At 62.5% G+C, this 115,343-nt stretch carries 98 protein-coding genes, 3 tRNA genes and 1 pseudogene (2 of these 102 cut by a window edge); 45 read left to right on the forward strand and 57 right to left on the reverse strand.

From position 1 onward, the window contains the following. From P3T22_RS08245 to P3T22_RS08255, 3 genes are all read left to right on the forward strand, one after another. On the forward strand, positions 1 to 325 hold the end of the coding sequence (locus P3T22_RS08245) for an FAD-binding oxidoreductase (RefSeq protein ID WP_063496749.1). 1,094 nt of this gene lie to the left of the window's left edge; the window shows 325 of its 1,419 coding nt (coding positions 1,095-1,419); the start codon falls outside the window, past its left edge; its stop codon occupies positions 323 to 325. A 51-nt stretch (positions 326 to 376) separates the two neighbouring features. After that, positions 377 to 1,183: a metallophosphoesterase gene (locus P3T22_RS08250; protein WP_429324735.1), complete on the forward strand. Its 807-nt coding sequence runs from the start codon at positions 377 to 379 to the stop codon at positions 1,181 to 1,183. A gap of 246 nt (positions 1,184 to 1,429) precedes the next feature. Further along, positions 1,430 to 2,149 (forward strand): SOS response-associated peptidase, encoded by a 720-nt coding sequence (locus P3T22_RS08255; protein ID WP_429324736.1) that lies wholly within the window; start codon positions 1,430 to 1,432, stop codon positions 2,147 to 2,149. A 139-nt stretch (positions 2,150 to 2,288) separates the two neighbouring features. Here P3T22_RS08255 and P3T22_RS08260 read toward each other — a convergent pair whose 3' ends face one another. Continuing rightward, positions 2,289 to 2,447 carry a hypothetical protein gene (locus P3T22_RS08260; RefSeq protein ID WP_181448376.1) on the reverse strand — a complete coding sequence of 53 codons (159 nt, stop codon included), beginning with the start codon at positions 2,445 to 2,447 and terminating at the stop codon, positions 2,289 to 2,291. Positions 2,448 to 2,666: 219 nt separating this feature from the next. Continuing rightward, positions 2,667 to 3,605: a LysR family transcriptional regulator gene (locus P3T22_RS08265; protein ID WP_063496752.1), complete on the reverse strand. Its 939-nt coding sequence runs from the start codon at positions 3,603 to 3,605 to the stop codon at positions 2,667 to 2,669. Between the two features lie 310 nt (positions 3,606 to 3,915). Here P3T22_RS08265 and P3T22_RS08270 point away from each other — a divergent pair, with 310 nt between their 5' ends. The 4 genes from P3T22_RS08270 to P3T22_RS08285 are packed head-to-tail and all read left to right on the forward strand — an operon-like array spanning position 3,916 to position 8,773. Beyond that, complete coding sequence (locus P3T22_RS08270) at positions 3,916 to 5,487, forward strand: efflux transporter outer membrane subunit (RefSeq protein ID WP_429324737.1); 1,572 nt, start codon at positions 3,916 to 3,918, stop codon at positions 5,485 to 5,487. 11 nt (positions 5,488 to 5,498) lie between these two features. After that, a complete protein-coding gene (locus P3T22_RS08275; RefSeq protein WP_429324738.1) occupies positions 5,499 to 7,709 on the forward strand; it encodes an FUSC family protein in 2,211 nt (736 codons plus the stop codon). Further along, positions 7,699 to 7,899 (forward strand): DUF1656 domain-containing protein, encoded by a 201-nt coding sequence (locus P3T22_RS08280; RefSeq protein ID WP_063496755.1) that lies wholly within the window; start codon positions 7,699 to 7,701, stop codon positions 7,897 to 7,899. The genes P3T22_RS08275 and P3T22_RS08280 overlap by 11 nt, the downstream gene beginning before the upstream one ends. Positions 7,900 to 7,912: 13 nt before the next feature. Further along, the gene (locus P3T22_RS08285; protein ID WP_063496756.1) at positions 7,913 to 8,773 is read left to right on the forward strand and encodes an efflux RND transporter periplasmic adaptor subunit; all 861 of its coding nucleotides are present in this window, start codon (positions 7,913 to 7,915) and stop codon (positions 8,771 to 8,773) included. Positions 8,774 to 8,939: 166 nt separating this feature from the next. Here P3T22_RS08285 and P3T22_RS08290 read toward each other — a convergent pair whose 3' ends face one another. After that, positions 8,940 to 10,619 (reverse strand): methyl-accepting chemotaxis protein, encoded by a 1,680-nt coding sequence (locus P3T22_RS08290; RefSeq protein ID WP_429324739.1) that lies wholly within the window; start codon positions 10,617 to 10,619, stop codon positions 8,940 to 8,942. A gap of 510 nt (positions 10,620 to 11,129) precedes the next feature. Between P3T22_RS08290 and P3T22_RS08295 the strand changes: the two genes are divergently transcribed. After that, positions 11,130 to 12,407 (forward strand): MFS transporter, encoded by a 1,278-nt coding sequence (locus tag P3T22_RS08295; protein ID WP_063496758.1) that lies wholly within the window; start codon positions 11,130 to 11,132, stop codon positions 12,405 to 12,407. A gap of 301 nt (positions 12,408 to 12,708) precedes the next feature. After that, entirely contained in the window at positions 12,709 to 14,613 is a 1,905-nt protein-coding gene (locus P3T22_RS08300) for a propionate--CoA ligase (RefSeq protein WP_063496759.1), read from the forward strand. Positions 14,614 to 14,719: 106 nt separating this feature from the next. Here the strand turns inward: P3T22_RS08300 and P3T22_RS08305 are convergent, their stop codons facing one another. After that, positions 14,720 to 15,541, reverse strand: coding sequence for a 5'-methylthioadenosine/adenosylhomocysteine nucleosidase (locus P3T22_RS08305; RefSeq protein WP_429324740.1), 822 nt, complete (start codon positions 15,539 to 15,541; stop codon positions 14,720 to 14,722). Continuing rightward, positions 15,538 to 17,889, reverse strand: coding sequence for a UvrD-helicase domain-containing protein (locus tag P3T22_RS08310; protein WP_429324741.1), 2,352 nt, complete (start codon positions 17,887 to 17,889; stop codon positions 15,538 to 15,540). The genes P3T22_RS08305 and P3T22_RS08310 overlap by 4 nt, the downstream gene beginning before the upstream one ends. A 225-nt stretch (positions 17,890 to 18,114) precedes the next feature. Here P3T22_RS08310 and P3T22_RS08315 point away from each other — a divergent pair, with 225 nt between their 5' ends. Further along, positions 18,115 to 20,994: a valine--tRNA ligase gene (locus P3T22_RS08315; RefSeq protein ID WP_429324742.1), complete on the forward strand. Its 2,880-nt coding sequence runs from the start codon at positions 18,115 to 18,117 to the stop codon at positions 20,992 to 20,994. Positions 20,995 to 21,067: 73 nt separating this feature from the next. Beyond that, a complete protein-coding gene (galU, locus tag P3T22_RS08320; protein ID WP_063496763.1) occupies positions 21,068 to 21,949 on the forward strand; it encodes a UTP--glucose-1-phosphate uridylyltransferase GalU in 882 nt (293 codons plus the stop codon). Positions 21,950 to 22,212: 263 nt separating this feature from the next. Here the strand turns inward: galU and P3T22_RS08325 are convergent, their stop codons facing one another. The 4 genes from P3T22_RS08325 to P3T22_RS08340 form a co-directional block, all read right to left on the reverse strand. Beyond that, positions 22,213 to 22,440 carry a sulfurtransferase TusA family protein gene (locus tag P3T22_RS08325; RefSeq protein WP_025600552.1) on the reverse strand — a complete coding sequence of 76 codons (228 nt, stop codon included), beginning with the start codon at positions 22,438 to 22,440 and terminating at the stop codon, positions 22,213 to 22,215. A gap of 117 nt (positions 22,441 to 22,557) precedes the next feature. After that, positions 22,558 to 23,604, reverse strand: coding sequence for a Gfo/Idh/MocA family oxidoreductase (locus tag P3T22_RS08330; RefSeq protein ID WP_063496764.1), 1,047 nt, complete (start codon positions 23,602 to 23,604; stop codon positions 22,558 to 22,560). After that, the gene (gene iolG, locus P3T22_RS08335; RefSeq protein WP_063496765.1) at positions 23,604 to 24,620 is read right to left on the reverse strand and encodes an inositol 2-dehydrogenase; all 1,017 of its coding nucleotides are present in this window, start codon (positions 24,618 to 24,620) and stop codon (positions 23,604 to 23,606) included. Before iolG ends, P3T22_RS08330 begins: the two co-directional genes overlap by 1 nt. Then, positions 24,613 to 25,494: a MurR/RpiR family transcriptional regulator gene (locus tag P3T22_RS08340; RefSeq protein ID WP_063496766.1), complete on the reverse strand. Its 882-nt coding sequence runs from the start codon at positions 25,492 to 25,494 to the stop codon at positions 24,613 to 24,615. Before P3T22_RS08340 ends, iolG begins: the two co-directional genes overlap by 8 nt. 275 nt (positions 25,495 to 25,769) lie before the next feature. Between P3T22_RS08340 and P3T22_RS08345 the strand changes: the two genes are divergently transcribed. The 8 genes from P3T22_RS08345 (at position 25,770) to P3T22_RS08380 (ending at position 35,022) form a co-directional block, all read left to right on the forward strand. Next, entirely contained in the window at positions 25,770 to 26,816 is a 1,047-nt protein-coding gene (locus tag P3T22_RS08345) for a sugar ABC transporter substrate-binding protein (RefSeq protein WP_063496767.1), read from the forward strand. 200 nt (positions 26,817 to 27,016) lie between these two features. Continuing rightward, positions 27,017 to 28,198: an ABC transporter permease gene (locus tag P3T22_RS08350; RefSeq protein WP_063496768.1), complete on the forward strand. Its 1,182-nt coding sequence runs from the start codon at positions 27,017 to 27,019 to the stop codon at positions 28,196 to 28,198. Between the two features lie 13 nt (positions 28,199 to 28,211). Continuing rightward, the gene (locus tag P3T22_RS08355; protein WP_063496769.1) at positions 28,212 to 29,036 is read left to right on the forward strand and encodes an ATP-binding cassette domain-containing protein; all 825 of its coding nucleotides are present in this window, start codon (positions 28,212 to 28,214) and stop codon (positions 29,034 to 29,036) included. A gap of 66 nt (positions 29,037 to 29,102) precedes the next feature. Continuing rightward, entirely contained in the window at positions 29,103 to 31,169 is a 2,067-nt protein-coding gene (locus tag P3T22_RS08360) for a bifunctional 5-dehydro-2-deoxygluconokinase/5-dehydro-2-deoxyphosphogluconate aldolase (protein WP_429324743.1), read from the forward strand. Further along, entirely contained in the window at positions 31,166 to 33,139 is a 1,974-nt protein-coding gene (gene iolD, locus P3T22_RS08365) for a 3D-(3,5/4)-trihydroxycyclohexane-1,2-dione acylhydrolase (decyclizing) (protein WP_063496771.1), read from the forward strand. Before P3T22_RS08360 ends, iolD begins: the two co-directional genes overlap by 4 nt. 10 nt (positions 33,140 to 33,149) lie before the next feature. Beyond that, entirely contained in the window at positions 33,150 to 34,076 is a 927-nt protein-coding gene (iolE, locus tag P3T22_RS08370; RefSeq protein WP_063496772.1) for a myo-inosose-2 dehydratase, read from the forward strand. After that, on the forward strand, positions 34,073 to 34,870 hold the full coding sequence (gene iolB / locus P3T22_RS08375) for a 5-deoxy-glucuronate isomerase (RefSeq protein WP_429324744.1): 798 nt from the start codon (positions 34,073 to 34,075) through the stop codon (positions 34,868 to 34,870). The genes iolE and iolB overlap by 4 nt, the downstream gene beginning before the upstream one ends. Continuing rightward, positions 34,867 to 35,022, forward strand: coding sequence for a hypothetical protein (locus tag P3T22_RS08380; RefSeq protein WP_158515280.1), 156 nt, complete (start codon positions 34,867 to 34,869; stop codon positions 35,020 to 35,022). Before iolB ends, P3T22_RS08380 begins: the two co-directional genes overlap by 4 nt. Positions 35,023 to 35,137: 115 nt before the next feature. Here the strand turns inward: P3T22_RS08380 and P3T22_RS08385 are convergent, their stop codons facing one another. Continuing rightward, complete coding sequence (locus P3T22_RS08385; RefSeq protein ID WP_063496774.1) at positions 35,138 to 35,806, reverse strand: hypothetical protein; 669 nt, start codon at positions 35,804 to 35,806, stop codon at positions 35,138 to 35,140. Between the two features lie 746 nt (positions 35,807 to 36,552). Here P3T22_RS08385 and P3T22_RS08390 point away from each other — a divergent pair. Continuing rightward, positions 36,553 to 36,870 carry a leucine zipper domain-containing protein gene (locus P3T22_RS08390; RefSeq protein ID WP_236720955.1) on the forward strand — a complete coding sequence of 106 codons (318 nt, stop codon included), beginning with the start codon at positions 36,553 to 36,555 and terminating at the stop codon, positions 36,868 to 36,870. Here the strand turns inward: P3T22_RS08390 and P3T22_RS08395 are convergent. From P3T22_RS08395 to P3T22_RS08460, 14 genes and pseudogenes are all read right to left on the reverse strand, one after another. Next, positions 36,806 to 37,291: pseudogene (locus P3T22_RS08395) on the reverse strand (hypothetical protein); the annotation flags it as partial. The gene P3T22_RS08390 and the pseudogene P3T22_RS08395 overlap by 65 nt on opposite strands. 241 nt (positions 37,292 to 37,532) lie before the next feature. Beyond that, positions 37,533 to 38,861, reverse strand: coding sequence for a hypothetical protein (locus P3T22_RS08400; RefSeq protein ID WP_429324895.1), 1,329 nt, complete (start codon positions 38,859 to 38,861; stop codon positions 37,533 to 37,535). 277 nt (positions 38,862 to 39,138) lie between these two features. Beyond that, positions 39,139 to 39,519: a hypothetical protein gene (locus tag P3T22_RS08405; RefSeq protein ID WP_063496776.1), complete on the reverse strand. Its 381-nt coding sequence runs from the start codon at positions 39,517 to 39,519 to the stop codon at positions 39,139 to 39,141. Between the two features lie 12 nt (positions 39,520 to 39,531). Beyond that, positions 39,532 to 40,176 carry an XAC2610-related protein gene (locus P3T22_RS08410; protein ID WP_148662172.1) on the reverse strand — a complete coding sequence of 215 codons (645 nt, stop codon included), beginning with the start codon at positions 40,174 to 40,176 and terminating at the stop codon, positions 39,532 to 39,534. Then, positions 40,157 to 42,427, reverse strand: a complete 2,271-nt coding sequence (locus tag P3T22_RS08415) for a hypothetical protein (RefSeq protein WP_429324745.1) — start codon at positions 42,425 to 42,427, stop codon at positions 40,157 to 40,159. Before P3T22_RS08415 ends, P3T22_RS08410 begins: the two co-directional genes overlap by 20 nt. A gap of 72 nt (positions 42,428 to 42,499) precedes the next feature. After that, positions 42,500 to 42,754, reverse strand: a complete 255-nt coding sequence (locus P3T22_RS08420) for a hypothetical protein (RefSeq protein ID WP_429324746.1) — start codon at positions 42,752 to 42,754, stop codon at positions 42,500 to 42,502. A 416-nt stretch (positions 42,755 to 43,170) separates the two neighbouring features. After that, positions 43,171 to 43,884, reverse strand: coding sequence for an ABC transporter ATP-binding protein (locus P3T22_RS08425; RefSeq protein ID WP_429324747.1), 714 nt, complete (start codon positions 43,882 to 43,884; stop codon positions 43,171 to 43,173). After that, a complete protein-coding gene (locus P3T22_RS08430) occupies positions 43,881 to 44,633 on the reverse strand; it encodes an ABC transporter ATP-binding protein (RefSeq protein WP_429324748.1) in 753 nt (250 codons plus the stop codon). The genes P3T22_RS08425 and P3T22_RS08430 overlap by 4 nt, the downstream gene beginning before the upstream one ends. Continuing rightward, a complete protein-coding gene (locus tag P3T22_RS08435; protein ID WP_429324749.1) occupies positions 44,630 to 45,868 on the reverse strand; it encodes a branched-chain amino acid ABC transporter permease in 1,239 nt (412 codons plus the stop codon). The genes P3T22_RS08430 and P3T22_RS08435 overlap by 4 nt, the downstream gene beginning before the upstream one ends. 43 nt (positions 45,869 to 45,911) lie before the next feature. Then, positions 45,912 to 46,850, reverse strand: a complete 939-nt coding sequence (locus tag P3T22_RS08440) for a branched-chain amino acid ABC transporter permease (RefSeq protein ID WP_429324750.1) — start codon at positions 46,848 to 46,850, stop codon at positions 45,912 to 45,914. Between the two features lie 4 nt (positions 46,851 to 46,854). Beyond that, positions 46,855 to 47,304: an acyl-CoA thioesterase gene (locus P3T22_RS08445; protein ID WP_429324751.1), complete on the reverse strand. Its 450-nt coding sequence runs from the start codon at positions 47,302 to 47,304 to the stop codon at positions 46,855 to 46,857. A gap of 65 nt (positions 47,305 to 47,369) precedes the next feature. Next, positions 47,370 to 47,900 carry an NUDIX domain-containing protein gene (locus P3T22_RS08450; protein WP_429324752.1) on the reverse strand — a complete coding sequence of 177 codons (531 nt, stop codon included), beginning with the start codon at positions 47,898 to 47,900 and terminating at the stop codon, positions 47,370 to 47,372. Positions 47,901 to 48,066: 166 nt separating this feature from the next. Then, entirely contained in the window at positions 48,067 to 49,098 is a 1,032-nt protein-coding gene (locus tag P3T22_RS08455; RefSeq protein WP_063496786.1) for a threonine aldolase family protein, read from the reverse strand. A gap of 267 nt (positions 49,099 to 49,365) precedes the next feature. Beyond that, positions 49,366 to 50,661: a YbfB/YjiJ family MFS transporter gene (locus P3T22_RS08460; protein WP_063496787.1), complete on the reverse strand. Its 1,296-nt coding sequence runs from the start codon at positions 50,659 to 50,661 to the stop codon at positions 49,366 to 49,368. A 118-nt stretch (positions 50,662 to 50,779) separates the two neighbouring features. On the opposite strand from P3T22_RS08460, the gene P3T22_RS08465 reads away from it, so the two are divergent. Continuing rightward, a complete protein-coding gene (locus P3T22_RS08465; RefSeq protein WP_429324753.1) occupies positions 50,780 to 51,691 on the forward strand; it encodes a LysR family transcriptional regulator in 912 nt (303 codons plus the stop codon). A gap of 145 nt (positions 51,692 to 51,836) precedes the next feature. On the opposite strand, the gene alaS is transcribed toward P3T22_RS08465, so the two are convergent. Further along, a complete protein-coding gene (gene alaS / locus P3T22_RS08470; protein ID WP_429324754.1) occupies positions 51,837 to 54,461 on the reverse strand; it encodes an alanine--tRNA ligase in 2,625 nt (874 codons plus the stop codon). Between the two features lie 295 nt (positions 54,462 to 54,756). Between alaS and P3T22_RS08475 the strand changes: the two genes are divergently transcribed. Then, positions 54,757 to 55,977, forward strand: coding sequence for a CaiB/BaiF CoA transferase family protein (locus tag P3T22_RS08475; protein WP_429324755.1), 1,221 nt, complete (start codon positions 54,757 to 54,759; stop codon positions 55,975 to 55,977). Positions 55,978 to 56,091: 114 nt separating this feature from the next. Here P3T22_RS08475 and P3T22_RS08480 read toward each other — a convergent pair whose 3' ends face one another. Then, positions 56,092 to 56,652 (reverse strand): RBBP9/YdeN family alpha/beta hydrolase, encoded by a 561-nt coding sequence (locus P3T22_RS08480; RefSeq protein ID WP_429324756.1) that lies wholly within the window; start codon positions 56,650 to 56,652, stop codon positions 56,092 to 56,094. A 166-nt stretch (positions 56,653 to 56,818) separates the two neighbouring features. Then, complete coding sequence (gene ggt / locus P3T22_RS08485; RefSeq protein ID WP_429324757.1) at positions 56,819 to 58,573, reverse strand: gamma-glutamyltransferase; 1,755 nt, start codon at positions 58,571 to 58,573, stop codon at positions 56,819 to 56,821. 538 nt (positions 58,574 to 59,111) lie between these two features. Here ggt and P3T22_RS08490 point away from each other — a divergent pair. Both P3T22_RS08490 and P3T22_RS08495 read left to right on the forward strand, forming a co-directional pair. After that, positions 59,112 to 60,821 carry a glutamine--tRNA ligase/YqeY domain fusion protein gene (locus P3T22_RS08490; protein ID WP_429324758.1) on the forward strand — a complete coding sequence of 570 codons (1,710 nt, stop codon included), beginning with the start codon at positions 59,112 to 59,114 and terminating at the stop codon, positions 60,819 to 60,821. Between the two features lie 289 nt (positions 60,822 to 61,110). Beyond that, the gene (locus P3T22_RS08495; RefSeq protein WP_429324896.1) at positions 61,111 to 62,004 is read left to right on the forward strand and encodes a transporter substrate-binding domain-containing protein; all 894 of its coding nucleotides are present in this window, start codon (positions 61,111 to 61,113) and stop codon (positions 62,002 to 62,004) included. A gap of 84 nt (positions 62,005 to 62,088) precedes the next feature. On the opposite strand, the gene P3T22_RS08500 is transcribed toward P3T22_RS08495, so the two are convergent. Next, positions 62,089 to 62,538 carry an NUDIX hydrolase gene (locus P3T22_RS08500; protein ID WP_429324759.1) on the reverse strand — a complete coding sequence of 150 codons (450 nt, stop codon included), beginning with the start codon at positions 62,536 to 62,538 and terminating at the stop codon, positions 62,089 to 62,091. Positions 62,539 to 62,620: 82 nt separating this feature from the next. After that, positions 62,621 to 63,010 (reverse strand): RT0821/Lpp0805 family surface protein, encoded by a 390-nt coding sequence (locus P3T22_RS08505; RefSeq protein ID WP_063496795.1) that lies wholly within the window; start codon positions 63,008 to 63,010, stop codon positions 62,621 to 62,623. Positions 63,011 to 63,290: 280 nt separating this feature from the next. Here P3T22_RS08505 and P3T22_RS08510 point away from each other — a divergent pair, with 280 nt between their 5' ends. Beyond that, complete coding sequence (locus P3T22_RS08510; RefSeq protein WP_429324760.1) at positions 63,291 to 63,530, forward strand: hypothetical protein; 240 nt, start codon at positions 63,291 to 63,293, stop codon at positions 63,528 to 63,530. A 252-nt stretch (positions 63,531 to 63,782) separates the two neighbouring features. Further along, positions 63,783 to 64,166, forward strand: a complete 384-nt coding sequence (locus tag P3T22_RS08515; protein WP_429324761.1) for a DUF427 domain-containing protein — start codon at positions 63,783 to 63,785, stop codon at positions 64,164 to 64,166. 58 nt (positions 64,167 to 64,224) lie between these two features. On the opposite strand, the gene P3T22_RS08520 is transcribed toward P3T22_RS08515, so the two are convergent. Continuing rightward, positions 64,225 to 64,298, reverse strand: a tRNA-Arg gene (locus P3T22_RS08520). 330 nt (positions 64,299 to 64,628) lie between these two features. Continuing rightward, positions 64,629 to 65,459 carry an undecaprenyl-diphosphate phosphatase gene (locus P3T22_RS08525; protein ID WP_063496797.1) on the reverse strand — a complete coding sequence of 277 codons (831 nt, stop codon included), beginning with the start codon at positions 65,457 to 65,459 and terminating at the stop codon, positions 64,629 to 64,631. Positions 65,460 to 66,012: 553 nt separating this feature from the next. Here P3T22_RS08525 and P3T22_RS08530 point away from each other — a divergent pair. The 3 genes from P3T22_RS08530 to P3T22_RS08540 all read left to right on the forward strand — a co-directional run bounded on the left by P3T22_RS08530 (position 66,013) and on the right by P3T22_RS08540 (position 68,277). Then, positions 66,013 to 66,921, forward strand: coding sequence for an aldose epimerase (locus tag P3T22_RS08530; protein ID WP_063496798.1), 909 nt, complete (start codon positions 66,013 to 66,015; stop codon positions 66,919 to 66,921). 183 nt (positions 66,922 to 67,104) lie between these two features. Next, the gene (locus P3T22_RS08535) at positions 67,105 to 67,833 is read left to right on the forward strand and encodes a peptidoglycan DD-metalloendopeptidase family protein (RefSeq protein ID WP_063496799.1); all 729 of its coding nucleotides are present in this window, start codon (positions 67,105 to 67,107) and stop codon (positions 67,831 to 67,833) included. Positions 67,834 to 67,959: 126 nt separating this feature from the next. Beyond that, complete coding sequence (locus tag P3T22_RS08540; protein WP_063496800.1) at positions 67,960 to 68,277, forward strand: hypothetical protein; 318 nt, start codon at positions 67,960 to 67,962, stop codon at positions 68,275 to 68,277. 736 nt (positions 68,278 to 69,013) lie between these two features. On the opposite strand, the gene P3T22_RS08545 is transcribed toward P3T22_RS08540, so the two are convergent. Further along, positions 69,014 to 69,754 (reverse strand): pentapeptide repeat-containing protein, encoded by a 741-nt coding sequence (locus tag P3T22_RS08545; protein ID WP_063496801.1) that lies wholly within the window; start codon positions 69,752 to 69,754, stop codon positions 69,014 to 69,016. 108 nt (positions 69,755 to 69,862) lie between these two features. On the opposite strand from P3T22_RS08545, the gene P3T22_RS08550 reads away from it, so the two are divergent. Both P3T22_RS08550 and P3T22_RS08555 read left to right on the forward strand, forming a co-directional pair. Beyond that, the gene (locus P3T22_RS08550; RefSeq protein WP_063496802.1) at positions 69,863 to 70,171 is read left to right on the forward strand and encodes a DUF2288 domain-containing protein; all 309 of its coding nucleotides are present in this window, start codon (positions 69,863 to 69,865) and stop codon (positions 70,169 to 70,171) included. A gap of 86 nt (positions 70,172 to 70,257) precedes the next feature. Further along, positions 70,258 to 71,610, forward strand: a complete 1,353-nt coding sequence (locus P3T22_RS08555) for an MATE family efflux transporter (protein WP_429324897.1) — start codon at positions 70,258 to 70,260, stop codon at positions 71,608 to 71,610. A gap of 60 nt (positions 71,611 to 71,670) precedes the next feature. On the opposite strand, the gene P3T22_RS08560 is transcribed toward P3T22_RS08555, so the two are convergent. Further along, the gene (locus tag P3T22_RS08560) at positions 71,671 to 71,832 is read right to left on the reverse strand and encodes a hypothetical protein (protein ID WP_181448377.1); all 162 of its coding nucleotides are present in this window, start codon (positions 71,830 to 71,832) and stop codon (positions 71,671 to 71,673) included. A 141-nt stretch (positions 71,833 to 71,973) separates the two neighbouring features. Here P3T22_RS08560 and P3T22_RS08565 point away from each other — a divergent pair, with 141 nt between their 5' ends. From P3T22_RS08565 to P3T22_RS08580, 4 genes are all read left to right on the forward strand, one after another. Beyond that, a complete protein-coding gene (locus tag P3T22_RS08565; RefSeq protein ID WP_063496803.1) occupies positions 71,974 to 72,162 on the forward strand; it encodes a hypothetical protein in 189 nt (62 codons plus the stop codon). A gap of 236 nt (positions 72,163 to 72,398) precedes the next feature. After that, positions 72,399 to 72,475, forward strand: a tRNA-Pro gene (locus P3T22_RS08570). A gap of 184 nt (positions 72,476 to 72,659) precedes the next feature. Continuing rightward, positions 72,660 to 73,118 carry a phosphohistidine phosphatase SixA gene (gene sixA / locus P3T22_RS08575; RefSeq protein WP_063496804.1) on the forward strand — a complete coding sequence of 153 codons (459 nt, stop codon included), beginning with the start codon at positions 72,660 to 72,662 and terminating at the stop codon, positions 73,116 to 73,118. A gap of 221 nt (positions 73,119 to 73,339) precedes the next feature. Further along, positions 73,340 to 74,152 carry a GNAT family N-acetyltransferase gene (locus P3T22_RS08580; RefSeq protein ID WP_429324762.1) on the forward strand — a complete coding sequence of 271 codons (813 nt, stop codon included), beginning with the start codon at positions 73,340 to 73,342 and terminating at the stop codon, positions 74,150 to 74,152. 107 nt (positions 74,153 to 74,259) lie between these two features. Here P3T22_RS08580 and ppx read toward each other — a convergent pair whose 3' ends face one another. Next, a complete protein-coding gene (ppx, locus tag P3T22_RS08585; protein ID WP_063496806.1) occupies positions 74,260 to 75,885 on the reverse strand; it encodes an exopolyphosphatase in 1,626 nt (541 codons plus the stop codon). Between the two features lie 200 nt (positions 75,886 to 76,085). Here ppx and ppk1 point away from each other — a divergent pair, with 200 nt between their 5' ends. Further along, complete coding sequence (ppk1, locus tag P3T22_RS08590) at positions 76,086 to 78,149, forward strand: polyphosphate kinase 1 (RefSeq protein WP_429324763.1); 2,064 nt, start codon at positions 76,086 to 76,088, stop codon at positions 78,147 to 78,149. Between the two features lie 101 nt (positions 78,150 to 78,250). Here the strand turns inward: ppk1 and phoR are convergent, their stop codons facing one another. The 11 genes from phoR to P3T22_RS08645 all read right to left on the reverse strand — a co-directional run bounded on the left by phoR (position 78,251) and on the right by P3T22_RS08645 (position 90,515). Then, positions 78,251 to 79,564 (reverse strand): phosphate regulon sensor histidine kinase PhoR, encoded by a 1,314-nt coding sequence (gene phoR / locus P3T22_RS08595; RefSeq protein WP_429324764.1) that lies wholly within the window; start codon positions 79,562 to 79,564, stop codon positions 78,251 to 78,253. 139 nt (positions 79,565 to 79,703) lie between these two features. Then, the gene (phoB, locus tag P3T22_RS08600) at positions 79,704 to 80,405 is read right to left on the reverse strand and encodes a phosphate regulon transcriptional regulator PhoB (RefSeq protein WP_028199153.1); all 702 of its coding nucleotides are present in this window, start codon (positions 80,403 to 80,405) and stop codon (positions 79,704 to 79,706) included. A 26-nt stretch (positions 80,406 to 80,431) separates the two neighbouring features. Next, positions 80,432 to 81,136, reverse strand: coding sequence for a phosphate signaling complex protein PhoU (gene phoU / locus P3T22_RS08605; RefSeq protein ID WP_063496809.1), 705 nt, complete (start codon positions 81,134 to 81,136; stop codon positions 80,432 to 80,434). Positions 81,137 to 81,165: 29 nt separating this feature from the next. Next, the gene (pstB, locus tag P3T22_RS08610; protein ID WP_063496810.1) at positions 81,166 to 82,014 is read right to left on the reverse strand and encodes a phosphate ABC transporter ATP-binding protein PstB; all 849 of its coding nucleotides are present in this window, start codon (positions 82,012 to 82,014) and stop codon (positions 81,166 to 81,168) included. A 17-nt stretch (positions 82,015 to 82,031) separates the two neighbouring features. Next, positions 82,032 to 82,928: a phosphate ABC transporter permease PstA gene (gene pstA, locus P3T22_RS08615; protein ID WP_063496811.1), complete on the reverse strand. Its 897-nt coding sequence runs from the start codon at positions 82,926 to 82,928 to the stop codon at positions 82,032 to 82,034. Beyond that, positions 82,925 to 83,926, reverse strand: a complete 1,002-nt coding sequence (gene pstC, locus P3T22_RS08620) for a phosphate ABC transporter permease PstC (RefSeq protein ID WP_063496812.1) — start codon at positions 83,924 to 83,926, stop codon at positions 82,925 to 82,927. The genes pstA and pstC overlap by 4 nt, the downstream gene beginning before the upstream one ends. Positions 83,927 to 84,061: 135 nt before the next feature. After that, a complete protein-coding gene (pstS, locus tag P3T22_RS08625) occupies positions 84,062 to 85,093 on the reverse strand; it encodes a phosphate ABC transporter substrate-binding protein PstS (protein WP_063496813.1) in 1,032 nt (343 codons plus the stop codon). Between the two features lie 310 nt (positions 85,094 to 85,403). Beyond that, positions 85,404 to 86,762 carry a phosphoglucosamine mutase gene (gene glmM / locus P3T22_RS08630; RefSeq protein ID WP_063496814.1) on the reverse strand — a complete coding sequence of 453 codons (1,359 nt, stop codon included), beginning with the start codon at positions 86,760 to 86,762 and terminating at the stop codon, positions 85,404 to 85,406. Between the two features lie 28 nt (positions 86,763 to 86,790). After that, entirely contained in the window at positions 86,791 to 87,690 is a 900-nt protein-coding gene (gene folP, locus P3T22_RS08635; protein ID WP_429324765.1) for a dihydropteroate synthase, read from the reverse strand. Positions 87,691 to 87,773: 83 nt separating this feature from the next. After that, positions 87,774 to 89,663 (reverse strand): ATP-dependent zinc metalloprotease FtsH, encoded by a 1,890-nt coding sequence (gene ftsH / locus P3T22_RS08640; RefSeq protein WP_028199161.1) that lies wholly within the window; start codon positions 89,661 to 89,663, stop codon positions 87,774 to 87,776. A gap of 189 nt (positions 89,664 to 89,852) precedes the next feature. Further along, complete coding sequence (locus P3T22_RS08645) at positions 89,853 to 90,515, reverse strand: RlmE family RNA methyltransferase (protein ID WP_063496815.1); 663 nt, start codon at positions 90,513 to 90,515, stop codon at positions 89,853 to 89,855. A 182-nt stretch (positions 90,516 to 90,697) separates the two neighbouring features. Here P3T22_RS08645 and P3T22_RS08650 point away from each other — a divergent pair, with 182 nt between their 5' ends. After that, positions 90,698 to 91,228: a YhbY family RNA-binding protein gene (locus P3T22_RS08650; RefSeq protein WP_063496816.1), complete on the forward strand. Its 531-nt coding sequence runs from the start codon at positions 90,698 to 90,700 to the stop codon at positions 91,226 to 91,228. A gap of 121 nt (positions 91,229 to 91,349) precedes the next feature. On the opposite strand, the gene P3T22_RS08655 is transcribed toward P3T22_RS08650, so the two are convergent. From P3T22_RS08655 to gloB, 7 genes are all read right to left on the reverse strand, one after another. Then, positions 91,350 to 91,859, reverse strand: a complete 510-nt coding sequence (locus tag P3T22_RS08655) for a DUF4149 domain-containing protein (RefSeq protein WP_063498022.1) — start codon at positions 91,857 to 91,859, stop codon at positions 91,350 to 91,352. Between the two features lie 20 nt (positions 91,860 to 91,879). Continuing rightward, on the reverse strand, positions 91,880 to 92,356 hold the full coding sequence (gene greA / locus P3T22_RS08660; protein ID WP_012433846.1) for a transcription elongation factor GreA: 477 nt from the start codon (positions 92,354 to 92,356) through the stop codon (positions 91,880 to 91,882). A 153-nt stretch (positions 92,357 to 92,509) separates the two neighbouring features. Beyond that, complete coding sequence (gene carB, locus P3T22_RS08665; RefSeq protein ID WP_429324766.1) at positions 92,510 to 95,764, reverse strand: carbamoyl-phosphate synthase large subunit; 3,255 nt, start codon at positions 95,762 to 95,764, stop codon at positions 92,510 to 92,512. Between the two features lie 164 nt (positions 95,765 to 95,928). Beyond that, entirely contained in the window at positions 95,929 to 97,083 is a 1,155-nt protein-coding gene (gene carA / locus P3T22_RS08670) for a glutamine-hydrolyzing carbamoyl-phosphate synthase small subunit (RefSeq protein WP_063496818.1), read from the reverse strand. Positions 97,084 to 97,512: 429 nt separating this feature from the next. Beyond that, complete coding sequence (locus tag P3T22_RS08675; RefSeq protein WP_063498023.1) at positions 97,513 to 98,754, reverse strand: MFS transporter; 1,242 nt, start codon at positions 98,752 to 98,754, stop codon at positions 97,513 to 97,515. A 202-nt stretch (positions 98,755 to 98,956) separates the two neighbouring features. Further along, positions 98,957 to 100,651 carry a transglycosylase SLT domain-containing protein gene (locus tag P3T22_RS08680; protein WP_063496819.1) on the reverse strand — a complete coding sequence of 565 codons (1,695 nt, stop codon included), beginning with the start codon at positions 100,649 to 100,651 and terminating at the stop codon, positions 98,957 to 98,959. Between the two features lie 156 nt (positions 100,652 to 100,807). After that, on the reverse strand, positions 100,808 to 101,599 hold the full coding sequence (gene gloB, locus P3T22_RS08685; protein WP_063496820.1) for a hydroxyacylglutathione hydrolase: 792 nt from the start codon (positions 101,597 to 101,599) through the stop codon (positions 100,808 to 100,810). Between the two features lie 19 nt (positions 101,600 to 101,618). Between gloB and P3T22_RS08690 the strand changes: the two genes are divergently transcribed. The 5 genes from P3T22_RS08690 (at position 101,619) to P3T22_RS08710 (ending at position 106,249) form a co-directional block, all read left to right on the forward strand. Next, positions 101,619 to 102,482 (forward strand): class I SAM-dependent methyltransferase, encoded by an 864-nt coding sequence (locus tag P3T22_RS08690; RefSeq protein ID WP_063496821.1) that lies wholly within the window; start codon positions 101,619 to 101,621, stop codon positions 102,480 to 102,482. After that, positions 102,479 to 102,925: a ribonuclease HI gene (gene rnhA, locus P3T22_RS08695; RefSeq protein WP_063496822.1), complete on the forward strand. Its 447-nt coding sequence runs from the start codon at positions 102,479 to 102,481 to the stop codon at positions 102,923 to 102,925. Before P3T22_RS08690 ends, rnhA begins: the two co-directional genes overlap by 4 nt. A 77-nt stretch (positions 102,926 to 103,002) precedes the next feature. Beyond that, a complete protein-coding gene (gene dnaQ, locus P3T22_RS08700) occupies positions 103,003 to 103,737 on the forward strand; it encodes a DNA polymerase III subunit epsilon (protein WP_063496823.1) in 735 nt (244 codons plus the stop codon). Between the two features lie 48 nt (positions 103,738 to 103,785). Next, positions 103,786 to 103,860, forward strand: a tRNA-Val gene (locus tag P3T22_RS08705). Between the two features lie 511 nt (positions 103,861 to 104,371). Then, the gene (locus P3T22_RS08710) at positions 104,372 to 106,249 is read left to right on the forward strand and encodes an ABC transporter ATP-binding protein (RefSeq protein ID WP_429324767.1); all 1,878 of its coding nucleotides are present in this window, start codon (positions 104,372 to 104,374) and stop codon (positions 106,247 to 106,249) included. 89 nt (positions 106,250 to 106,338) lie between these two features. On the opposite strand, the gene P3T22_RS08715 is transcribed toward P3T22_RS08710, so the two are convergent. From P3T22_RS08715 to P3T22_RS08725, 3 genes are all read right to left on the reverse strand, one after another. Continuing rightward, positions 106,339 to 106,803 (reverse strand): DUF2214 family protein, encoded by a 465-nt coding sequence (locus tag P3T22_RS08715; RefSeq protein WP_063496824.1) that lies wholly within the window; start codon positions 106,801 to 106,803, stop codon positions 106,339 to 106,341. Between the two features lie 148 nt (positions 106,804 to 106,951). Continuing rightward, positions 106,952 to 107,791: a hypothetical protein gene (locus tag P3T22_RS08720; RefSeq protein ID WP_063498025.1), complete on the reverse strand. Its 840-nt coding sequence runs from the start codon at positions 107,789 to 107,791 to the stop codon at positions 106,952 to 106,954. 274 nt (positions 107,792 to 108,065) lie between these two features. After that, on the reverse strand, positions 108,066 to 109,130 hold the full coding sequence (locus P3T22_RS08725) for a glycosyltransferase family 4 protein (protein ID WP_063498026.1): 1,065 nt from the start codon (positions 109,128 to 109,130) through the stop codon (positions 108,066 to 108,068). A gap of 694 nt (positions 109,131 to 109,824) precedes the next feature. Here P3T22_RS08725 and P3T22_RS08730 point away from each other — a divergent pair. Beyond that, on the forward strand, positions 109,825 to 111,660 hold the full coding sequence (locus P3T22_RS08730) for an ABC transporter ATP-binding protein (RefSeq protein ID WP_063496825.1): 1,836 nt from the start codon (positions 109,825 to 109,827) through the stop codon (positions 111,658 to 111,660). A 100-nt stretch (positions 111,661 to 111,760) separates the two neighbouring features. Here the strand turns inward: P3T22_RS08730 and otsA are convergent, their stop codons facing one another. Beyond that, the gene (gene otsA, locus P3T22_RS08735; RefSeq protein WP_063498027.1) at positions 111,761 to 113,221 is read right to left on the reverse strand and encodes an alpha,alpha-trehalose-phosphate synthase (UDP-forming); all 1,461 of its coding nucleotides are present in this window, start codon (positions 113,219 to 113,221) and stop codon (positions 111,761 to 111,763) included. A gap of 67 nt (positions 113,222 to 113,288) precedes the next feature. Next, positions 113,289 to 114,038 carry a trehalose-phosphatase gene (gene otsB / locus P3T22_RS08740; RefSeq protein ID WP_429324768.1) on the reverse strand — a complete coding sequence of 250 codons (750 nt, stop codon included), beginning with the start codon at positions 114,036 to 114,038 and terminating at the stop codon, positions 113,289 to 113,291. Between the two features lie 475 nt (positions 114,039 to 114,513). Between otsB and P3T22_RS08745 the strand changes: the two genes are divergently transcribed. Continuing rightward, complete coding sequence (locus P3T22_RS08745) at positions 114,514 to 115,083, forward strand: SCO family protein (protein WP_429324898.1); 570 nt, start codon at positions 114,514 to 114,516, stop codon at positions 115,081 to 115,083. 18 nt (positions 115,084 to 115,101) lie between these two features. Continuing rightward, positions 115,102 to 115,343: the 5' portion of a copper chaperone PCu(A)C gene (locus P3T22_RS08750; protein ID WP_429324769.1), read on the forward strand. Its footprint extends 220 nt past the window's final position; only the first 242 of its 462 coding nucleotides appear in the window; the start codon lies at positions 115,102 to 115,104; the stop codon falls past the right edge of the window.

The raw sequence follows: 115,343 nt of genomic DNA on the forward strand, positions 1-115,343 counted from the left end.
CGCGGCGATCGCGCAAGCCGTGCCGGGCGCGCGCATGGTCACGTTCGGCCATCTCGGCGACGGCAACCTGCACTACAACGTGCAGGCGCCCGAAGGCGTCGACGCGAAGGCGTTCCTCAAGAACTGGGAAAGCCCGATCAATCAGATCGTCTACGACAGCGTGCATCGGCATCGCGGCAGCATTAGCGCGGAACACGGCCTCGGCCAGTTGAAGATCGACGAGGCGATGCATTACAAGCAGGACGTCGAGGTGCAGTTGATGCGCGCCGTCAAACGCGCGCTCGACCCACTGAACCTGATGAATCCGGGCAAGGTGCTACGCTAGGGTTTGAAGCCTTCGCCGTTTGGTGCGGGGCCCATTGCAGGAGTCGTTGTCGTGAAGATTCGAGTGCTGTCCGATCTGCATCTGGAGAACGACGAGCCCGAGCTGATCCCGCATGCGCAGGCGGATCTGATCGTGCTGGCCGGCGACATCCACAATCACGCGGCCGGCCCCCGCTGGGCCGCGCAAACCTTCGACGGCGCCGTGCCGGTGGTCTACGTGCCCGGCAATCACGAGTACTACGACGGCGAATTCGGCGCGCTCGAAACCGCCCTCTACGACGCAGCCGCGCAAGTCGACAACGTGCATGTGCTAAACAATGCCGCGCTGGTCGACCCGCAAGGCCGCTGGCGCGTGCTCGGCACCACCTTGTGGACCGACTTCGCGTTATACGGCGCGGATCCCGACACGCTTGCCGAGTCCATTGGCGCGGCGCGCCGGGTGATGCTCGACTTCCGCGGCCTGATCCAGATGAACTGGCCGCACGACACCCAGGACTCGCCGCGCGACTTCACCCCTGACGATTCCATCGCGTTGCACCGCCGGGCCCGCGCCTGGCTCGAAAGCGAACTCGCGAGGCCGTTCGACGGCAAGACGATCGTCGTCACGCATCATGCGCCGCATCGGCTGAGTCTGGCCGAGCGCTATGCGGAAGACCTCGTGTCGGCCGGTTTCGTCAATCATTTGCCGGAACTGGTGCGCTCGCCCGTTGCACTGTGGATTCACGGGCATACGCATACGCCGTTCGATTACACCGTGAACGGCACGCGCGTGATCTGCAATCCACGCGGCTATCTCGACCGGCGCACCCGTCGGCTGGAGAATCCGCAGTTCGCGTGGGATAAGGTCGTCGAGATATAGCGTCGGCTTGGGGCCGATCTGGGTAGCGCGGCCGGGCGCCACGCACTACGCTGTGGTTGTCGTTGGGTTCGGGGCGTGCCGACGCATTGGCATTGGCATTGGCATTGGCATTGGCATTGGCATTGGCATTGGCATTGGCATTGGCGTTGGCGTTGGCGTTGGCGTTGGCACATCGGCGCCGCACCCAATCACCCGGATAGCTCAATCGGTGAAACCCGACAGCCCGGTGATCTCCGGAGGTCGCTCATGTGTGGTCGAATCAGCCAGTACCGCGATCCGCATCTGTACGCACAGCAGCTCGGCCTCACCGACCCGCTTATGCTGTTCGACGCCGCCGACCGCCGCCCCGGCTACAACCTCGCGCCGGGGACCCACCCGCTGGCCATTTACCCGGACCAAACGCTGCACGCGATCCACTGGGGTTATTGCCCGGATTGGGCACGCGAGCAGCATCTGCCGCAAACGATCAACGCGCGCGCCGAAACCGCGCCGCATACGCGCTACTTCAAAGACCTGTGGAAAACTGGACGGGTATTGGTGCCGGCGGACGGCTGGTTCGAATGGCGCATGGAAGCGGCGCCCGGAACATCAAACGGGGACAACATGGGAGAAGCCGGCGCAACGGTCCGCCAGCCCTACTACGTGCATCTGAAAAGCGACGTACCGATGTACCTTGCGGCCTTATCGAGCGTACGTGGCACCGAACCGCAAACTGAAGGCATGGGATTGGTGATCGTGACGGCCATCGCAGATGCGGGCCTGATCGACGTGCACAGTCGACGCCCGCTGGTGTTCGCGCCGGAGGCGGCGCGCCGCTGGCTGGACCCGGCGCTGCAGTTCGGCGAGCTCGAGCAGCTAGCACGCAGCACCTGCCTACCCGCCGCGCGCTTTCGCTGGCACCGGGTGGGCCCGGAGGTAGACCGCACGCTCAAAGACGAACCAGGTCTGATCGAAGCGCTGCACTGAGCGCGCGGCGCGCCAATCGCAGCTGACCGGCAGCCGCACCGTAACGGCGCGGTATCGCGGAAAACATATTTAAAAAATGCAACATCCAGCTCGATCGCCGCGCGCCCGGCAACCCGGCGTGCTGGCGCATTTCAGAGCCTCAGCAATCGCGCCGTTGTGCCTGCGAATCAGGACGCTCGACCTTGATCGGCACCAGTTGCGGCTGCTGGTCGCGCAGGCGGCGCAGCAGATCGCGCGATGCGGCGATTCCGATCAGTCCCAGCATGACGGCCACGCCGATCATCAGATGCGTATCCATGAATTCCTCGTCCTTCAATTGTTGCGGTTGTTGCGGTTTGCCGAACGGCGGCTAATTGAACGCGTCCGGCTGAATGCGGCAGCGCATGGACCACACGTTAGCAAATCGACCGCGGCGTAGAAGTAAGGAAATGTTGCGGCGCGGCACTTGTGTAACAGGCTGTCCCGCCACCTCGGCCTGGAATCGTCGACCATGGTCAACCGCCCGCGCGGCGCGGCTTCAGCTGCGCGCGAACTGGCGCAACTCCTCTTGATCGACGGCCAGCGTGGCGGGCAGTTCGTCGCGCAGGAATTCGACCCAGGTGCGAATTTTCGCGTCCAGATACTGCCGGGACGGATACAACGCGTACAGATTCATTTCCTGCGATGTGTATGCCGGCAACAGCCACACGAGGTCGCCGCTACGCAGACCACTAATCGCCGAATAGATCGGCATCAGTCCGACCCCCATGCCGTTGGACACCGCCACCCCCATGGCTTCGGCGACGTTCACCTGGAAGGTGGCCGGGCCAAGGGCGACGGTTTCCTCGCCGTTCGGGCCGTCGAAGGTCCATTTGTCGGGCGGGAACACCGGTGTGACCAATTGCAGGCAAGTGTGGTGCGCGAGGTCCGCGGGCGTTTGCGGCACACCGTGCCGCTCCAGATAAGCCGGCGACGCGCACGCGATGCTGAACGCGCTGCCCAGCCGCTGCGACACCAGCCCCGAATCCGGCAGGCCGGTCGCCAGCGTCAGCGATACGTCGAAACCCTCGTCGAGCAGATCGGGCATGCGCTGCGCGAGCGTCAGTTCGATATGCACGTCCGGATAGCGCTCCTGATAGCGGCCCGCCGCCGGCACCACATAGTGCTGGCCGAAGCTCGTCATCGCGTGGACCTTGAGCTTGCCGGATGGACGCGCGTGGGCGTCGCTGGCCTCCGCTTCCGCCTGATCCACGTACGCAAGGATCTGCTCGCAGCGCTGCAGATAGCGCTCACCCGCCTCAGTCAACGCGATACGGCGCGTGGTGCGGTTCAAAAGACGCGTGCGCAGGTGCGCTTCCAGGTCGGAAACTGCGCGCGACGCGTACGCCGTGGTCGTGTTCAGATGCTGCGCGGCACCCGTGAAGCTGCCCGCTTCGACGACGCGGACAAATACGCGCATGTTTTGAAGCGTATCCATACTTTTCCCTGTCGATCCGGAGTTAGTGCGTCAGCTGTCGGCCAGGGTTCGCGTGTCGGCTGGAGTTAGCGCTTTAGCGCTTACTCCAGCCCCATAGGGCGTTACTCTGGTCCCATGCAAAGCACTTACTCCGGTCCTATACAACATAGTTGCGATAAAGTTGCTCGAAATCGGTAGCGATTGTTACACGATTCGCAAAGGCGATTGTCTCATATTGCGTAAAAATCCCTTGCATTTTTACCAGTTATTCCCCAATCAATCAAAAAATATAATGACGCACATGCTTCTATAGCCATTTTTGGAGGAAATCGTGCAGTCTCCGGTACAGAAAGGGATCGCCGCAGCCGCGGTTCTCACGATCCTATTAACAATCGCAGGTTGTGCCAGTACCGGAGGCATCGCGCCGCAGGACCGCGGAATCGAGCCCTCCTCGCTCGATGCAGGCAACGCCATCCGGGCCGCCAACGCGGACGCCAAATGGCCGGCCACCGACTGGTGGCGCGCGTATAACGATCCGCAGCTCAATGAGTGGGTCGAAGCCGCGCAGGCGGGCAATCCGAGTCTCGCTGCCGCCCAGGCGCGCGTACGCGAAGCCATGTCGATGGCGGGCGTCGCCCGTTCGGCGCTCTCGCCGCAAGTGAACGGCAGCCTGTCGATCCAGCGTCAGAAATGGGCCGACAACGTCTTTTACGGCCCAGGCCCGCTCGCGGGCGAGCAGTCGTGGAACAACACCGGCACGCTGGATCTGTCGTACAACCTCGACCTCTGGGGCAAGGACAAGAACGCCGCCGAACGCGCGCTCGACGCCGCCCATGCGAGCGCGGCGGACTTCCGCGCGGCCCAGCTCGAACTGGAAGGCAACGTGGTGCGCACGTACATCGAGCTGTCGATGAACTACGCGCTGCTCGATATCGCCAAATCCACGCTGCAGCAGCAGCAGCAGATCGTCGACCTGGCGAACCGGCGTCTGAAAGGCGGCATCGGCACGCAGCTCGATGTGAGCCAGGCCGAAACGCCGGTACCGGAATACGAGCGCCAGATCGATGCGATCGAGGAAAAGATCGCCCTCGGCCGCAATCAGATGGCCGCGCTGGCCGGCAAGGGTCCGGGCGCGGGCGACGCGATTCAGCGTCCGACGCTCTCGCTCGACAACGCACCCGCCGCTCTGCCAGGCGCGCTGCCCGCGGATCTGATCGGCCATCGGCCGGACGTGGTCGCGGCGCGCTGGACGGTCGCGGCGCAAGCGCGCGGCATCGACGTCGCCAAGGCTGACTTCTATCCGGACATCAACCTGCTGGCGTCGATCGGCGGATATGCCGCAATGGGGCCGCTGTTCCAGTTCCTGAAGAACCCGTCGCATAGCTGGAGCGCGGGTCCGGCGCTGTCGCTGCCGATCCTGGACGGCGGACGTCTGCGCTCGCAACTCGGCGCGGCGTCGGCAGGCTACGACGAGGCGGTCGATCGCTATAACCAGTCGATCGTCGGCGCGCTGAAGGACATCTCCGATCAGGTGATCCGGATCCGTTCACTCGCAACCCAGGCGCAAGACGCCGACCGTTCGGTCGCAGCAGCTCGCAAGAACTACGATCTGGCGCGCGAAGGGTATCGGCGCGGTTTGACCGACTATCTGAATGTCCTGATCGCGCAAAACCAGTTGTTGCACGCACAGGAAGGCGTCGCGAAGATTCAGGCCGAGCGCCTCGGTGCGCATGCGTCGCTGGTCACGGCTTTGGGCGGTGGACTCGACGAGCCGGCCAATGGTCCGAAGGCGAACGAGACGTTGCCGGCGCATGGGAAGGGCAACGCCTCGGCAGCCAGTTCGACCGCCGCGGCGAGCCCGAGCCACCCTTCCGTCAACGTCAACGCCAGCTCGGCTGAATAAGGAAGCCGATCATGTCAGCCGCCCCCTCTCCCGGCTCGCGCCCGACATCGTTCGCCGCGCTCTACGCGGCCGCCGCCGACTGGGCGCGCACCGACGGCCTCACGTGGGTCTATCTGTTCAAAGCGCTCGCCGCCTGCTTTCTGGCGCTCGGCATCGCGATGAAACTCGACCTGCCGCAGCCGCGCACCGCGATGACCACCGTGTTCATCGTGATGCAGCCGCGAAGCGGGATGGTGTTCGCCAAGAGCTTCTACCGGATCTGCGGCACGCTGGTCGGCCTCGTCGTGATGCTGGCGTTGATCGGCCTGTTCGCGCAGCAGCCGGAACTGTTCATCGCCACGACCGCGATCTGGGTCGGCATCTGCACCGCGGGTGCCGCGCGCAATCGCAACTTCAAATCGTACGGATTCGTACTGGCCGGCTACACCGCCGCGCTGATCGGCATTCCCGCTTCACAGCATCCAGATGGCGCGTTTCTGAGCGCGCTTACGCGGGTGGCGGAAGTGGTGGTCGGCATCATCAGCGCGGGCGCCGTCAGCGGGCTGGTGTTTCCGCAGTTTGCCGGCTTGCTGATGCGCAGCACCGTGCGCGCGCGTTTCTCTGCGTTCGTCGAGTATGTGTCGGCCTCTTTGGCAGGCCGCAACGACCGCGCGCGGATCGAAGCAACCAACGCGGGCTTTGTCGCCGACATCGTCGGTTTCGAAGCGGCGCGCAGTGCCGCCGTGTTCGAAGGCCCCGATTCGCGGATGCGCAGCGGCCGTCTGGCGCGTCTGAACAGCGAGTTCATGGCCGCCTCGACGCGCTTTCACGCGTTGCATCAGCTGATGAACCGGCTGCGCGATACGAACACGAGCGGCGCGACCGTCGCGGTCGACGCACTGGAGCCGTACTTCAAGGAAATCGCCCCCCTGCTCGCGAAATCAGGCGAACCGGTGTTGAGCGCCGCGGATGCCACCCACTCCGCCGCGCAACTCGACGCGTACAAAGCGGAGCTGCCCAAGCGGGTGGGCGCGACACGCGCCGCACTGGAAACGCAGCCGGACGCACCGCTGCTCGACTTCGACACGGGTGCTGAACTGCTGCGCCGCTTCATCGACGATCTGCACGCGTACGTGGCCACCTATGCGTCGCTTGCCGTCGACACGCACGAACGCGAGCGCTGGATCGAGCGCTACGAACCGAAGACGAACGCGATCGCCGCGGGCGTCGCCGGCCTGCGCGCGGCGATCGTCATGATGGCGCTCGGCGCATTCTGGATCGCGACCGCGTGGCCGAGCGGCTCGACCCTGACGTTGGCTGCCGCGGCGGTATGCGCGCTAGCGTCGTCGTCGCCGAATCCGAAGCGCACGGCGTTCCAGATGGCGGGCGGCACGCTGGTTGCCGCGGTGATGGGCATGATCGTGGTGTACGGCGTGTATCCGCACATCGACGGCTTTCCGCTGCTGTGCGCCGCGCTCACGCCGTTCCTGCTGCTCGGCGTGTTCATGACGACGCGCCCAGCGCTGGCCGGCTACGGCGTCGGCTACTGCATCTTCTTCTGTTTTCTGGCCGGCCCGGACAACGTGATTCATTACGATCCGAGCGGCACCATTAACGACGCGCTTGCGCTGGTGCTGTCGATGCTGGCGTGCGTGATTGCCTTTGCCGTGCTGCTGCCGCCTTCGACGCCGTGGCTGCGCAACCGCATGCTGGCGGACCTGCGCCGCCAGGTGGCGCTAGCGAGCCGTGCGGGCATGCGCCGGGTGCGTTCACGCTTCGAGAGCGGCACGCGCGATCTGATGTTCCAGATCAACGCGCTCGCGCAGCACGAACCCGAGCTCAAGCGCGACACCCTGCGCTGGCTCTTTTCGGTGCTCGAAGTGGGCAATGCAATGATTGACTTGCGCCGCGAACTGGCGGCGCTGCCCGCCGACGCGCGCTACGCGAAGTCGATGCCGTGGCGCGTCAGATTGCGTGCGATGCGCGATGCGGTGACCGCGCTATTCGAACGGCCGCGTGCGGACCGCTTCGACCGCTCGCTCGCCGCCACCACCGATGCGATTGCCGCAGTTCAACTGATGCTGGCCACCTTCACGCCACCACGCGAGGAGCGGCATCGGCTGCAACGCATTCTGAGTCAACTGCATTTCATTCGTACCGCGCTGCTCGATCCGCAATCGCCGCTTGAACCGCTAATGAGCGGACGTGCCGACGCGTCTGAAGGAGTTCGTCATGCCACGTGATATCGCCGTTTTCGACGCCTACGTGCCGGCCATCGTGCTGCTGTTTATCGCGGGCGCCGCGCTTACCTGGGTGTTGGACCGCGTGATTGCCTATACAGGCTTGTATCGCGTGGTGTGGCATCCGTCATTGTTCAGGGCCAGCTTGCTCGTCTGCGTGTGCGGCGTGCTCGGTCTCGCCGTTTATCGTTGATCAGAGTCGAAACATGACCATCCGAAATATTGTGGGCTTCGTCGCGACAGCCATTATTTTTATCGTCGCGATTTTGATTGGGCGCGTGTTGTGGGTTCATTACATGGATGAGCCGTGGACTCGCGATGGGCGCGTGCGTGCTGAGATTGTGAATGTGGCGCCGGATGTTTCAGGCGCGGTTGTGGATTTGCCTGTTAAGGACAATCAACTGGTGAAGAAGGGGGATCTGTTGATGCAGATCGATCCGTCGCACTATGCGATTGCTGTTGAGCAGGCACAAGCTGCTGTCGCTGCGCGTAAGGCCGAGTTGCAGATGAAGCGGGATGATGCGCAGCGGCGTGCGGATATGGACGCGTTGGTTGTGTCTACGGAGAGTCGTGAGAATGCGACTCACACGGCTTCTGCTGCTGAGGCTTCTTATCAACAGGCGTTGGCTGCGCTCGATGCCGCCAAGCTGAATCTCGAGCGGACCCGGGTTGTCGCGCCGGTTGACGGGTATGTCACCAATCTGAATGTATTTCAGGGCGATTACGCTATTGCTGGGTCTGCCAAGCTGGCGATTGTCGATAGCCACTCGTTCTGGGTCTATGGGTATTTTGAGGAGACCAAGCTGCCTCATGTTCGCGTCGGCGATAAGGCCGAAGTCCGGTTGATGAGCGGCGGCACGCTGCAAGGGCATGTCGAGAGCATCTCTCGAGGGATCTATGATCGGGATAATCCTGAAAGCCGGGAGCTGCTGGCCGATGTGAATCCGACTTTCAACTGGGTTCGGTTGGCGCAGCGCGTGCCGGTGCGGGTGAAGATCGATTCCGTGCCTGACGGTGTTGTGCTTGCCGCTGGCATTACCTGTACCGTTGTTGTTAAGCCAAGCTGAGCGGTTTGCCTTCGCGGCGCACGTTGTCTGTGCGCCTGTGGCTTTGGCCTTTCCCTGATTTCTTATTGGTCTATTAGCGTCGCCCCCTGTGCGGGGGGCAGCAGCTTCGCATCGGCAGCGCTGCGCGCGCCGACACGCTGTCTCATTCGCGGGGTTTCGCCGTTTTTTATAGTCTGAACTTCCCGACCATCTGCTTCAGGCCGCGGGCCTGATCATCCAGCGATCTCGCAGCCGCGGTAGCCTGCTCCACCAGCGCGGCGTTCTGCTGAGTCCCCGAATCCATCTGCGTTACCGCAAGGTTGATCTCCTCAATCCCAGCACTCTGTTCGGAAGAAGCCGCCGAAATCTCACCCATGATGTCGGTCACGCGCTTCACCGCCTTAACGACTTCATCCATCGTCTGACCCGCATCCTGGGCCAATATCGACCCGTTGCCCACTCGCTCCACCGACGTACTGATCAAGCCCTTGATCTCCTTGGCCGCAGCGGCGCTACGCTGAGCCAGATTCCGCACTTCAGCCGCGACAACAGAAAATCCGCGGCCTTCCTCGCCGGCCCGCGCTGCTTCCACCGCCGCGTTCAACGCGAGAATGTTGGTCTGGAATGCAATCCCCTCGATCACGCCGATGATGTCGCCAATGCTTCGCGCGCTGTCGTTGATCTCGTTCATCGTCGCCACCACGCGGCTCACTACGTCGCCGCCCTTCTCGGCGATCTCCGAGGCGTTGTTGGCGAGCATGCTCGCCTGCTTCGCATTGTCGGCGTTCTGCCGCACCGTCGAGGTCAACTGCTCCATGCTGCCCGCGGTCCGCTCCAGCGCCATCGCCTGCTGCTCGGTGCGCTGCGACAAGTCCAGATTGCCCATCGAGATTTCGCCCGACGCCATCGCAATCGCGTCCGCGCTGGATGCGATGTCGGAGACCGTTGTCGCGAGGCCGCTTTGCATGTCGTGCAGCGCGTACAGCAGGCTCGACTTGTCCTTGCGCCCCAACGCGATCTGATTCGACAGATCGCCCGCCGCGATCCGGCTGGCAATCTCCTTTGCGTACGCCGGCTCGCCGCCGAGCTGGCCGGCAAGGCGTCGCACCACCCACTCGCTAATGCCGAACGCGAGCGCAATCAGCGCGACCGTCATCACCGCGATCATCACAAACGACGAATGGAAGATAAAACCCGACGCCTCGATGGTCGCCTTTGCGGCCGTGCTGCGTTGGGCGACGAGTTCGTCGACGAGTTTTTCGAGCTTGCCGGTCTCGACCAGCAGCGAAACGTCCTGTGTGCCGACCTGCCAGTTCATCTGCGAAAGATCGAGCGGCTGCGCTTTCACGAGCGTCACGAAGTCACGCAAGTGGCCGCTCCACACCGCGACGGCAGCGGCAAACTTCTTCTGCTGGTCGACCGCCTTCGCGTCGGATGTGTCGACGTACTGCTGCAGCGTGCCGAGTTCCGTGGCGAGACCGCTCAAACCCTTGTCGATGTCGGCGCCGAGATCGTCGCGCTCCTTGGCGGTGGTCGCGGTGAGCAGCATCTTTTGCGCGCGGCTGGCGCGCAGCATGTGACCACGTGCCTCTTCGGCCGCGCGGCTCGCCACGTGGCCCTGGTCGTAGATCGATTGCGCCGAGGCGTTCAGGCGGCTGATCTGGGTCAGCGAAAACACACCGATCGCAAGCGTGCCGATCAGCAACACGGCAAACGCAAGCCGCAGCATCGCCTTCACCGACAAGCCCTTAAGCCGCACGGCACGCGAGCGGCTGCCCTGTCCACGCGATGGCGACGGCTTGCCCGCCGCGTCCCCTTCCGGTACGAACCCCACGCCCGTCTGGCCGTCCAGCGAAACTGCTTTCATATTCCTCGTCCCCGCGTATCGCACTGCCGAAAAGGTCGGTTCCGGCATTCATGCCTATCTCTCCGGGTCTACGGCATAAACGTCTGCGATCTTTAATACCGCTCGCGTCATGCCGACCGTCGCGCCCGGTCCTCGACGCATCGCTTTGTAAGCTTCGCGCCCGCGACCGTTTTATACATGGCCAAAAATCGCCGAACTGCTTTTATCAGAGGACTTGCCAACCATGCGTGGTAATGGCAACACACTCGCCGCGAGCACCGCCGCGGTGCACCAGTCGCCCAATTTCAGCGCAACCGCATCGTCCGGATAGACCGGCCAGTGTCCGATTCGCGACAAAACTTGTCCTTACATTTCATCGAAGCCACATTAAACTTCGACAAATAGCTCACAACGCTGGACGCCGCGTCGAAATGACGCATCAGTCGAACAGGCAAGCGAACACGAAGAACGACGACGCGCCGGCAGCCTGAAATCATGACCTTCCACCCTCTCCTCACTCTCAACTAGCGTATGGAAACGAGCCTCGATAAAAGCGCCCTCGCCGGCGCCTCAACCGCTCCCGCCAGTGCTGCCAACCTCGCTGCCAACCCGGCTGCCACAGCGCCGGCCGCTAAAGTCCAGCGCACGGTCTACTCCGTGCTGGGCGCGATCAGCTTTTCGCACCTGCTCAACGACATGATCCAGTCGTTGATCCTCGCGATCTACCCGATGCTGAAAGACAACTTTTCGCTGTCGTTCGGGCAGATCGGCCTGATTACGCTGACCTACCAGATCACCGCGTCGCTGCTGCAGCCGCTGGTCGGCAGCTATACCGACAAGCATCCGAAGCCGTATTCGCTGCCCGTCGGCATGGGCTTCACGCTCGCCGGCCTGCTGCTGATGTCGGTCGCGCCGAGTTTCGGCGTGCTGCTGGTCGCGGCGGCGCTGGTCGGCTGCGGCTCGTCGGTGTTCCATCCGGAATCGTCGCGGGTGGCGCGCATGGCCTCGGGCGGCCGCCACGGTCTGGCGCAGTCGCTGTTCCAGGTGGGCGGCAATGCGGGTTCGTCGCTCGGGCCCTTGCTCGCCGCGTTGATCGTGATTCCGCACGGCCAGCGCAGCATCGCGTGGTTCTCGGTGGCGGCGCTGGTCGCGATCGTCGTGCTCGCGCAGATCGGCCGCTGGTACAAGCAGCATCCCGCCGTGAAGAAGGCGCGCAGCCAGACCGGTCACGCGACGCTGTCGCGCAACCAGGTCATGTTCGCGATGGGCGTGCTGATGCTGCTGGTGTTCTCGAAGTACTTTTACCTCGCCAGCATCAACAGCTATTTCACGTTCTATCTGATCGACAAGTTCCATCTGCCGGTGCAGGCCGCGCAGGTCCATCTGTTCGTGTTCCTCGCGGCAGTCGCGGCAGGCACGGTGATCGGTGGTCCGATTGGCGACCGGATCGGTCGCAAGTATGTGATCTGGGTGTCGATCCTCGGCGTTGCGCCGTTCACGCTGCTTCTGCCGTACGCCAACCTGTTCTGGACCGGCGTGCTGACGGTGATCATCGGTATCGTGCTGGCTTCGGCGTTCTCGGCGATCCTCGTCTATGCGCAGGAACTGATCCCCGGCAAGGTGGGGATGATCGCGGGCCTCTTCTTCGGTTTCGCGTTCGGCATGGGCGGGATCGGCGCTGCCGTGCTCGGGCAGTTGGCCGACGCCACCAGCATCACCTATGTGTACAAGGTCTGCTCGTTCCTGCCGCTGATCGGCGTGCTGACGGTGTTTCTGCCGGATGTCGAAGGCAAGCGCGCGAAAGCGTGATGCGCTTCGCCGGAAGTGGATGAGAAAAAGGCGCTGCGGCGCCTTTTTCTTTGGAGCGACGGGTTTGCCGGCGGTCTTTGCGTGGATTGCACAGCACGGCACGGCCGTCGCCGCAGCTTTAGTCCAGTCGGCCCGGCGTCGCGCCATGCCGGGTGCAGTGGCGCTCATGGTGAACCCGCGTTGCCCGCACAGCGGCGCGTGCACTATGCTTGTGCGGACGTACGCACTGCTTTCTCGCCACGCCCACGCCTGCCGTACGACTCGACATCCATCCACTCACGCAGCCGAAGGATCGCCGCCGATGACCCCCTATCGCGACTTCCACCGCCGTTCGATCGAGCAACCCGAGGCATTCTGGCGTGAACAGGCGCAGCGGATTCATTGGCAAACGCCGTTCGATACGGTGCTCGACCGCTCCAATCCGCCGTTCGCTCGCTGGTTCGTCGGCGGCCGCACGAACCTGTGCCATAACGCGGTGGACCGGCATCTGGCCGAGCGGGCGCAGCAGAATGCGCTGGTGTATGTGTCGACGGAAACCGGCATCGAACGGCGTTACACCTACGCCGAGCTGTATGAGGAAATCAACCGCATGGCCGCGGTGATGCGCTCGCTGGGCGTCAAGCGCGGCGACGTCGTGCTGCTCTATCTGCCGATGATCCCCGAAGCGCTGTTCGCGATGCTCGCGTGCGCGCGGCTCGGCGCGATTCACTCGGTGGTGTTCGGCGGCTTTGCGGCTCACAACCTGGCAGCGCGCATCGACGATGCGAAACCTGTGCTGGTCGTGACCGCCGACGCTGGCGCACGCGGCGGCAAGGTGATCGAGTACACGCCGCTAGTGGACGAGGCGCTCGCGCGAGCGACCCACAAGACGCCGCACGTGCTGCTGATCGATCGGCAACTCGCGCCCGAACGCCTGAACGCGAGCTACCTCGTCGCCTACGAGCCGCTGCGCGAACAGTTTTTCGATGCGCGCGTGTCATGCGAATGGCTCGAATCGAACGAGCCGTCGTATGTGCTGTACACCTCGGGCACCACCGGCAAGCCGAAGGGCGTGCAGCGCGACGTCGGCGGCTATGCGGTGGCGCTGGCGGCATCGATGGAACACATCTTTCAGGGCAAGCCCGGCGACACCATGTTTACCGCGTCGGACGTGGGCTGGGTGGTCGGCCACAGCTACATCGTCTATGCACCGCTGATTGCGGGCCTCACTACCGTGATGTACGAAGGCACGCCGATTCGTCCAGACGGCGGCATCTGGTGGCGCCTGGTCGAACACCACAAGATCAATCTGATGTTCACCGCGCCGACTGCGTTGCGCGTGTTGAAAAAGCAGGACCCGGCGCTGCTGAAAAAATCCGATCTGTCGAGCCTGCGCGCGCTGTTCCTCGCCGGCGAGCCGCTCGACGAACCGACCGCCACATGGATCGCCGACGCGCTCGGCAAACCCGTGATCGACAACTACTGGCAGACCGAAACCGGCTGGCCGATGCTGGCGATTCCGCGCGGCGTCGAAGCGCTGCCCACCAAGCTCGGTTCGCCGGGCGTGCCGTCGGCCGGTTTCAATCTGACCTTGCGTAACGAACTGACGGGCGAGCCCTGCCCGACGGGCGAAAAAGGCGTGCTCACGCTGGAATATCCGCTGCCGCCGGGCTGCATGTCGACGGTGTGGGGCGACGACAAGCGCTTTATCGGCACGTACTGGTCGAGCGTTCCGAACCAGCAGGTCTACTCGACCTTCGACTGGGGCATTCAGGATGAGGACGGTTATGTGACGATCCTCGGCCGCACTGACGACGTGATCAACGTCGCCGGCCATCGGCTCGGCACGCGCGAGATCGAGGAAGCGTTGTCGAGCCACGCGGCGGTCGCGGAAGTGGCGGTGGTCGGCGTGACAGATGCGCTGAAGGGTCAGGCGGCAATGGCCTTCGTGGTGCTGCGCGACGCGCAAGCTTATGCGAGCGAGAAGGCGCGGGCGAAGCTGGAAGCCGAACTCACGGCAACGGTCGACCGCCAGCTTGGCGCGATTGCGCGGCCGGCGCGTGTGGTGGTGGTGTCGATGCTGCCGAAGACGCGCTCGGGCAAGCTGTTACGCCGCGCGATTGCGGCACTGGCCGAAGGACGCGAACCGGGCGATCTGCCGACGATCGAGGATCCGGCGGCGCTGCAGCAGGTGCGGGAGGCGCTGGGGGATTCAACGAAGCACTAGCGAGCGGCGAGGCTGATCGTGCGGTGAAAGGGCGACGCAGTCATGCGCCGCTCATTCGTGTGACTGCCGGCTGATCAGCGCCCTGCGCGCGCCAACGGCGAACATGTCACGCCACCCGACGCGCCTCCAGAAAACGCTTCAAAATCGCATTCGAATACGTCCCGGCGATCTCCGTGAGAAACGACACGAACGATTGCGGCGCGTGATCGTCGGCGGTGTCGGAGATGGTGCGCACCACCGCGCACGGCACGCCGTATTCATAGCAGACCTGCGCGATTGCCGCGCCTTCCATCTCGACCGCGAGCGCATCCGGCAGCGCATCGCGCAAGGCTTCGACGCCCGTCGCACTCGCGACGAACTGATCGCCGCTGATGATCAGGCCGCGATGGACGCGCGGCTCGCGTGTGCCGAAGCGCGCCGCCGACGCGGCGCCCTCTTCCGCGACAAAACGCTCGCACGCCGCGGCCAGTTGATCGGCGAGCGCACCATCGGCGGTAAAACGCGACACGCCGAGCAGCGGCACCTCGAAGCGCGGAAACAATGGCGACGCGTCGAGATCGTGCTGCATCAGCGCGTTGGCGACGACGATATCGCCGACTCGCACCTCAGACCCGACGCCACCCGCAACACCCGTAAACACGACTGCGTCGACATCGAACGCATGGATCAAGGCGCTGACCGTAGCCGCCGCCGCGACCTTGCCCACGCGCGCCAGCGTCACGACGCAAGGCGCGCCGTGCACGGTGCCGAGGTGATAGTCACGCTGACCGTGGGTGACGGTGCGTACGCCGGATTCGGCGCGCATCGCTTCGATCAGGTCGCCGAGTTCCTGCGGCAATGCCGCCAGAATGCCGAGCGGACGATGCGAGACCGGCGCGCCTGCGCCGCCCGCCCCTACTTGTGCCCTGCTTATCGCGCCCGTGCTCATTCGACCGCCTGCAATTTGGCGACCGCAAGCGCCAGCCACTTCTCGCCGTGCCGTTTGAATTTGACCTGGGCCTTGGCATCCGTGCCGCCGCCTTCCAGCGCCGTGATCGTGCCTTCCCCAAACTTCGTGTGGAACACCTGCTGGCCGACGCGAAAGCCCGTTTCAGCCGCACGCTGTTCGTTCGCAAAAGCCGGCAACGGCGCCGGCGTCGACGACGAAGCACCCGTGTAGCCCGGCCGCGCGAACCAGTCGCGACCGTAACCGGCGTTATCCGAGCGCCCGCCCCAGCGCGCGCCCGCCTCGACTTTCGGCGTGAGCCACTTGAGGGTTTCCTGCGGCAGTTCGTCGAAGAAACGCGAGCGGATGTTGTAACGCGTCTGGCCGTGCAGCATCCGGCTCTGCGCAAACGACAGATACAAACGCTCCTTGGCCCGCGTGATCGCCACGTACATCAGACGGCGCTCTTCTTCCAGGCCGTCCGATTCCATCGCGCTGTTTTCATGCGGGAACAGCCCTTCTTCGAGCCCGGTGATGAACACCGCCGTGAACTCGAGGCCCTTGGCCGCGTGCACCGTCATCAACTGCACGGCTTCCTGACCGGCTTGCGCCTGGTTGTCGCCCGCTTCCAGCGATGCGTGCGACAGGAAACCGGCGAGCGGCGTCATCGTGTCAGGGTTTTGCGCCGGGTCGACGATGCTGGGTGCGTCCAGCACGACGGTATTCGGATCGTCGGTGGCGACGGCCAGTTCGGGCGCCGCGGTTGCGCCCGGGCGCAGCGGAATCGAGCGCGCCGGCGTATCCATGCCGTAGCCTTCTTCGCTGACGAAAGCAGCGGCCGCGTTGACCAGTTCCTGCAAGTTCTCCAGCCGGTCCTGGCCTTCGCGCTCGTTCTGATAGAACTCCGTGAGACCGCTCGTGCGGACCACGTATTCGACCGTTTCCGGCAGGCTCATTTGCTGCGTTTCCGCGCGCATCTTGCCGATCAGGTTCGCAAAGCCGGCGAGGCTCGATCCCGCCTTACCCGCGACATACGGAATCGCCGCAGCCATCGAGCAGTTGTACAGACGCGCCGCATCGGCCAGTTGCTCGATCGAGCGCGCGCCGATGCCGCGTGTGGGGAAATTGACGACGCGGGCGAACGCGGTATCGTCGTTCGGATTGTCGATCAGGCGCAGATAGGCGAGCGCGTGCTTGACTTCCTGGCGTTCGAAAAAGCGCAGACCGCCGTACACGCGATACGCGATGCCCGCATTGACCAGCGTGTGCTCGATCGTGCGCGACTGCGCGTTGCTGCGATACAGGATGGCGATTTCGCTGCGCGACGTGCCCGTGCTGATGAGCGCCTTGATTTCCTCGACGATCCAGCCCGCTTCCTGCGTGTCGGTAGCGGACTCGTAGACGCGCACCGGTTCGCCGTGACCCGCGTCGGTACGCAGATTCTTGCCCAGACGCCGCGAGTTATTGGCAATCAGCTGATTGGCCGCGTCGAGAATATGGCCGTGCGAGCGGTAGTTCTGCTCCAGCTTGATCATGTGCCGGACGTTGAACTCGTGTTCGAAGTCGCGCATGTTGCCGACGTTCGCGCCGCGGAAAGCGTAGATCGACTGGTCGTCGTCGCCGACCGCGAAGATCGAGTTGGTCTGCCCGGCCAGCATTTTCAGCCACGCATATTGCAGCTTATTGGTGTCCTGGAACTCGTCGACGAGAATGTGCCTGAAGCGCGCCTGATAGTGGGCGCGCAGCGGCGGATTGTGCGCGAGCAGCTCAAAGCAGCGCAGCAGCAGTTCCGGGAAGTCGACGACGCCTTCGCGCTGGCATTGCTGGTCGTAGGCTTCGTAGAGTTCGACGAATTTGCGGTTGAAGTTGTCGGTGGCGTCGACGTCTTTCGGCCGCAGGCCTTGTTCTTTGGAATTGTTGATGAAGTACTGGAGATTTTTCGCCGGGTACTTTTCATCGTCGATGTTAAGGCCCTTCATCAGACGCTTGATCGCGGAGAGCTGGTCCGCGGTATCGAGGATCTGGAAGGTGGCGGGCAGACCGGCGTCGCGATGGTGCGCGCGGAGCATGCGGTTGCACAGGCCGTGGAAGGTGCCGATCCACATGCCTCGCGTATCGATGGGCAAGAGTGCCGAAAGACGCGCCATCATTTCGCGGGCGGCTTTATTGGTGAAGGTCACCGCGAGGATGGTGGCGGGCGACGCCAGACCGTGCTGGATCAGCCACGCGATCCGCGTGATGAGGACGCGGGTTTTGCCGCTGCCCGCGCCGGCAAGGATGAGCGCTGGCTCGTTGGGGAGCGTGACGGCGGCGTGCTGTTCGGGGTTTAGATTGGCTAGCAGATCGGGCATTTTTGGGGAGGACGGCGAAGGCGTTCGACATTATATGCCCCTCCGGGGCTGGGGCTTTTTTGGGGGTTTTTGCCTGCGGGGCGCTTACTCTTACTGTCTGGATGCCTGCAACCAACCCCAAGCGCGACACAGGCAAAAAAACCAGACAAACCGTCCCCCCAAAGCCCCCCGCGCGCGGCGCCGCTTATAATCGAGCATTCTTTGCATCTACCAGCAGACCGACAAATGAGCGAGACCCCGAGCGACACGACCTCCACGCTTGCCAAAAGCTTCGAGCCCCACACCATCGAAGCCCACTGGGGCCCCGAATGGGAAAAGCGCGCCTACGCGGCGCCCACCTTCGACGAGAACAAAAAAGACTTCTCGATCCAGTTGCCGCCGCCGAACGTCACCGGCACCCTGCATATGGGCCATGCGTTCAACCAGACGATCATGGACGGCCTCACTCGCTATCACCGCATGCTCGGCGAAAATACCCTGTGGGTGCCGGGCACGGACCACGCGGGCATCGCCACGCAAATCGTCGTCGAACGGCAACTGGACGCGCAAGGCGTATCGCGCCACGATCTCGGCCGCGAAAAATTCACTGAACGCGTCTGGGAATGGAAGCAGCAATCCGGCTCGACCATCACAAATCAGGTGCGGCGCCTCGGCGCGTCGATCGACTGGTCGCGCGAATACTTCACGATGGACGACAAAATGTCGGCCGCCGTGCGCGACGTGTTCGTACGCCTGTACGAACAAGGCCTGATCTACCGCGGCAAGCGCCTCGTGAACTGGGATCCGGTGCTGCTCACCGCCGTCTCCGACCTCGAAGTGGTCAGCGAAGAAGAAAACGGCCACCTCTGGCACATCCAGTATCCGCTCACGGACGGCTCGGGCCATCTGACGGTCGCCACCACACGTCCGGAAACCATGCTCGGCGACACCGCCGTGATGGTCCATCCGGAAGACGAACGCTATGCGCACCTGATCGGCAAAACGGTCACGCTGCCCCTCTCCGGCCGCGAAGTCCCAATCATCGCCGACGACTACGTCGACCGCGAATTCGGCACCGGTGTCGTTAAGGTCACGCCCGCGCACGACCTTAACGACTATGCAGTCGGCCAGCGTCACAACCTGCCGATGATCGAAATCCTCACGCTCGACGCGAAGATCAACGACAACGCGCCGGCAAATTACCGCGGCCTGGACCGTTTCGAAGCCCGCAAGCAGGTCGTGATGGACCTGGAAGCTCTCGGCGCGCTCGAATCGGTCAAGCCGCACAAGCTGATGGTGCCGCGCGGCGACCGCACGGGCGTCATCATCGAGCCGATGCTGACGGACCAATGGTTCGTCGCCATGAGCAAGCCGGCGCCCGAAGGCACCTTCAATCCCGGTAAATCGATCGCCGAAACGGCCTTGGACGTGGTTCGCAGCGGCGAAATCAAGTTCGTGCCGGAAAACTGGTCCACCACGTACTATCAGTGGCTCGAAAACATCCAGGACTGGTGTATCTCGCGCCAACTCTGGTGGGGCCATCAGATCCCGGCGTGGTACGGCGAAAACGGTGAAATCTTCGTCGCCAACACCGAAGAGGGTGCGCGCGAAAAAGCCGCAGAGGCCGGTTACACGGGCCCGCTCAAGCGCGACGCAGACGTGCTCGACACGTGGTTCTCATCGGCGCTGGTGCCGTTCTCGTCGCTCGGCTGGCCTGCCGAGACGCCGGATCTGAAGCACTTCATGCCCTCGTCGGTGCTGGTCACCGGTTTCGACATCATCTTCTTCTGGGTCGCGCGCATGGTCATGATGACCACGCACTTCACCGGCAAGGTGCCGTTCGACACGGTCTACGTACACGGTCTCGTGCGCGACGCCGAAGGCCAGAAGATGTCGAAGAGCAAGGGCAATACGCTCGACCCGATCGATATCGTCGACGGCATCGAACTCGACGCGCTGGTTGCTAAGCGCACCACCGGCCTGATGAACCCGAAGCAGGCTGCGTCGATCGAAAAGAAGACCCGCAAGGAATTCCCCGACGGCATTCCGGCGTTCGGCACGGACGCGCTGCGCTTCACGATGGCGTCAATGGCCACGCTCGGCCGCAACGTCAACTTCGACCTGGCGCGCTGCGAAGGCTATCGCAACTTCTGCAATAAGCTGTGGAATGCCACCCGTTTTGTGCTGATGAACTGCGAAGGCCACGATTGCGGTTTCGGCAAGCCGGAGCAGTGCGGCGAGTGCGGCCCGGACGGCCATCTGCATTTCTCGGCGGCCGACCGCTGGATCGTGTCGCGCCTGCAACGCGTGGAAGCGGAAATCGCCAAGGGCTTCGCCGACTATCGTTTTGACAATGTTGCCAACGCCCTATACAAGTTCGTATGGGACGAATACTGTGACTGGTATCTCGAACTCGCCAAGGTTCAGATCCAGACGGGTCAGCCGAATCAGCAGCGCGCAACACGCCGCACGCTGCTGCGCGTACTCGAGACGGTGTTGCGCCTCGCGCATCCGGTGATTCCGTTCATTACCGAAGCGCTGTGGCAAAAAGTTGCACCGTTGGCGGCGCGTTACCCCGAAGGCAAAGCCGAGGGCGAAGCGTCCATCATGGTGCAGCCATACCCCCTTGCGGAGCCGTCGAAGATCGACGAAGACGCGGAGCAATGGGCGGCCGACCTGAAAGCGGTGATCGATGCGTGCCGTAATCTGCGCGGCGAGATGAATCTGTCGCCGGCGGTCAAGGTGCCGTTGCTCGCTACCGGCAACGCGGAGCGCCTCTTCACCTTCGCTCCGTACGCTCAGGCATTGGCCCGTTTGTCGGAGGTGCAGATCATTGCCGACGAGGCAAGCCTGGATGCGCAAGCAGATGGCGCGCCGATTGCTATCGTAGGGAATGACAAGCTCGTGCTGAAGGTGGAAATCGATGTAGCCGTGGAGCGCGAGCGTCTGTCGAAGGAGATTGCGCGGCTTGGCATGGAGGTCACCAAGTGCAATGCCAAGTTGCAGAATGAAAGCTTCGTTGCAAAGGCAAAACCGGCAGTGGTTGAACAGGAGCAGAAAAGGCTGGCAGAATTCGAAACCACCATCGGCAAGCTGAAGGCCCAATTGGCTCGATTGCCAGCCTGATCGACGCTCCGTGTCCGCCCCGTTGCGGGCGGGCAAGGACCAAAAGCTAAACCAGAGGATTCAGGGTAATCACATGCTAAAAGTTACAAAAGCAGTATTTCCGGTAGCAGGTCTTGGCACCCGGTTCCTCCCCGCCACGAAGGCGAGCCCGAAAGAGATGCTGCCGATCGTCGACAAGCCGCTGATTCAGTACGCGGTGGAAGAGGCAATGGCGGCGGGCATCACCGAAATGATCTTTGTCACGGGCCGCAGCAAGCGCGCGATCGAGGACCATTTCGATAAATCATACGAAATCGAGGCGGAACTCGAGGCGCGTGGCAAGGCCAAGCTGCTGGAACTGGTGCGCAGCATCAAGCCGAGCCATGTCGACTGCTTCTACGTGCGTCAGCCGGAAGCGCTCGGCTTGGGCCACGCGGTGATGTGCGCTGAAAAGCTGGTGGGCGACAACCCGTTCGCCGTGATTCTCGCGGACGACTTGCTGTACGGCACGCCGCCGGTCATGACGCAGATGATCGAGGTGTTCGACCACTATCACAGCTCGGTGATTGGCGTCGAAGAGATCCCGCACTCGGAGACGAAATCGTACGGTATCGTCGACGGCAAGGAGTGGGAAGACTCGATCATCAAGATGTCGGGCATTGTCGAAAAGCCGGAGCCGGCTGTCGCGCCGTCGAATCTGGGTGTGGTGGGCCGCTACGTGCTGAAGCCGCGTATTTTCGAACATCTGCGCGCACTGAAGCCGGGCGCGGGCGGCGAATTGCAGCTGACGGACGCGATTCAATCGCTGCTCGCCGACGAGCAGGTGCTGGCGTACAAGTATCACGGCACGCGTTTCGACTGCGGCAGCAAGCTGGGTTATCTGAAAGCGACGGTCGAATTCGCCCTGCGTCACCCGGAAGTCGCGGCCGATTTCGAAGAATATCTGCGCACGCGCTCGCCGGTGCTGGAAGGCTAAGCAACTGGACAGCCGCGCAGAACCTCTGCGCTGTTAGCCTCTCGCGATAAGCATCAGGCAGAGGTAGAAAAGGTGCTGGACCCGCATTTGCGGGCACAGCACCTTTTTGTTTTTGGGGGCGCCTAGGCGGGCCAGCCTGAAGGCGCCGGCTAGGGGGCGCCTGAAGGTACCCGTCTAAAGGGACTCGACGGGGGGGGCCCCGCCTGGGCCGCGCAGCTCAGCACGTGAGCTTTTCCCCCTACGCGAGCTTTGGTGCGCGTATTTCAGCGGCGCTTCATCAAAAAGGTAAAAACCTTGTCGTGTGCTGAGCTTTCGACGATTTCGTTGCCGGTTTGCTTCGCGAACGCGGCGAAATCGCGCTGCGAGCCCGGATCCGTGGCCAGTACCTTGAGAATCTGGCCGCTTTCCATATCGGCGAGCGCCTTCTTGGCGCGCAAAATTGGCAGCGGGCACATCAGCCCGCGCGCATCGACTTCCTTGTGAACCTGTATTTGCATCGACGATGACCTTCGGGATGAGGCGTCTTTGCGCGACGCCGGGGAGAGGGTCAAATTCTACAGCAGGCGGGGGTTTGGGGTTTGCCGCCGGGGCGGCAGGCCCCACCCCTACTACAAAACAACAGCCTCCCCGCTCAGCAGCGACTCCCTCATCGCCATCCCGATCCGCGTCGCTTCAAGCGCATCGGCCAGCGTGGCCCCCGTTTGCACGCTAGCGCCAGCGCCAACCCCACCCTGCACAGCGGCAACAAACGCCCGCGCCTCATACAAAAACGCATCCTCGAACCGATCGAAGAAGCTCGGCGTGCATTCGTTGCGAATGCCCGTGGCATCATAAATCTCAACGCGATTCGCCCGCGGATTGCGCCCAATGGCCAGCGCACCCGCCGTGCCGATCACTTCGCTGTGCGTGTCATTGCCATGCGCCTGCGTGCGCGACGCATAGAACATCGCGAGCTTGCCGTCTTCGAACTCGCAGATCGCCACGCCATTATCGACGTCGCCGAATCCACGCAGCCCCTCATGCAATGCGACCGCGCCCGCCGCAAACACGCGTTTGGCGCGCGGCTTGCCAAGCAGCCAGCGCGCGACGTCGATATCGTGCACGGTGCAGTCCAGAAAGATCCCGCCCGAGGTCGCCGCGAAACGCACGAAAAAGCCGTTGTTGTCGTTCTGATCGGTAGTTTGCGAGCGCACCAGAAATGGTCGGCCGATCTTGCCGGCTTCGATCTTGTCGAATGCATCCTTGTAGCTCGGATCGAAACGCCGCATAAAGCCAATGGTCGCCTGCAGATGCGGATACCGCGCAGCTTCAGCCAAAACGCGCTCGCACTCGACGAGATCCAGCGACAGCGGCTTCTCGCAGAACACATGTTTGCCGGCGCGCAACGCATCGATAATCTGCTGCGCGTGCAACGACGACGGCGTGACGAGCCACACCGCGTCCACCTCGCGATCGGCGAGCAGATCCGCATAATCGTCGTAAAGACGCGGCTCGGGCAACGCCTCGCGCGCCCACGCCCGCTCCTCTTCCAACGGACTGCACGCGGCCACGAGCGATGCACCCGGCACGCGATACGCCAGATTTTCCGCGTGCCGCTTGCCCAAACGCCCCAAGCCAACCACACCCAAACGAAGCCGCCCAGTCGCCGCCTTCATCACGCTGCCTCGCCAGGTTTTACCGCACGACCCTCGCGCCACGAGCGCGTCGCGGCATCGGCGAGTTCGAGCGCTTTCAGGCCGTCGGCGACGGTTGTTCGAACCGGCTTGCCGTGCGTGACCGCGTCGAAGAAATGCGCGATTTCCAACGCGTACGCCGCGCGATAACGTTCGAGGAAAAACGCCTCGGGCACGTCGCTCGACACTTCGGTTCTCGAATATGCGGTGACTTCGGTGGGCCGCACATTGCCCGCCTGCAGCATGCCGGTGCTGCCGAGCACTTCGAAACGCTGGTCATACCCATAAGCCGCACGTCGCGCGGTGTTGATCTGGCACAAGCGCCCGCGCTTCGTGCGTATCGTCACCGCGGTCGAATCGATATCGCCCGCTTCGGCAATCGCCGGATCGGAAAGGCAACTGCCGGTGGCGTGCAGCGTGTCGGCTTCGTCGTCGAGAATCCAGCGGAAGATGTCGAAGTCGTGAATCAGCATGTCCTTGAAGATGCCGCCCGAGTGCTTGATGTACTCGACCGGCGGTGCGCCCGGATCGCGGCTCGTCACCACCAGCATTTCCGGCGTGCCGATTTCGCCCGCATCGATGCGTGCTTTCAACGCGGAGAAGGTCGGGTCGAAGCGGCGCTGAAAGCCGATCATGCAGACCACGCCCGCACGCTCGACCGCCTCTGCGCATGCGCGTGCCCGCTCCAAAGTCAGGTCCACCGGTTTCTCGCAGAACACGTGCTTTTTCTGTGCGGCCGATTTCATGATCAGATCCGCGTGCGTGTCCGTGCTCGAACAGATCACCGTCGCGCCGATCGACGCATCGCCCATCGCGCCATCGATATCCGCAACCTGCGCGCCGTGTTCGGCGGCGAGCGCCGCGGCTGCCTCGCGATTCACATCGACCACATACCTGAGCCGCACGCCCGGTTGCCGCGCCAGATTCGCCGCATGAATCTTGCCGATACGTCCCGCGCCGAATACCGCTACGTCAATCGTCTTTACCGCCTCAGTCATCGTATCCTCCAGTGTCTTTGGATTCTTCCACGTTCAGTTCGAGCTTGTACGCGAGCGCGATGAACAACGCCTGGCACAGACAGATCGTGCTGGTGAGCGAGCGGAACGCAAACGCGCTGCCCTCTTTCACATACAGTTGGGTGGTGGCATAACGCGCCAGCGGAGAAAGTTGGCTATCCGTAATAACTAGCGTTTTCGCCTGGTGATGATGCGCAACGCGCAGGCAATACTGGGTTTCCTTGCCATAGGGCGCGAAGCTGATCGCGATCACCACGTCGCCCTTCTTCACACTGCGAATCTGTTCGCGGTACATGCCGCCGAAACCGGATACCAGATGCACGCGCTTTGGGGTGTGCTGCAACGCGTAGACGATGTAGCTCGCCACCGGAAACGAGCGCCGCACGCCGATCACGTAGATGTTGTCGGCCTGCTGCAGCATTTTCACGGCGGCATCGAACTGCTGGTCGTCGAGGCCGGCTTCAAGTTCTTCAAGACCGCCGCGAGAGGCCGCAATGAATTCGCGCGCCACTGCGCCGCCGGATAACGCGCCGGGCTTCTCGTCGATCAGCTTGCGAATCCGCTGCTGATAACTCGGCGAGGACGTACCCTGCCCCGTATACGCCTGACGGAACACCAGCTGCAAATCGGAGAATCCGGAAAAGCCGAAGCGCTGCGCAAAACGCACCACGGCGGACGGGTGCACGCCGCAGCTCGCGGCGATATCGCTGGTGCGATCCACCATCACGCTCGAACGATGCTGCTCGATATAAGTCGCGACGTTCTTCAATTGACGCGGCAGCGCCTCATAGTTTTCCGCGATGCGCTGCATCAATTCTTCGACGCTCGGCAAGTCTTCAGTGCTCTCTTCCGCCATGGCTCTCTCATCGTTGCTTTATTGCAGTGCGCAAGAGCATTCAGCGTCTCTCGCACAACCTCCGACGCTGCCGATTATAGGCAGGCGCCTCATCAAATGGAACGTATTTTCCATTTTTATTTGTCATGAAATTTTCATTGCACCGCTTCGGAAGATGGCCTAATCTTGGTTGTGAGCGATGGTGCATCGGCGCACGCATGCCGCAACGCACGCAATCGAAAGGCCGCCCGCCAGACGCTCCCTTCAATAACGACAGACCGAGAAAGGTGGAGACAATGAGACTTTGCAAGGGCAAGGCTACGCTCAGGATTCTGGTGACGGCATTGACGTTGGCGACGGGATTCGGTGCGGCGTCGGCCGCCCGCGCGGCTGACGCTCACTTCGTGCTGATCAGCCACGCGCCGGATTCGGATTCGTGGTGGAACACCATCAAGAACGCCATCAAACAGGCCGACGAAGATTTCAACGTCGAGACCGACTACCGCAATCCGCCGAACGGCGACATCGCCGACATGGCGCGCCTCGTCGAACAGGCTGCCGCGCGCAACTACGACGGCGTGATCGTCTCGATTGCCGACTTCGACGTGCTCAAGAGCGCGATCGCCAAGGTCACCGAAAAACACATCCCGCTCGTCACGATCAATTCCGGCACTGAGGCGCAAAGCGCCCAGCTTGGCGCAATCATGCACGTCGGCCAGCCCGAATATGCCGCGGGCAAAGCGGCGGGCGAAAAGGCGAAGGCAGCGGGCATCAAGTCGTTCCTGTGCGTCAACCATTACGCGACCAACCCGGCTTCGTTCGAACGCTGCCGGGGCTTTGGCGACGCAATCGGCGTCGACTTCAAGTCCTCCACGCTCGACGCCGGCCAGGACCCGACCGGTGTGCAATCGAAAGTGAGCGCGTATCTGCGCAATCACCCGAACACCCAGGCGGTGCTCACCCTCGGTCCGTTGTCGGCCGCGCCGACGATCAAGGCGCTGCAGCAGATGGGCCTCGCCGGCAAGATCTGGTTCGCGACCTTCGACTTCGACAATGACATCGCGAAGGGCATCCAGGACGGCACGATCCAGTTCGCGATCGACCAGCAACCCTACCTGCAAGGCTATATCCCGGTCGCCGTCCTGGCGATCGTGAAAAAGGAACACACCACAGATCCGGCGAAGATCCGCCAGCTCCTGGAGGCAAATCCGAAGTTCCAGCAACGCCTCGCCACCTACGGCCTGGCGCCCGCCTATGGGCCGCGCAATATCGGTTCCGGCCCGGGCTTCATTACCAAGGCCAATATCGACAAGGTGGTCAAGTACGCCGGGCAGTATCGCTAACGCATTTCGCTGGAAGTGCGGATACGGGAGAACCGTTCCGGCAGGTATGAAGAATGTGGATGTGGCCGGCCGCAACGGGTCCGGCCGCCCCACGCCTGCGTTCGTCACGTTTTACGTGCATCACGCGCCGCGGGGTCCGATTGCGGTCCAGTTCCGGATCGATAGCGACTGTCATCCGAGGCGCATCAAGGAGAGCTTTAATGGGCGTAGCCAACCCCTTCCACCCCCATCACCGCAAGCAGCCCCCTTCCGGCGCTGGGACGGCGTCAGCGTCGACGTCCAGCGGTGCGCCCGCGGCGGCCGATGAACGTGTGCGCCAGGAATCGTGGTTCCGGCATCTACTGAACCGTCCGGAATTCGCCGCCCTCGCCGGCACCGTGATGGTGTTCCTGGTATTCGGGGTTGCAGCCGGCAACTCCGGCATGTTCAACCTCGACGGCGTGATGAACTGGTCGCAAGTGGCCGCGTATCTCGGCCTGATCGCAGTCGGCGCGTGCCTGCTGATGATTGCCGGCGAATTCGATCTGTCGATCGGTTCGATGATCGGCTTTTCGGGGATGATGGTCGCGTTGCCCACCATGTACTTTCATTGGCCGATTGCCTTGTCGATCGTGTTTGCGTTCGCGGGATCGATGCTGCTCGGTGCGCTCAATGGCTATCTGGTGATGCGCACGCGCCTGCCGTCATTCATCGTGACGCTGGCGTTTCTGTTCATCCTGCGTGGACTCACGCTGGCCCTGTCGGTCATGTTCGCCGACCGCACGATCATCTCCGGCGTGGGAGACGTCGCCGCTCACGACTGGCTCGCCCATACCTTGTTCCAGGGTGTCGCGTTCAAGGGCCTGTTCGTCTGGCTCGGCCAGATCGGCGTCGTGAAGCTGCTCGACAACGGCAACCCGCTCGTGCCGGGCATTCCGAAAGTGCTGCTCTGGTGGTTCGCGCTTGCCGCGGTCTGCGCGTTCACGCTCGCCAAGACCCGCTTCGGCAACTGGATCTTCGCGGTCGGCGGCGACGCCAATGCGGCAAAGAACGTCGGTGTGCCGGTACGGCGCGTGAAGATCTCGCTGTTCGTGCTGACCGCGTTCTGCGCGTGCCTGTTCGCCGTGCTGCAAGTGTGCGACATCGGTTCGGCCGCGGCCGACCGCGGGCTGCAGGCCGAATTCGAAGCCATCATCGCGGCGGTGATCGGCGGCACGCTGCTGACCGGCGGCTACGGCTCGGTGATCGGCGCCTGCTTCGGCGCGCTGATCTTCGGCGTGGTGCAGATCGGCATCACTTACACGAATGTCGACTCCGACTGGTTCCGCGTATTCCTTGGCGTGATGCTGCTCATCGCCGTGCTGTTCAATCACTACGTGCGCCGCCGCGTCGCGCAGTCGTAACGAGGAGACGACCATGTCCGATACGAATACCGTGAACACTGCGGCTGAACCGCAGGACGACGTGATCCTCGCGCTCGAAAACGTCAGCAAGTACTTCGGCCAGGTGATCGCGCTGAGCGGCGTGACCTTGCGTCTGAAGCGCGGCGAAGTGCATTGCCTGCTCGGCGACAACGGCGCGGGCAAATCGACGCTGATCAAAACCTTGGCCGGTGTGCATCAGCCCTCTTCCGGTCAATATCTGGTGGACGGCAAACCGGTGCGGTTCGAGTCACCGAAAGACGCGCTCGATCTCGGCATCGCCACCGTCTATCAGGATCTTGCACTGGTGCCGTTGCTCTCCGTGGCGCGCAACTTCTTCATGGGCCGCGAGCCGCAAAAGAAACTGTTCGGCTTTCTAACCGTGATGGATCTAGAAACCAGCGCCACCACCGCACGCGACAAGCTCGCCGAAATGGGCATCAACGTGCGCGACCCGCATCAACCAATCGGCACCATGTCCGGCGGCGAAAAGCAGTGCCTGGCGATTGCGCGGGCGATTCACTTCGGCGCACGCGTGCTGATTCTCGACGAGCCGACCGCCGCGCTCGGCGTCAAGCAGAGCTTCAATGTGCTGAAGCTGATCCACACGGCGCGCGCAAAAGGCATCTCGGTGATCTTCATCACGCACAACGTGCATCACGCGTATCCGATCGGCGATTCGTTCACGCTGCTCAATCGCGGCAAATCGCTCGGCACGTTCACGAAGGAAACCATCAGCAAGGATGAAGTCCTCGACATGATGGCCGGCGGCGCCGAAATGCAGAAGATGATCGGCGAACTCGACGGCGCGACGATCTGATTCATTCGCGTGGGTTGCCAGCGCTTGCTGCGCCTCGCGCCCGCGCACAGCTATTCAGGAATATTCATGGATCATTCCAGCACATCCAGCGGGACCGGGATCGTGAACGGTAGCAGGCCCACGTCCGCCTCCGCGGCTACGCCCAGCCGTTTCGCGCCAGGCCGCAGCCGCGACATCGTCTGCCTTGGCCGTCTCGCAGTCGATCTGTACGCGCAGCAGGTCGGCGCGCGGCTCGAAGACGTGTCGAGCTTCGCGAAGTATCTCGGCGGCTCGTCGGCGAATATCGCGTTCGGTTGCGCGCGGCTCGGGCTTGCATCGGCGATGCTGGCGCGCGTCGGCAACGATCATATGGGCCGTTTTCTCACCGAGACCTTGACGAAGGAAGGCTGCGACGTCAGTCACGTACGCATCGATCAGGAGCGCCTGACCGCGCTCGTTCTGCTTGGGCTGAAGGATCGCGATACGTTTCCGCTGATCTTCTATCGTGAGAACTGCGCGGATATGGCGGTGGATGAAGCGGATTTCGACGAGGCGTATATCGCGTCGTCGAAAGCCCTGCTGATTACCGGCACGCACTTTTCGACCGAACAGGTGAACCGCGCGAGCCGCCGCGCGCTGGATTACGCGCGACGCAATAACGTGCGCACCGTGCTCGATATCGACTATCGCCCTGTGTTGTGGGGTCTCACGGGCAAGGCGGATGGCGAAACCCGCTTCGTCGCGAGCGAAGGCGTGACCGCGCACTTGCAACGCATTCTGCCGTTGTTCGATCTGGTGATCGGCACCGAGGAGGAGTTCCGCATCGCCGGCGGCAAGACTGAACTCGTCGAAGCCCTCGCGATGGTGCGCGCCGTCACACCGGCGACCCTGGTCCTGAAACGCGGCCCGATGGGCTGCCAGATCATCGACGGTAAAGTGCCCGCAACGCTCGACGATGCGCCGATTCATGGCGGCGTGGAAGTCGAAGTGCTCAATGTGCTCGGCGCGGGCGACGCATTCGCCTCGGGCTTTCTCTCCGGATGGTTGCGCGATCAACCACTCGAAGCCTGCGCGCGGGCCGCCAATGCCAGCGGCGCGCTGGTCGTCTCGCGTCACGGTTGCGCGCCCGCAATGCCGACGCCCACCGAACTCGACTACTTCCTGCGCGAAGCCAAGGCCGACCCGCAACGCATGCGCCGCCCCGACCGCGATGCGACGCTCGCACGCCTGCATCGCGTCTCCCCTGCGCGCAAACAATGGGACGAAGTACTCGGCTTCGCGTTCGACCACCGCAACCAGTTCTTCGAACTCGCCCAGCAGACCGGCGCCGACGAAGCGCGCATTGCGCAACTGAAGCGCCTGTTCGTCGAAGCTGTCGCGCAGACGGAAACCGCCTTGGGGTTGCAAGGCCGCATCGGCATATTGAGCGACGACCGCTATGGTCAGGACGCATTGAACGCCGCCACCGGCCGCGGCTGGTGGATCGGCCGGCCGGTCGAGCTACCCGGCTCCGTGCCGCTCGTGTTCGACCATGGCCGCTCGATCGGCACGACGCTGACCGCGTGGCCGCAGGAACACATCGCCAAGTGCCTCGTGCAATTCCATCCCGACGAACCGGTCGAACAACGCCTCGAGCAGGAAGCGCAACTGCGTGCGCTCTACGACGCGACGCAAGCGAGCGGTCACGAATTGCTGCTCGAAGTGATTCCGCCGAAGCACGCACCTCTGCCGCAAGCACCGGACATCGTCTATCGCGCGTTGAAGCGGCTGTACAACATCGGCATCTATCCCGAATGGTGGAAGCTCGAACCGATGGACGCCGCACAATGGCAAGCCGTCGACGCGCTGATCGCCGAGCGCGATCCGTACTGCCGGGGCGTGGTGCTGCTCGGTTTATCGGCGGGTGTCGAGCAATTGAACGATGGCTTTCGCGCGGCGGCGCAATCGGCGACATGCCGGGGCTTTACCGTGGGCCGCACGATTTTTCACGAGCCGAGCCATGCATGGCTCGCCGGTGAAATCGGCGACGACGAACTGATTGCGCGGGTGCGCCGCACGTTCGAAACGTTGATCGCGTCGTGGCGTGCGACGCGCGGAGCGACACGCGCGCAGTCCACCACCGCGAGCCACGCACATCAGGAGCAGGCGGCATGAACCAGCGCGTATTGCATCATGACGCGGCGTCCGCCAACGACGCCACCCAGGCCCACCCACCATCCGGCGGCACCATCCGCCTGACGACCGCCCAGGCGCTGGTTCGCTACCTCGCAGCGCTTCGCGTCACGACCGAAGACGGCACCGGCACCGAGGCGCTCTTTGGCGGCGTGTTCGCGATCTTCGGGCACGGCAACGTGGCTGGAATGGGCGAAGCCTTGTATCAGCATCGCGAGGCTTTGCCCACACTGCGAGCTCACAACGAACAGGCGATGGCGCACAGCGCGATCGCCTATGCAAAGGCGCATTTCCGTCGCCGCATGATGGCTGTCACCACTTCGATCGGACCCGGCGCGACCAATCTGATCACCGCGGCCGCGCTCGCGCATGTAAATCGTCTGCCGGTGCTGCTGCTACCCGGCGACGTGTTCGTCTCGCGCGCGCCCGATCCGGTATTGCAGCAGGTTGAAGATTTCCATGACGGCGGTGTCTCCGCCAACGATGCGTTCAAGCCGGTGTCGCGCTACTTCGATCGCATTGTGCATCCGGCACAGTTGCTCAATGCGCTGCCGCGCGCCTTACGTGTGCTAACCGACGCTGCATTGTGCGGTCCCGTCACGCTCGCGTTGCCCCAGGACGTGCAAGCGCAGGCATGGGATTTCCCAGCCGATTTCTTTGCGCCGCGCGTCGTCACGTTTTACTCCCCCGCGCCGCGCGCCGAAGATATCGACGCGGCGGTTGCCCGCCTGCGCCGCGCCAGGCGTCCGCTGATCGTTGCGGGCGGCGGCGTGCTCTATGGCCGCGCGGCCGACGCGCTGCACCGCTTCGCCGCCGCGCACGGCATTCCGGTGGCGGAAACGCAGGCCGGCAAGGGTGCGCTCGCATGGAACGATCCGTTGAACGCCGGTGCGTTGGGCGTGACCGGCTCGCCTGCCGCCAACGCGCTAGCCCACGATGCCGACTGCGTGCTCGCAATCGGCACTCGCCTGCAGGACTTCACCACCGGTTCAAACACATTGTTTACGCAGGCCGACGTGATCGGCATCAACGCGAACCCATTCGACGGCCTCAAGCATCGCGCGCTGGTGGTCGAAGCCGATGCACGTCTTGCACTGGATGCGCTCACCGGACCTCTGCAGGGCTGGCACGCTGAGCGCACATGGACCGCGCGTGCGCACAAACTCGCGGCGAGCTGGCGCGATACCGTGAGCACGCTCACGCATGCGCCGCAACGCGACACCGTGCTGCCGTATGAAGGCGACGTGATCGGCGCGGTGCAGCGTTCGAGCGCGCGTTCCGCGACGGACGATATCGTCGTATGCGCAGCGGGAACCTTGCCGGCCGAATTGCACAAGTTATGGCGCGCGGGCAAACCGGGCGCATATCACGTCGAATACGGCTACTCGTGCATGGGCTACGAAATCGCCGGCGGCCTCGGCGTCAAGCTTGCGCGGCCGGCGCGTGAAGTGATCGTGATGCTCGGCGACGGCAGCTACTTGATGATGAACAGCGAGATCGCGAGTTCGGTGATGATCGGCGCGAAGCTGATCGTGGTGGTGCTCGACAATCGCGGCTACGGCTGCATCAATCGCTTGCAGCAAGCCTGTGGTGGCGCACCGTTCAACAACCTGCTCGACGACTGCATGCAGGGCCCGCTTGGCGCACCGAGAATCGATTTCGCCGCGCATGCGCGCGCGCTCGGCGCGCAGGCCGAGCATGTCGCGAATATCGCTGAGCTTGAAAACGCGCTGCAACGTGCGCGCGCCGCCGATCGCACCTACGTGATCAGTATCGACACCGATCCGGCCCGTACCACGGGCGACGGCGGCTGGTGGTGGGAAGTCGCCGTGCCCGAAGTTTCGGCGCGCGACGCCGTGCGCGCCGCACGTTCGCAATACGACGCGCAACTCGCCGCACGCACCGCGCCCGCCGATCCCAGCGACCGCCCCCGCCACATCGACAACGAATGAGGATGTCCGCATGACTGCTTTCGACGTACGGATCGGCATCAACCCCTTATCGTGGATGAACGACGACCTGCCTTCGCTCGGCGGCGAAACGCCGCTTGAAGTCGCCCTGACCGAAGGACGGCAGATCGGCTACCAGGGCTTCGAGCTCGGCAACAAGTTTCCGCGCGAGCCGCAGGCGCTGAGGAGGCTGCTCGCTCAATACGATCTGGCCTTGGTATCCGGCTGGTACTCCGGACGGCTCGCGCGACGCAGCGTGGAAGAGGAAATCGCCTCGGTCGGCCCGCATCTCGACCTGCTCGCGCAGAACGGCGCGACGGCGATGGTGTACGGCGAGGTCGCCGATTCGATCCAAGGTGCGCCGCAACCGCTGTATCAACGCCCGCGTTTTTTCAGCGACGCGCAGTGGGCCGCGTATGCGGCGCGCGTCGACGAATTCGCACGCTATACGTTGAGCCGCGGCGTGCGGCTTGCGTACCACCATCATATGGGCGCGTACGTGGAAACGCCGGCTGACGTCGACCAGCTGATGTCGCGCACGAGCGACGCCGTCGGCCTGCTGTTCGACGCAGGGCACATCACGTTTGCCGGCGGCGATCCGCTCGCGGTACTCGGCAAGCACATTGGCCGCGTCTGTCACGTGCACTGCAAGGACGTCCGGCCGGCGGTGATGAAGCTGGCGCGCAATCGCAACTGGAGTTTTCTCGATGCCGTGATCAACGGAGCCTTCACGGTACCGGGCGATGGTGCGGTGAACTTCCCGGCGATCATCGATCTTTTGAAGCGGCATGGTTATCGCGGCTGGCTGGTGGTTGAAGCGGAACAGGACCCGGTGGTGGCGCCGTCGTATGACTATGCGCAGAAAGGATTCAGGACTTTGCAAGCGCTGGTCGATGCGCCGCTCGACACCGGTGGTAAGACTGAGCAGGAGGCAGCATGAGTTTATTGGTGAAGGCGGAGCGCGAGGGCCAGACGATCGCGCGGGTGACACCTGAGTCGGCGTGCTGGCGGTATGTGGGATTTGCCGCTTACCGGCTGGGCGCGAGCGAAGTCGTTCATGTTTTTGAGCCATCGCGAGAGGTTTGTATCGTGGTGCTCACGGGCGCGGTGGATATTGAAACTGCTGACGCCACATGGAGTTCGCTGGGTTCGCGCGACAGCGTGTTCGAGGATGCCGCACCGCATGCGGTGTATTTGCCGCCTGGCGTGCGGGCGACGGTTCGCGCCTGTCGCGATGCGGAGGTTGGTGTGGCGAGTGCGCCTGCCAAGGGTGCGTATCCGGCGAGGTTGATCGAACCTTCTTCGATGAAGCGCTCCACGCGTGGCAAGGGGCTGAATACGCGATACGTATGCGATATTCTTCCGCAGACTGAGCTTGCGGAGTCTTTACTGGTTGTTGAGGTGCGGACGCCGGGTGGGCATGCGTCGAGTTATCCGCCGCATAAGCATGATACCGATAATGTGCCGCTCGAGAGTTCGCTGGAAGAGACTTATTATCATCGGCTCGATCCGGCGCAGGGGTTTGCGTTTCAGCGGGTGTATACCGATATGCGCGATATCGATGAGTCGATGGCCGTTGAGGATCACGATGTCGTGATGGTGCCGCGTGGGTATCATCCGGTTGTAGTGCCTTATGGATATGATTCGTACTACCTCAATGTTATGGCTGGCAAGCAGCGGGTTTGGCACTTCAAGAACGATCCGGCGCACGAGTGGATTATCAATAAAGAATGATCGTTTTTGCCTTGCAGGCGGTCTGCTCTGATTGCCTGCTGCGCCTTCTTTTGTTTTGCATTCCTATGGCATTTGTCTTTCTTGGTGATCTATTGGCGTTGCCGCTGTGCGGGGCAGCATCTGCAGCGGCCTACGACACGGGCACGCGCTGACTCGCGTGTTCGAGCAGACTGCGTTGCGCATGCCAACGCGTGCCACGTGACCGGTTTGCTTGCCGTCGCCCGGTGCATGGTTTGGGCGACGGGTTTCATGGAACGGCCGTCACGCCTAGTCGGTCGAACCGTCACTGTCCGGAGGGGTCTGTGGGCGCGGTATGCCACGTTCGATGAGACGAATCCTGGCTGGATCACCAGCGGCCGCATCGATATGTGCTTCACGAAACTCCAGCGCACCCTCCGCTACCTCGCGCGGCGCCATCTCCTTTAGTGCGCTCGGCGTGCGACCGAGCTGCTTGGCGGTAAAGGCAGGGTTGAAGTAGACGTTGTCCTTCAATGACGCTCCTTTGAGACCCTTGGTCTTGATCTCATACAGGTCATAGTGGCCAGCACCAAATTCGCTGTCGCCGAATGCTCGTGCGCCTTCCAGCGTTTCGGAAACGATCAGCGCGTCCCCCGAAATCATCTTTTTGATGCCCCCGAAGTGAGATGATGGTTCGAAACCATGTTCGAGGATCGCAGCGCGATTCAGACCGGAGTCAACTCGATAAACACGGGGGAATGCTTTCTTCTCGAGAAAGCCGATCTCGTTGACATGCATGCCCGGAGGCACAAATGCCGGGTTGAGATCTGGATTAGGCGAGTTCGCTTCATCGGCAGACTTTGACCGCGTGCTGGAATTTGTCGCGTCGACCGGCTTGCTGCCAGCAAGCGAAGGCGGTAATTCGCTTTGCTCTGGTGCCGGCGAAGCGGGAGGCGACGACGCCGGAGACATATCCATCGGTGTAGCGGGACGCGATGGCGGCGGAGACGTATCCATCGGTGTAGCGGGACGCGATGGTGGCGGCGAAGACGTATCCATCGGTGTAGCGGGACGCGATGGTGGCGGCGAAGACGTATCCATCGGTGTAGCGGGACGCGATGGCAGGCGCGAAGACGTACCCGTCGCGGACGGAATATCCAGCGGCACACCGGATGCACCTCCCGGCTCAGCGCCCATCCCGGCTGGGCGTGGTTCCAAAGGACCACCACCGACAATCGACAGAATTACGCTAGTCGCAATTTGGCCACGCGTTGGCGGCGGACTCTCCCCTTCATTTTTCGGCGGTTTGCCACGGCATGGGCCGCCCGTACGCCAATTGCAATGTCTTTTTTGATACTCGTCCCAGTTCTCCTTGTTGGATTGATATTGCGGTTCCACCGCTATTCCCCACGGAGGTCTGGGAGTCTCGCGACTACCGTCGCCAGTGGCGCCTCCGTTCGCGGCGGCCGCTGCATGAACCGCGGGTCGAAGTGCGTAGTCACTGAACGAGTCATTCCTGAACCATCCTGTTACACCATGCATATGAACCTCCCCAGCATTGCCGGCGGGTCGCCGACGTCGTCACGAGTATGAGCTTCGACGAACTTGGCATGTACGACTCGATATACCACCACTTGTGCAGACTAGAGACATTGCTGACAGGTATACGGGAACATGGTTGACATGTATTTGCCCGGACCGGACAGACGTTGCCGGTCAGCGAGTTGTGCCGGCGCTTCAACATCAGCTATCAGACCAACTACCAATGGCTTGATCGCCACAAGACAGAAGACGCTGATGGCCTGGCCAACCGCTCGCGTCGCCCACATCACAGCCCCACGCGCTCATCGGACCGGATCACTGAGCGTGATTGCGCGCAGCGCCAGCACTGGCAGCGCTTCGAACACGAACAACCCAATTCGCTGTGGCAGATGGATTTCCAGGACGATTTCCCAACAGGGGGTGGCGTTCGCTGCAGTCTTGAGGCATCACACGCATATTGCGCAACGGCGAGCCCTGGTATTGGAACAGGTAGCGGTTGAAAATCGCGGTGAGCCTGGCGCTGTCGAGCGTGACGTCGCCGCGATGGACGTTGATCGTCACGCTGGTCGGATCGTCGAACACAATCGGCAGACCGGCGTGCGTCGGGGTCAGTGTTGCCGCCATATCGTGAATCATGAAGCCGATGTCGCCGGTTACACGAAAGTCGACGTCGCGCGCGAACATCAACGAACCGTCGATGCCGGAATCGCGCAGCGTCAACGGACGGCTACGCGTCTCATGCATGCCACTCGCGGATGGCACACGTTCGGCGACACGTTGTTCGGCAGCGAGCTGTTTGGCCTTGGCAAGTTCGAGCGCGGACCGTGATGCTGAGGCGGGTCGATCGGCGCTCGCGGCGGCGGCGCTGTTGGTAGGACGCTCACCAAGCGATCGAGCGTTTGAATCGCCACGACGAGTCATTGGGAAGCCCCACGCGTCGGACTTGGGCGGTCTATACGCATATGAGATTCAAACGGCACCCTGAGACCGATTCGAGCACGGAGCGAGGGGTGCGTGCATCGCGCAGTGCATGACAACCGGCGCTGTCGGAGCATCACGTGGCACATCAAATTTCGGCACGACGGCAATCATGATCAACCCCAAGATGGCGAGCCTGCCCGGTGCGCCGGGGGACTCCTCTCCCGATGAAAGTGTCTTGAGGTTATTCGCCGGATTCGCCGTGCGGTGAAGTGGGATCCGGTGCGGGGCTCACGTAAAGGATCGCGGCCTGCGAGGTCTGCGTATGCTGGGGGGTGTGAAGGATCAGGTGCGGACCGCTCCCCGCCGACTCGACTGCCGCGGCGACCGATAGCCAGCCACCTGCCGCACCCGAGTGACCGATGAGCTTATCGGCGCGGCGCTGCATTTCGAGTTTTGTGACGCCGGAGAGCGACGCCTTCTTGAGAGCCGCTAGCAGATCTGTTTCGTGCGAGTCTTCGAGACTGCTGATCCAGGCGGGCTGGATGGTCGGGGCGTCAGCGTTGCCCCACAGCACGGCATTCGCGAGTATGTCGGCGACGGTATCCAGTTCGCCCGCCACGGGTCGATGCAGGCTCGCCACTACCTTGACCGGTTCGGGTAAGACGAACACACCGGGGGCGAGCAGGACTGCGATGCTGCCTTCGGTGCTGCCGGTGGACGGCTGCGCGTCGTGCCATTCCGCGGCGATCACCAGCAGCGGGCGTCTCTCGCCCGCATCGAGCCACGCATCGGCCACGAGCAGGCCGTCCGTAGCCGGCACGGCCTGACATTGAAGAGGAGGCAAGCCGGCCATGCGCAGCGCATCTCGGACCTGCTGTTCACGCTCCCCCGCTTCGGCGGGCAAGGCCAGCACATGGATCTTCGGCCAGTAGACCGGTTCGTATCGCGATAGCGCATGCAGACTGACCGCTAGCGGCTCGAGTACCCGACGGATCAGATGGACCGCTGGGGAAACGGGGGCCTGCTTTGAAGCGTGGGTTCCGCTCTTATCCTGTACGACTTCGTGTCGTACCGCTTCTGCTTCGATTGCCGGGCTATCGAGTTGCGGATCGTTATCGGCAAAACGGTTGTGCAGGATCATCCCTGGACCGTTGCGCGGTGCCTGCATTTTCGGCAGGGGCTTCGCTGCCGCGATTGCCTCGGTGAGACTCGTACCGCCGAGCGGCAGGCAATAGCCCACGCCCAGCACCTGCAGCGGTTGCTGCGCATAGCGCACGCGGCGATTGAGCCAGTTGCGCCGGTGCATGTTCCAGTAGTGCGCCCGGAACCACAATGCCTCATAGCCGGCGCGCGCGATGCCCAGCGTGATCAGGAACAGGCCGTTGGGGATACCCGCCACGCAAAACCAGAACCACGGCCCGCTCGCGGGTGTGCCAGCCGGCCACAGCAGCAGCGCCCCTGCTGAGCCAATTCCGTTGCAAAGTACCCAACCGATCAGCCACGGCACGAGACGCGGCGGGTTCGTCGGGTAGGCACGCGGCGGACCCGCGGGAGACAGATCGACTGGCATCGTCAAGTGATATTCACGTTCTGCAGCGACGAAAGCCGCCGGCAGTTGCACGCGCAACGGGGGGGCACATCGCGACCGGCTTGCCGCCCGTTGCCGGGAAACGACGGGTTGTCTTCGGCAATCGTCGTGCTGGCACGGGTGTAAATCCAGAGGCGCCAACGAATTCGGCGCTGCGAAGGACGTCGAAAACGTATGGATGCAGATCCTCATTAGGATCGCTAAGGTGCATAACGGGTTCACCACCGCACACGGCCAAAGCTTTGTGAAAGATGCAAAATTACAGGTAGCGCTCGCGCTGTGCGGGATCGTCCTGGATCAAATAGAATCTGTTCCCGTTGACCGCTTCCAGGTTCTGCACTTTAGTGAGTGTGTCCATAGGCTCTACATCTCTCTTGCTCTCGAAATAAGGAACCCACTTTTTTCCATCTCCGTCGTAGACAGCACCATGCTGGCGTGCGATCTCCTCTTTGGATTTGTCGATCAAACTGGCGCAAACAAAATTGACACCAGGCTTCGACATCAACGTTTTAACAGGCGGTTTTTCCGTCGCGGACGCGTCCCGAAAACTCATGCTGTGGCTATAAATCTTGCCGACGGGCAGATTCTGAGTAGGAGGCGATGCGGATCCGGCGTTCGATTTAATTTTATCTTGAATCATTAATTATGCAGCCTACTGACCGGTTGAAGGAGAAAGCGGAGTAACCTTTGAATAAATATGCTTTCCATTTTTGAACCTGTCCACATAAAAATAGGTTTGCCCCGTAGGATCGCAGTAAGTTCCCCTTCGTTCGATAAGTGAAAGCACACCTCTCGCGCTGAGGGTATAGCGCTCCTCCCAATTTTCACAAGAACTCTCGTGAAAACACGCACCGATCACCTGCTTCCGTTTCGCATCCGCCTGCAAACACGGAATATCACTCAATTCTTTGTTGAAAACGTATATTCCTTGCTTGGGCGAATATAAGTACACGTCGTAGAACTCTTGAGAAGCCCCTCGGGTGTTCAGCACCTTTAAATCCTCATACCCGCCAGATGTCAAATTCTCAAATTTAACGTCCACCAATTTAACTTCATGATCAACTATTATTGTTTGCATTTTTCCAGACGGAAAACTTATATGGATTCTATTTTCATTGACGGAAATTTCAGGGGTGGACTGCAGTCTTTTAGACCACGAATCATTCGAAATAAGCGCGATTTTTAAAGATAAGGCCAGCCCAACGATCGGCATGATCCTATTTAAATTTCGCATGCCAGCACTAGCACTTAAAGATCCGATATATACGAAAAATTTTTTAGCCGATTTTCTGAGCATACGCATCCTCAAAATCGATTAACACATCGGACAATTTTGCCATCGATGAGAGAAAAACATTGGTCCGCGGAACCAGCCCATACATCGCACCCGTCCTATTTGGCGACCCGGTGTTAACTGCTCTCGCGGTTCGCTCAAACTGCTGACAGACTCGAAATCTCATCGCTGACAAAACAGTATTACACGTCCGATTATGATAATCGTAACTCGAGCATACATTCGTTATTGTAGTCGGCGAGATTATTGGATATGCGTCAGCCTCAACATTGATATTGTGGGCAGAATTAACCGGCTTCGCACAGCTTACCCAGTAAAATCCCGCCGAATCACTCGCGCGAGCCGGATCTGTTTCAAGGGAGTCCCTATAACTTGACGCGGAGCCGGGCCAGCCTCTGTAATCGCCATATCGTTTGTAATTTTCCTCATGTGTCAGCTGGATGATTCCTCGACCATACCACGGGGCATAGCTAAGATGAGACCCATCTCCTTCTGCTGTCTGCGATAGATATGTAGTCTCCTGTATGGCATTTCCAAGAAAATAAGAAAGCCGAATGCCGTTGCTCGATAGTCCGTATTTTCGAAAAGCTCGATTAAGGTGAGGTAAAAACCGTTGCACCCTCGCCAAGGCTGAACCCCAACCGATGCTTCCTCGGGGAAACACTGTTTGGTTCACTTGATTTCTGGTCTGGTCAACGATTTTACGAGGAATGCATTGAGCCAACTCCTGTGCGCTCAGCCATCCGCATTTCCTGAAATGCCGGATAAACGCAAGCGGATGGAAGAACCAGAACCTGTGGCCACCCAGTGGCGTCTGTTCCAGAAACTGAAACCTCTTCAGAAAGGCGACGAACTTGTCATATTCGTCTGGATCGATATCCTTGCGCTTCCCAAAGAATCCGTCTGGCTCGTTCAGCCCCCCATAGCGCCCATCGTTGTTGCCTGCATCCCATTCGCTGCTCGCGTGGCAAATAAAACCCTTCAGGCTGTTCAGTACGTCTTCCTTACCCCGTACGTAAGCAGCCAGCTGATCATCCTCGCTGTACTCGGAAGGCATCGTCGCACCGGGCAATTCCTGTGCTTCAGCAACACCGGTGATCTTGCATAGTTCGTCGTAACCACACAGGCCATCCGGACCAAACGGAGTATTGTCGTCGTCGATCCTTTTCCAGCCAGTAAAAAACGGGAAATCCGCATCTGACAGCTTCTGGATGGCGTCCTGGCTGATGTCGATGTAGCCCTGTGTGCTGTTCTCGTCGAAGGGCACTGCCACCCACGTGTTCGGTGCCGACGCAGGTAGCGTCTGCTGGTCCGCTCCAAGGATGCGGCCAAAGCGCAGCATGTCGTAGCCGTCGCTCGGGCAGTGCGGATAGAGGTCCGTCGCACGCTGGTACAGGTTGTATTCGTATTCCTTGTATCGATCCTTCACCGGCGCCGCTGTTAGCGGCTTGATGCTGTCACCTATGCCGACCCATGATCGTGTGTAGCGTTCGCCCTTGTGGAAATACGCCTCGACATAGAGCTTGCTGTTCGGGTCGAGTGTTCCGGACGTCAGCGCCGGAAAGTACGCGGAGCCATGCTGCCCCGGCGGCACGCTGACGAATGTCTGTCCGCCGGGAATCACGAAGTAGCTGTGTCCCCAGTAATCCTTCGATGCGGGTGTGACCGGATTTTTCGCGCCGAGCTGAACCTTATGTCCGTCCTGGGCGAACCATGCCGTGAAATCCGTTTCGGTCATGAAAATTTCAAAGTGCAGATGCCGGGTGCCATGACAACTCCCCCAGTATCCCAGCATGTCCTTGCGATAGACCTTTCTGCCGTTGCCGGACCGCGCTACGCCATCCTTGCCCCCAGCCGTGTCGAGTAGCCATGCGGGCAACCCGTCGGGCGAACTGTTCTGAGCTGGATTGGTGGGCTGCGGAGCGATGTTTTGCTGTGCAGTCATGTCCAGCAGATGCATGTACAGCGAATAGAACGTGATCGTGCGCCCGTCGCCGGTATCGGTCACATGCTTGAGCAGCACGAAGCCCGTATTCGAGTTCAGTACGGGGTTACCGGTTTGCGGATTGATCTGGCCATCGGCAATCGCATTCTTGCTGACGCGGTACGCAATCACCTCGCCATCGGCGATCGCCCGTACGGGCTCCGTCTGCTCGGACGGGGCCAGGTGAATGCCGCAATGCGAACGGCGGTCAAACGCAATCGGGTAGGTGCCGTGATGGAGCAGTTCAAACTGCCCAACGGCCGCCATCATCGGATCGGGTTCCGTGGGGTCGGTGGACGTGAGACCGGCGGCAGGCAGGAATGGAGGGCTGATTACCATGGCTTAGTAGGCGAACGGGATCGCCGTGATGTCGTTGCTTTTGTTTGCCATGCGCACCTGCCCTAGCGCCATACCCAGGCCGCTGCCGTAGGTCGACACCAGGTGAAGCGCATGCGGTTCGCCACAATACGAGCCGCGTACGGTCTTGCCATCGATGACCACCACCAGCATTTCCGTCAGATCATGAGCTGGCGCGCGGCTGCGCGGATCAAACAAATCGCCAAACGCTTCTTCAATACTTAGTACGTCTTCCCGCATCGCCTCTTCCCAGCGTCGAAAGCTGTAGTAAGCCCGCTTTCAACCGGGGTTACAACAATCCCGCCACCATCTGTAACGTTTCATGCAATCGCGTTGGGAAGGCGTGCTGTCCACCGCCCGATGAGTGTAAGCGGGACATTTTCAACCCGGTTCCGGGCGACGACGACTAGCCCCGGTTAAACAGGACCCACGGCGGGATTGACTGCCGATTGATTGCTGCTGCGGAAGGTGGTTCTACGCCGCCTCAGTGCCTTCAGTCTCGCAGACGTCAACCGGGCCTGACCCACGAGACAGCCGCAAATTCGAACGCAGTGCTGTAATAGAAAGTGACGAGATGCGCGGCACTTGATCGTGCACGTCGCGCATGCCGAGGCGTCAAGGACGCCGCAATTGAGGCCAGCCAGGGTACACCTCGGCTAACCCACCCCGAGCCATTCCCGCATCACGTCCGGCCGCCTCACAAACGACGCGAGCGCGTCATCGAAAACAATTTCTCCATGCCCCATCACCGCTACCCGACTGGCGATGTCTTGCGCAATCACAAGCCGCTGCTCGATCAGCAGCATCGCCATGCCGCGATCACGCAGCATCTGCAGACACTGCGCAACCTGCCCCATCACCTGGCTGGCTAGCCCCTCGCCAGGTTCATCGACGACCAGCAAGTCGGGGTCGCCGAGCAATGCCCGCGCGAGCGTCAGCATCTGCTGTTCGCCGCCCGATAATGCGCCGGCGCGCGTACGCTTTCTTTCGCGCAGGATGGGGAACAGTTCGTAGGCGTCGTCAAAGGCAAAGCGCGGCATGCGGCCGCGAGCGCGCGGCGCCACACCGAGTTGCAGATTCTCGTGGACGCTCAGCGTCGGAAAAGCGTCGCGATGTTCAGGCACGTAACCGAGCCCCAGACGGGCAATCTCGAAGGTGCGAAGACCGCCGAGCGCATGACCGGCAAAACGCAATTCGCCCTCGCTGCGCACGAGCCCCATGATCGCGCGCGCCAGCGTCGAGCGTCCGGAGCCGTTGCGCCCGACCAGCGCGACGACTTCGCCTGCCTCGATCTGCAACGTGACGCCGTGCAGCGCCTGGCTCGCGCCGTACCAGGCGTTCAGTTGTCGAATGTCGAGCAAAGCGGTCATGTGCGCAAGCCGTCGCCAAGATAAGCGGCGCGCACTGCCGCATCCGCGCGAATCGCGGCCGGCGTACCGGTCGCGATGATGCGGCCTTGCACCAGCACCGAAATGCGGTCGGCGATCGCGAACACGGCGTCCATGTCGTGCTCGACCATCAGCAGCGTACGGCCCGCGGTGGTCGTGCGAATCAATTCGATCGCGCGCGCCGCTTCGGCGCGGTTCATGCCCGCGGTGGGCTCATCGAGCAGCAGGGTATGCGCGCCGCCCGCGAGCGCGAGGCCGAGGTCGAGCGCACGCTGCTCGGCATAGCTCAGTGTGCCGGCCTGGATATGCCGGCGCGCGCTTAAGCCCACAGCTTCGAGCACCTGCCCGGCGCGGGCATCGACCGTGCGCGAGCCGCTGAACCGCCGCCACCAGCGCGTGCGGTCACGCTCGGCCAGCATGGCCGCGCAGCGTAGGTTGTCGAACACGCTGAGGCGGGCGAACACGCTGGTGGTCTGGAAACTGCGCGCAAGGCCGCGGCGCGTGATCGCGGCCGGCGCGAGACGCGTGATCTCCGCGCCGAACAGATCGATGCGCCCGGCGTTCGGCCGCGCGCCCCCGGCGATCAAATTGAAAAGCGTCGACTTGCCGGCGCCGTTCGGCCCGATCAATGCATGGCGCTCGCCGGGCTCGATCGCCAGATCGACGCCGCGCAGAATCTGCGTGGCGCCGAAGCGCTTTTCGATGCCGTAGACCGCGAGCGCCGGGATCATCGCGCGTCTCCGGTGATCGGCGTGACGCTCGCGCGAACGGCGAGACGTGCTTGTGCGCGAAGCGCGCAGTGCGCGGCAAGCACCCCAAGCGCGGCCAGCATGAACACCGCAACGCCGAGCCAAAGATACGGCGAGGTTCTCTGCAACGGCACGCCGACGACGTTGAAAGCCGCGCCGTCGTCCGCGCCGAATTGCACGGCGTAGGCCCATTGCACCGCGAACACGACGGCCAGCGTCCACAGCACCGCTGAGGCCGTACCCCAAAGATACGTCTTGCTGCACACGCGCCAGCCGTAGGCCGCGACGCGGGCCGTGTGCCGCTGCACGAAACCCGCCAGTCCATCCGGCGACGCCACCACGACCACGATGAAGAACAGCCCCAGATAGAACAGCCAGGCCCGCGTGATGCTCGCCACCGCGACACTGAAAAACGTCAGGACGATCGCGCCCGCGACCGGCCCGAAAAACGCCGCCGTGCCGCCGATCACCGTCGCAATCAGCACGGCGCCCGAACGCATCATGCCGACGCTTTCCGTCGACACCAGTTCGACATTGATCAGCCCCAGGGTGCCTGCGATGCCCGCAAAAAACGCCGACATCACCACCACGCCATAGCGGATGCGGCGCGGATAGCAGCCGATCGCCGCAGCGCGCGCCGGGTTGTCGCGCACGGCGTTGGCAAGCCGCATGAACGGTGTGCGCGACAGTATGAACATCGCCACGCTCGCCAGCACGCACCACAGCGCGATCAGCGCATACGCCTCGCGTGCCGGGCCGAAGCTCCAGCTTGCTAGCATCGGCCCGCTCGCGCGATCGATCGGCACGCCGGCCTCGCCGCCGAACCAGTCGGGCAGAGTCCACGCCGCCGCCGCGACGAGTTCGCCGATACCGAGCGTGATCATCGCGAAAGCCGTCCCGGCACGCCGCGTCGACACGAAACCGAACAGCACCCCGCACAGCGCACCGCCGCTGCCGCCGATCAACGGCAACAGCACCAACGGCACGCCAATGCGGTTGAACACCTGCGCCGCGACGAGCGCGCCGAGGCCCGAATAAGCCGCATGACCGAAGGACAGCAAGCCGGTTTCGCCGAGCAGCAGGTTGTACGAGAGCGCGAACACGATCATCGTCGCGGTCTGCGCAAGATAGGCGAGCAGCCAGCTCTGCGGCCAGACAAAGGGCGGCACGACGAGGAACAGGACGAGTGCAAGCCATGGCGCGAACCTGCGCAACATCGAGCGAGACGTGGTTGTCGGCACAGCGAACTTTTTGGACGGCTCACGCATGATCGTCACGCCGTCCGAACAGTCCACGCGGGCGCAGCGCCAGCATCGCGACAAGCAGCAGATAGGGAATCAGCGGCGCAAGTTGCGCAAGCGTGAGCGCGTCCCATGCGGCCGGCAGCACGCCGCCGAATACCGCCGTGAGATCGCCCAACGAGACGTCGCTCGCCACCGCAAAGGTCTGCACGCAACCGACGATCAGCGAGGCCGCCAGCGCCCCGCTCAGCGAGCCCAACCCACCGATCACCACCACTACGAACACGATCGAGCCGAGCGACTCCGCCATTGCCGGTTCGATCACGAAGAGCGGCGCGCCGATCACGCCGGCGAGCGCGGCGAGCGCCGTGCCCGCCGCGAACACGCCGGTGAACACGCGCGGCACGTTGTGGCCGAGCGCCTCGACAGCGCTCGCATGCGTGAGCGCGGCGCGCACGATCAGCCCCGCCCTGGACACGCGCAGCACCGCGTAGAGCACCGCCAGCATCGCCAGCGATACCGTCATCATGAAGGCCCGATAGCGTGCGAAGGCCGCGCCGTAGACAGTGAACAACGGGCCGTCGAGCCCGGCCGGAACAGTCGCGCCAAGCGGACTCAAGCCCCAGCCGAGCTTGACCAGTTCGCCGAGCAGATACGCGGCGCCGAACGTCAGCAGCAACTCGGGGAGATGACCATGCACACGCACACGGCGCAGCAGCCAGCGCTCCAGCGCCGCGCCGATCAAGCCGACAATCAGCGGCGCGATCACCAGCGCACTCCAGAAGCCCGCATGCGCCGTCACCGAAAAACCGACGTACGCGCCGAGCATATAGAAGCTCGCGTGCGCAAAATTCAGCACACCGAGCATGCTGAAAATCAGCGTCAAGCCTGCCGACAGCATGAACAGCAGCAGGCCGTAACTGACACCGTTGAGCAGATTGACGACGAACGACTGCACGCGCCTATTCCGCCTGCACGGCGACGGTGAGCGGTTCGAGCGCCGCGCGCAAGTCGGCGGGCAAGGTCACCGGACGGCGCGTGACGCGATCCACATACACGTGCACGAAATGACCCTGGGCGGCAGGTTGATCTTCGCCCTCCTTGAAGAGGCCCACCTCGTAGCGCACGCTCGAGGTGCCGAGCCGCACCACCCGCAAACCCGCCTCGACCCGCTCCGGAAACACCAGCGGCGCGAAGTAATTGCAATGCGTCTCGACCACGAGGCCGATCGTCGCGCCATGCTCGAAGTCGAGCACGCCGGCGCGGATCAGGTACTCGTTCACCACGGTGTCGAAGTAGCTGTAATAGACGACGTTGTTGACGTGGCCGTAGACGTCGTTGTCCATCCAGCGTGTGGTGATAGGCAGAAAGTGCGGGTAGGCGCTGCGCGCGGCGGGTGCGGGTCTGCTCATCGTGACGTGGCGTAGAGGTTGTCTTGATCGTTGGCGAGGGGCGATGGCCAATTCGTTGGCAATACTTACTTCCATGGCTTTTCGACAAACTCGACCGGCAAGCCGCGCCGTCGCATCCATTCGCCGAGCGCCTGACCGGTGCCCGCACGCCATGGACGCAGTTTGGCCGGTTCGATCAACCGGTATTCGAGCAATTCCGGCGACAACGCGACCGTCCCGTACGCCTTCACGTGATACGCGATGATCAGTTCGTTTTTGCGGATGAATTCGTACACGCCGATCAACTCGACCGTCTCCGCGTGCAGCGAGGTTTCTTCCAGCACTTCGCGGGCAATGCCCTCTTCCGGGGTCTCGCCGTTTTCCAGAAAGCCGGTGATCAGCGCGAACATACCTTCCGGCCATGCGGCGTTGCGTGCGAGCAGGATCTTGCCCTCGTATTCGACGATCGCGGCCACCACTGGTAGCGGATTGTTCCAGTGGACGTAGCCGCATTCCGTATCGGCGCAGATCTGGCGGATCCGTCCGCCTTCATATTCAGCATCGACGCGCTCGATCAAAGGCGTAGCGCAGCGCGGACAAAATCGGTATTCGGTCATGGCGAGTGGGTTGTCTCTTATGTTTTGTGTGCAGCGTTGTTCAGCGTTGAATGTCGTGTTGCAGTTGGTTCAGCACCCAGTGCGCGGTCTTGTTTGTAAGCCTCGTTCCAGCTTCCGGATCAAGTTCACCGCTCCAGCCGGGCCTGGGTGCGCAGTCTATGCGGGCTCAGGCCACGCACAGCTCGCGCACTTCCGCAGCAAAACCCTCGACAGTTTCCGGCTGCGTGTCCCAGGCGCACATCAGCCGGCAACCGCCTGCGCCGATGAACTCGTAGAACTTCCAGCCGCGCGCACGCATTGCCTTGGCGGCCTGCGCGGGCAATTGCGCAAAGACCGCGTTCGATTCTCGCGGAAACATGATGCTCACGCCGGGAATTTCCTGCAACCGCGCTTGCAGCAATTCCGCCATCGCATTCGCATGACGCCCGTTGCGCAGCCAGACGTCGTTATCCAGCAGACCGAGCCACGGCGCGGAGATAAAGCGCATTTTCGAAGCAAGCTGGCCGGCCTGCTTCAGACGGTAGGCGAAATCATCGGCGAGCGAGCGGTCGAAGAACACCACGGCCTCACCAACCGGCAAACCGTTCTTGGTCCCGCCGAAGCACAACACGTCGACGCCCGCGCGCCACGTGATCTCGGACGGATGCACGTCGAGCGCCGCGACCGCGTTCGCAAACCGCGCGCCGTCCATATGCACTTTCAGATGGCGCCGCTTGGCGATCGCCGCGATTGCGCGCACTTCCTCGACGGTGTAGACGGTGCCCACTTCAGTCGATTGGGTCAGCGTGACGACCTTCGGTTTCGGGTAGTGAATATCGGCGCGGCGCGTGACAACCGCTTCGATCGCATCCGGCGTGAGCTTGCCGCCGACGCCCGGCGCGGTCAGCAGCTTCGAGCCGCCGGAGAAGAATTCGGGGCCGCCGCATTCATCGGTTTCGATATGAGCAAGTTCATGGCAGATCACCGAGTGATACGACTGGCACAGCGACGCCAGCGCCAGTGAATTGGCGGCCGTGCCGTTGAACACGAAAAACACTTCGCAATCGGTCTGGAACAGATCCCGCAGGCGGTCGCAGACCTGGTTGGTCCAGGAGTCGTCGCCATAAGCCGGCTCGTGGCCGCTATTGTTGGCGGCGGTCAGCGCCGCGAGCGCTTCGGGACAGATGCCGGCATAGTTGTCGGACGCGAAATGTTGCATGGCTGGCGGCGCACCCGGCGACGGGCGCGCTGAGATGACAGGAAAGCGGTCATTTTAGTGCGCCAGCGGGTTATTTGTTTTTCGCTTTGGTATTTGCTTCGCGGGTGGTTCAACAGACCCATGTTTTCGTCGCAAGGCGGCGGACAACCTTGCCGTGCTGGCACTTGCGCTTGCGAGATCGGTTGACGCCGAGGAACGCGCCGCTTTGCTCAAAGCCGGTGCCGGTAGCCTCGACTACGCATCAGCGTGCACAGTTCGCACAGGCCGTTAGTTGCAGCCGCAATCGGGCGTGCGACCGTTACCACGCGGCACGCGCGCCACGATCATCAGACCGACCGCGCCCAGCAGCAACGCCCCCGCCGCCAGCCACAGCGCCGGCGAAAAAGACCCCGTGTGGTCGGCTATCGGTGCAGCCACGAGCGGACCGACGATCTGACCCACGCCATACGCCGCCGTCGCATAGCCCATCAGGCCAGCCGCATTGTCGCCGCGCAGACGCCGCGCTTCGCGCATCGCGAACAGGGTGATGGCCGTAAATGGCAGGCCAATCAGGATGCTGCCGAGCGAGAAGCCGCCTGCCGTGGGCCAGACGATGCCGAGCGCAATGCCGGCGGCTTGCAGCAAGTAACAACCGGCGAGCAGCGTGCGGTTGTCCCAATGCACCGGCAAGCGTGCCGCGAGCAACGCACCGACGATCAAAGCCGCGCCGAACATCGGCCAGAACAGATCGGGCCAGGACGAGCCCGGCAGGGCGTGGCGCGCGATCACCGGCAGGAACGTCGCGGTGATGATGTAGCCGAAACCGGGCACGCTGTAGAGCAGGATCAGCCAGAAGGCATCGGCGCGGTGAGGGAAATGGCTTGTGGGGGGGCGTTGGCTGGCGGCCGGGCGTTGGCTCGCATGCGCGGCGGTGGTTGCCGCGCTCGTGGCACGCGCCGCGCCTGCTGAGGTGATATCGGTCACGCTCCCAAACACGCGCCAAACCGCGATCGAAAGCACCGCCGCGATAAGCCCGAAACCGACCCAGCCCGCCGTCGCGCCGTAGCCGCCCGCGGCGCTGACCAGCAAGCCCGTCCCGACGATGCCCACGCCCGGGCCTGTATAGATCACCCCGCTCCACCCGTGCGCGCCAAGTTCGGCGAGCCGCCGCAGGCCCCACTGCGAGGCAAACACGAAGGTCCAGGCGCTGATCGCGCCGGCAACGAAGCGCACGACGGCCCACACCCAGAATTGGCTTGTTACGCCCATCGCCAGTGTCAGCAAAACCGTCGCCACAAGGCCCGCCCGCACCATGCGCGCCGGCTCGACGCGCAATGCCGCGCAGGTGAGCGCACCGACGAAATAGCCCGCGTAGTTGAACGACGCGAGCCAGCCGCCATGCTGGATATCGATCTGCGGCTGGCCGAAGGCGCTGCCGTGAAGCATCAGCGGCAAGAGCGGCGTGAACGCAAAACGGCCGATACCAAGCACCACGGCCAAGGTGACCATGCAGGCAAAGGCCGCGCGGCGGGCGCTGTGACGTTCGGCAGGGATGTCGTGCGCGCTGGAAGCGAGATTGTTCATGAGCGGACGGTAAGTGGATTCGGGCCGGCAAGCACCGGTTTCTTCAATCCATATTAGCTTGACCTCTCCATCACGAAAAATGAATAATTCGGATACCAACCATCGCCAGGAGAGAACCATGGATCTGGCCGCCTTGACCATTTTTCGTGCGGTCGTGCGCGAAAACGGCGTCACGCGCGCCGCTGCCAAGCTCAACCGCGTGCAATCGAACGTCACGACGCGCATTAAGCAACTCGAGGAGCAACTGGGTACCGACCTGTTCATCCGCGATGGCCGGCGCCTCGTTTTGACGCCGGCTGGCGAGACGCTGCTGCCCTACGCGGAGCGCCTGCTCGCGCTCGCCGACGAGGCGCGCCATGCGGTACGCGAGGATCGTCCAAGTGGGCGCTTGCGTTTGGGCACGATGGAAAGCGTCGCGGCGACGCGTCTGCCTGGCTTGCTCGCGCGTTATCACCAGCAGTGGCCGGATGTCGCACTGGAACTCGAAACTGGCACGACCGGTAAGTTGATCGAGCGGGTCCGCGAATTCGAAGTGGATGCGGCGCTGGTGGCGACCCCGCCGGATCCTGCCGCGCTCGGTGAATTGTTCGAGACGGTGCCGGTTTTCCGCGAAGAGCTGGTGATGCTGTCGCCGCGAGGCCATCGGCCGATTCGCGACGTGCGGGATATTGCCTTATCGACGCTGATCGCTTTCGAGCGTGGGTGTGCTTACCGGGCGTACATCGAGAAGTGGTATCTGGAGCACGGGGTGAGGCCCGCTCGGGTGCTGGAACTGGGTTCCTACCATGCGATTGTGGCTTGCGTGGCGGCTGGGGCCGGGGTGGCCGTGGCGCCCAGATCAGTGCTGGATTTGCAGGCCGACGCCAGCAATATCGCAGTTCATGAGCTTCGCGATATTGGCGCGATCGAAACGCTTCTTGTCTGGCGACGGGGGCATTTTTCGTCCGCGCTCAATGCGCTGCGGCAGACGCTTGTGTCGGGAGAGGATGCAGTAGCGTTACCTACCGCCGCACCGGCAGGCGTTGCTTGATGCTTTGCCTGCGTGTCGGAGAACGCTAACCGCCACCGCAGTCGGCCAGGTTGATGCACGGCAAGACACGCCAAGGCTAAAAACAACTCGAGCCACGCGGGACGCAACAACAACCCACGCCCCGCATGGCTCAATCAAACCCGAATCAGAGCTGGGCTTCGACCCACCCCTTCACGCCCGCCAGTGCCGCCGGCAGATTCGCCGGCTCCGTGCCACCCGCTTGCGCCATGTCCGGCCGACCGCCGCCCTTGCCGCCGACTTGCTGCGCAACGAAGTTGACCAGCTCACCGGCCTTGACCTTCTTGCTGGCGTCCGCCGTCACACCGGCGATCAAGCTCACTTTGCCGCCTTCGACCGAGGCCAGCACGATCGCCGCGCTCTTCAGCTTGTCCTTCAGCTTGTCGACAGTCTCGCGCAGCGTTTTCACGTCCGCTCCCTCGAGCGTGGCAGCCAGCACATGGACGCCTGCCACTTCGATTGCCTGACCGGCAAGCTCGTCGCCCTGGCTCGAAGCCATCTTCGACTTCAATGCGCTCAGTTCTTTCTCCAGCGACTTCACCTGATCCTGCACCTGCACGATCCGCTGCGTCAGTTCCGACGGCTGCGCCTTCAACACGGCCGCAGCCGCATTGATCCGCGCGTCGAGATCCTGCACGAAGCGCACGGCGTTATCGCCCGTGATCGCTTCCACGCGACGAATGCCCGCAGCCACGCCGCCTTCCATCACAATCTTGAACAGGCCAATGTCGCCCGTGCGATGCACGTGCGTACCGCCGCACAACTCGCGCGAGAAACCGAGGTCGAGCACGCGCACTTCGTCGCCGTACTTTTCGCCGAACAGCGCCATCGCGCCGCCCTTTACCGCTTCGTCGAACGGCATGACCTTCACAATGCCCGGCGCGTTCGCCAGCACTTCCGCGTTGACGATCGCTTCGACCTGACGGATCTGCTCGTCAGTCATCGGCGCGTTGTGCGCGAAGTCGAAACGGGTCTTGTCCGCGTCGACCAGCGAACCCTTTTGCTGCACGTGCGAGCCGAGCACTTCGCGCAGCGCCTTGTGCATCAGGTGGGTGGCCGAGTGATTGCGCTCGGTGCGGGCACGACGCACTGCATCGATTTCCGCCTTCACGACGTCGCCGACTTTCAGCGTGCCCTGCTCGAGGGTGCCGTGATGGCCGACCACGTCCGCCTGCACTTTCAGCGTATCGGCTACCGCAAAGCGCACGCTCGCATTAGCCAGCACGCCCTGGTCGCCGACCTGGCCGCCTGACTCCGCGTAGAACGGCGTGTGGTCGAGCACGACGACCGCCTGCTGGCCGTTGCTCACTTCCTTAACCGACGCACCGTCGACATACAGCGCGATCACTTTCGCGTCGTCGAAGATGATTTCTTCGTAGCCGTGGAACGTAGTCTTCGCACCCGAGTATTCGAGGCCCTGCGCCATCTTGAATTTGCCCGCCGCGCGCGCCTGTTCGCGCTGACGCGCCATCGCTTCGTCGAAGGCGGCTTCGTCGACCGTCACTTCGCGTTCGCGGCAGACGTCTGCCGTCAGATCGAGCGGGAAGCCGTAGGTGTCGTGCAGTTTGAATGCGAGTTCGCCGTCGAGCGTCTTGCCGCCCTTCGCTTCCAGATCGGCCAATGCGCTTTCGAGAATCGACATGCCGTGCTCGATGGTCTCGAAGAAGCGCTCTTCTTCCTGACGCAGCACGTCGGTCACGCGTTGTTCCGCGTCCTTCAGTTCCGGATAGGCGCCGCCCATTTGCGCGACGAGGTCCGGCACCATGCGGTGGAAAAACGAACCCTTCTTGCCCAGCTTGTAACCGTGGCGGATCGCGCGGCGCACGATACGGCGCAGCACGTAGCCGCGGCCTTCGTTGCCCGGAATCACACCGTCGACGATCAGGAACGAGCACGCGCGGATGTGATCGGCGATCACCTTCAGCGAGTTGTTCGTCAGGTCGGTCACGCCGGTTTCGCGGCCCGCGGCCTTGATGAGCGCCTGGAACAGATCGATCTCGTAGTTGCTGTGCACGTGCTGCAGAACCGCGGCGATACGCTCGAGACCCATGCCCGTGTCGACGCACTGCTTGGGCAGCGGCGTCATGTTGCCTTGGGCGTCGCGGCTGAATTGCATGAACACGAGATTCCAGATCTCGATGTAGCGGTCGCCGTCTTCCTCAGGAGACCCCGGCGGCCCGCCCCAGACCTCCGGGCCGTGGTCGTAGAAAATTTCCGAGCAAGGGCCGCACGGCCCGACGTCGGCCATCTGCCAGAAATTGTCCGACGCGTAGCGCGCACCCTTGTTGTCGCCAATGCGGATGATCCGCTCGACCGGCACGCCCACTTCCTTCGCCCAGATGTCGTGCGCTTCGTCGTCTTCGTGATAGACGGTGACCCACAGCTTGTCTTTCGGCAGTTGGTACACGCCGGTGAGCAATTCCCACGCGTAGTGGATCGCGTCGCGCTTGAAGTAGTTGCCGAACGAGAAGTTGCCCAGCATTTCGAAGAACGTGTGGTGACGCGCGGTGTAACCGACGTTTTCCAGATCGTTGTGCTTGCCGCCGGCGCGCACGCTGCGCTGCGCGGTTGTGGCGCGCGAATACGGACGCGATTCCGCGCCGAGGAACACATCTTTGAACTGCACCATTCCCGAATTGGTGAAGAGCAGTGTCGGGTCGTTGCCGGGCACAAGGCTCGACGAGCGAACGATCGTATGGCCCTTCGATTCGAAGAACTTGAGGAATTTCTCGCGGATTTCGGCGGCTTTCATAGCGTGCGGGGGACGGGTTTGCCAGTTCCCTGGCTGTTACCGGCGGCATCATGGGATGCGCCAACTGTTTGTTTCTTAAACGACTGATTATACGGGATCGGCGCCCGCGCGCGGCGCCTGCCCCGTACCGTTGGCCATTCGGCCAGGTTTGGCCGGGTAGCGAGCGACCCGGCAAGCCGCGCCATGCGTCCTATGCCGTTCGGCCGACTGCGCCCCGGCGCGGGAATCGCTTAAGATTGCCCAAATCGACGGCGTCTTACGCGCCGCTTTGGCTACCTAGGAGAAATTGGAGAATATGGGCGCTCTCAGTCATATCCGTGTGCTGGACCTCACACGCGTGCTCGCCGGCCCCTGGTGCGCACAAACGCTCGCCGATTTCGGCGCCGACGTCATCAAGATCGAACGCCCCGAAGTTGGCGACGACACCCGCCACTGGGGGCCGCCGTACCTGAAAACACCCGAAGGCGCCGACACGCGCGAAGCCGCCTATTACCTCGCGGCGAACCGCAACAAGCGCTCGGTCACCGTCGATATCGCTTCGCCGGAAGGCCAGCGAATCATCCGCGAACTGGCCGCGCAAAGCGACGTGGTACTGGAAAACTACAAGGTCGGGCAGTTGAAGAAGTACGGCCTCGATTACGCGTCGCTCAAAGAAGTGAAGCCGGATCTGATCTACTGCTCGGTGACCGGCTTCGGCCAAACCGGGCCGTATGCGCAGCGCGCCGGTTATGACTTCATCGTGCAAGGCATCGGCGGATTTATGAGCGTCACCGGCGAGCGCGATGGCCAGCCGGGCGGCGGCCCGCAAAAGGCCGGCGTCGCGATTGCCGACCTGATGACCGGCATGTATTCGACCATCGCCGTACTCACCGCGCTCACGCACCGCGACCGGACGGGCGAAGGCCAGTACATCGACATGGCGCTGCTCGACGTGCAGGTGGCCATGCTGGCCAACATGAATTCGAATTACCTGGCGAGCGGCCAGCCGCCCGCGCGCTGGGGCAATGCGCATCCAAACATCGTGCCCTACCAGACCTTCCAGACCAGCGACGGCTGGATCATCGTCGCGGTCGGCAACGACGGCCAGTTCCGCAAGTTCGCCGAGGCAGGCGGCCGCCCCGAACTCGCCAACGACGAGCGATTCGCAACCAACCCGGCTCGCGTGCGCCACCGCGACATACTCGTGCCGATCCTTGCCGACATGGTGCGTCTGCAGGGCAAGCAGCAATGGATCACGGCGCTGGAAGCGGCCGGTGTGCCGTGCGGGCCGATCAACGATCTGGGCGAAGTGTTCGACAACGAGCAGGTGGTGGCGCGCGGCATGCAGGTCGATCTGCCGCATCCGTCGGGCGGCACGGTCAAACTGGTGCGCAATCCGATCAATATGACCGGCACGCCGCCCGAAGCGCTGTCCCATCCGCCAATGCTCGGCGAACACACCGACAGCATCCTGCGCGACGTGCTCGGCTATGACGAGGCTCGGATTGCCACGCTGCGGGAACAGTCAGTGATTTGAGTCCGGCTGGGATTTGAGACCGGCCGAGGCGGCGCCGGCTGTCAGTGACACGCTGACGACGGCGGCAAGCTCCAACCTGCGCTGAAAGGCCGCCGGATCAGCGCAAATGCGAACTCACGGCCGCTCGCCCAACGAAGCCAGCCAGCGCCGCCCCTCGTCCCAATCGCCGAGCCCGCTGTCGACATTGATGTGGCCACGCGGGCCGATATCGATCCAGCGGCTGCCCCACGCGCCCGCGCAGCTTTGCGAGAACGGCACGCCGCCGTACGGATCGTCGCTGCTCGACACAACGATGCTCGCAAACGGCAGGGGCGTAAGCGGAACCGGCGCGAAACCGCTGGCATCCTGCGGAAAATGTGCCCCGGACGGATCGGGCACGGCCACCAGCAACGCGCCCGCCACCTTCGCAAGCTGGGCTGCGCTTGCGTACTGCGACGCCCAGAAGGCGGTCGTCAGGCAACCAAGGCTATGCCCGGCGAACACCACTGGGGAGTCCGCAGCGGCCACTGCGGCGTCGAGCGTGCGGCACCATGCGTCGCGCGCCGGATGGTCCCAGTCCGGCATCTGCACGCGCACAACGGCGGGATCGAGCGCTTCCCAGCACGTCTGCCAGTGCCCTGCGCCGGAATTCTGGTAGCCCGGCAGCACGAGTACGTTTAGTTTTTGTCCGCTCATCGCATTCCCCGTTGCAATTCGTTTTTTAAGCGCGCTTTTCAAGTGGATTTCTCAAGCGCGTTTTCAAGTTCGCTTTCTCAGTATGTCTCCACGGCTCGCATCGGCAATCTGTCTCCGCAGTCCGCGTCTACAATTTTTTGCTTCGCCGGGCCGAAGAAACCGCGCTTCATGGCATCACGCGGGCCACGCCCACGCCGCGCGGATCGGCCGCCGGTTCAGGCGTCGGCCCTTCGACGCGAATCATCTGCACGTCCCCGTTGAACGACTGCCCTTCCAGCGTGTAGCCCTTGGCCTTCAACTGGTCGACCAACTCGCCCGAGATCGGATGGAATGGCTCGAAATAGATCGTATTCGGCGGCAGCAACTGATGATGGAATCGCATCGCGGCCAAAGCGTCGGCGGGCGTCATATTGAAGTCGTACAGATTCGTCATCACCTGAAAGATCGACGTGAGGATTCGCGAGCCCCCGGGCGTGCCGATCACGAGCGACACCTTGTTGTCCTTCAACAGAATGGTCGGCGTCATCGACGAAAGCGGCCGGCGTCCCGGGGCCACCGTGTTCAGGTCGTCGGCCGTTGCGCCGGACGGGCCGGCGGCAGCCGGTTTGGTGACGAAGTCATCCATCGCATCGTTGAGCAGGAAACCGCCGCCGTCCACCACCACACCGGAACCAAAAGACCCATTCAGCGTGTACGTGTTCGACACGGCGTTACCCCATTTGTCGACCACCGAAAAATGCGTGGTTTGCGCTTTTTCCGGCAGCGCATCGCCGAAGCCGCCTTTGACGGGCGTAGCGCCCGGCACCTCGTCGGGCTTCACTTCATCGGCGCGTTGCGCGAGGTAGGCGTCATCGGTCAGTTTGCCGACCGGCACCTGGTACGAATCGGGGTCGCCGATGTATTGCTGGCGATCGGCGAACACACGGTCTTCGATCTGCGCGATCAGATGGATATACGGCACGGAATTCAACTCGAGCCCATCGAACGCCTGCTTCAGATCGGCCCTCATCTTCAGCATCTGGATCAGGCCGATGCCACCCGAACTCGGCGGCGGTGCGGTCACGACCTTGTAGCCGCTCCAATCGGCGATGAGCGGCTGGCGCCAGACGGCCTTGTATTGCATCAGATCCTGCTTCGTGACCAGACCGTGGCCGTACATCTGCTGGGCGATCAGATCCGCTGTGCGGCCTTCGTAGAACTCGCGGCCGCCATCGCTGGCAATGCGCGAGAGGGTTTGCGCGAGTTCAGGCTGGCGGATCATCACGCCTGCCTTCAGATTCGAGAAGTAAGCGTCGAAGTTGGTCTTGCCTGCGAAATTCTTCGCCGCCACGTCGTGGCGCTGCTGCAACCACGGCTCGACCTGGAAGCCGTCGGTGGCGTAACGGATCGCGGGCGCGAGCACCTGCTTCCATTTCAGCTTGCCGAAGCGCTGCTGCGCTTCCCACATGCCCTCGACGGTGCCCGGCACGGCCACCGCGCGATGGCCGACACGGCTCATACCCGGTACGAGGTTGCCTTTATCGTCGAGGTACATGTCGCGGGTCGCCTGCTGCGGCGCGCGCTCACGGTAGTCGAGAAAATACGGTTTGCCGTCCATGAACACCGTCATGAACCCGCCGCCACCGATGTTCCCCGCGTCCGGACACGTCACGGACAGCGTGAAGGCGATAGCGGCAGCGGCGTCCACCGCGTTGCCGCCGGCGGCGAAGATCTGCTGCGCGGTGTCGGCGCTGTAGCGATCGGCCACGGCCACCGCCGACGCGTCCAGCACGGCCTTTGCCGGGGGCGTTTTCGCGAGCGCGGGGGCCGTCGCGACGAAACTGCCGGCGAGCGCGGTGAACACGGCCGTGACCGTCACGATGCGGGCAAAAGACAAAATGGCGAATGGCGCGCGAGGCGCGTCGGGCAGCGAGACGGACATCCGAGAAACTCCGGGAACTAAGGGTGCCATGTTGCCCGAACGGAAAGCGTCCATGCAAGGCGGCCCAAGGGGTGAGGCTGCCTGCGCCCAGCCGGGCGCGCTGCACGACAGGGCGCAGGCCGCGCAATCCAACAGATTGGGCGAGGCGCGGGTGGACAGCGTGGCCGCCTGACGTGCGCCGCACGAGCGCAATGCGGCGCCGGGGGAAAAATCAATGGGCGAACATGCTGCCCGTGCGCGGTGCGTGGTGCGTGGTGCGTGGTGCGTGGTGCGTGGTGCGTGGTGCGTGGCGCGTGGCGCGTGGCGAGTGCGCCGCCCGCATCCTAAGTCGCCGGCGCATGCGCCAACTAAACGTTTTACCTCCTGTTACAGCAGCTTAAATGCAGCTTGCAGGATCCCGCCCACCCCTAAAAACCGCTCGAAACCGGCTCAAACGTTGGCTGCGCGCCGCAGTCGCCTGCCGCGAGCGAACGCGTCAGGTAGAATTAACAGATAAGTGGGCGCATTGCGCGTCCCCGACCGACTTTCACCTTCTCGCATGAATACCGAACGCAACGACGCGCCAGCGGCATCCAATTTCATCCGTAACATCATTGACGACGACAACCGCACCGGCAAGTGGGGGCAGCGCGTCGAAACGCGCTTTCCGCCTGAGCCGAACGGCTACCTGCACATTGGTCACGCCAAAAGCATCTGCCTGAACTTCGGCGTGGCGCGCAGCTACGGCGGCGTGTGCCATCTGCGCTTCGACGATACGAATCCGGAAAAGGAAAGCGTCGAGTACGTCGACTCGATCATCGACTCCGTGCGCTGGCTCGGTTTCGAATGGGAAAAAGACGCCAAGGAACAGCTTTATTTCGCGAGCGACTATTACGACAAACTGTACGAATTCGCCGAACTGCTGATCGAACGCGGCAAGGCGTATGTGGATAGCCAGTCGGCCGAAGAAATGCGCGCGAACCGCGGCTCGGCCTCCGAAGTCGGCACCCCGTCTCGCTTCCGCGAGCGTTCGGTGCAGGAGAACCTCGATCTGTTCCGCCGCATGAAAGCCGGCGAGTTCAAGGAAGGCGAGCACGTGCTGCGCGCGAAGATCGACATGTCGTCGCCGAACTTCAACATGCGCGACCCGGTCATCTACCGCATCCGCTTTGCGCACCACTACCGCACCGGCGACACCTGGTGCGTGTACCCGATGTACGACTACACGCACTGCATCTCGGACGCGTTGGAAAACATCACGCATTCGCTGTGCACGCTCGAATTCGAAGACCACCGTCCGCTGTACGACTGGATTCTGAACGAGCTGGCCGAAGCCGGGATCTTCACGCGCCCGCTGCCGCAACAAATCGAGTTTTCGCGTCTGAACCTCACCTATGCGATCACCAGCAAGCGCAAACTGCTGCAGCTGGTGACCGAAGGCCATGTCGAGGGCTGGGACGATCCGCGCATGCCGACCATCGTCGGCGTGCGCCGCCGCGGCTTCACGCCGGAGGCGATCCAGTTGTTCTGCGAGCGCATTGGTGTCACCAAGGTCGATTCATGGATCGACATGAGCGTGTTCGAAGGCGCGCTGCGCGACGATCTGGACGACAAGGCGCCGCGCATCGCGGCCGTGCTCGACCCGCTCAAGCTGATCATCGACAATTTCCCTGAAGGCGTTACTGAGCCGTGCAGCGCCCCGGTCCACCCGCATCATCCGGAACTGGGCCTCCGCGAGTTCCCGATCTCGCGCGAACTGTGGATCGAACGCGAGGACTACAACGAAACGCCGCCGAAGGGTTACTTCCGCCTGTTCCCGGGCAACAAGGTGCGCCTGCGCTACGGCTACGTGATCGAGTGCATCGGCGCGGACAAGGACGAGAACGGCAACATCGTCGCAGTCCACTGCAACTACTTCCCGGACAGCAAATCGGGCACCGAAGGCGCGAACACCTATAAGGTCAAGGGCAACATTCACTGGGTCAGCGCCGCAGGCGCGTGCCCGGCCGAGGTGCGCATTTACGACCGGCTGTTCAAGGAACCGCAGCCAGACGCCGGTGGCCGCGATTTCCTCGAAGCGCTGAATCCGGATTCAAAGCGCGTAGTCAACGCCTACCTGGAACCAGGTGCGCGCGAAGCGCTGCCGGAACAGCGCTATCAGTTCGAGCGCCATGGCTATTTCGTCGCCGACCGCGTCGATTCGAAGCCGGGCAAACCCGTGTTCAATCGCATCGTCAGCTTACGCGACAGTTGGGGCAAGCCGGCGTAAGCTGGGGCAATTACAGCGCGAAGCGCATTTGAAGTTGCGCATTTGACATTGCGCATTTGACATTGAATACGGCGTGCATTTCGTCAGCGGGATGCACGCCGTTTCGTTGCATCGATGTTCCATCGACATGTGACAGCGCGGCCTTGATGCCCGCGCCAGTCCGGGAGGTCCGATGAAAGTTGCAGCCCGCCACGGGGCGAATGCATGGGGGAGCACAGCGCAAGGTACGCGCCACGCGCGTACCGTTGCTGCGGCGCGCATGATTCGCGCCGCACGCGTCGCACAAGGCATGCGTTGCGCACTCGTGACACTGGTCGCGTTAGGCGCAGCGTCGCTCGCCTGCCCCGCTTATTCGCAAGAACTCACCGGCACGCTGAAGAAAATCCACGACGATGGCGTGGTGATGCTCGGCGTGCGTGAAGCATCCATTCCCTTCTCGTACTTCGACGGCACGCGCACGGTCGGCTACTCGCAAACCATCGCGCTGCAGATTGTCGACGAAATCAAGAAAACGCTCGGCCTGCCGCAACTGAAGGTGCACGAAATCACGGTAACCTCGTCGAACCGCACGCCGATGTTGCTGAACAATCAGATCGATCTGGAATGCGGCTCGACCACGCACACGGTGGAACGCGAAAACGTGGCCGCCTTTTCGAACAGCTTCTTTCAGTACGCGGTACGCATGATCGCTCGCAAGAGCAGCGGTATCACGGATTTTCCGGACCTGGCCGGCAAGACGGTGGTAACAACCGCGGGCACCTCGGACGAGCGCCTGTTGCGCCGTCTGAACACCGAGAAGCACCTGAACATGCGCATCACGAGCGCACGCGATCATCTGGAAGCATTCACCGCGCTCAAGGATGACCGGGCGGTGGCCTTCGTGATGGACGAGCCGATCGTGTACGGTTTCAAATCAACCGACCCGCACCCCGAAGATTTCGTGGTGACCGGCACGCCACTCGGCTACGAAGTCTACGCCTGCATGTTCCGCAAGGGCGACGAGCCGTTCCGCGTGCTCGTGAACGGGGTCATCGCACGCGGCCAGACTAGCGGCGATGCGGAACGTCTGTATAACCAGTGGTTCACGCAGCCGATTCCGCCGCACGGCATCAATCTGAATTTTCCGCTGTCGGAACAGAACCGCGCGCTATTCGCACATCCGAACGACCGCGCACTCGACTGAGCACGTCGGCAGCGCGGGCATTGCGGTGCTGCCGGTTGCGATTGCCGGTACCACCCGCGCGGCAGCCAAGCAACCCATCCGCCGCTATAGCCTTCGATGCAGTTCCGCGAGCGAAAGCGTGGTCTGAAAGAGCCGTGCGAGGCTGCGGCTCGCGTACTGCTCGACTTCCTCCGGCGCGACCCAGCGGTATGCGTCCATTTCGGGAATTAGCGTGCCGTCGGAGCGGCGCGGAAACAGCGACGTGCAGGTGCACGCGGTCAGATCGAGTTCATCGGCCCTCGCACGTGCCGCGAACAGATGCAAATCCTTGTCGCGCCGGTAGACGAACAGTCCGAGATTCTTCAGACGCTCGGGCGCGATCACGATGCCGGTCTCCTCGACCATCTCGCGCAACGCCGTAACGTGAGGCGCCTCGCCCTCTTCGCCGTGCCCTTTCGGCACGTCCCAGTGAGACGTTTCGGTGGCGTGCGCGAGCAGCACCCGACCGTCCGGGTCAAGCAAGACGACGCCGCACGAGACGACCCGCGCGCTCATCGGCGCAACGCGCCGCACGGACGCACGGCTTCAGGCTGCGCGGGCGGCAAGCCGGCGCGCATTGTCATACCGGCCCACACGCTCAGAGCTTTTTCTGCAATTGCCAGTTGCCGCTGCCCTGTTTGCAGAACTGCGGACGCAGGCTCATCGATTGCCCTTTCGCATTCAGCACGACACCGACGTCGCGGCAAGTGCGCTCGCCCTCCTTCGCGGTGCTGGCGACGGTGATCGTCGCGTCGATCTTGACGCTGTTGCCAGTGCCCTCGTTGACCCAGCTCGCGCTTTCGCCGTCCTGCTTGTCGTTCAAGGCGGTAAAGACAGCGCCTTTGATCGAGTCGACGTCGCGTTGCTTCATGTAGGTGATCGGCGTGTCGTTCAGGAAACCGAGGTTCGCCGCTTGCGCTGCGATGGCGCCGCCAAGCAGCAGGCCACCGACGCTCAGGTGAAACAGGGCACGGGTTCGCATCGACATGTAGAGTTCTCCTCGAAGAGTAATGCGGCGGACTCGAGCGCGCTTTCGGCGGCTCGTGATCTGGACCCCAAAAGCATAGCATGTCGCCCTCGACGTGGCCCCCGGATGCGGTCTCGCAGCGACCTGCGGCAAGCTGCAGCGTCCGGCTCCCGCCTAGCGGGAGCGAAAGCACACGACGGCTACTCGGATTTTTAGGATGAGTCTCATATCTTCTTATGAAACGTCTTCTTAAGATAGGTCTGTTGCGCTGCCGCGCTGACCAAGCTTCCAACGCCGCCTTATGGACCTCTCGTTTGCCCTCCAAACTTTCGCCGTCGCGCTCGCGATCTTTTGCGTCGCGCTCATGCCGTTCGCCTTCAGCCGCAATCCTGGTCTTGCGCGCCGCATCGTGCAAATGGACAACCTCCCCTGCGCACGCTGGCCAAATCTGCTGACACGCGTCGGCATTGCATGCCTCCTGATGTCGTTCGCATTGCTGCTGGCCGGCTGCTATTACGTCCTTGCCGGCGCAGGCAACTGACTACGCCCGCGGCGGCGCGTGCTGCGTCACCGGGCGGCACAGCCATTGCCCGGCGATCGTCGTGGGCGTGGTACGGCGGTGCGCGGAGAACGGCACGCCGCACGCAACCCGTCATAGACCCAAACGGTGACACAACTCGTTTTCATGACCGGCGTATGCTTCGACGCAGGGCGCGATCATTCCCGCCGACTGCGGCTCGAAACCCTTAGCAACGTGTTGCAGGTTCGCCCACTCATCCAGGAGTTCGACAGCATGGCTGAAAAAACCATCAAGGTCCCCGGACCCGATCATCCGATCACAATCGAGCCGGACAAAGCCCATGTGGTGGTCACGGTAGCCGGCCGCGTGATCGCGGACACGCGCCATGCGCTGGAGCTGCGTGAGGCATCCTATCCAGCGGTGTATTACATTCCGCGCAACGACGTCGATATGACGCTGCTGGAACGCACCGATCACACGACCTATTGCCCATATAAAGGCGATTGCGCGTACTACAGCATTCCGATTGGCGGCGAGCGGGCAGTGAATGCGGTCTGGACCTACGAGTCGCCCTACGCGGCTGTGAAAGAGATCGCTCAACACCTGGCGTTCTATCCGAGCCGGGTCGATTCCATCGACGTGCAGCCGGCGGGGTAAAGGCCCAAGCGCGCATCGCAGCGGTAAGGCTTCGATGCGCGGCGCCAGGCATTTGAAGTACGGCAGGAGGGACTCGAACCCCCCACCCTCGGCTTAGAAGGCCGATGCTCTATCCAGCTGAGCTACTGCCGTAATGACGTGAGGCGATGCTACACAAACGTGTACAACGTGCATCGCCCGCAATGAGAACCCATATCGGGCATTGGAACCTGCGCAACATCACTGCCACAGGTTTCGTGGGATATCGAAATTCTAACTGACCAGGCCGGAGCCTGTGGAAATCTGATCCAGCTTGCGGCAACCCTGATCGCCCGGCACCCCGTTGTATCACAAGCATCCCACAACAAACGGGCCCGGCGAGTTGAACCGGGCCCGGATTATAACCGATCGCTTCTTACCCGCCAGTAGCCCGCCAGTCGCAGACCAGCACTCAGCGCACGGCAACTGGCATATCGGACCCAATCAGACCGGCTGCGGATGCAGCATGAACCAGCCGAGGAACACGATCCCCGCGATCACGCAGTACACGCCGAACGAAGCCAGACGTCCGCGGCCTTCGAAATAGCGCATCAGGAAACGCACGCTGAGATACGCGGCGATTGCGGTCAGCACGCCGCCGAGCAATGCATCGGCAAGTTGGCCCGGCGCGTGGAACAGTTTCGGCAATTCGAGTACGCCGGCCGCGAAGATGATCGGCGTGCCGAGCAGGAACGAGAACTCGGCGGCTTTCTCAGTCGTCAGGCCGGCCGCATTGCCGGCGATCATCGTCAGACCGCTGCGCGAGAAGCCCGGAATCAGCGCGCCGATCTGCGCGAGACCGACGAAAAACGCCTGGCGGAAGGTCAGCTTCTCCGGCGTCGGATGCGCGCGCGAACGTTGCAGCCGATCGCCAAACCACAGCAGCACGCCGTTTACGATCAGCGCGATGGCGACGATGCGCAGATCGTGAAAAATCCGCTCGAGACGTTTCTCGAGAATCAGCCCGACGAGGCCCGCCGGAATCGTGCCGATGATGAGCGCCCACATCATGTGAGCGTTGTCATTGCGCTGGCCGCCGAACGAAGCGAAGAAGCCGCGCACCAACTCGCACCAACGCTTGCGGAAGTACCACAGCAGCGCAAACGCCGTACCGAGGTGCAATGCGACGAGGAACGGCAGCAGTTGCGGTGCATGCTTGTCGATATGGATGCCGAACAATGCGGGCACGAGCAGCGTATGGCCGAGGCTGCTGACCGGGAACAATTCGGTGACGCCTTGTAGCACGCTCAGGAAAATCAGAAACGACAGGTTCACGCGGCGGTCCTTGTAAGGAAAATGTCGGGGAGCAGCGCACGGCCATAGAAAATAGGCGGCGCGTCAAAAGCGCACCGATTATGCCTGGCTGCAAAGTCAGCGCCAAGCGTTTGAACCACATTCGGGAAATATTGATGCGCTGCGTCACAACTGGAAACCGTTGTTACGCCACGGAAAAGAAACCGGGCGCCGCCGGCGGCCACCCTGTCATTGCGAGGAATTCGATGCGCTGGACGCGCGAGCCTTGTGCCAGGCTCGCGTTGAAGGACCGACAGGAAATGCAGAAAGTGACTGAATCAGCGCTCGAGCTTGTAGAAGAAGTAGGCGGTGCTTGCCGCGAACATGCCGAACAGCGCCACACCCATTGCCATTGCGAGATCCATAACACCTCCTGAGCCGATCTGGCCCGGTCGTCGAAGTCACCGGGCAGTCAGCGGATTATCGGCAAGGATGGAGCTTCTCCGACACCCGCAATTTCCCGAGAAGGGTTTCCCCGTAGCGCAAAGCAGCGCAAAATCGTTCTCTCGCGACTTTATCAACCAGCACATCGACCATGCCCCTCTCCCCGCAACAGGACATTCTCGAGATCGCCCAGGACGCCTGCGTGCTCCGCTTTGCGCCGCAAGCCGGTGGCCGTCTTTTGTCGTGGACCATTAACGACGAAGAGGTGATTCATTGGCCCGAAAACGCCGACTGGAGCCAGCCCGCGAGGATTCGCGGCGGCAACCCGCTGCTGTTTCCGTTTCTCGGCCGGCATCGCGTCGACGGCAAGATCGGCTACTGGCGTGACGCACAAGGCAAAGTGCGCGAATTGCCGATGCATGGCTTTGCACGCGACCTGCCCTTCGAAGCCCACGCCGATGTGCACGGCGCCGGCTTGCGCATGATTCTCGCCGACAGCGACGTGACACGCGGCGGCTATCCGTTCGGCTTCCGTTTCGAAGCGACGTACCGGCTCGTCGATACGCATACGCTGGAAGTCATGCTGAGCACCGCCAATACCGGCGACACGAGGTTGCCCTACTACGCAGGCCATCACTTCTACTTCACGCTGCCGCACACGCAGCGCGCCGAAACTTCGCTGGAACTGCCGCGCACCGAACGGCGCTATCAGCAGGACGACGGCTCGATCAGCGCGGCCGAGCCGGGCGCGGCGCGCTACACGCTCGACGAGGCGCGCATTCACGACCGCTTCCATTGTCTCGCCGGTGCGCCGGACCAAGCCGTGCGTCTCGTCGCGCCCGGCCTGAACCGGCTCATCACGATCGATCTGCAACGCCCGGATTCGGTGCCCTGGTACGCGGTCACGACATGGACCGAAGCCGCCGACTCGGACTTCTACTGCGTCGAACCATGGCTGGGTCTGCCGGATGCGATCCACAACGGCATGGGACTGCGCTGGCTCGAACCGGGACAAACCGAGACGGCTGCGCTGCGTATCAGCGTCAGCACCCTGCGCTGACGGCAGGTTTTTCGAGCATCGCGACGTGATGGGTTACGCGGCGTTTCGCCGCGTAACCGCCGTGCGCGCCCTCCTATGCATCCGTTTTTCGGATGCTGCGGCGCAAAACCGTTAGAATCGGACGCTTTGCATCTACCTGTCGCGTGATCGGGATCGGCGCGTGGCAGCGCTTTGCGAGGTCCAATGCTTAACACAACAAGAATGATGAAACGGCTCGCCTGGGCGTCGTTGCTGGCGGTACTCGCCGCCTGCGGGTCCGTTCCGGTGGGGCCAGGTTTTTACCGCGTCGAACGGGGCGATACGCTGTCGAAAATCGCGCGCAGCAATCGGCAGTCGGTGCAAAGCATCGTGCGCTGGAACAATCTGACCAACCCGGACAGTATCGAGGTCGGGCAGGTGCTGCGTGTCGCGCCGCCGGGCAATGCGGCATCCACAGGTGGTGCCGCAGGTGGTTCAATACGCAACAATGGCGCAGGCAGCGCGAGCGCTTCGGCTGCGCCGCGCCCGGTACCCGCCGATAGCGCGCCGTCGTCCGCACCGGCTTCGACGATCTCGCTGGTGTGGCCGTCTGACGGCACGGTGATCCGGCGCTTCGACGGCGCCAATTCGAAGGGCATCGACATTTCGGCGGCAGCGGGCACCCCGGTGGTTGCCGCGGCGCCCGGCACGGTGGTCTATGCAGGTAACGGCTTGCGCGGTTACGGCAACCTGCTGATCGTCAAACACAACGCCGAGTATCTGACTGCCTACGCGCACAACCGCGTGCTGCTGGTGAAGGAAGGTCAGTCGGTCGCCCGCGGCGAGAAAATCGCCGAAATGGGCGACACCGACACCGATCGGGTCATGCTGCACTTCGAACTGCGTTATCAGGGCCGCTCGATCGACCCGTCGCGGGCGCTGCCGGCGCGCTAACCGCCCAGATCCAGGCACGCGCCCTGCAGCAGCCGAGGGAACCGGGCGTACTATAAAACGCTCACTCCAATGCATGACGTGGCCTCGCGCCACGTCTGCCCCTGTTATATCTATAAGGAATCTGCAATGAAGAGCGCATTGGCGTCCTTAGCAACGGCCGCGGCGATCGGCCTCGGCCTGCTGACGCTCGGCGGCTGCTCCAGCACCACCACCATGACCTATCTGCCGAGCGGCGATACGGGCTTCGCGATCAACTGCAGCGGCAGTGACGCGAGCTCCAGTTGGGCCGAGTGCTACAAGCGCGCAGGCGAAGTCTGCGGCAACTATGGCTATGACGTCGTTTCGAAGGACGTCGACAATGGCGCCACCGCAGGCGGCTCGGTCGGCGGGATTTTCGGAGCGAACGTCAAGAACCGGTCGATGGTGATTCACTGCAAACAGTGAAGGCAAGGTAGCCACGCGATAGTGCAAAGCGCGGCGCCGCCCGCGCTAGTAGCGGCGCCAGCGTCCAGAGTGCGGATCGATGCGTTCCGCGAAGGCGAACAGCACACCGAGTGCAATCGGGCCGAAAAAAAGCCCGGCACGAAGCCGGGCTAACGGGGGTTCGGCGCATATCGGCAAAGGACCGGTTCACCATGCGCCAGAACGGAATCTAACAACCCGCTTTTACAAGTGCAATCTATTAATTTCGTAAGCAATGTGACGCGGCGTACGGAATCCGCACTACGTGAAGGAAAATGTCTGAAATAGACGGGCAAATACCCTTATCCGCTCAGTGCGAAACGCCATACAAACGGCGAGTCTAAAATCCACGCACCGCTCGCAATGCCTTATGAATCAAACACCTGCCAGCACGACACTGAAAAACCTGAGGAAAGCCCTCTGGCCGGCTCCCGCCAATCGCGCCCAGTATAATCCGGACGCTTAATGCATTGCGAACCTTTAGTGCGCCAGCGCACCATACCGATCTATTAGCCGATATTGAGCGATACGAATAAGCAGCCACGCTTATTCATAACTCATTCGCGAATGGCGAATATATTAAAATCCTCAGATCAACTGACGAATTGTGAAGTTCAAAATCGACTGCGGTTAATGAGCCGATAAATCGGATGATAAGCACATTCAGTCATTCGTTCAAGCTGGCCGAATGTCAAAACCAGCCAGCTTGAAACAGCGGTCACATGACTCGCAGACCCAGTTCGGTCACGAGCACCGCCGCCTGGTGATGCGAAATCGTCGCGCCCTTGAAAAGCGCCGCATCGACGAGCCGTACGCCGCTCAGGTCAGCCTCGCGCAGATCCGCGCCGTCAAAGCGCGCGCCTTTCAGATGGGCATCCTTCAGACTGCCGCCAGCGAAGATCGCTTCGCGGAAATCGACACCGGCCAGATCGGCGTCTGAGAAATCGAGTTGCTGGAGCGTGGCCTTGCGAAACGACAAGCCGCGCAAATGCGCGCCCACCAGCAAGGTTTCGACGAAGCTCAAACCGAGCGCCGCGCAGGCTTCGAAATTGGCGCCGGTCAGCTTGCAACTGTGAAATGACGCCGAGGCAAGCTTGGCGCGCCGCCAGCTGGTGTTGTTCAGATCGCTCGATTGGAACGCCGCGTCGACCAGATCGGCCGACGCGAAATCCGCCTCGCGGCCGCGGCAACGGACCCAGCGGGTATGCGACAGCATCGCGCCGAAAAACGACGTCTCGACGATCGTGCAACGATGAAATTCAGCGCCGCGCAGATCGAGTCGCGACAGATCGGCGCCTTCGAAATCGCAGTCGGTGAAATGGAGCGGCTCTTTATTCCCCGCCTCATTTGCCGCGCTATTCGCAGCGATGAGGCGCTCCACGTCGGTGCGTGTGAGCGTGGCGCTGGTCACCACGCGAGCTTGCGTGCCCGATGCCGGCGCCGTTGAATCCAGTGACATGAAGGTTCAGAATGAATTTCGAAAGACCTCAAGCGTACCGGAATGCGCGCCGCCCGGGCGGTCCGCGCCGATGGTTTATAGTAACGGCCCCGTCAGAACCCGCTTACGATGACTTCCAACAACGCTACGCATAGCCCGCTGTACGCCAAGCTGCTCGCCGAAACTGCCAAAATCGGCTGGACCGAACTCGAGCGCTTTTTCGCGCGCGGCATGTTGCTGCGCGTCGCGCGCGATATCGACCTGGTGAGCGTCGCCGAGGCCATCGCCAGCGACGACACCACGCAGGTCGCACAATGGCTGTCTTCCGGCCTTGTCGAACGCGTGCAGGCGGAAACCGCCGCGGATCTCGCCGCGCGCGATCCCGATCTGTGGGCGGTGGTCGTCTCGCCATGGGTGTGCGTGCAGGAACGTAATTGAGCGACCCTGCGGGCGCCCCGAAGGAAGTCCCCTTGGAAGGCGCGCCGAAGGAAGTCCCCTTAGGGCACGGCGCGGAGGAAGTCACCTTGGTGGACGATGCGGCGGCGACGGCACCCGCGGTCCCCGCGCGCTGGCACCGCCGGGTGCTGACGCTGGCGTTCCCGATCGTCCTCGCCAATCTCACGCAGCCGATTCTCGGCGCAGTCGACACCGCCGTTGCCGGCCATCTGGACGGTGCATACTATCTCGGCGGCGTGGCGCTCGGCGGCCTGTTCTTCAACTTCGTGTTCTGGGGTTTCGGCTTCCTGCGCATGGGCACCACGGGCCTCGTCGCACAAGCGCATGGCGCGGACGACCATGCCGGGTTGCGCAATAACGTCGTACGCGCGCTGTTGCTGGCGGCGGCGATCGGCGCAGCGGTGCTTCTGCTGCAAGTGCCGATGATCGGCTATGCGTTGCGCGCGATCGGTGGCAGCGACGCGGTGCAGCGCCACGCACAGCTCTACTGCCACGCGCGCATCTGGGCCGCGCCGCTCGCGCTCGGCAATTATGTCGTGCTCGGCTGGCTGCTCGGTACGCAGAAGGTGCGGCTCGCGCTGCTCTCGCAAGTGTTCATCAACAGCGTGAACATCGTAGCGGTGCTGTTGTACGTGTATGTATTCGATTGGGGCGTGGCCGGCATCGGCGCGGCCACGGCCACCGCCGACGCACTCGGCTTCGTACTCGGCGCCGCATTGTTGTGGCACGGCAGGCCGCGCGGCCTGCCTGCACCGAGCCGCGCCGCCCTCTTCGACGCTGCGGCGCTCAAGCGTCTGGTGGTACTGAATCGCGATATCTTCGTGCGCACGCTCTGTCTGCTGTCGTCGTTCGGCTGGTTCGCGCATCTCGGCGCGAGGCAGGGTGACACCACGCTTGCCGCCAACGCGCTGCTGCTCAATTTTCAGACCTTCATGGCCTATGGACTCGACGGCTTCGCGCACGCTGCCGAAGCGCTGGTAGGCGCTGCGATCGGCGCGCGCGACCGGCACGCTTTAACGCAGGCCATCAAGGTGACGGCGCTGTGGTCCGCGCTCGGCGCACTGGGCTTCTCGCTGGTGTACTGGGGCGCGGGCTCATGGATCATCGAAGGTCTGACCAATCAGGCCGCGGTGCGCGCGACGGCCGAGACTTATCTGCCATGGGCCGCGCTCCTGCCGGTGATCTCCGTATGGGGTTTTCTGCTCGACGGCGTGTTCATCGGCGCCACTCGCACGCATGAGCTGATGACGTCGATGATGGTGTCGTTTGCAGTGTTCGTCGTGGCTTCGTGGGCCTTGCTGGCGCTGTACGGCAATCACGGTTTGTGGGCCGCCATGCTGATCTTCATGGCCGCGCGCGGCATAACCCTCGCGCGCTTTCTGCCAGGCGTCGTACGAGGCATGGCAGGCGTGGGCGCCTAGCCTTTGCGTCGGCGCCCGGTGTGCATGCGCCGGGGCTTCGCTTTCAATCCCAGCAGACGCTCAGGGCGCGGGGGCCATGACAGGCGGCCGGTCGTCGGTCGGTACGCCGTGGTAGTCGACGGGATCCTTCGGCGGCGGCCCGCCATGATGCCCGGAAGGATCGTTGGCACAGCCGGCGAGTCCGGCAGCCAGCATCAACGCAATCAACAAAACGCGATTCATAGACTCTCGATAAAGACAAAAACGGCAAAGAAGCGCCCAGAGTTTACCCGCAATTCGCATTCGACGATGTCGCGCGAGGCACCCCATTTCGTTACGCGTGCGCTACTATAAAGGCACGGTTACGTGTCATAGGAGACTGCCATGGACGCTGAATCGATCGCAGGTCTGATCGGACTTGCAATAGGTCTGCTCGTGCTGCTCGCCCTGTCGATTTTTGAGGCCAGAACCTACAGGCGCGAACACGACGGCGAAGGCATGCTGCATCACTGGATCACACACCAGCACATGCCGCACATGAACATGCCGCACTGGATGCGCCGCCGGCATTGAGGGGATAAATCGGCGCGTCGCTCTGCACAAAGGCGACGCGCTAACCTTCGACGGTGCGATTCTCGCGCTTGCCGCGTGTGTTGATCGCCGCAACGATCCTGCCACCAAGGACCGCCGAGCGCGCAGTGACGCGCAAGCTTATGCTGTCCGCTGCCGACGTCCGAGACCTTTTTTTCATCCCGACGCAATTCGTGATTGACTCTGGCACACAATGCCACGTAGAATCTCGGATTCGTCGGAGCGTAGCGCAGCCTGGTAGCGCATCTGATTTGGGATCAGAGGGTCGAAGGTTCGAATCCTTTCGCTCCGACCACGAAAAAGCAATACGAAACCCGCGTCGCCTCTGGCTTCGCGGGTTTTTGCTTTTGGGCTATCGGCGCCACGGGGTTCAAGCAAACTGATTGATGCTCAGCCTTGCGCCCGCATGAGCGCGCATGCGACAGTGATTGAAACCCGGCGCCGCTGTCCACGCCGCAACCAGAGTCAAGGAGGCACGCATGGATCTGATCCTCTGGCGTCACGCCGAAGCCGAAGATTTCGCCGCCAGCGATCTCGCCCGCGCGCTGACCACGAAGGGCCGCAAACAGGCGCAAAACGTCGCCAAATGGCTGCGCACCCGCCTCCCTGAGGACGCTGTGATCCTCGCAAGTCCCGCGGTGCGCACCATCCAGACCGCCGAAACCTTGAGCGACCAGTATCGCGTGGTGCGCGAACTCGCGCCCAACGCCAGCGCGGACGACGTGCTCAAGGCCGTCGGCTGGCCCAAAGGCATCTCACAGACCGTCGTGATCGTCGGCCATCAACCGACGCTCGGCCACGTCACCGCACGTTTGCTTGGCAATAGCGAAGCGAGTTGGCCGCTGAAGAAAGCTGGCCTGTGGTGGATCGAAAGCCGTGAACGCAACGGCGACGACCAGGCTGTGCTGCGCGCGGCGATGAGCCCCGACCTGATCTGAACCGGGCGCACAGCCTGGCGATCAAAGAGGTCCAACAACGCGCTCGAGCGCACCGGTCGCGCAGAAACAACACACGCCCTGCCCGGCCCGCGATATGACAGGCCGCGCGCACGCAGCTTACGGGCAGTCATCCAATCGTCATGGGTTTGCCATGCGAGCGTCACCCGGCGTTACTACATTGGCGAAAAAAGAAATCTCCCTTTTTTCGACCAGGACGCCACATGCGAGAACTGCCGACGCCCACCCTGCCCCTGGCTTCGATCTTCGAAACGCGCCGCCTGCCGCGCGCCGAAGAGACGGTCACCGCCCAGCATCGCCTGCAAGTGACGTGGGCACGCACCGACGAGGAACTACGCGAGGCCCAGCGTCTGCGCTACCGTGTATTCGCCGATGAAATGGGCGCACGTCTGACGGGCCCTGCCGGCCTCGACGTCGATTCGTTCGATTCATACTGCGATCACCTGCTGGTGCGCGATCTCGACACGCTGAAGGTGGTCGGCACCTATCGCGCGCTGCCACCGCATCAGGCCGCCCGTATCGGACGCCTGTATGCCGAAAGCGAATTCGACGTGTCGCGTCTCACGCACCTGCGCGCGAAGATGGTCGAAGTGGGCCGCTCGTGCGTGCACCCGGACTATCGCAGCGGCTCGGTAATCATGTCGCTGTGGGCAGGGCTTGCCGCCTACATGAAGCACAACGGCTACGAAACGATGCTCGGCTGCGCGAGCGTCGCGATGGTCGACGGTGGCCACTACGCGGCGAATCTTTACTGCTCGCTGCGCGACAACGCGCTGACGGCGCCGGAATATCGGGCGTTCCCGCACACGCCGCTGCCGGTGGAAGAATTGCAAACCGGCGCCAACGTCGCACCGCCGCCGCTGGTGAAAGGCTATCTGCGCCTCGGTGCGAAGATTTGCGGCGCGCCGGCCTGGGATCCCGACTTCAACACGGCGGACTTTCTGACGCTGTTGCGCCTGACGGATATCAACGCACGTTACGCGCGGCACTTCCTCGGCGACGCGTCGCCGCGCTGATTAGCACGCAAACCCGCGCAAACCACCCGGCCAATTCAGCCGGCTGACGATGCGCGTAAAAAAAGCCCGGCATTTCCGCCGGGTTTTTCAATTACAACGCAGGATTCTCAATCGTCCGTGTAGACCACGCGATACGGGATGCCAACCTTCTCCCACTCCGCCGCCTCCTGGATCAGGCTGTAATCGGTCAGCGGGTTGTTAGCTACCCATTCGTTCGGCAGACGCACCTCGTAACCGCCATTGACCTGCGCGACCGCGATGCCCGGCAAGCCGACATCGGCACGCCGGCGGCACAGCAGCGCCGCGAGCCGCAGACAGAACAACAGCGGCCATTCCACCTCGCGCGTTTGCGACAGCTTGCCGAGCTTCCCCGCGTGGCCGAGCACCAGCGCGGCGAGCCGCGCCTGGTCGGTGCGCGAAAAACCCGGCATGTCGGCGTTGCTGGCGATATAAGCCGAATGCTTGTGATAAGCGCTGTGGGAAATCGACAGCCCGATTTCGTGCAAGGCCGCAGCCCAGCCGAGGAACATGCGATTCTCGGCGCGGCGCTCCTCATCCGGCTCGGCAAACTGGTCGTAAAAGCGCACCGCGAGTTCACCGATACGCCCGGCCTGCGCGCGGTCCACGCCATAACGGCGCATGAAACCTTCCGCCGTCACCGTACGCATGTCCTCGTGCTGCGAACGGCCCAGCAAGTCGTACAGCACGCCGAGGCGCAGCGCGCCATCTGTCGTATCGACGTAATCGACGCCGAGTTCGTCGAACACCGCCATCATGATCGACAGGCCGCCGGCCAGCACCGGAATGCGATCGGCCTTCAGCGCGACCAGCTTCAGACGATTGACGTTCTCCGCCTTGATCAGCGCGCGCTTGAGGCGCTCGAGGCCGCCGCGCGAGATGCCGTGCGTGACGCCCGCATCGTTGAAGCCGTTTGCCTCGACCAGCTCGGCGAGCGCCCGTGCAGTGCCGGACGAACCGATGGCTTGTTCCCAACCGGTTTTCTTGTATTCGGCGGAAATGATCTGGATTTCACGGCCCGCGGCGAGTTCGGCCTGGCGCATCGTGTATTCGTCGACATTGCCTGCGGGGAAGAACGCGCGGCTATGGCTCACACAGCCGATATACAGGCTCTCCATCTTGATCGGCGTGTAGTGCGAACCGATGATGAATTCCGTCGAGCCGCCGCCGATATCCACCACGAGACGCTTGCCCGCGCTCGCGGGCACGGAGTGTGCAGCCCCTGCATAAATCAGGCGCGCTTCCTCACGCCCGGCGATCACTTCGATTGGGAAGCCGAGCGCGGCTTGCGCCTCGCCGAGAAACTCGCCCGCGTTCTTGGCGATGCGCAGCGTGTTGGTGGCGACGGCTCGAACATGATCGGGATGAAAATCGCGCAGCCGCTCGCCGAAGCGCTTGAGCGCATCCCAGCCACGCACCTGCGAGGCGCGGTCGAGCATCTTGTCGCGCGACAGACCGGCGGCAAGGCGCACCGGCTCGCGCAATGCGTCGACCTGATAGATCTGGCTGCCGGCGTCGGTTTCCTCGACCCGGCCCACGATCAGCCGGAAGCTGTTCGAGCCGAGGTCGACGGCAGCAAGGAGTTGTGGAGTAGTGGCCATCGAGTAAGCGGACTCCATGCGCGCGTGCGCGGCGGCGTTGGATGCGGAAGGTGCCGGATATCCACTCGGCGCCTTGGGCGCCTTATGGCCAACCGCGCTGTTCAAAGACGCCATTCTAAGCGTAGCGGACCTCACGATGTCGCCTCGCAGTGATGGGGTGCCCTATGGTCCCATATGCACTGCGTCATAATTACGACACGCGACGAATACGGCGTACAATTTGTAAGACCTGAATGTCATAACAACGTCATCATACTGTGAGAATTTCCGAGCGTCTTTCTGTCTCCCCTCCTGACACTCCACTCTCGCTGCCGATGTCCATCCGCTACCCCTTATTGAATCGCGAGCTGGGCATTCTGGGTTTCAACGAGCGTGTGTTGGCACAAGCTGCCGACCCAGCCGTCCCTTTGCTCGAACGCCTGCGCTTCATCTGCATCACCAGTAGCAACCTCGACGAATTCTTCGAAGTCCGCATGGCCGGCCTGCAGGAACAGATGCGCGACAACCCCGGCGCGCCGTCGCCGGACGGTATGTCGTTGCAGCACGTGTACGACCTCGTGGTCGAACGCGCGCAGAGGCTCGTGCATCGCCAGTACACCATGCTGCACGACACGGTGCTCACCGCGCTCGAAGCAGAAGGCATCTATTTTCACGGCACTGAAGCGTGGAACGAAGCGCAGACCGAATGGGCGCGCAATTACTTCTTCGACGAACTGCTGCCGGTGCTCACGCCGATCGGCCTCGATCCGGCGCACCCGTTTCCGCGCGTGCTCAATAAGAGCCTGAACTTCGTCGTCGAACTGGAAGGCAAGGATGCGTTCGGCCGCCAGGCGATGATGGGCATCGTGCAGGCGCCGCGTGCATTGCCGCGGCTCGTGCGCATGCCACAGGAACTGTCGGGTTATCCGCATGGTTTCGTGCTGCTGAGCTCGTTGCTGCAGCGCTTTGTCGGCGAGCTGTTTCCGAATCTGGTGGTGCGCACCTGCAACCAGTTTCGCATCACGCGCAATAGCGAACTGTTCGTCGACGAAGACGAAATCACCAATCTGCGTGTCGCCTTGCAGGGCGAACTGCCGGCGCGGCATCTGGGCAATGCGGTGCGGCTCGAAGTGTCGGCGGACACGCCCGCGCATGTCGTGCGGCGCCTGCTCGACGAAAGCAGCCTGAGCACCAAGGATTGCTATTTCGTCGACGGTCCCGTCAATCTGGTTCGGCTGATGCAATTGCCGGAGATGGTGGACCGGCCCGACCTGAAGTTCGTGCCGCATATTCCTGCGATTCCGCCGCAGATCGCCAACAGCGCGAACATGTTCGACGTGATCGATCAGGGCGACGTGCTGCTGCATCATCCTTACGAGAGCTTTCAGCCGGTGCTCGAACTGCTGCTGCAGGCAGCTAAAGACCCGAATGTGGTGGCCATCAAGCAGACCATCTATCGCACCGGCACCGACTCCCCGCTGATGGACGCGCTGATGCAGGCGGCGCGCAACGGCAAGGAAGTGACAGTGGTGGTTGAACTGCTCGCGCGCTTCGACGAAGAAACCAATATCAACTGGGCGTCGCAGTTGGAAGCGGTGGGCGCGCATGTCGTGTACGGCGTGGTGGGCCACAAGTGCCACGCGAAGATGATGCTGATCGTGCGGCGTGTGTCGTCGGGCGGCAAGACCACGCTCAAGCGCTATGTGCACCTGGGCACCGGCAACTATCATCCGCGCACCGCGCGTCTTTATACCGACTTCGGCCTGATGACCGCCGATCAAAAGATCTGCGAAGACGTGCACCACGTGTTCCAGCAACTGACCGGCATCGGCGGTGAACTGAAGCTGCATGAGTTTTGGCAGTCGCCGTTCACGCTGCACCCGAAACTGGTCGAGGCGATTCGCGCGGAAGCCGCTCACGCGCGCGCCGGCAAGAAGGCCCGCATTGTCGCGAAGATGAACGCGCTGCTCGAACCCACCGTGATTGCCGAGCTGTACGAAGCATCGCAGGCCGGCGTGAAGATCGATCTGATCGTGCGTGGCGTCTGTTCGTTGCAACCGGGTGTGCCGGGTTTGTCGGAGAACATCACGGTGCGTTCGATCGTTGGGCGCTTTCTCGAGCATCATCGCATCTTCTATTTCCACGACGACGGCAAGGAACTGGTGTATCTGTCGAGCGCCGACTGGATGGACCGTAACTTCTTCCGGCGTGTGGAAGTGGCGTTTCCGGTCAACAACCGCCGCTTGAAGCGGCGTGTGATTGCCGAAGGCCTGTCAGCGTTTCTCGGCGACAACCAGTCCGCCTGGTTGATGCAAAGCGACGGTCACTATCGGCGCCGGCGGCCGGGGAAATCCTCGCGCAATGCGCAGATGAGTCTGCTGGGGAAATTCTGTTCGTAAGTTCGCGCTTTTCTGATCATGCTCGCGCGCCGCTGAAGCGCCGACGCCCATGAAAAAAGCCCGCCTTGGCTACAGGCGGGCTTTGTTTCATGCCACTTTTGCTAGACCGGCGCCGGTTGCCGGCGCGCCGTGCGATACACCGGGAAGCGCACGGTGAAGGTGCTGCCACGCCCCTCTTCGCTCTTCACGTCGAGCTGAGCATCGTGCCGCTGCAGCACATGCTTGACGATGGCGAGGCCGAGGCCCGTACCGCCCGTATCCCGCGAGCGGCTGCGGTCGACGCGATAGAAGCGCTCGGTCAGACGCGGAATATCGGCTGCCGGGATCCCCAGGCCGCTGTCCGTGACCGAGAAAACCGCACTGCCGCCGTAGGTGTGCCAAGTCACCATGATTGCACCGCCGTCCGGCGTGTAGCGGATCGCATTGGTCACGAGGTTGCCAAGCGCACTGAGTATTTCCGTTTCCACGCCGGTGACAGTGAGCCCTTCGTCAGCGTCGAACACGATCTTGTGATGGTCGCTCGACAGGCTTGCCGCGTCGTCCTTCAGATGCCGCAACACCGCGCGCATATCGATCATCTGATCGCTCGGCGGCTTGTTGTCGCCTTCGAGCTTCGCGAGCACCAGCAAGTCATTGACGATATGACGCATCCGCGAGGCCTGCTGCTCCATCAATTCGAGGTAGCGTCCGCGCTCGGCTTCGCTCAACGGCAATTCCCGCATCGTCTCCAGAAAACCTGAGAGCACGGTCAGCGGCGTCTTCAGTTCATGCGAGACATTGGCGACGAAGTCGCGCCGCATCGCATCGGTACGCTCCAGTTCGGTGATGTCTTGCGACAGCACCAGCTTGCGATTTGCACCGTACGGAAACACCTGCACCGACAGCACGTTCTGGCGCTTGTCGCCCATGCCGCGCATGATCAGCATCTGCTCGTAGCGCTGCGAATTCAGATAGCGCACGAAATCGGGATGACGCACCAGATGCGTGATGTGCTGGCGCAGATCGCGTTTCGCATCGAGCCCGAAATGAAGTTCGGAGATCGCGTTGCACCACTCGATCTGATCGTGGTCGTCGAGCATCGCCACGCCGTTCGGCGAAGCCTGGATCGCCTGAATGAAACGCGAATGCTGCTGCTCGACCTGCCGCACCTGCGCATGCCAGCGCTTCGCAAGCTTGTGCAGACGGTAGTAGATTTCGCCCCAGATGCCGGGAGCGCTCGGCACTTCACCGTAGACCGGTGCGTCGAGCAAGCGCCATAAACGCTGCTTGTGGAAGGTGCTGAAGAAGCTCTGCGCGAGCAGCATGACGATCGCGAGGACGAGCCCAGCCTTGACGTTCAGGAGTGCGCCGACGACCACGCACAGAACAGCCAGCAGCACGACCGACACGATGGAGCGCGCCCAGATGATGTTCATGTTCTAGCGATCGAAGAGGAAACCGTTCACGCCGGGATCTGAAAAACGCGGCGCTTAGCCAAACCGATATGGCAGATGTGGCGTATGCGACATTCACGGCGCGCGTGGCTCAAACACCGCCACTCGCGCTACCGCCAAGTCAGGCGCTCTTCGCGAGCCGGTAGCCGCTGCCGCGCACCGTCTCAATCATAGCATCGCACCCGGCCGGCTTGAGCGCGGCGCGCAGACGCTTGATGTGCACGTCCACCGTGCGCTCTTCGACGAACACGTGATCGCCCCACACCTGATCGAGCAGTTGCGTGCGGCTGTGCACGCGCTCCGGGTGCGTCATGAAGAAGTGCAGCAGACGGAATTCGGTCGGGCCGAGGTCCAGCTTGATTTCGCTGCCTTCCGCATGGGCCGCTACGCGGTGCGTCGCCGGATCGAGCTTCAGACCGTTGATCGCCACCAGGTCTTCGGTCAGCTGTGGCGCGCGGCGGCGCAACACCGCCTTGATACGCGCCATCAGTTCCTTCGGCGAGAACGGCTTGGTGACGTAGTCGTCGGCACCGATTTCGAGGCCGAGCACCTTGTCCTGTTCATCGCCGCGCGCGGTCAGCATGATGATCGGAATGTGCTTGGTGCGCTCGTTGTTGCGCAGATCGCGGGCGAACGCAATGCCCGACTTGCCCGGCAACATCCAGTCGAGCAGGACGAGATCGGGCAGTACGTCGCTGATCAGGTTCTGCGCCTGCTCCGCGTTGTACGCGCGAATCGGGCAGTGTCCGGCGTGTTGAAGATTGACCGAAATCAGTTCGGAAATGGCGGGCTCATCTTCAATGACGAGAATGCTGCTGGGCATCGGCACCTCTGTTCCTTATATCTGGATTAACTGAGTGCTTCGCGTTCGAGCGCATCGCGCGACTTGTGCCGCACGTCGGTGCCCTTGACGATGTAAATGATGAATTCGGCAATGTTCTTCGCGTGGTCGCCGATCCGCTCGATCGCCTTGGCGATGAACAGGAAGTCGAGGCCCACCGAAATCGAACGCGGATCTTCGGTCATGTACGAAATCAGCTTGCGAACGAAAGCGCGGAATTCTTCGTCGATCGCCTTGTCGTCGCGCATGATCTGCGCGGCGGCGACCGTGTCGAGACGCGCAAAGGCGTCCAGCGCGCGGCGCAGGATCGACACCGCCATTTCTCCCGACAATTTGATCTCGGCGATATTGATGCTGCGCGAGGCGCCGTCTTCCATCAGACGCTTGGTGCGCTTGGCGATTTTTTCGGCTTCGTCGCCGGCGCGCTCGAGATTCGTGATGGTCTTCGAAATCGCGATCAGGAGGCGCAAGTCGCGCGCGGCCGGCTGACGGCGCGCGATGATGTTGCTGCACTCTTCGTCGATTTCGACTTCCATCGTGTTCAGGCGCTCTTCGGCCGCGATGACCTGTTCGGCGACTTCGAGGTCGAAGTTGTTGAGCGCGATCATCGCGTTGACGATCTGCGACTCGACCAGGCCGCCCATTTCCAGCACCTTCGAAGAAACGAGGTTCAGGTCGGCGTCGAACTGGCTGGACAGATGTTTATCGGACATGTCGTACTCCGTTGTTTTTGCGCGGCGGCCTAGCCGAAGCGGCCAGTAATGTAGTCCTCGGTTTCCTTGCGGACCGGCTTGATGAAGATCTTTTCGGTGTCGCCGAATTCGATCAATTCACCGAGGTACATATAGGCAGTGTAGTCCGAACAGCGTGCGGCCTGTTGCATGTTGTGAGTGACGATCACCACCGTGTAATCGCTCTTCAATTCAGCGATCAACTCTTCAATACGGCCCGTGGAAATCGGGTCGAGCGCGGAGCACGGCTCGTCGAGCAGCAGCACTTCGGGACGGATCGCGATACCGCGTGCGATACACAGACGCTGTTGCTGGCCGCCGGACAAACCGTAGCCGCTCTGGCCCAATTTGTCCTTCACTTCGTTCCACAGCGCGGCCTTGGTCAGCGCCCATTCCACGCGGTCGTCCATTTCCGAGCGCGGCAGCGTTTCGAACATCTTCACACCGAACGCGATGTTGTCGTAGATCGACATCGGAAACGGCGTCGGCTTCTGGAACACCATGCCGATCCGCGCGCGCAGCAGCGAAATATCGCGCTTGGAGGTCAGCAGGTTTTCGCCGTCCATCAGGATCTCGCCTTCGGCGCGTTGTTCCGGATAGAGCGCGTACATCTTGTTGAGCGTGCGCAGCAAGGTGGACTTGCCGCAGCCCGACGGGCCGATGAACGCGGTCACCTTGCCTTCGGGAATCCGCAGGTTGATGTTCTTCAGCGCGTGATACTTGCCGTAGAAGAAGTTCAGGTCGTTGATCTCGATCTTCGGACGCGACGGCGCTTGCGCCTGGCCGCTTTGGGCGGGATCGAAGCCGGCGGGCGCTGTCGGACGTGCGGTCGGATTGATTTGAGTTTCTGCCATATTCATCGGATTACACTCCGCCCTTACTTATTCGAAAAGATCGTGCGCGCGAGGATGTTCAATCCCAGCACCGCGAGCGTGATCAGGAAGACGCCGGCCCATGCAAGCGATTGCCATTGCGCAAACGGGCTCATTGCGAACTTGTAGATCGTGACCGGCAGGTTCGCAACCGGCTGGCCCATGTTCAGCGAGAAGAACTGGTTCGACAACGCGGTGAACAGCAGCGGCGCGGTTTCACCGGCAATGCGCGCAACGCCGAGCAGCACGCCCGTGACGATGCCGGCGATCGAAGCCTTCAGCGTGATCGACAGCACCATCTTCCACTTCGGCGTGCCGAGTGCGAAAGCAGCTTCGCGCAGGGCATTCGGCACCAGCTTCAGCATGTTCTCGGTGGTACGGATCACGATCGGAATCTGCAGCAGCGCGAGCGCGAACACACCGGCCCAACCGCTGAAGTGACCCATCTTTGCGACGACCAGCGCGTAGACGAACAGACCCACGACGATCGACGGCGCCGACAACAGGATGTCGTTGATGAACCGCGTGACACTCGCAAGCCAGCCCTTCTGACCGTACTCCGCGAGATAGACCCCCGCCAGAATGCCGATCGGCGTGCCGACGAACGTTGCGAGCGCAACCAGCATCACGCTGCCGACGATCGCGTTGGCGAGACCGCCGCCATCGGTGTTCGGCGGCGGTGTGGATTGCGTAAACAATTCGACCGACAAGCCGCCGATGCCGAGACGCAGCGTCGTATAAAGAATCCACACCAGCCACAACAAGCCGAACGCCATGGCCGCGAGCGACATGGTCAGCGCAATCGCATTCTTCGCGCGGCGGCGTCCTTGCAGACGCACGCGCATCGCTTCGAGCACGGCGGGGTCGTTCGAACCCGGCATATTCAAGGTGGGCCGGCTCATTTCGCGCCCTCCCCTTTTTCGAGACGAAGCAGCATGATCTTCGAGATCGCCAGGACGATGAAAGTAATCACGAACAGGATCAACCCGAGTTCCATCAGCGCCGACGTATGCAGGCCCGGATCCGCTTCCGCGAATTCGTTGGCGAGCGCCGAGGTAATACTGTTGCCCGGCGAAAACAGCGAGACGTTATCGAGCAGGTTGGTGTTGCCGATCACGAAGGTCACCGCCATCGTTTCGCCGAGCGCGCGGCCGAGGCCGAGCATCACGCCGCCAATTACGCCGCTCTTGGTGAAAGGCAGCACGATCTTCCACATCACTTCCCAGGTCGTGCAGCCGATGCCGTACGCCGATTCCTTCAGGAGGACGGGCGTGACTTCGAACACGTCGCGCATCACCGCGGCGATGTACGGAATGATCATGATCGCGAGAATGACGCCCGCACACAGAATACCGATGCCGATCGGCGCCCCCTGAAACAGCGCGCCGACGAACGGAATGCCGCCCAACACCGTGCCGAGGGGCTTTTCGAACCACGTCGCGAATATCGGGGCGAACACCAGCAGACCCCACATGCCGTAGACGATCGACGGGATCGCCGCGAGCAGTTCGATGGCGACACCGAGCGGACGGCGCAGCCATGCGGGCGCGAGTTCGGTCAGGAAAAGCGCGATGCCGAAGCTGACGGGCACCGCGATGATGAGCGCAATGAGCGAGGTCGCGATCGTGCCGTAAATGGGTACCAATGCGCCGAATTGCTTGCTAGGTGGATCCCAGTCGGCGGTCCACAGGAACGCGAGGCCGAACTGCTTGATCGATGGCATGGAGGCGACGATCAGCGACACGATGATGCCGCCGAGCAGCAACAGCGTGACGATGGCGGCGAGACGGGCAAGGCCGCCGAAAATGATGTCGCCGGTGCGGCTAGGCGCTTTCTGCTGCGACGCGCTGCCGGGCGGTGTCGACCTCGCCGCGCCAGACGCTAATTGGATATCGGACATGAGAGCCTGATGGACCTGTTTCCAGTTGCCGTATGACACTTATCGTGCGGCGGATGGTGCTGGGGTAATGCCATTGGCCGTCCTCGACTGAGGACGGCCAATGTGTCGCGAGATGCCTACTGCCTGTTACGTCGCTTATTCAGCGATCGGCTTGCCCGCAGCGTCCTTCACCTTCGACTTCCACTGCGTACGGATTTCCGACACAACCGAATCCGGCAGCGAGATGTAGTCCAGATCGTTCGCGGCTTGCGTGCCGTTCTTGAACGCCCAGTCGAAGAACTTCAGCGTTTCGGTACCTTGCGGCGCCTTGTCCTGCGTCGTGTGCAGCAGCACGAACGTTGCGCCGACGATCGGCCATGCGTTCTTGCCCGGCTCGTTCGTGAGGATCTGGTAGAACGACTTCGACCAGTCCGCGCCCGCTGCCGCTGCCTTGAACGTGTCAGTCTTCGGCTCGACCACTGCACCCGACGAATTCTTCAGCGCGACGTACGTCATGTGGTTCTGCTTCGCGTACGCCCATTCGACGTAGCCGATTGCGCCCGGCAGACGTTGCACGAAGGCGGCGACGCCGTCGTTGCCCTTGCCGCCCGTACCCGTCGGCCAGCTGACCGTCGAGCCTTCGCCAACCTTCGACTTCCAGTCAGCGTTGACCTTCGACAGGTAGTTCGTCCAGATGAAGCTGGTGCCCGAACCGTCGGCGCGGCGAACCACGGCGATGTCGGTATCCGGCAGCTTGATCTTCGGGTTCAGCGCAACGATCGCCGGATCGTTCCACTTCTTGATTTTGCCCAAATAGATGTCGCCGAGCACTTCGCCCGACAGCGTCAGTTCAGCCGCCTTCACGCCCGGCACGTTGATGACCGGCACCACGCCGCCGACTACCGTCGGGAACTGGAACAGGCCTTCCTTGGCGAGTTCCTCGTCCTTCAGCGGAGCGTCCGAACCGGCGAAGTCGACGGTCTTCGCGACGATCTGCTTCACGCCACCCGACGAGCCAATACCCTGGTAGTTGACCTTGCCGCCGCCCGACTTCTGGTAGGCGTCAGCCCACTTCGTGTAGATCGGCGCTGCGAAGGTGCTGCCCGCGCCGGTGATGTCTGCGGCTTGCGCGGCGATCGCGAAAAGCGCGCCAGCGACGCCAGCGAACACGGTTTGCATCAATTTCATGAGACCTCCAAGGGTGTGAGCGGTGTTAGCGAATAACATGAACACCGCGAAGCTTAGGGTCTCTTTGTGACAGTAACGTGACTAACCGTGAAACGGATGTGACAGTTTGATTACTGATATGAAAGGCGCCCGAGCGGACGAATTGCCGGTTTAACGGAGTTGCCGGCGTCGAACTGCAGATTAGACGAAAAAGATGGGGCGCGAACGTTTGCTTGCGGGTGCGGGTGCGGCGCCGCGCAGGGAACGGCCAGGATGGCGGTACGGGACGGCCTATTCAGAGCCGCCTCGTACCGCCATAGGCATGTGCAGCCTAGGCAGTAGCCTGCTTCACCGCCTCGGAGATCGTTTCGGCATGGTGAACCGCGTCGTCGACATTTTCCGCCTCCACCATCACCCGTAGAACGGGCTCTGTGCCCGAGGCGCGAATCAGCACGCGGCCGCGGCCGTTCAGCGCTTCCTCAGCCTTGCTGATGGCGCGGCGGATCGCGTCGCTGCCCTTCCAGTCCGCGCCGGGCTGCATCCGCACGTTGATCAGCTTCTGCGGGAACAGCGTGACGCCGTGGAGCAGTTCGGCGAGCGTTTTGTCGCTGCGCTTCATCGCGGCCAGCACCAGCAGGGCCGACACGATGCCGTCGCCGGTCGAATGGCGGTCAAGAGAGAGAATATGGCCGGAGCCTTCTGCGCCCAGTTGCCAGCCGTGGTCGCGCAACTGCTCGAGCACGTAACGGTCGCCCACCGCCGCGCGGACGAACTTCACGCCGGCTTCCTGCAGCGCGACTTCGACCGCCATGTTGGTCATCAAGGTGCCGACTGCGCCTTCGACTTTGCCGTCGGTCGCCATCCGGTCCTTGACCAGCACGTACAGCAACTCGTCGCCGTTATACAGGCGGCCCGCCGCGTCCACGACCTGCAGCCGGTCGGCGTCGCCGTCGAGTGCGATGCCGAGGTCCGCATGGTTCGCGCGCACTGCGCGCACCAGCGCGTCCGGCGCGGTCGCGCCGACGCCGTCATTAATGTTGAAACCGTTCGGCGCGACGCCGATCGGAATCACGTCGGCACCGAGTTCATGGAACACGTGCGGCGCGACGTCGTACGCGGCACCGTGCGCGCAGTCGACCACCAGCTTCAGCCCGCGTAAGTCGAACGCTGCCGGAAAGGTGCTCTTGCAAAATTCGATGTAACGTCCGGCTGCGTCGTCAAGGCGCCGCGCCTTGCCGAGTTGCTCGGAGGCCGCGCATGCGAGCGGCAGATCAAGTTGCTCTTCGATCTGCGATTCCACTTCGTCGGGCAGCTTGTTGCCGTCGGCGGAGAAGAATTTGATGCCGTTGTCGTAGTACGGGTTGTGCGACGCGCTGATCACGACGCCCGCGGCGAGCCGCAGCGCGCGCGTCAGATAGGCAATGCCCGGGGTCGGCATCGGCCCGGCCAGCATGACGTCGACGCCGGCCGCGGAAAAACCCGCTTCGAGCGCGGCCTCGAGCATGTAGCCCGACACCCGCGTGTCTTTACCGATCAGCACGGTGGGCCGTGCGCCCGACCTCGCCCAGCGGTCCGCGCCCGCGAGCACTTTGCCGGCAGCGTAGCCGAGCCGCAACACAAACTCAGGCGTAATAGGCCCTTCGCCAACCTTGCCCCGAATCCCGTCCGTTCCGAAATAACGACGTGCCATCTTTTATGTTCCTCCTTCGCTTTTGGGTTCAGCCACGCGCGCGGCTGTGGTTCGCCGCGTCGCGCATGGCCGCCCATACTTTCAATGCATCTACAGTTTGCGCGACATCGTGCACGCGCAGAATTGCCGCACCACGCTCGGCAGCACACACCGCTGCGGCGATGCTGCCCGCGACGCGCTCCGGCGCCGGGCGTCCGACGACCGCGCCGACCATCGACTTGCGCGACATGCCGGCGAGAATGGGGTACGGCGGCTCGGCCCGCGGCGCCGTGTCCGGCAGGTGCGCGAGCAGCGCGTAATTGTCTTCGACCACCGCCTTGCCGAAGCCAAAGCCCGGATCCACGCTGATCCGCGCACGGGCAATGCCCGCCTGCTGCAGCGCCGCCACCCGTTCTTCGAGAAACTGCCGAACCTCGCCCACCACGTCTTGATAGTCCGGCTCACGAAGTTGCATGGTCTGCGGCTCTCCGAACATATGCATCACGCACAAACCGCATTCGCTGTCGCGCACCGCGTCAACCGCACCGGGCATCCGGAAGCCCCAGATATCGTTGATCAGGTCGGCACCCGCGGCCAGCGCCCGGCGCATCACTTCCGGCTTGTACGTATCGATCGACAGCGGCACATTCGCGCCGCGCAGTTGTTCGATCAGCGGGATCACCCGTTCCAGTTCTTCGTCGAGCGGCACGGGCGGCGCTCCCGGGCGGGTCGACTCGCCACCGATGTCGATGATGTCCGCGCCGTCGAGCAGCATCAGCTCGGCCTGGCGCAGCGCATCGCCGCGCATCGCGTACTTGCCGCCGTCCGAAAAAGAATCGGGGGTGACGTTCAGGATGCCCATGACCAACGGGCGTTCAAAGGTCAGCTTGAAGCGGCCGCATTGCAGCGGTTCGGGGATGGGGAGAGAAGGAAATTCGACTTTCGACACGTAGCGGTCAACCACATAAAACGGATAAATGCAAAACGGGCCGGTGTGAAACACACCGGCCCGCACTTTCTACTGGTCGCCTATCAGGCCGGCGCGGTCGCGCTGCCTGGCTTGACCTCGGTGCCCGGGCTGCCGCCCGATGAGGCGTCGCTCGCTGACGGCGGCGAACTCTTCGGCGAACGCGGCGGACGGCCTGCCATGATGTCGTTGATCTGATCGGCGTCGATCGTTTCCCACTCCATCAGTGCGGCGGTCATCGCTTCGACCTTGTCGCGGTTTTCATCCAACAGGCGCTTGGCGAGATTGTACTGCTCGTCCAGCACGCGGCGGATTTCCGCGTCGACCTTCTGCTGCGTCGCTTCCGAAATGGTGCGCGTGAAACCACGGCCAAACGGCGTTGCGTCGTTTTCGTCGTCGACGTAGACCATCGGCCCGAGTGCGTCCGTCATACCGAAGCGAGCCACCATGGCGCGGGCCGTAGCCGTTGCCTTGTTGAAGTCGTCCGATGCGCCGGTGCTGATCAGGTTCAGGAACAACTCTTCCGCGACGCGGCCACCGAACAGGATCGCGAGGCGGTCCAGCAGGTAGTCTTTCGAATACGTTTCGTTGTCATGCTCCGGCAACTGCCACGTGACGCCCAGCGCACGGCCGCGCGGGATGATCGTGACCTTGTGCACCGGATCGGCCTTCGGCAACAGCTTGGCGATAACCGCGTGACCCGACTCGTGATACGCCGTAGCACGCTTCGATTCTTCGCGAATCACGGCCGACTTGCGCTCCGGACCCATGAAGATCTTGTCCTTCGCGTCTTCGAAGTCGGTCATTTCGACGATGCGCTTGCCACGGCGAGCCGCGAACAGCGCTGCTTCGTTGACCAGGTTCGCCAGATCGGCGCCCGAGAAGCCCGGCGTGCCGCGCGCGATCACCGCTGCGTCGACGTCGTTCGAAATCGGCACCTTGCGCAGGTGGACCTTCATGATGTGCTCGCGACCGCGGATGTCCGGCAGACCCACGTACACCTGACGGTCGAAACGGCCCGGACGCAGCAGCGCCTTGTCCAGCACGTCCGAACGGTTCGTGGCAGCGATCACGATCACACCCGAGTTCGCTTCGAAGCCGTCCATCTCGACCAGCATCTGGTTCAAGGTCTGTTCGCGTTCGTCGTTACCGCCGCCCATGCCGGCGCCGCGATGACGGCCAACCGCGTCGATTTCGTCGATGAACACGATACACGGTGCATGCTTCTTGGCCTGCTCGAACATGTCGCGCACACGCGCCGCACCGACACCGACGAACATTTCGACGAAGTCCGAACCCGAGATGCTGAAGAACGGCACCTTCGCTTCACCGGCGATAGCGCGCGCGAGCAACGTCTTACCGGTTCCCGGCGGCCCGACCAGCAGCACGCCACGCGGAATGCGCCCTCCCAGCTTCTGGAACTTCTGCGGATCGCGCAGGAAGTCGACCAGTTCGGAGACTTCTTCCTTGGCTTCGTCGCAACCGGCGACGTCGGTGAAATTGATTGCGTTGTTGTTTTCGTCGATCAGACGCGCACGGGATTTACCGAACGAGAACGCACCGCCTTTCCCGCCCCCCTGCATCTGTCGCATCATGTAGAACCAGAAGCCGATGATCAGGATCGTCGGTCCGAGGTAGTACAGCGCGGACACCAGCGCATTCGGTTCGTCATCAGCCTTGCCGCTCACCTGAACGCCATACTTCATCAGATCGCCGACCATCCAGATGTCGCCGGGCGACACGATCTGGTACTTCTGGCCGTCTGCTGGAGTGACCGTGAGGTTCCGCCCCTGGACAATGACGTTCTTGACTTTGCCGTTCTTCGCGTCGTCCATGAACTGCGAATAGGAAACGCCTTCCTGGACACGGGGCTTGTCGAACTGCTTGAACACCGTAAACAGCACCAGTGCGATAACCAGCCACACTGCTGCCTTCGAAAACATATTGTTGTTCAAAGCACCACTCCTTCACTTAGACGGGCGCCTACATTTGCCTTGCGGCACCACGAAAGCATTCTAATCCAGTCCGCAGACCCCTGCCATAAGGTTTCACTACCACAGAAATAGCGTAGCGGACCATCGGAGCGCCAATTTCCGGCGCCATGGGCACCTTATCGGCAGATGCGGGACCTTCCTGCAGCGCGCCTATGCGGGCCGCTTGAGATGCTTACCCAAAATAAATGTTTCTGACGACTTGTCCCGCGAGGCTTTCGGCTTGCGGGCCGCCACCACCTTGAACTGGCGCTTGAACTTTTCGACAATCTGGCTATAACCGCTGCCATGAAAACATTTGACTAAAAGGGCGCCATCCGGCTTCAGGTGGTTTTGCGCGAATTCCATCGCGATATCGCACAGATGCTCGATTCGCGCGGCATCCGCCACCGCCACTCCCGACAGGTTGGGCGCCATATCCGAAATTACAAGATCAACCTGGCGCTCCCCGACCAATTCTTCCAATTGGTGGAGAACCGAGTCTTCGCGGAAGTCGCCCTGAATGAAATGGACGTCGGCGATCGGCTCCATCGGCAGTATGTCCAGCGCGATGATCGTGCCGTCGATGCCGCCCTCACGCTCGGCGTCGCGCTGCGACCCCTTGGCGAGCTTGTTGCGGGCGTACTGGCTCCAGCTGCCCGGCACCGAGCCGAGGTCGACGATCACCTGGCCTGGCCGGATCAGCTTGTCCTGCTCGTCGATTTCCTTCAGCTTGTAGGCTGCGCGGGCGCGATAGCCCTCCCGCTGCGCCATTTTGACGTACGGGTCGTTGATGTGATCATGCAACCACGCCGTGTTGAACTTGTTTTTTGCCATTAAAGGTGAACTCTTGCTGCGAAATGTGGCGCTTTAGGGGATAATACGCGGTTAATTCGCGCGGCCACCGCCAAAACTGGCAGTCATCCGCGATTCTGTTGTTCTGACGCGCCGCCCTGCGCTATTGGCCGAATCTCTCGGAAATGCAGGTGCCGCCATTTTAGTCGAGTCTCCCACTTTCCATGCCAGCCCTTAAAGTCTCTTCCGATCAACGCGCCGAATTGCGCTCCCAGGCACATGCGCTCAAACCGGTCGTGCTCGTCGGCGCCGAAGGCTTGACCGACGCTGTGCTGTCGGAGATCAAGGTCCACCTTGGCGCACATCAACTGATCAAAATCCGCGTGTTCGGCGACGAACGCGAAGAGCGCATCGCCATCTACGAACAGATCTGCGACACGCTGAACGCTGCGCCGATCCAGCATATCGGCAAGCTGCTGGTGATCTGGAAGCCGGAAGCCGCGGCACAACCCGCGGTGAAGGCCAAGCGCGGCGCCCTGCCGAGCGCCCGCGAAGCGGCTGTCGAAGCCAAACCGGGTAAAGGCCGCGCACCGCGCGTGGTCACGGTGGTGAAGCCCAGCGAAATTCCGATGCGCAAGCCGAAAGCAAAAGCGGTCGTGGTGCGCGGCAATGAACGCGTCACGCAAGGCGGCAACATCAAGCGCGCCAAGAAGCGCCAGACCAGCGCGAAGCGCGCGCATCAGTCGTCGAAGTAAGCGAATGATGGAGGGTGCGGGCGGTGTCCGCACCTTGATGTGAACTGCTCGGGCCGCCTGGTTAGCCCTGCCAGGGCAACTCTACAGGCAAACCAGCTTGAGCGAGCTGTAACCGCGCCACTCAACTGGTTACTTTCCCCGCAGCGCTGCGAGCGCCCTGCTCCGCTGTCAAGACGCCGACGCTCTCCGGTAGCTTCCACACCAGCGCCACGCCCAGCAGGCTTTCGATCAGGTAAAACAAACTCGACACGCCGTGCAGGATGCCGAAGCGTGCCGCATAAGCCGAATGCCCGACATCGCTGCCCGCTTCCAGCGCGGCAATCCGCATTGCATTCATGAACGGCTGCAACGCAAAGTACCCCACCAGCACGCACACCAGCATACCCGCGATCAACCAGCGCAAACGACGATAAGCTTCGCTGCCGCGACGAACCAGCACGTTCGCCAGAACCAGCAGCAAAATGCCGCACACCGCGCCAAGCACGCCCTCGATGCGAAACAGCTGCGCCGCCACCGCGCCCGCCGTCATCCGGTCGAGCGATGTGAAGAGCACCGGCGCGACGGCATAGCCGATAGTCAGCAGGCTACCGACCCACACCACCGTCAGCAGACGGAACAGTCGATGCGGCATCAAGGACACCGGCGCCGCCTTCAAACGTAACTAACCGCGATGATTTCGTACTCGCGCACGCCGCCCGGCGCCTGCACCGACGCAACGTCGCCTTCCGACTTGCCGATCAATGCGCGCGCGATCGGCGAGCTGATCGAGATCAGACCGTGATCGATGTCCGCTTCGTCGTCGCCGACGATCTGATATTTGACAGACGCACCTGAATCCAGGTCTTCCAATTCGACGGTCGCGCCGAACACCACGCGGCCGTCCGCTTCCACCGCCGCCGGGTCGATCACCTGCGCGCCGGCCAGCTTCGATTCGATTTCGGCAATACGGCCTTCGATGAAGCCCTGCTTTTCCTTCGCCGCGTCGTATTCCGCGTTCTCCGACAGATCGCCCTGGGCACGCGCTTCCGCGATCGAATTGATCACCGAGGGACGCTCAACCGATTTCAGGCGCTGCAATTCATCGCGCAACATTTCCGCGCCGCGCTTCGTCAATGGAACAGTGCTCATAAACAACTCTATGCAAAAAACAGCCGTAAAAAAAATCACCGCGGTTAAGTGCATTTCGCGAGGGCCAGAGCACCGGGGGAAACCCGGTGCCCAAAGCACCTGCGAAACGCCGCTTAACCGCGGCACTTACATCTTGGACAGGTATTCGAAGCCCTAGTTTAGGCGAGCGTGAAGACCTTGTAAATCATAGACTTCCAGGTCCTTCAAATAGCGCAAACCTTCCACCGCGGCCCGTGCGCCGGACATCGTCGTGTAGTACGTGACCTTGTTCGCCTGCGCGCTCATGCGGATCGAGCGCGAGTCGGCGATCGCCGCACGGGTTTCGTCGACGGTCGTGAAGACCAGCGCGATTTCGCCGTTCTTGATCATGTCGACGATGTGCGGACGGCCGTCCTTCACCTTGTTGACGACCTTGACCGGCACGCCGGCCGCTTCGATCGCGGCGGCCGTGCCCTTGGTCGCGACGATCGGATAGCCGAGTTCATGCAGCATGCGCGCGACTTCGACCGCCTTCGGCTTGTCGGCGTCCATCACGGTCAGCAGCACCGTGCCCGACTCCGGCAGACGCGAACCCGCCGCAAGCTGCGACTTGAACAGCGCTTCGCCGAACGTCTGGCCCACGCCCATCACCTCACCGGTCGACCGCATTTCCGGTCCGAGCACCGGATCGACTGCCGGGAACTTGACGAACGGGAACACGGCTTCCTTCACGCTGAAGTACGGCGGATCGATTTCCTTCGTCACGCCCTGATCGGCGAGCTTCTGGCCGACCATCGCGCGCGCTGCGATCTTCGCGAGCGGCAGGCTGGTCGCCTTCGACACGTACGGCACCGTGCGCGATGCACGCGGATTCACTTCGAGCACGTAGATCACGTCTTCTTTCGAGCCATCAGCCTGCGGCACCTGCTGGATCGCGAACTGCACGTTCATCAGGCCGACCACGTTCAGCGCCTTCGCCATCGCGCCGGTCTGGCGCTTCAGCTCGGCGATGGTTTCCTTCGACAGCGAGTACGGCGGCAGCGAGCAAGCCGAGTCGCCCGAGTGAACGCCCGCCTGTTCGATGTGCTCCATCACGCCGCCGATGAACACGGCTTCGCCATCGGAGATGCAATCCACGTCGCATTCGATCGCGTCGTTGAGGAAGCGGTCGAGCAGCACCGGCGAATCGTTCGACACCTTCACGGCCTCGCGCATGTAGCGCTCGAGGTCGCGCGGCTCGTGGACGATTTCCATGGCGCGGCCGCCCAGCACGTACGACGGACGCACCACCAGCGGATAGCCGATTTCTTCGGCGAGCTTGAGCGCCTCGTCTTCAGCACGCGCGGTGCGGTTCGGCGGTTGACGCAGGCCGAGGTCCTGCAGCAGCTTCTGGAAACGCTCGCGGTCTTCCGCGGCGTCGATCATGTCCGGCGACGTGCCGATGATCGGCACACCGTTCGCTTCGAGATCGAGCGCGAGTTTCAGCGGCGTTTGGCCGCCGTATTGCACGATCACGCCGACCGGCTTTTCCTTGTCGACGATTTCGAGCACGTCTTCGAGCGTCAGCGATTCGAAGTACAGACGATCGGACGTGTCGTAGTCGGTCGAAACGGTTTCAGGGTTGCAGTTGACCATGATCGTTTCGTAGCCGTCTTCGCGCATGGCGAGCGCTGCGTGCACGCAGCAGTAGTCGAACTCGATACCCTGGCCGATCCGGTTCGGGCCGCCGCCCAGCACCATGATCTTCTTGTTGTTCGTGGGATTCGCTTCGCACTCTTCCTCGTAGGTCGAGTACATGTAGGCGGTTTTCGTGGCGAACTCGGCTGCGCACGTGTCGACGCGCTTGTAGACCGGGCGCACGTTCAACTCGATACGGCGCTGGCGCACTTCCGCCGGCTTCGCGCCGAGCAGCTTGGCCAGGCGGCGATCCGAGAAGCCGCTTTGCTTCAGATACTTGAGTTCTTCCTTCGACAGGCTTGCCAGCGTACGACCGCCCAGCGCCTTTTCCTTCAGGATGATCTGTTCGATCTGCGCGAGGAACCACGGGTCGATCGAGGTTTCTTCGAAGATCTCTTCGGCCGTCATGCCGACACGGAATGCGTCGCCGACATACCAGATGCGGTCCGGACCGGCTTCGCCGATCTCACGGATGATCTCGTCGCGGTTATTGGTCTTTTCGTCGAGACCATCCACGCCCACTTCGAGGCCACGCAGCGCCTTCTGGAACGATTCCTGGAAGGTGCGGCCGATTGCCATCACTTCACCGACCGACTTCATTTGCGTGGTCAGACGCGCATCGGCTTCGCGGAATTTCTCGAATGCGAAACGCGGAATCTTGGTGACGACGTAGTCGATCGTCGGTTCGAACGATGCCGGGGTCTGGCCGCCGGTGATTTCGTTCTTCAACTCGTCCAGCGTGTAGCCGACTGCCAGCTTCGCGGCGACCTTAGCGATCGGGAAGCCGGTTGCCTTCGAGGCCAGTGCCGACGAACGCGACACGCGCGGGTTCATTTCGATCACGATCATCCGGCCATCTTTCGGATTGATCGAGAACTGCACGTTCGATCCACCCGTATCCACGCCGATCTCGCGCAGCACAGCGAGCGATGCGTTACGCAGGATCTGGTATTCCTTGTCCGTGAGCGTTTGCGCCGGCGCGACCGTAATCGAGTCGCCGGTGTGGATGCCCATCGGATCCAGGTTTTCGATCGAGCAAACGATAATGCAGTTGTCCTTTTTATCGCGGACCACTTCCATCTCGTACTCTTTCCAGCCGAGCAGCGATTCTTCGATCAGCAGTTCGCGCGTGGGCGACAGGTCGAGACCGCGCTTGCAGATCTCTTCGAATTCGTCGCGGTTGTACGCGATGCCGCCGCCCGAACCACCCAGCGTGAACGACGGACGGATCACGACCGGATAACCGCCGCTGCCCGTTTGCGTAGCGATATCGGCCTGCACCTGCAGCGCTTCTTCCATCGAATGCGCGGTGCCCGACTTGGCCGAACCGAGGCCGATCTTGGTCATCGCGTCTTTGAACTTCTGACGGTCTTCCGCCTTGTCGATCGCTTCCGGCGAGGCGCCGATCAGCTCGACCTTGTACTTGTCCAGCACGCCGTGCGCGTGGAGATCCAGCGCGCAGTTCAGCGCGGTCTGGCCGCCCATCGTCGGCAGGATCGCGTCCGGGCGCTCCTTGGCGATGATGCGCTCCACCACTTCCCACGTGATCGGCTCGATGTAGGTGACGTCGGCCGTGTTCGGGTCGGTCATGATCGTCGCCGGATTGCTGTTGACGAGAATAACCTTGTAGCCTTCCTCACGCAGCGCCTTGCATGCCTGCGCGCCCGAGTAGTCGAACTCGCACGCCTGGCCGATGATGATCGGACCCGCGCCGATGATGAGGATGCTCTTGATGTCTGTCCGCTTGGGCATAACGCTCTCGCTAATGTATTCCTGAATTCTTTCCGTCGGCGCGCGTCGTTTCACCGTTGCGCGCGCTCTGTTGTGTGCGGCTCGCCATGCTTCGCGCTGAGTGCGCCAATCGCGTTGCGAGCCGCGCGCCGCCAGGGCGCTTCACAAGCTGCTTTACAAGCTATTTATGCCGCTGCGGTCTTGCCAGCTTTCTTCGTGTCCATCAACGCGGTGAAGCGGTCGAACAGATAGGCGATGTCGTGCGGACCGGGCGATGCTTCCGGGTGACCCTGGAAGCAGAACGCCGGCTTGTCGGTCAGCGCAAAGCCTTGCAACGTGCCGTCGAACAGCGAGATGTGCGTGACCTTGGCGTTGGCCGGCAGCGTGTCGGCATCGACCGCAAAACCATGGTTCTGCGACGTGATGACCACGCGGCCGTCGTCCAGATCCTTCACCGGATGATTCGCGCCGTGGTGGCCGGTCTTCATCTTCATGGTTTTAGCGCCGACGGCGAGACCCATGATCTGGTGGCCAAGGCAGATGCCGAAGGTCGGGATGCCGCGCTCGATCAGCTCTTTGGTGGCGCGAATCGCGTAATCGCACGGCTCTGGATCGCCGGGGCCGTTCGACAGGAAGATGCCGTCCGGGTTGAGCGCCAGCGCATCGGCCGCGGAGGCTTCTGCCGGCAGCACGGTGACGTGGCAGCCGCGCTCGGCCAGCATGCGCAGGATGTTGTACTTCACGCCGTAATCGAACGCGACCACGCGGTACTTCGGCGCGTTCTGCGTGCCGTAGCCGGTGCCCAGACGCCATTCGGTCTGGGTCCATTCGTAGGTTTCCTTCGTCGACACGACCTTCGCGAGGTCCATGCCCGACAAACCCGGGAACGAACGCGCGAGTTCGATTGCCTTCGCTTCGTCATCCGAACCGGCCAGAATGGCGCCGTTCTGCGCACCCTTGTCGCGCAGCACGCGCGTCAGCATGCGGGTGTCGAGACCGGCGATGGCGACCACGCCTTCGTCCTTCAGGTATTGCGGGAGCGTGCGCTCCATGCGGAAATTCGACGCGAGAACCGGCAGATCGCGGATGATCAGGCCGGCGGCATGGACTTTCGTGGCTTCGACGTCTTCGGCATTCACGCCGACGTTACCGATATGCGGATACGTGAGGGTCACGATCTGGCGCGCGTAGCTCGGGTCGGTCAGGATTTCCTGATAGCCGGTGATAGCGGTGTTGAACACGACTTCGCCGATCGTATGCCCGGGGGCGCCGATCGAGTAACCACGAAAGACCGTGCCGTCGGCGAGCGCGAGCAGAGCGGGAGAAAATGACGGCAACACGGGAGACTCCTTGGGGAACACCCTGTTGCCGACCTGTCTATCCGACTGCGAGCCGCAGCGAAACGCATCGACAGGATGCGCGCGCAGACTCGCTCGCGTACTGCTAGTGACGTCGCAAGGGGCGCGATGGGTCCATTGTGTGGACGGATCGGCTGGGGTGCGGGGCGTCAAAAGCGCGCGGCGGATGAACGGTGTGGGAGAGGTAGGCGCTAGGGTGCGGGTTGATAAGCTCAAACCTTGAAATTATAGCGCGAAACCACCCTTCCCTCCAAATCCGAGATGGGAAGACGGCGTAGCCGAGCACGCTCCCAAACTCGCCGAAACCTTGTTGCGCAAGGCTCGGGAGCCGCTGGACAAAATTTGCACGGACCGGAATCGGGATAGGAGCGGCAAATTTGACGTCACCCCGCGCGCGCCCGCGTGGCAGCCTTAAACCTGCTGTTCGGCACGCACCTGCATCGGCTGAAGCCGCGTGCGGCTGGGCAAAACGTACCAGATCGCGCTCAACACTTGCAGCGCCACCAGAATGCCCCAAGCGGTTAGATGCGCGGCCACCGGATAATGTCCGCCACTGGCAGGCCAGCGCGACAGTATGGCGCCGACGCCGATCTGGAAGCCGAAAATCAGCAGAAAGATGATCAGCGTCAGCGTGGTATTCACCCGGCCGATCATCTGCGCCGGGAAATGCCGCGCCATGACCGCATAACTGAGAATCCCGGTACCGCCGAAGATTCCGTACGCCGCCCACAGCAGGCTCGCAGGCAGCGGCGCGCTGAACATGATCAGCAGCTGGATGACGACGAACAGCGCCATGCCGATGCCGCAAAACACGTACAGCGAGACGCCGCGCCGTTCGAGGCTGCGTGCCGCCGCGCCGAAGCCCACGCAGCCGGCCATCATGGCGAAGCCGAGAATCGACACCAGCGCGGCAGCCTCACGCGGCTCGAAGCCCTGCACGTCGCGCAACCAGGCGCCTACCCACAGCGACTGCATCGCGTAGAACACACCTTGCGTAAGGACCGAAAACGACGCGATTTTCCAGAATGCCGCGCTCCTCAGGATGTGCAAAGTGCCTTTGAACTGGACGCCGAGACTCGCCTGATGGTGGGTTTCCTTCGTATCCGGCACCAGAGTCCACTGCGCTACCGCCACCAGCACCGTCAGCAAACCCAGACCGATGCAGACCGTACGCCAACTGGCGAAGCTCAGCACCCACGTGAGCGGCGAGCCGACCATCACGCCGCCGAATCCGCCGATCGCCATGACCAGCCCGTTCATCAGCGGCAGCCGGGCCGCCGCGAAATGCTGCGCCAGCGCCTTGAAGGCGGCGCCGAGACACACGGACACACCAACGCCGATCAACAGGCGCCCAAGCATCATCATGCCGACGCTGTGCGCGGCGCCGAACACCCAGATGCCCAGCGCGGCAAACAGCAAGGTGACCGCCGTCACCCGACGCGCGCCGAAGTGGTCGAGCAACACGCCGGCCGGAATCTGCGCGCCCGCGAAGCCGAGGAAATACAGACTGGTCAGCAAGCCGAGATCCGTGGCTGACAAGCCGAGATCGTGCGTAATGAAGGGCGCAAAGCCGAGATTGACGCCACGAAACACGTAAGAAACGAAGTAGCCGGCGGAAAACAGCAGAAAAACGCGCAACTGGGTCGACGACATAAGCTTTGAAATGAGCGGCCGACGTTGGCCTAAGCACGAAAGATAAATGAAGCGCGCGAACTTCGCCTGCATTGATCTGCAGAATGAAAAACGCCGTCACCATAGGCGACGGCGTCGGAATAACACGGTGCGTGATCGGAGCGCAATTCATGCGCTGCCCCCGCAACGCATGTGGTCACTACCGTGGGAGCCGCTTTTTGGTCTACTTTCCCTTCTTCGCGTTGGCCGCGGTCTTCTGGCGGCTATCTGCCGCAGCCTTCGACGCCTTGCTGGACGTGGAAGCCGATACCTTCGTCACCTTGACCTTGCTGGCGCCAGACGTTGTCGGCTTGCTGGCGTTACCGACCGGCTCAGACACCTTCACCACGGCGGAATGGCCACGGCCCCTTTTTTTATCGTAGCGCGAATCGCCCTTCGTGTCTGCGACGCGGGTGCCGATCTTCTCGACGCCGCCGCCCTGCACGTCAGTCGCGATGCGCTCCGGACCCGGTTCGCTCGGCATTGCCTTACCAACCGGCACGTGCAGCACGATCACCTGACCACGCGAAACCTGATCGCGATGCGTGCGATTCCACGCCTTCAACTGGCCGATCGACACGCCGTAACGCACCGCAATGGCGGCCATCGATTGATTGCGGCGCACACGGATCAGCATCTTGCGGGTATCGGGGACGTCGGGCTCCATGGCCAGCACCGCGCTTTCGGCGACGTCGGCGCTGATGTCTTCGTCGTCGTCCGAACCACGCGGCACCACGATCGTCGAGCCCGGCTTCAGGCGCATGCCGGCCGGAATCTTGTTCACTTCCATCAGCGTGTCCGCGTCGACACCGATCTTTTGCGCGATCGCCGCCGGTGCAGCACGCTCGGTGACCGTGTACGTGGTCCACGACGACAGCGAGCCGGAGTACGTCTTCAGATTGCGCTCGAACGCGCTCGCGTTGTCGAACGGCAGCAGAATCTGCGGCTGGGTGGCGCCGAGAATCACCGGCTTTCTGAACGACGGGTTCAGCGAGCGGAATTCGTCCGGGGAGAGATTAGCGAGTTTCGCCGCCGTATCCACGTCGATGTCGTGCGAGGTCGTAACCGTGACGAAATACGGGTGGTTCGGAATCGACGGCAGCGTCAGCCCGTACATCTGCGGGTTCATGACGATGTTCTTCACCGCCTGCAGCTTGGGCACATAGTTGCGCGTCTCGTTCGGCATGCGCAGGCTGAGGTAGTCGGTCGGCAGCCCCGCCGCCTCGTTGCGCGCGATCGCGCGCTGCACATTGCCCTCACCCCAGTTGTAGGCGGCGAGCGCCAGCTGCCAGTCGCCGAACATGTCATGCAGGCGCGACAGATAGTCGAGCGCGGCGCTGGTCGAGGCCAGCACGTCGCGGCGCTCGTCCTGCCACATGTTCTGCTTGAGGTTGTACGTGCGGCCCGTGCCGGGCATGAACTGCCACATGCCGGCGGCCTTCGCCACCGACAACGCCTGCGGGCTGTACGCCGATTCGATGAACGGCAGCAACGCGAGCTCGGTCGGCATGTGCCGCGCTTCGAGCTCTTCGACGATGTGGTACAGGTATTTCTGCGAGCGCTCGGTCATGCGCTGCACGTAGTCCGGGCGCTGCGCATACCAGTTGACCTGCATGTCGACGAGGTCGGTTTGCAGATCCGGCATTTGAAAACCACGGCGAATACGACCCCAAAGGTCGGCGTCTGCGCTCGTCAGTTGATCGACCGAGCCCTGGTCGACGTTGATCGTCTCCTTGGCGGTGGCTGTCTTGCGGAGGGCGTCGGCTACGGCTTGCTGGCTGGCGGGGTTTGTTGCGGTGGTGGCGCTATTCGTCGCCGGTCCCTGACTCGCGCAAGCGGCGAGTGCCAGGACCAACAACGCACTAAAGATAAATCGCATGAACGTCTCGGCTTCCACAAGGGCTGGAATTTGAGCCGATAGTACGAAACGGCAACGTTTACGTCAATCGGAAAATGACGAAAAAAATCAAGGAAATCTAGGGCTTGGCGAATTTTTTCGATTCTTCGCATGAGCAACGCCCTGATCGCGATCGGGTCAACGGAAGCGGTTTTTCCATTCGCGCATCAACGTAAATGCCGCCAAACGATCAGGCACTTTTTCGTGCAACTGTTCTTGCAAGCTTGCTTGAACTGCCGGATTGCCGGCGCGCAAAAATGGGTTCACGGCACGTTCGTGGGCGATGGTGGTAGGCAACGTCGGCACATGGCGCGCGCGCAATTCGCTCGCCTTGTCACGCCAGGCTTGCAGTTCAGCGTTGCCCGGCTCGCAGGCGAGCGCGAAGCGGATGTTCGACAACGTGTACTCGTGTGCGCAGTGCACCTCGGTCGCACCAGGGAGCGCGGCAAGCGAATCCAGCGACGCCAGCATCTGCGTGGGCGTGCCTTCGAACAAGCGGCCGCAGCCGCATGCAAACAGCGTGTCGCCACAAAACACATGCGGCGTGCCGCGCGGGTCGGCCACCTGAAAATAGGCGATATGGCCGCTCGTGTGACCGGGTACGTCGAGTACATCGAATTCGAGTGCGGGCGCCGCAATCGTCACGTGATCACCGTTTTCGAGACGATGCGTGAGGTGCTGGATCGCTTCGCCGGCGGGGCCGTACACGGGAACGGCCTGGCCGTTCAGCAGATCGGCCACCCCGCCGACATGGTCTTGGTGATGGTGCGTGAGTAAAATAGCGCTCAGCCGCCAACCCCGTTTCGCCAGATAGGCGTGTACGGGAGCGGCCTCACCCGGATCGACGACCACCGCGTGATGCCCGTCGGAAACGACCCAGATGTAATTGTCTTCAAACGCCGGGACCGGTACGTACTCGAGCGCATTCATAGGTGACGTATTCTCTGATATGACTGATCGAGCAATTATAGACTGGCCTGCCTGGACCAATTCGCCGCCGGGGCGCTACGTGCTCGAGTGGGAACAGACCCAGCTCGATCGCGTGGTGTCCGACGTGTTCGGTTACCATGCGCTGCAACTCGGCCTGCCGCAGCTCGACGCCTTGCGCGAAAACCGCATGCCGTGCCGCGGACTTGTGCTCGACGCAGCGAGCGGCGCGAGCGCGCCCTACACTTTTCCGCGCGGGCCGGGGCGTGCCGGAAATGGCGTGGGGAATGGTTTGGGCAGTGGCGCCGTGCAAGGTCTGCCCGCGGGTTTGCCTGCGCCGGCCGGGCGTAGCGCTGTCTGGTGCGACCTGCTCGACCTGCCGTTCGAAGCGCAAAGCGTCGACCTGATCGTGATGCCGCATACGCTGGAATTCACGAGCGACCCGCACCGGCTGCTGCGCGAAGCCGAGCGCGTGCTGATGCCCGAAGGCCAACTGATCATTCTCGGCTTCAATTCGCTGTCGCTGTGGGGCGCGCGCCAATCGGTCGGCAAGATGACCGGGCGACCGTTCGTGCCCGCGGCAGTCGACCTGATCGCCTTCACGCGTTTGAAAGACTGGATCAAACTGTTGGGTTTCGACCTTGAACGCGGGCGCTTCGGCTGCTATCGTCCGCCGCTCGGCAGCGATCAATGGCTGTCCCGCTATGGTTTCATGGAAGCCGCCGGCGACCGCTGGTGGCCGATTTTCGGCGCCACCTACATGATCAAGGCGATCAAGCGCGTGCGCGGCATGCGCCTCGTCGGCCCGCTGAAAGTGAAGAAACCTGTCCTCGCCGCGGGCCTCGCGCCCGCCGCCACCCCGAACACACGCAACCACACTCAATGACTTCCGACCTCATCGATATTTATACCGACGGCGCCTGCAAGGGCAACCCCGGCCCCGGCGGCTGGGGCGCGCTGCTGCGCTTTGGCGACCAGGAAAAAGAACTGTTCGGCGGCGAACCCAACACCACCAACAACCGCATGGAACTGATGGGCGTGATCGCCGCGCTCGAGGCGCTCAAACGCCCCTGCAAGGCCGTCGTGCACACCGATTCGCAGTACGTGCAGAAAGGCATCAGCGAATGGATTCACGGCTGGAAGAAAAAAGGCTGGATCACCGCCGCGAAGCAGCCGGTGAAGAACGCCGATCTCTGGAAGCGGCTCGATGCGCTCGTCGCGCAGCACGACATCGAATGGCGCTGGGTGCGCGGTCACAATGGCCACCCGGAAAACGAACGCGCGGATCAACTGGCCAATCGCGGCGTCGCGTCACTCGCAGCAATGTGATGCGTGCCGTGATGTCCGCGGCGCCCCCGCGCGCGCCCTTCTTTTTTGCTGATTTTTTTCGAGCAGGCTAATCCGACATGCGTCAACTCATCCTCGATACCGAGACCACCGGCCTGAATGCGCGAACCGGCGACCGGATCCTTGAACTCGGTTGCGTCGAAATGGTGAACCGCCGGCTCACTGGCAACAACCTGCATTTCTACATCAACCCGGAACGCGACAGCGATCCGGGTGCACTGGCCGTTCACGGGCTGACCACCGAGTTCCTGAGCGACAAACCGAAGTTCGCGGAGATTGCCGATCAGATTCGCGACTTCATTCAGGACGCGGACCTGATCATTCACAACGCGCCGTTCGACATCGGCTTTCTCGATGCCGAATTTGCGCTGCTGGGTTTGCCGCCGGTGAAAACCTGCTGCGGCGAGATCATCGATACCTTGGCGCGCGCCAAGCAGATGTTCCCAGGCAAGCGCAATTCGCTCGACGCGCTGTGCGACCGCTTCGGCATCAGCAACGCGCACCGCACCTTGCACGGCGCACTGCTCGACTCGGAACTGCTCGCCGAGGTGTATCTGGCGATGACGCGCGGCCAGGAAAGCCTGGTCATCGACATGCTCGGCGATTCGCACGGTGACGGCGACGCGCACGCACCGCGCATCGCGATCGACTCGCTGAATCTGGTCGTGATCGCCGCGAGCGACGACGAGGTCGCCGAACATCAGGCCGTGCTCGACGGTCTCGACAAAGCGGTCAAAGGCACCAGCGTGTGGCGTCTTGATCCCTCGCCAGCCGCGGATGAGCAAACCGCTTAAAAAGTACTAGACGAGTGAAAAAATCCCTGACATAATTCGGCTCTCTTCGGGTGGTTAGCTCAGCGGTAGAGCACTGCCTTCACACGGCAGGGGTCACAGGTTCAATCCCTGTACCACCCACCAGATTCGCGGGTTTCCGAAGACCCGCAAGAAAAAGCCCTCGAACGTAAGTCGAGGGCTTTTTTGTTTTTGCTTCTGTTTTGCGTGCGTATGGCGGATTGATCGCTGACGTGTACGAGCGTTAGATAACACGCCCCCCCACAAGCCCCTGTTCTGCTTCGACGTCAACACCGAACTTTCGTACGATTGCGGCTGCCAAATACTGCTGATATAGTCAGTTTTCGGGCGATCGCCCCGTCTATTTTCTTCACCTCATTCGACCACAGGGAGGCGCCACATGTTCGCAGTGCATATCGCCGTCCCTGGGATGGTCTCGCGACCGTTCTCGCGACCTTAAAGTCGTCGCGTCGTCGCTCACGCGGTTCTGCCTGAACAGGCCGTCCGCGCAAATCCCAGACAGTCCGTAGTCTCATTGCCGGCATTGTTGTCAACACAGTCCGGCTCGCTTGACTGTCTTTTCCTTTCGCTTCTGACTGGAACCTCGGTGCGCTCGCGCGCCACCGGGTCGTGTCAAATGACCAGAAAAAAACTCGACTTTCGTGGACAGGCCTTCAAGAACGTCCTCGGCTTCACCTTCCTTCACTGGGCCAAACAGCCTTGGCGCGTCTTCGTCATTACAGCGCTGGTGCTGCTCTCGGCATTGGCCGACGTACTCACGCCGATGTTCGCCGGACGACTCGTCGACGCGATCGCATCCGGCTCCGCCGGCGACGCCGTCGCGTGGCACGCTGCGATCACGGCCTTCTGCGTACTGGGCGTGCTCGGACTCGGCGCCACGCTGCTTCGCCAGGGCGTGTTCTTCAACATCATCCGGCTAACGCTTCGGATGATGAGCGAGATCGCCGCGAACGCGTTTCATCGCGTGCAACGCTTTTCGACGGACTGGCACGCCAACAGCTTCGCGGGCTCCACGGTGCGCAAGATCACGCGCGGCATGTGGGCGCTCGATCTGCTCAACGACACGCTGCTGATCGCGCTGTTCCCGTCGCTGGTCATGCTGATCGGCGCAACGGTGCTGCTCGGCTGGCGCTGGCCGATGATAGGTGCAGTCGTCGGCATCGGTTCGGTGTTGTATATCGCAGTGACCGTGGCCATGTCGCTCGGCTTCGTTGCGCCCGCCGCGCGCCTCGCTAACGCATGGGACACGCGCATGGGCGGCGCCCTCGCCGACGCAGTCAGCTGCAATGGCGTGGTGAAAGCGTTCGGCGCCGAAGAGCGTGAAGAAGTCCTGCTCGAGCGTGTGATCGTCAAGTGGCGCCATCGCACGCGCCGCACGTGGATGCGCGGCACGATCAACGGCGGCGTGCAAGGCGGCATGCTGGTGGCAATCCAGGCCGCCATTCTCGGCGCGGCATTGCTGTTGTGGGTGCGCGGCGAAGCGGGCGTCGGCGACATCACGTTCGCGCTGACGATGTTCTTCATGCTGCAAGGCTATCTGCGCGATGTGGGCATGCACATTCGCAACCTGCAGCGCTCGGTCAACGACATGGAAGAACTGGTGTCGCTGGAGAGTCAGCCGCTGGGCATCGAAGATCGGCCAGGCGCGGCCCCGATCGCGATCGGCAAAGGCGAAATTCGCTTCGAGCACGTCACCTTCCACTACGGCGCGAAAGCCACGCCGCTCTATGACAACTTCTCCGTGCGCATCGCGCCGGGAGAACGCGTCGGGCTCGTCGGGCATTCGGGTTCCGGGAAAACGACTTTCATCAAGCTGATCCAGCGGCTGTACGACATTTCGGAAGGCCGGATCACGATCGACGGCCAGGACATCGCCCGTGTGCGGCAGGCGTCGTTGCGCAGCCAGATCGCGATCGTTCAGCAGGAGCCGGTGCTGTTTCACCGCTCGCTCGCGGAGAACATCGCCTATGCGCGGCCTGGTGCGAACCGAGCCGAGATCGAACGCGCCGCGAGGCTCGCCAGTGCGCACGACTTTATCGCGAGGCTGCCCCAAGGTTATGACACGCTGGTGGGCGAACGCGGCATCAAGCTCTCGGGAGGCGAACGTCAGCGCGTGGCGATTGCGCGGGCGTTTCTCGCGGACGCGCCGATCCTGATTCTGGACGAAGCGACCTCGAGCCTCGATAGCGAAAGCGAGGTGCTGATCCAGCACGCCATGGAGCGGCTGATGATGGGCCGCACGACGCTGGTGGTGGCGCACCGTCTTTCCACCGTGCGAGCGCTGGACAGGCTGCTGGTGCTGGACAAGGGCAAGGTCATCGAGGAAGGCAATCACGAAGCGTTGATCAGACGCGAGAACGGCCTGTACCGGAGACTGTTCGAACGCCAGGCGCTAGAGTTGATCAAGGGCTTGGGCGATTCGGAAGTCACGCACAAGACCGACGGCGCGAAGGCGAATCGGCTCGATGATTCGAGCTTGCTGGTCGAGAAGTAAATTGCGGAGAAGCGTGCGGGGCGTCATGCAGAAGCCGCCGGCAAGAGACGCTTTCGGCTGGCGTCACGCATGCGCCTCTCTGCGCCCGACTAAACCACGCCCGCAGGCAGCCCGACACCGCGCGCCATGCCGGTAGCCGCGAACACCATCAATACCAGCAGCACGGTCTGGATCACGCTGAAACGTGCATACCTACGCGCTTTTCGCAAATCAGGCGGTGCGCCGTTTCTGATACTGGCGCGCCAGCGCATCAGGCCGAGCATCGTCGGGACTTCGAGGATGAGTATCAGCACGAGCAGCGTCATCTTGACGTGAAAGAGCGGCTCATGGAGGTAGTAGTCGGCGCCCTTTTCGAAACCACCGAAGGCGCGTATCAGACCGGTGACGATCAGCACCAGCGCTGAAATGCCCCACCGCGTGTCGGAGCGGAATACGGATCGCAATGCAGCGGGCACGCTGGCTCGCCGCAGTGACCACGTGCGCCGGAGAATCGACGCGAGCGCAAAGCCATAAGCGAGCAGATGAAGGGCGGCAAGCAACCAGCGAACCAGCATAGCGACTCCTGGAAACGACGCAATACGATCGATGTAGTTCTCACCCGCCCACTGAAACGCCGGGTGGCACGTCTTATTATCAACTACCGCTCACTTTACGATGCCTGCTTCGCCCGTGTGGTGTGGTCGAATGCACAAAGCGACAGATTCAGACTTGCCGCAACGATGTGTCGAGCGCACGCGCGGCGACCCGATCGCCTTCGGTATTCAGCGCGGCGCGGAACACAGTTTGACGATTGTGGCCCGCCGCAGCGGGCGAGTCCCACAGCAATTCGATTTTCGGACGTCGGCCGAAGCCCCCGCGAGCCAACGCAGGCGCACCGAGCGGCGCCGCCGGCCCACCCGGCTCGCCGGCAACACCGAACGCCACGACGGGGGCCGGCGGCACGTTCACGCTTGGGGCCGCCGCCCATCGCACGGACAATTCGCGAGCGTCGTACTGCCCCACCTTGCGACGCTCGGCCCAGACGACCACCGTGCGCGTGGCCGGATCGAGCGCGACCGCATAGCGGCCGATCGCATAGCGTCGCGCGGCGATATTGGTTCGCCACAGCGCGCGCGGCCGGCAGATCCATACGACCGCCGCGTACAACGCCGGCGCAGCCAACAGCCAGCCGTTGGTGGCCGCCACCGCCTGCGCGGCGCGCCGCCAACCCGCGCTCGCCGCAAACGCGCCGACCGACCAGACCGCAAACAGGAATCCGAGGAACGCAAACAGACGCAGCGCCTGCCGCAGCCATTGCGGCAGCGGATGAAAGGGGCGCTCGGCCACGGCGCGCGCGCCCGGCAGGAAAATCAGCAGGAACAGGAACACCAGGTTGATGCACGCCCACGGCGAGGACACCATCGCCGACAGCGACGCGCCCAGATCCATCTGCGCCATCGAAAACAGCCAGCGAGCGAGGAGCATGAGACCGATGGCGCGCAACGCGAAAATCGTTCCGGCGCCGGGCGCCGCGTTCGCACGCGTCTCTTTCGTTCTCGCCAAGGCATCCTCCTGTCGTCTGCGGCGCCGCAGCCAAATTTGCGGCACGGCCATTATAGGGATATTACCGAGGCAGGCTCATGCTTGCCGGTCCCAAAACCGCACTTTCTGCCGCCCACGGGCAAAAACGCGGCGCGTATGCAACAACGCCCCGCGGGCGGGATGCGCGCGGGGCGTTGCTGGGGCGCAGCCGGACCATCTGATTGCCGGGGGCGCCGAGCCGGGGGCGCCGAAAGTGCTCCGGCACGCCGGTCTGACTGCTTTTACTCGCCGCGCATTAGCCGGCGTTGACTTCGCGCAGCACCGTACGATGCTTCTGACGCAGCAGCTCTTCGTAGGTAGCGACGTAGTTTTGCGCCATCACCTTCGACGAGAAGCGCGATTCGAAGGCCGCACGCACCTTGGCGCGCGGCAGCGTGTGCAGGCGCTTCACAGCGGCAACCGCGCTGATTTCGTCTTCGACGACAAAACCCGACACGCCGTTTTCGATCACTTCCGGCACCGAGCCGCGATTGAACGCGATCACCGGCGTGCCGCAAGCCATGGCTTCGATCATCACCAGACCGAAGGGCTCCGGCCAGTCGATCGGGAACACCAGTGCATGCGCGTTGCCGAGGAACTCACGCTTTTCGGCTTCGCCGATTTCGCCAATGTATTCAACGTGCGGGAGCGCCATCAGCGGCTTGATCACTTCTTCGTAATAGGCACGATCGGCCTTGTCGATCTTGGCGGCGACCTTGAGCTTCATGCCCGCCTGGCCGGCGATGCGGATCGCACGGTCGAGACCCTTCTCCGGCGAGACGCGGCCAAGGAATGCGAGGTAGCCCGGCTCGACGTCCTTGATCGGCGTGAGCACGTTTTCCGGCAAGCCGTGATAAACGGTTTGCAGCCAGCCCGCCTGTTGCAGCGGGATGCGCTGGTTGTCCGAGATCGACACCACCGGCACGTCGCTGAACGTGTTGAAGATCGGTTGCAGTTCCGGCAGATCCAGACGGCCGTGCAGCGTGGTCAGGAACGGCACCGGCTGGCGGGCGAACAGCGAAAACGGGTAGTAATCGATGTGGAAATGCAGCACGTCGAATTCGTCCGCGCGGCGGCGCACTTCTTCGAGCAGCAGCATATGCGGCGCCATCACGTCGCGAATGGTCGGGTCGAGGCGCAGCGCCTGCGGCCAGAAGGCTTCGAGCTTCGCCGAGGTTTGCGAATCGCCGCTTGCGAAAAGCGTGACATCATGGCCCTGTTCAACCAGCGCTTCGGTCAGGTAGGACACCACGCGTTCCGTCCCGCCGTAAAGCTTGGGAGGAACCGCCTCGTGCAAGGGAGCGATTTGAGCGATTCGCATAATGAAGAACTCCTCGTAAAAAATCAGGCAAAAGTACTGCGTTTGGTAAAAGCGACTCGCTTGCTCGCCAGGGCAGTCTGGCCGGATATGCCGGCGCGGGCCTGATTCTTTCGAGAAATCCTGCGATGGATCGCTTGGGTAGTGAGCCCAGATCAGCAGTTTGCTGTCTGCGCATGTGCCGGTAAACGCACACATGACACCTACGTTGACAAACTGTCAGATATTTCGGTGGGCCAGCAGAGCATGCATTATCAATGCCGGGGATCTCGCTGCACCACAACATTTCAAAGTCTTTACGTTGTTACAAAGGCGAAACACTTTACAAACCCTTGTTTTATAAGACAGTTCTACAGTAACAACTCGCTTGCAGCGCTGACCTCGATGACGGCAGCTGTAAGCTCCTGCGCCAACTTTGCCGGCAGGCATTGAAGAAATGCCGCGCCGCAGTTGAATGCAATTTGTAATTATATCCCGAAATATTCCGCAGCCTGCATGAACGACCGCTCCATCGGCGGGTCGAGAAACAGTAGGTTGCGGTCGTCTATCGCGAAATCAGTCGCGCCATGGCCCGGATACACAGGGCGCAATCGCTTTTGCATGTTTACAATGCGAAGCATCGGCTTCGCGGCGAGCGCCTTTTGCTATGGCCCATGCCTTGCATGCATAACCTGAAACACACCGACCTCACGATCAATTGGAACACTTAACCATCGCCCAGCGTAATGCCCAGAACGCAAAGCTTGCGAGCTATGCGCACAGGCCGCTTGCGTTTCTTTTCCGCTTTATTCGCCGCCATCCGCTCGCGCATGCGATCGTCCTGTGCAGCGTGTTCGCGGCCGTGGGCTGTGCGCTCGCTTCGCAATACGCGATCAAGCACCTGATCGACGTGCTCGGCGAAGGCCGGCATCACCCCGGTCCGCTGTGGGGCGCGTTCGCCATCCTGGTTGGCCTGATCGCCGCCGACAACCTGCTGTGGCGGGTCGGCGGCTGGGCTGCCGCGCATACGTTCGTGGCCGTGACCGGCGACTTGCGGCGCGACCTGTTCCAGTACTTGAGCGGCCACTCGCCGACTTACTACTCGGAGAAACAGCCGGGCATGCTGGCAAGCCGCATCACGGCAACGTCGAACGCGGTCTACACCGCCGAAAACACCACCGCCTGGAACGTGCTGCCGCCGTGTATCGCGGTGCTCGGCGCGATCGTCATGATCACCGCCGTGAATCCTCTAATGGCGGGCGGCCTGATGCTGTGTTCGGCCATTCTGTCGGTCGTGCTGTACAAACTTGCCGGGCGTGGCTCGGCGCGGCATCACCATTTCGCCACCAAAGCAGCGTCGGTGGACGGTGAACTGGTCGACGTGATCAGCAACATGGGTCTCGTGCGCGCCTTCGGCATGACGTTTCGCGAACAGCAGCGTTTCGGCGCGACCGTCAAAGCGGAAATGGAAGCGCGCCAGCAGAGCCTGCTTTATCTGGAAAAGCTCCGCCTGCTGCATGCCGTGATTACCGCGCTGCTGTCGGCGGGCTTGCTGGGCTGGGCGCTGTGGCTGTGGGATCAAGGCCGGGCGACCTCCGGCGACATCGTGCTGGTCAGCTCGCTCGGCTTCACGATCCTGCACGGCACGCGTGATCTGGCCGTGGCGCTGGTCGACGTCACGCAGCACGTCGCGCGGCTCGCGGAAGCCGTTCGCACCCTGCTCGAACCGCACGGCATGCCGGACCGCGACGGCGCCACAGAACTCGTGCCGCAAGGCGGCCGGGTCGATTTCGAAGGCGTGACGTTTGCCTACCCGCGCCGCCGGCCGATTCTCGATCACTTCGACCTGCATATCGAGCCGGGCCAGCGGGTCGGTCTGATCGGCAAGTCGGGCGCGGGCAAATCCACCGTGCTGGCGCTGCTGCAGCGTTTCTACGAGACGCAGGGCGGCGCAATCAAGATCGACGGCCAGGACATCGCCACGATCACCCAGGACAGCCTGCGCCATGCGATCGCGCTGGTGCCGCAGGATATCTCGCTGTTCCATCGCACGGTGTACGAGAACATCGCTTACGGCCGCCCTGAAGCGAGCCGGGAAGAAGTGGTCGCTGCCGCGCGCGAAGCCCGCTGCAGCGATTTCATCGAAGCCATGCCGGAAGGGTTCGACACGATCGTTGGCGACCGCGGCGTGAAACTGTCAGGCGGACAGCGCCAGCGCATCGCGATTGCGCGCGCGATCCTGAAGAACGCGCCGATCCTGCTGCTCGACGAAGCCACCTCGGCGCTCGACAGCGCGTCGGAAGAAGCGATCCAGAAGGCGCTCGACCGGCTGATGGTGGGCCGCACGGTGATCGCGATCGCGCACCGGTTGTCGACGCTGAACAATTTCGACCGGATCATCGTGATGAGCCAGGGCAAGGTGATCGACGACGGCAGTCCGGAAGCGTTGCGTCAGCGGCCGGGTCTGTATCGCGATCTGCTCTCGAAGCAGTATGGCAAGGGCACCACGCTGCATATCGGCGGCAAGAAGGTGGACGAGCAGCACGTAGTCTAAGCAACGCACTGCCCTGTGCTGCTTCAGCAACAAACAGAAAAGCCGCTTTCGAGCGGCTTTTCTGTTTTCCGGGGCAGTTGAAACCGGGCCTGATAGCCGCCTATCCGACCGTGGTTTCGCGCACGGCCTTCCTTCCCGATCCAGCACGCACCTTCACGGTTCTGGCGCTCTTCGCACCATGCGCACTTTGAAGATCCCGCATGAAGTTATCGCGCCACACCGACACGTTGTTCTCGCGCAGCTGCACCATCATGTCGCGATGACGCGCCTGACGCTCCGCAAGCGGCATCTCCAGCGCCATAGCGAGCGCCTCGGCCATACCGTCGATATCGACCGGATTCACGATCAACGCGCCATCCAGTTCCTGCGCGGCGCCGGCAAAGCGCGACAGCACGAGCACGCCCGGATTCTCCGGATCCTGCGCCGACACATACTCCTTGGCGACGAGGTTCATGCCGTCGCGCAACGGCGTGACGTAACCGACATGCGCCGTGCGAAACAGCGCGGCCAGCACCGAGCGCTCGTACTGCTTATGGATGTACAGGATCGGCGTCCAGTCCAGTTCGGCAAAGCGGCCATTGATACGCCCCGACTCCCCTTCGAGCTGCAAACGGATGTCCTGATACGCGTGCATGTCGGCACGCGTCGGCGGGGCGATTTGCAGGAACGACACCTTGTTGCGTTGCGCAGTGGAATGTTCCAGCAGGCGCTCGAACGCACGAAACCGCTCGACCAGCCCCTTCGAATAATCGAGGCGGTCCACGCTCATGATCAGCTTGCGCGCATGCAGCGCCGTCTTCATCGTGCGCACCGGCTTGCCGCGCTCGCCCGCTTTCGCAAGCTCGGCGATTTCGTCCGGGTAGACGCCGATCGGGTAAGCCGCCGCACGCAGGGTGCGACCGAACGCATGGACGGTCAGCGGGCGGCTGGCCGACACGTCGACCGTGCCGTTCGCCTCGTTGACGATGTAATCGCAGAACGCCCGTAAATCCGGCGCGGTCTGGAAGCCGAGCAGATCGAATGAACAGAGCGCTTCGACCAGCTCGCGATGCGGCGGCACTCCCAGCAACACCTGCGAAGCCGGAAACGGAATATGCAGAAAGAAGCCGATGCGATTTTTCACACCGGCCGCCCGCAACGCCTGGGCGAACGGAATCAGGTGATAGTCGTGGACCCAGATCACGTCGTCTTCGCGCAATAGCGGCACGAGCTGCTGGGCGAGCCACGCATTGACGCGGCAATAGCCTTCGAAGTCGTGCCGATCGTACTGCAGCAGATCGGCGCGATAGTGGAACGCGGGCCACAGCGTGGCGTTCGAGAAACCACGGTAATACTGATCGTAGTCGCGGCGCATCAGCGCGATGGTCGCGAAGGTCACGGGTCCGCGCTCTTCCACCTTGATCTGCGGCTGGCCCGAGCTGAGCACGTCGCCGCTCCAGCCGAACCACATGCCGCCGGTTTCCTTCAGCGCGTCGTACACGCCGACCGCCAGACCGCCCGCCGCCGGGCCGCCCTCCGAGATTGGCGCAACCCGGTTCGATACGATGATCAGTCGGCTCATGAAGCGCAATTCCCGATGCAGTAAGTCATGGTCGTTGAGTGATACGGCGTCATCGGCGGCGTCACCATCACGCTCCGCGCGCGGCCGCGACAATCGATTCCAGCCAGTCGAGCAGCGCCGTTACCGACTCGACGCGCGTATGCGCCATCGTGTCGCCCGCCCCCACCTTGATCGACAGACCGCCACGCTCGTTGACGACGGCAAAGCCTTTCTCGTCGGTCAGGTCGTCGCCGGCAAACACCGCCGTACGGCCGACAAACGGCGGCTCGTCCAGGAACGCGCGGATTGCGCGGCCCTTGTCGACATCCTTCGGTTTGATTTCGTAGACCATCTTGCCCGGCTGCAACACATACGAGCCGGGGTAATCGGCAACCAGCCGCCCGGTCGCCTCGCGCGCCACCGGCTCGCGGTCGGGTGCGTTGCGGTAGTGCAGCGCCAGCGCCGCGCCTTTGATCTCGAGCAGCATGCCGGGGTGTTCGTTGACGACCTGCGCGAGCACCTGCTCCATGCGCAACAGCCGCTCATCGTGAAAGCCGATGCGCTGCGTGTCGCCGTTCGCGTCGCGCCGCTCGGCGCCATGCAGACCGGCGATCGGCAAATCGGGCATGCCGAGAAAACTGTCGATGCTGTCGATGCCGCGGCCCGACACGATCGCGACCGCGCCGTTCGTGAGACTGCGCAACTCGCTCAGCAAGCCGATCACGCGCGGTTGCACCAGCACGCCGTCCGGCGTGGGCGCGAGTTCGACGAGCGTGCCGTCGAAGTCGAAGAAAAATGCCGTCTCACAAGGAGACAGAACAGCCGGAAGTGCCTGCATCGGTTAATTTTGCCTTTCAGCCTTCTGCGGCCGGAAAAGTGTGCGCATCTTACCGCGCATCCGTCAATTTTTCGAGAAAGTAAGCCGGGACACAAGCCCAGCCTGGCGGCGCAGCCGATGCCACTCACGCCTGCGTTCAAAAAGAGAACAGTCCGCCTTCGGCGAACTTTCAGCCGCCTGCGTCAAATTGCCTCGCAAACCGCGCGCCCGCGGGCGCCGGGTGACGTCAGCGGATATTTTGCGATACAGTCGCAGCCACGCGGACCATTGCAGCGACGACCCATTCGCACACTATGACGGGCCACGCGCTTTTGCACGAACCACGCCACGTCCATTTACGGGCAGCTTCACGCGCCGCTCTTCAATCGAGTATTTGAACCCTGCTTTGTTCCCCATCATCTCGTCCCACCACCAACAGCCGAACCTCTTGACGCCGCGCCAGCCATGGCCCGGGCGCCTGGTCGCACTGGCCGTCATGGTGGGCGTGCTCGGCGCGCTAGCGGGCTGCACGCACCGCACCGAACCGTTCCAGTTGACCAACGTAACCGGCCACTTGCCGGATCTCGATTTCACGCTAACGGGTGACGACGGCCGCGCCGTAACCGGTGATTCGTTTAAAGGCCGCACGTCGCTCGTCTACTTTGGTTATACCCATTGTCCGGACGTCTGCCCAGAAACGATGGGCCGCCTGATGCGGGTTCTCGGCAAACTCGGCCCGGACGCGCAAAAAGTGCGCATCCTGTTCATCACCGTCGACCCGGCACGCGACACGCCCAAAGCCTTGCACGATTACGTCGGCGCCTTCGATTCGCAACACGCCGAAGGCCTGACCGGCACCGACTGGCAGATCGAATCGCTCGCCAAGCGTTACCGGGTCGCCTATCAGATGGAAAAGCGCGACCCCAACGGCAACTACGAAGTCACCCATAGCTCGGCCGTCTACGTGTTCGATCAGCAGGGCCACGCGCGCCTGCTCGCCACCGATCACGATACTCCCGATACGATCGCGCAAGACCTGCGCCGTATCATTGACGACCATTCCTGACCTTTCCCGAGTTCATCCATGTCGATCAAAGTCAAAACGTTCGCTGCACTGAGCTGCACCGTCGCCCTCTCGTTCGGTTTCGCTTCGGCAGCGCTTGCCGCCGGTGCTAACACCATCACAGCCAAAGACGCGTGGGTGCGCTGGCTGCCGAACAACCTCCCCGCCGCCGGCTATGTGACGCTGGTGAACGCGAGCGACAAGCCGATCGACCTCGTCGATATTTCCAGCAGCGACTACGGCGACGCGATGCTGCATCAAAC

The organism is Paraburkholderia sp. GAS348 (genome assembly GCF_050434205.1).
In the GTDB taxonomy this organism is placed as follows: domain Bacteria; phylum Pseudomonadota; class Gammaproteobacteria; order Burkholderiales; family Burkholderiaceae; genus Paraburkholderia.

Bases quoted from the DNA above. Each gene is read 5' to 3' on its own strand.
- P3T22_RS08255 (WP_429324736.1), top strand. From the start codon at position 1,430: ATGTGTGGTCGAATCAGCCAGTACCGCGATCCGCATCTGTACGCACAG.
- P3T22_RS08260 (WP_181448376.1), bottom strand. From the start codon at position 2,447: ATGGATACGCATCTGATGATCGGCGTGGCCGTCATGCTGGGACTGATC.
- P3T22_RS08265 (WP_063496752.1), bottom strand. From the start codon at position 3,605: ATGGATACGCTTCAAAACATGCGCGTATTTGTCCGCGTCGTCGAAGCG.
- P3T22_RS08275 (WP_429324738.1), top strand. From the start codon at position 5,499: ATGTCAGCCGCCCCCTCTCCCGGCTCGCGCCCGACATCGTTCGCCGCG.
- P3T22_RS08280 (WP_063496755.1), top strand. From the start codon at position 7,699: ATGCCACGTGATATCGCCGTTTTCGACGCCTACGTGCCGGCCATCGTG.
- P3T22_RS08285 (WP_063496756.1), top strand. From the start codon at position 7,913: ATGACCATCCGAAATATTGTGGGCTTCGTCGCGACAGCCATTATTTTT.
- P3T22_RS08290 (WP_429324739.1), bottom strand. From the start codon at position 10,619: ATGAAAGCAGTTTCGCTGGACGGCCAGACGGGCGTGGGGTTCGTACCG.
- P3T22_RS08295 (WP_063496758.1), top strand. From the start codon at position 11,130: ATGGAAACGAGCCTCGATAAAAGCGCCCTCGCCGGCGCCTCAACCGCT.
- P3T22_RS08300 (WP_063496759.1), top strand. From the start codon at position 12,709: ATGACCCCCTATCGCGACTTCCACCGCCGTTCGATCGAGCAACCCGAG.
- P3T22_RS08305 (WP_429324740.1), bottom strand. From the start codon at position 15,541: ATGAGCACGGGCGCGATAAGCAGGGCACAAGTAGGGGCGGGCGGCGCA.
- P3T22_RS08310 (WP_429324741.1), bottom strand. From the start codon at position 17,889: ATGCCCGATCTGCTAGCCAATCTAAACCCCGAACAGCACGCCGCCGTC.
- P3T22_RS08315 (WP_429324742.1), top strand. From the start codon at position 18,115: ATGAGCGAGACCCCGAGCGACACGACCTCCACGCTTGCCAAAAGCTTC.
- galU (WP_063496763.1), top strand. From the start codon at position 21,068: ATGCTAAAAGTTACAAAAGCAGTATTTCCGGTAGCAGGTCTTGGCACC.
- P3T22_RS08330 (WP_063496764.1), bottom strand. From the start codon at position 23,604: ATGAAGGCGGCGACTGGGCGGCTTCGTTTGGGTGTGGTTGGCTTGGGG.
- iolG (WP_063496765.1), bottom strand. From the start codon at position 24,620: ATGACTGAGGCGGTAAAGACGATTGACGTAGCGGTATTCGGCGCGGGA.
- P3T22_RS08340 (WP_063496766.1), bottom strand. From the start codon at position 25,494: ATGGCGGAAGAGAGCACTGAAGACTTGCCGAGCGTCGAAGAATTGATG.
- P3T22_RS08345 (WP_063496767.1), top strand. From the start codon at position 25,770: ATGAGACTTTGCAAGGGCAAGGCTACGCTCAGGATTCTGGTGACGGCA.
- P3T22_RS08350 (WP_063496768.1), top strand. From the start codon at position 27,017: ATGGGCGTAGCCAACCCCTTCCACCCCCATCACCGCAAGCAGCCCCCT.
- P3T22_RS08355 (WP_063496769.1), top strand. From the start codon at position 28,212: ATGTCCGATACGAATACCGTGAACACTGCGGCTGAACCGCAGGACGAC.
- P3T22_RS08360 (WP_429324743.1), top strand. From the start codon at position 29,103: ATGGATCATTCCAGCACATCCAGCGGGACCGGGATCGTGAACGGTAGC.
- iolD (WP_063496771.1), top strand. From the start codon at position 31,166: ATGAACCAGCGCGTATTGCATCATGACGCGGCGTCCGCCAACGACGCC.
- iolE (WP_063496772.1), top strand. From the start codon at position 33,150: ATGACTGCTTTCGACGTACGGATCGGCATCAACCCCTTATCGTGGATG.
- iolB (WP_429324744.1), top strand. From the start codon at position 34,073: ATGAGTTTATTGGTGAAGGCGGAGCGCGAGGGCCAGACGATCGCGCGG.
- P3T22_RS08380 (WP_158515280.1), top strand. From the start codon at position 34,867: ATGATCGTTTTTGCCTTGCAGGCGGTCTGCTCTGATTGCCTGCTGCGC.
- P3T22_RS08385 (WP_063496774.1), bottom strand. From the start codon at position 35,806: ATGGATATGTCTCCGGCGTCGTCGCCTCCCGCTTCGCCGGCACCAGAG.
- P3T22_RS08400 (WP_429324895.1), bottom strand. From the start codon at position 38,861: ATGCCAGTCGATCTGTCTCCCGCGGGTCCGCCGCGTGCCTACCCGACG.
- P3T22_RS08405 (WP_063496776.1), bottom strand. From the start codon at position 39,519: ATGATTCAAGATAAAATTAAATCGAACGCCGGATCCGCATCGCCTCCT.
- P3T22_RS08410 (WP_148662172.1), bottom strand. From the start codon at position 40,176: ATGCTCAGAAAATCGGCTAAAAAATTTTTCGTATATATCGGATCTTTA.
- P3T22_RS08415 (WP_429324745.1), bottom strand. From the start codon at position 42,427: ATGATGGCGGCCGTTGGGCAGTTTGAACTGCTCCATCACGGCACCTAC.
- P3T22_RS08420 (WP_429324746.1), bottom strand. From the start codon at position 42,754: ATGCGGGAAGACGTACTAAGTATTGAAGAAGCGTTTGGCGATTTGTTT.
- P3T22_RS08425 (WP_429324747.1), bottom strand. From the start codon at position 43,884: ATGACCGCTTTGCTCGACATTCGACAACTGAACGCCTGGTACGGCGCG.
- P3T22_RS08430 (WP_429324748.1), bottom strand. From the start codon at position 44,633: ATGATCCCGGCGCTCGCGGTCTACGGCATCGAAAAGCGCTTCGGCGCC.
- P3T22_RS08435 (WP_429324749.1), bottom strand. From the start codon at position 45,868: ATGTTGCGCAGGTTCGCGCCATGGCTTGCACTCGTCCTGTTCCTCGTC.
- P3T22_RS08445 (WP_429324751.1), bottom strand. From the start codon at position 47,304: ATGAGCAGACCCGCACCCGCCGCGCGCAGCGCCTACCCGCACTTTCTG.
- P3T22_RS08450 (WP_429324752.1), bottom strand. From the start codon at position 47,900: ATGACCGAATACCGATTTTGTCCGCGCTGCGCTACGCCTTTGATCGAG.
- P3T22_RS08455 (WP_063496786.1), bottom strand. From the start codon at position 49,098: ATGCAACATTTCGCGTCCGACAACTATGCCGGCATCTGTCCCGAAGCG.
- P3T22_RS08460 (WP_063496787.1), bottom strand. From the start codon at position 50,661: ATGAACAATCTCGCTTCCAGCGCGCACGACATCCCTGCCGAACGTCAC.
- P3T22_RS08465 (WP_429324753.1), top strand. From the start codon at position 50,780: ATGGATCTGGCCGCCTTGACCATTTTTCGTGCGGTCGTGCGCGAAAAC.
- alaS (WP_429324754.1), bottom strand. From the start codon at position 54,461: ATGAAAGCCGCCGAAATCCGCGAGAAATTCCTCAAGTTCTTCGAATCG.
- P3T22_RS08475 (WP_429324755.1), top strand. From the start codon at position 54,757: ATGGGCGCTCTCAGTCATATCCGTGTGCTGGACCTCACACGCGTGCTC.
- P3T22_RS08480 (WP_429324756.1), bottom strand. From the start codon at position 56,652: ATGAGCGGACAAAAACTAAACGTACTCGTGCTGCCGGGCTACCAGAAT.
- ggt (WP_429324757.1), bottom strand. From the start codon at position 58,573: ATGTCCGTCTCGCTGCCCGACGCGCCTCGCGCGCCATTCGCCATTTTG.
- P3T22_RS08490 (WP_429324758.1), top strand. From the start codon at position 59,112: ATGAATACCGAACGCAACGACGCGCCAGCGGCATCCAATTTCATCCGT.
- P3T22_RS08495 (WP_429324896.1), top strand. From the start codon at position 61,111: ATGCGTTGCGCACTCGTGACACTGGTCGCGTTAGGCGCAGCGTCGCTC.
- P3T22_RS08500 (WP_429324759.1), bottom strand. From the start codon at position 62,538: ATGAGCGCGCGGGTCGTCTCGTGCGGCGTCGTCTTGCTTGACCCGGAC.
- P3T22_RS08505 (WP_063496795.1), bottom strand. From the start codon at position 63,010: ATGTCGATGCGAACCCGTGCCCTGTTTCACCTGAGCGTCGGTGGCCTG.
- P3T22_RS08510 (WP_429324760.1), top strand. From the start codon at position 63,291: ATGGACCTCTCGTTTGCCCTCCAAACTTTCGCCGTCGCGCTCGCGATC.
- P3T22_RS08515 (WP_429324761.1), top strand. From the start codon at position 63,783: ATGGCTGAAAAAACCATCAAGGTCCCCGGACCCGATCATCCGATCACA.
- P3T22_RS08530 (WP_063496798.1), top strand. From the start codon at position 66,013: ATGCCCCTCTCCCCGCAACAGGACATTCTCGAGATCGCCCAGGACGCC.
- P3T22_RS08535 (WP_063496799.1), top strand. From the start codon at position 67,105: ATGCTTAACACAACAAGAATGATGAAACGGCTCGCCTGGGCGTCGTTG.
- P3T22_RS08540 (WP_063496800.1), top strand. From the start codon at position 67,960: ATGAAGAGCGCATTGGCGTCCTTAGCAACGGCCGCGGCGATCGGCCTC.
- P3T22_RS08545 (WP_063496801.1), bottom strand. From the start codon at position 69,754: ATGTCACTGGATTCAACGGCGCCGGCATCGGGCACGCAAGCTCGCGTG.
- P3T22_RS08550 (WP_063496802.1), top strand. From the start codon at position 69,863: ATGACTTCCAACAACGCTACGCATAGCCCGCTGTACGCCAAGCTGCTC.
- P3T22_RS08560 (WP_181448377.1), bottom strand. From the start codon at position 71,832: ATGAATCGCGTTTTGTTGATTGCGTTGATGCTGGCTGCCGGACTCGCC.
- P3T22_RS08565 (WP_063496803.1), top strand. From the start codon at position 71,974: ATGGACGCTGAATCGATCGCAGGTCTGATCGGACTTGCAATAGGTCTG.
- sixA (WP_063496804.1), top strand. From the start codon at position 72,660: ATGGATCTGATCCTCTGGCGTCACGCCGAAGCCGAAGATTTCGCCGCC.
- P3T22_RS08580 (WP_429324762.1), top strand. From the start codon at position 73,340: ATGCGAGAACTGCCGACGCCCACCCTGCCCCTGGCTTCGATCTTCGAA.
- ppx (WP_063496806.1), bottom strand. From the start codon at position 75,885: ATGGCGTCTTTGAACAGCGCGGTTGGCCATAAGGCGCCCAAGGCGCCG.
- ppk1 (WP_429324763.1), top strand. From the start codon at position 76,086: ATGTCCATCCGCTACCCCTTATTGAATCGCGAGCTGGGCATTCTGGGT.
- phoR (WP_429324764.1), bottom strand. From the start codon at position 79,564: ATGAACATCATCTGGGCGCGCTCCATCGTGTCGGTCGTGCTGCTGGCT.
- phoB (WP_028199153.1), bottom strand. From the start codon at position 80,405: ATGCCCAGCAGCATTCTCGTCATTGAAGATGAGCCCGCCATTTCCGAA.
- phoU (WP_063496809.1), bottom strand. From the start codon at position 81,136: ATGTCCGATAAACATCTGTCCAGCCAGTTCGACGCCGACCTGAACCTC.
- pstB (WP_063496810.1), bottom strand. From the start codon at position 82,014: ATGAATATGGCAGAAACTCAAATCAATCCGACCGCACGTCCGACAGCG.
- pstA (WP_063496811.1), bottom strand. From the start codon at position 82,928: ATGAGCCGGCCCACCTTGAATATGCCGGGTTCGAACGACCCCGCCGTG.
- pstC (WP_063496812.1), bottom strand. From the start codon at position 83,926: ATGTCCGATATCCAATTAGCGTCTGGCGCGGCGAGGTCGACACCGCCC.
- pstS (WP_063496813.1), bottom strand. From the start codon at position 85,093: ATGAAATTGATGCAAACCGTGTTCGCTGGCGTCGCTGGCGCGCTTTTC.
- glmM (WP_063496814.1), bottom strand. From the start codon at position 86,762: ATGGCACGTCGTTATTTCGGAACGGACGGGATTCGGGGCAAGGTTGGC.
- P3T22_RS08645 (WP_063496815.1), bottom strand. From the start codon at position 90,515: ATGGCAAAAAACAAGTTCAACACGGCGTGGTTGCATGATCACATCAAC.
- P3T22_RS08650 (WP_063496816.1), top strand. From the start codon at position 90,698: ATGCCAGCCCTTAAAGTCTCTTCCGATCAACGCGCCGAATTGCGCTCC.
- P3T22_RS08655 (WP_063498022.1), bottom strand. From the start codon at position 91,859: ATGCCGCATCGACTGTTCCGTCTGCTGACGGTGGTGTGGGTCGGTAGC.
- greA (WP_012433846.1), bottom strand. From the start codon at position 92,356: ATGAGCACTGTTCCATTGACGAAGCGCGGCGCGGAAATGTTGCGCGAT.
- carB (WP_429324766.1), bottom strand. From the start codon at position 95,764: ATGCCCAAGCGGACAGACATCAAGAGCATCCTCATCATCGGCGCGGGT.
- P3T22_RS08675 (WP_063498023.1), bottom strand. From the start codon at position 98,754: ATGTCGTCGACCCAGTTGCGCGTTTTTCTGCTGTTTTCCGCCGGCTAC.
- P3T22_RS08680 (WP_063496819.1), bottom strand. From the start codon at position 100,651: ATGCGATTTATCTTTAGTGCGTTGTTGGTCCTGGCACTCGCCGCTTGC.
- gloB (WP_063496820.1), bottom strand. From the start codon at position 101,599: ATGAATGCGCTCGAGTACGTACCGGTCCCGGCGTTTGAAGACAATTAC.
- P3T22_RS08690 (WP_063496821.1), top strand. From the start codon at position 101,619: ATGACTGATCGAGCAATTATAGACTGGCCTGCCTGGACCAATTCGCCG.
- rnhA (WP_063496822.1), top strand. From the start codon at position 102,479: ATGACTTCCGACCTCATCGATATTTATACCGACGGCGCCTGCAAGGGC.
- dnaQ (WP_063496823.1), top strand. From the start codon at position 103,003: ATGCGTCAACTCATCCTCGATACCGAGACCACCGGCCTGAATGCGCGA.
- P3T22_RS08710 (WP_429324767.1), top strand. From the start codon at position 104,372: ATGACCAGAAAAAAACTCGACTTTCGTGGACAGGCCTTCAAGAACGTC.
- P3T22_RS08715 (WP_063496824.1), bottom strand. From the start codon at position 106,803: ATGCTGGTTCGCTGGTTGCTTGCCGCCCTTCATCTGCTCGCTTATGGC.
- P3T22_RS08725 (WP_063498026.1), bottom strand. From the start codon at position 109,130: ATGCGAATCGCTCAAATCGCTCCCTTGCACGAGGCGGTTCCTCCCAAG.
- otsA (WP_063498027.1), bottom strand. From the start codon at position 113,221: ATGAGCCGACTGATCATCGTATCGAACCGGGTTGCGCCAATCTCGGAG.
- otsB (WP_429324768.1), bottom strand. From the start codon at position 114,038: ATGCAGGCACTTCCGGCTGTTCTGTCTCCTTGTGAGACGGCATTTTTC.
- P3T22_RS08745 (WP_429324898.1), top strand. From the start codon at position 114,514: ATGGTGGGCGTGCTCGGCGCGCTAGCGGGCTGCACGCACCGCACCGAA.